Annotated in this window: 103 protein-coding genes and 3 tRNA genes (1 of these 106 running past the window's edge); 58 read left to right on the top strand and 48 right to left on the bottom strand. The window is 63.3% G+C overall.

The annotated features are described in order from the left end of the window. Positions 1-486: the 3' portion of a diacylglycerol/lipid kinase family protein gene (locus tag ACN0X9_RS02855; protein WP_417486123.1), read on the top strand. It extends 387 nt beyond the left edge of the window; the window shows 486 of its 873 coding nt (coding positions 388-873); the start codon falls outside the window, past its left edge; its stop codon occupies positions 484-486. Continuing rightward, positions 483-1268, top strand: coding sequence for a metallophosphoesterase family protein (locus ACN0X9_RS02850; protein WP_417486122.1), 786 nt, complete (start codon positions 483-485; stop codon positions 1266-1268). The genes ACN0X9_RS02855 and ACN0X9_RS02850 overlap by 4 nt, the downstream gene beginning before the upstream one ends. A gap of 179 nt (positions 1269-1447) precedes the next feature. Here the strand turns inward: ACN0X9_RS02850 and ACN0X9_RS02845 are convergent, their stop codons facing one another. Next, a complete protein-coding gene (locus ACN0X9_RS02845) occupies positions 1448-2539 on the bottom strand; it encodes a DUF2336 domain-containing protein (RefSeq protein ID WP_417486121.1) in 1092 nt (363 codons plus the stop codon). Between the two features lie 77 nt (positions 2540-2616). Beyond that, positions 2617-3048, bottom strand: coding sequence for a hypothetical protein (locus ACN0X9_RS02840; protein ID WP_417486120.1), 432 nt, complete (start codon positions 3046-3048; stop codon positions 2617-2619). 177 nt (positions 3049-3225) lie between these two features. Between ACN0X9_RS02840 and ACN0X9_RS02835 the strand changes: the two genes are divergently transcribed. From ACN0X9_RS02835 to ACN0X9_RS02825, 3 genes are all read left to right on the top strand, one after another. Then, a complete protein-coding gene (locus ACN0X9_RS02835) occupies positions 3226-4497 on the top strand; it encodes an MFS transporter (RefSeq protein ID WP_417486119.1) in 1272 nt (423 codons plus the stop codon). 4 nt (positions 4498-4501) lie between these two features. Then, positions 4502-4909 (top strand): peptide-methionine (R)-S-oxide reductase MsrB, encoded by a 408-nt coding sequence (msrB, locus tag ACN0X9_RS02830; protein ID WP_417486118.1) that lies wholly within the window; start codon positions 4502-4504, stop codon positions 4907-4909. 104 nt (positions 4910-5013) lie between these two features. Then, positions 5014-7203 (top strand): S9 family peptidase, encoded by a 2190-nt coding sequence (locus ACN0X9_RS02825; protein WP_417486117.1) that lies wholly within the window; start codon positions 5014-5016, stop codon positions 7201-7203. A 240-nt stretch (positions 7204-7443) separates the two neighbouring features. Here ACN0X9_RS02825 and ACN0X9_RS02820 read toward each other — a convergent pair whose 3' ends face one another. The 10 genes from ACN0X9_RS02820 to ACN0X9_RS02775 all read right to left on the bottom strand — a co-directional run bounded on the left by ACN0X9_RS02820 (position 7444) and on the right by ACN0X9_RS02775 (position 16563). Next, positions 7444-8061, bottom strand: a complete 618-nt coding sequence (locus ACN0X9_RS02820; protein WP_417486116.1) for an energy transducer TonB — start codon at positions 8059-8061, stop codon at positions 7444-7446. 220 nt (positions 8062-8281) lie between these two features. Beyond that, a complete protein-coding gene (locus tag ACN0X9_RS02815; RefSeq protein WP_417486115.1) occupies positions 8282-9766 on the bottom strand; it encodes a tetratricopeptide repeat protein in 1485 nt (494 codons plus the stop codon). 212 nt (positions 9767-9978) lie between these two features. After that, entirely contained in the window at positions 9979-11502 is a 1524-nt protein-coding gene (locus ACN0X9_RS02810) for a tetratricopeptide repeat protein (RefSeq protein WP_417486114.1), read from the bottom strand. Positions 11503-11658: 156 nt separating this feature from the next. Continuing rightward, on the bottom strand, positions 11659-12276 hold the full coding sequence (locus ACN0X9_RS02805; RefSeq protein WP_417486113.1) for an energy transducer TonB: 618 nt from the start codon (positions 12274-12276) through the stop codon (positions 11659-11661). 14 nt (positions 12277-12290) lie between these two features. Further along, entirely contained in the window at positions 12291-12692 is a 402-nt protein-coding gene (locus ACN0X9_RS02800; RefSeq protein WP_417486112.1) for an ExbD/TolR family protein, read from the bottom strand. 11 nt (positions 12693-12703) lie between these two features. Further along, positions 12704-13111, bottom strand: coding sequence for an ExbD/TolR family protein (locus tag ACN0X9_RS02795; RefSeq protein WP_417486111.1), 408 nt, complete (start codon positions 13109-13111; stop codon positions 12704-12706). Continuing rightward, entirely contained in the window at positions 13108-13644 is a 537-nt protein-coding gene (locus ACN0X9_RS02790; protein WP_366511486.1) for a MotA/TolQ/ExbB proton channel family protein, read from the bottom strand. The genes ACN0X9_RS02795 and ACN0X9_RS02790 overlap by 4 nt, the downstream gene beginning before the upstream one ends. Positions 13645-13658: 14 nt before the next feature. Then, the gene (locus ACN0X9_RS02785; protein WP_417486110.1) at positions 13659-15047 is read right to left on the bottom strand and encodes a MotA/TolQ/ExbB proton channel family protein; all 1389 of its coding nucleotides are present in this window, start codon (positions 15045-15047) and stop codon (positions 13659-13661) included. A gap of 22 nt (positions 15048-15069) precedes the next feature. After that, the gene (locus ACN0X9_RS02780; protein WP_323762542.1) at positions 15070-15852 is read right to left on the bottom strand and encodes a DUF3450 domain-containing protein; all 783 of its coding nucleotides are present in this window, start codon (positions 15850-15852) and stop codon (positions 15070-15072) included. Positions 15853-16488: 636 nt separating this feature from the next. Further along, positions 16489-16563 (bottom strand) — tRNA-Gln (locus ACN0X9_RS02775). 237 nt (positions 16564-16800) lie between these two features. Here ACN0X9_RS02775 and ACN0X9_RS02770 point away from each other — a divergent pair. After that, positions 16801-16877, top strand: a tRNA-Pro gene (locus ACN0X9_RS02770). A 185-nt stretch (positions 16878-17062) separates the two neighbouring features. Beyond that, the gene (gene sppA, locus ACN0X9_RS02765) at positions 17063-18850 is read left to right on the top strand and encodes a signal peptide peptidase SppA (protein ID WP_417486109.1); all 1788 of its coding nucleotides are present in this window, start codon (positions 17063-17065) and stop codon (positions 18848-18850) included. 94 nt (positions 18851-18944) lie between these two features. Here sppA and ACN0X9_RS02760 read toward each other — a convergent pair whose 3' ends face one another. Further along, on the bottom strand, positions 18945-20171 hold the full coding sequence (locus tag ACN0X9_RS02760; protein ID WP_417486108.1) for a DUF3667 domain-containing protein: 1227 nt from the start codon (positions 20169-20171) through the stop codon (positions 18945-18947). Between the two features lie 75 nt (positions 20172-20246). Beyond that, positions 20247-21881 (bottom strand): peptide ABC transporter substrate-binding protein, encoded by a 1635-nt coding sequence (locus ACN0X9_RS02755; protein WP_417486107.1) that lies wholly within the window; start codon positions 21879-21881, stop codon positions 20247-20249. 131 nt (positions 21882-22012) lie between these two features. On the opposite strand from ACN0X9_RS02755, the gene ACN0X9_RS02750 reads away from it, so the two are divergent. Together ACN0X9_RS02750 and ACN0X9_RS02745 are read left to right on the top strand one after the other, a co-directional pair. Next, entirely contained in the window at positions 22013-22615 is a 603-nt protein-coding gene (locus ACN0X9_RS02750; protein WP_417486106.1) for a hypothetical protein, read from the top strand. Positions 22616-22630: 15 nt separating this feature from the next. After that, positions 22631-23377 (top strand): hypothetical protein, encoded by a 747-nt coding sequence (locus tag ACN0X9_RS02745; RefSeq protein ID WP_417486105.1) that lies wholly within the window; start codon positions 22631-22633, stop codon positions 23375-23377. Between the two features lie 235 nt (positions 23378-23612). Here ACN0X9_RS02745 and ACN0X9_RS02740 read toward each other — a convergent pair whose 3' ends face one another. Together ACN0X9_RS02740 and ACN0X9_RS02735 are read right to left on the bottom strand one after the other, a co-directional pair. Next, complete coding sequence (locus ACN0X9_RS02740; RefSeq protein WP_417486104.1) at positions 23613-24518, bottom strand: ABC transporter permease subunit; 906 nt, start codon at positions 24516-24518, stop codon at positions 23613-23615. Next, positions 24515-25450 carry an ABC transporter permease gene (locus ACN0X9_RS02735; protein ID WP_417486103.1) on the bottom strand — a complete coding sequence of 312 codons (936 nt, stop codon included), beginning with the start codon at positions 25448-25450 and terminating at the stop codon, positions 24515-24517. The genes ACN0X9_RS02740 and ACN0X9_RS02735 overlap by 4 nt, the downstream gene beginning before the upstream one ends. A 364-nt stretch (positions 25451-25814) precedes the next feature. Here ACN0X9_RS02735 and ACN0X9_RS02730 point away from each other — a divergent pair, with 364 nt between their 5' ends. Both ACN0X9_RS02730 and ACN0X9_RS02725 read left to right on the top strand, forming a co-directional pair. Next, the gene (locus ACN0X9_RS02730; protein WP_417486102.1) at positions 25815-26765 is read left to right on the top strand and encodes a hypothetical protein; all 951 of its coding nucleotides are present in this window, start codon (positions 25815-25817) and stop codon (positions 26763-26765) included. Beyond that, positions 26762-27676, top strand: coding sequence for an MBL fold metallo-hydrolase (locus tag ACN0X9_RS02725; RefSeq protein WP_417486101.1), 915 nt, complete (start codon positions 26762-26764; stop codon positions 27674-27676). Before ACN0X9_RS02730 ends, ACN0X9_RS02725 begins: the two co-directional genes overlap by 4 nt. Positions 27677-27683: 7 nt before the next feature. Here the strand turns inward: ACN0X9_RS02725 and ACN0X9_RS02720 are convergent, their stop codons facing one another. Next, positions 27684-28109, bottom strand: coding sequence for a winged helix-turn-helix transcriptional regulator (locus ACN0X9_RS02720; protein WP_417486100.1), 426 nt, complete (start codon positions 28107-28109; stop codon positions 27684-27686). 89 nt (positions 28110-28198) lie between these two features. On the opposite strand from ACN0X9_RS02720, the gene ACN0X9_RS02715 reads away from it, so the two are divergent. Next, entirely contained in the window at positions 28199-28849 is a 651-nt protein-coding gene (locus ACN0X9_RS02715) for a hypothetical protein (RefSeq protein WP_417486099.1), read from the top strand. 141 nt (positions 28850-28990) lie between these two features. Here the strand turns inward: ACN0X9_RS02715 and ACN0X9_RS02710 are convergent, their stop codons facing one another. From ACN0X9_RS02710 to ACN0X9_RS02685, 6 genes are all read right to left on the bottom strand, one after another. Then, on the bottom strand, positions 28991-29782 hold the full coding sequence (locus ACN0X9_RS02710; RefSeq protein ID WP_417486098.1) for a DUF1499 domain-containing protein: 792 nt from the start codon (positions 29780-29782) through the stop codon (positions 28991-28993). A gap of 26 nt (positions 29783-29808) precedes the next feature. Next, entirely contained in the window at positions 29809-30480 is a 672-nt protein-coding gene (gene pdxH, locus ACN0X9_RS02705; protein WP_417486097.1) for a pyridoxamine 5'-phosphate oxidase, read from the bottom strand. Positions 30481-31086: 606 nt separating this feature from the next. Beyond that, a complete protein-coding gene (locus tag ACN0X9_RS02700) occupies positions 31087-32112 on the bottom strand; it encodes an IS110 family transposase (protein WP_417486096.1) in 1026 nt (341 codons plus the stop codon). A gap of 172 nt (positions 32113-32284) precedes the next feature. Continuing rightward, positions 32285-32375, bottom strand: a tRNA-Ser gene (locus tag ACN0X9_RS02695). Between the two features lie 81 nt (positions 32376-32456). Continuing rightward, positions 32457-33191, bottom strand: a complete 735-nt coding sequence (locus ACN0X9_RS02690) for a tetratricopeptide repeat protein (protein ID WP_417486095.1) — start codon at positions 33189-33191, stop codon at positions 32457-32459. Positions 33192-33288: 97 nt separating this feature from the next. After that, entirely contained in the window at positions 33289-34509 is a 1221-nt protein-coding gene (locus ACN0X9_RS02685) for an acyl-CoA dehydrogenase (protein WP_417486094.1), read from the bottom strand. Between the two features lie 175 nt (positions 34510-34684). Between ACN0X9_RS02685 and ACN0X9_RS02680 the strand changes: the two genes are divergently transcribed. Genes ACN0X9_RS02680 through ccmI form a run of 5 tightly spaced genes read left to right on the top strand, consistent with a single transcriptional unit; the run spans position 34685 to position 40051 of the window. Then, positions 34685-36154 carry a sodium/proline symporter gene (locus tag ACN0X9_RS02680; RefSeq protein WP_417486093.1) on the top strand — a complete coding sequence of 490 codons (1470 nt, stop codon included), beginning with the start codon at positions 34685-34687 and terminating at the stop codon, positions 36152-36154. A 60-nt stretch (positions 36155-36214) separates the two neighbouring features. Continuing rightward, positions 36215-38194: a heme lyase CcmF/NrfE family subunit gene (locus tag ACN0X9_RS02675; protein WP_417486092.1), complete on the top strand. Its 1980-nt coding sequence runs from the start codon at positions 36215-36217 to the stop codon at positions 38192-38194. Continuing rightward, the gene (locus ACN0X9_RS02670) at positions 38191-38724 is read left to right on the top strand and encodes a DsbE family thiol:disulfide interchange protein (RefSeq protein WP_417486091.1); all 534 of its coding nucleotides are present in this window, start codon (positions 38191-38193) and stop codon (positions 38722-38724) included. The genes ACN0X9_RS02675 and ACN0X9_RS02670 overlap by 4 nt, the downstream gene beginning before the upstream one ends. Continuing rightward, positions 38721-39200, top strand: a complete 480-nt coding sequence (locus ACN0X9_RS02665) for a cytochrome c-type biogenesis protein CcmH (protein ID WP_417486090.1) — start codon at positions 38721-38723, stop codon at positions 39198-39200. Before ACN0X9_RS02670 ends, ACN0X9_RS02665 begins: the two co-directional genes overlap by 4 nt. Next, positions 39197-40051 (top strand): c-type cytochrome biogenesis protein CcmI, encoded by an 855-nt coding sequence (gene ccmI / locus ACN0X9_RS02660; protein WP_417486089.1) that lies wholly within the window; start codon positions 39197-39199, stop codon positions 40049-40051. Before ACN0X9_RS02665 ends, ccmI begins: the two co-directional genes overlap by 4 nt. Before the next feature lie 44 nt (positions 40052-40095). Here the strand turns inward: ccmI and ACN0X9_RS02655 are convergent, their stop codons facing one another. Then, a complete protein-coding gene (locus tag ACN0X9_RS02655; protein ID WP_417486088.1) occupies positions 40096-40314 on the bottom strand; it encodes a hypothetical protein in 219 nt (72 codons plus the stop codon). A 224-nt stretch (positions 40315-40538) separates the two neighbouring features. Here ACN0X9_RS02655 and ACN0X9_RS02650 point away from each other — a divergent pair, with 224 nt between their 5' ends. From ACN0X9_RS02650 to ACN0X9_RS02600, 11 genes are all read left to right on the top strand, one after another. Continuing rightward, positions 40539-42581: a PAS domain-containing protein gene (locus ACN0X9_RS02650; protein ID WP_417486087.1), complete on the top strand. Its 2043-nt coding sequence runs from the start codon at positions 40539-40541 to the stop codon at positions 42579-42581. 83 nt (positions 42582-42664) lie between these two features. Next, the gene (locus ACN0X9_RS02645) at positions 42665-43573 is read left to right on the top strand and encodes an acyl-CoA desaturase (RefSeq protein WP_417486086.1); all 909 of its coding nucleotides are present in this window, start codon (positions 42665-42667) and stop codon (positions 43571-43573) included. Positions 43574-43767: 194 nt separating this feature from the next. Then, positions 43768-44934, top strand: coding sequence for an acyl-CoA dehydrogenase family protein (locus tag ACN0X9_RS02640; RefSeq protein ID WP_417486085.1), 1167 nt, complete (start codon positions 43768-43770; stop codon positions 44932-44934). Positions 44935-44958: 24 nt separating this feature from the next. Beyond that, positions 44959-46098 (top strand): acyl-CoA dehydrogenase family protein, encoded by a 1140-nt coding sequence (locus ACN0X9_RS02635; protein WP_417486084.1) that lies wholly within the window; start codon positions 44959-44961, stop codon positions 46096-46098. A 29-nt stretch (positions 46099-46127) separates the two neighbouring features. Continuing rightward, positions 46128-46919, top strand: coding sequence for an SDR family oxidoreductase (locus ACN0X9_RS02630; protein WP_417486083.1), 792 nt, complete (start codon positions 46128-46130; stop codon positions 46917-46919). Between the two features lie 60 nt (positions 46920-46979). Further along, a complete protein-coding gene (locus tag ACN0X9_RS02625; RefSeq protein WP_417486082.1) occupies positions 46980-48209 on the top strand; it encodes an acyl-CoA dehydrogenase family protein in 1230 nt (409 codons plus the stop codon). 2 nt (positions 48210-48211) lie between these two features. Further along, a complete protein-coding gene (locus ACN0X9_RS02620) occupies positions 48212-49924 on the top strand; it encodes a class I adenylate-forming enzyme family protein (protein ID WP_417486081.1) in 1713 nt (570 codons plus the stop codon). After that, positions 49924-50382 (top strand): MaoC family dehydratase, encoded by a 459-nt coding sequence (locus ACN0X9_RS02615; RefSeq protein WP_417486080.1) that lies wholly within the window; start codon positions 49924-49926, stop codon positions 50380-50382. Before ACN0X9_RS02620 ends, ACN0X9_RS02615 begins: the two co-directional genes overlap by 1 nt. A gap of 34 nt (positions 50383-50416) precedes the next feature. Beyond that, positions 50417-51337, top strand: coding sequence for an SDR family NAD(P)-dependent oxidoreductase (locus ACN0X9_RS02610; protein WP_417486079.1), 921 nt, complete (start codon positions 50417-50419; stop codon positions 51335-51337). A gap of 25 nt (positions 51338-51362) precedes the next feature. Continuing rightward, positions 51363-52337 carry an NADPH:quinone oxidoreductase family protein gene (locus ACN0X9_RS02605; RefSeq protein ID WP_417486078.1) on the top strand — a complete coding sequence of 325 codons (975 nt, stop codon included), beginning with the start codon at positions 51363-51365 and terminating at the stop codon, positions 52335-52337. Positions 52338-52489: 152 nt separating this feature from the next. After that, positions 52490-53860 carry a M28 family metallopeptidase gene (locus ACN0X9_RS02600; protein ID WP_417486077.1) on the top strand — a complete coding sequence of 457 codons (1371 nt, stop codon included), beginning with the start codon at positions 52490-52492 and terminating at the stop codon, positions 53858-53860. Positions 53861-53915: 55 nt separating this feature from the next. On the opposite strand, the gene ACN0X9_RS02595 is transcribed toward ACN0X9_RS02600, so the two are convergent. From ACN0X9_RS02595 to ACN0X9_RS02585, 3 genes are all read right to left on the bottom strand, one after another. Further along, entirely contained in the window at positions 53916-54230 is a 315-nt protein-coding gene (locus tag ACN0X9_RS02595) for a hypothetical protein (protein WP_417486076.1), read from the bottom strand. A 159-nt stretch (positions 54231-54389) separates the two neighbouring features. Beyond that, entirely contained in the window at positions 54390-55685 is a 1296-nt protein-coding gene (locus tag ACN0X9_RS02590; RefSeq protein ID WP_417486075.1) for a parallel beta-helix domain-containing protein, read from the bottom strand. A 105-nt stretch (positions 55686-55790) separates the two neighbouring features. Beyond that, on the bottom strand, positions 55791-56234 hold the full coding sequence (locus tag ACN0X9_RS02585) for a winged helix-turn-helix transcriptional regulator (protein ID WP_417486182.1): 444 nt from the start codon (positions 56232-56234) through the stop codon (positions 55791-55793). Positions 56235-56537: 303 nt separating this feature from the next. On the opposite strand from ACN0X9_RS02585, the gene ACN0X9_RS02580 reads away from it, so the two are divergent. Both ACN0X9_RS02580 and ACN0X9_RS02575 read left to right on the top strand, forming a co-directional pair. Further along, positions 56538-57476, top strand: a complete 939-nt coding sequence (locus ACN0X9_RS02580) for a bile acid:sodium symporter family protein (protein WP_417486074.1) — start codon at positions 56538-56540, stop codon at positions 57474-57476. Positions 57477-57488: 12 nt separating this feature from the next. Further along, positions 57489-59261, top strand: coding sequence for an N-acyl-D-amino-acid deacylase family protein (locus tag ACN0X9_RS02575; protein ID WP_417486073.1), 1773 nt, complete (start codon positions 57489-57491; stop codon positions 59259-59261). A 90-nt stretch (positions 59262-59351) separates the two neighbouring features. On the opposite strand, the gene ACN0X9_RS02570 is transcribed toward ACN0X9_RS02575, so the two are convergent. From ACN0X9_RS02570 to ACN0X9_RS02560, 3 genes are all read right to left on the bottom strand, one after another. Next, positions 59352-61475, bottom strand: a complete 2124-nt coding sequence (locus ACN0X9_RS02570; RefSeq protein ID WP_417486072.1) for a beta-propeller domain-containing protein — start codon at positions 61473-61475, stop codon at positions 59352-59354. A gap of 169 nt (positions 61476-61644) precedes the next feature. Further along, positions 61645-61992 (bottom strand): DUF6481 family protein, encoded by a 348-nt coding sequence (locus ACN0X9_RS02565; protein ID WP_323761066.1) that lies wholly within the window; start codon positions 61990-61992, stop codon positions 61645-61647. A 157-nt stretch (positions 61993-62149) separates the two neighbouring features. Beyond that, a complete protein-coding gene (locus ACN0X9_RS02560) occupies positions 62150-62932 on the bottom strand; it encodes an isocitrate lyase/PEP mutase family protein (protein ID WP_417486071.1) in 783 nt (260 codons plus the stop codon). Positions 62933-63251: 319 nt separating this feature from the next. Here ACN0X9_RS02560 and ACN0X9_RS02555 point away from each other — a divergent pair, with 319 nt between their 5' ends. After that, on the top strand, positions 63252-63746 hold the full coding sequence (locus tag ACN0X9_RS02555) for a response regulator (RefSeq protein ID WP_417486070.1): 495 nt from the start codon (positions 63252-63254) through the stop codon (positions 63744-63746). On the opposite strand, the gene ACN0X9_RS02550 is transcribed toward ACN0X9_RS02555, so the two are convergent. The 5 genes from ACN0X9_RS02550 to ACN0X9_RS02530 are packed head-to-tail and all read right to left on the bottom strand — an operon-like array spanning position 63747 to position 69430. After that, on the bottom strand, positions 63747-64361 hold the full coding sequence (locus ACN0X9_RS02550) for a methylated-DNA--[protein]-cysteine S-methyltransferase (RefSeq protein WP_417486069.1): 615 nt from the start codon (positions 64359-64361) through the stop codon (positions 63747-63749). Then, positions 64358-65116, bottom strand: a complete 759-nt coding sequence (locus tag ACN0X9_RS02545) for an SDR family NAD(P)-dependent oxidoreductase (RefSeq protein ID WP_417486068.1) — start codon at positions 65114-65116, stop codon at positions 64358-64360. The genes ACN0X9_RS02550 and ACN0X9_RS02545 overlap by 4 nt, the downstream gene beginning before the upstream one ends. Positions 65117-65123: 7 nt before the next feature. Next, positions 65124-66545 (bottom strand): coniferyl aldehyde dehydrogenase, encoded by a 1422-nt coding sequence (locus ACN0X9_RS02540; protein ID WP_417486067.1) that lies wholly within the window; start codon positions 66543-66545, stop codon positions 65124-65126. Positions 66546-66555: 10 nt separating this feature from the next. After that, positions 66556-68160, bottom strand: coding sequence for a GMC family oxidoreductase (locus ACN0X9_RS02535; protein WP_417486066.1), 1605 nt, complete (start codon positions 68158-68160; stop codon positions 66556-66558). Beyond that, positions 68147-69430 carry a serine hydrolase domain-containing protein gene (locus ACN0X9_RS02530; RefSeq protein WP_417486065.1) on the bottom strand — a complete coding sequence of 428 codons (1284 nt, stop codon included), beginning with the start codon at positions 69428-69430 and terminating at the stop codon, positions 68147-68149. Before ACN0X9_RS02530 ends, ACN0X9_RS02535 begins: the two co-directional genes overlap by 14 nt. Positions 69431-69677: 247 nt before the next feature. Between ACN0X9_RS02530 and ACN0X9_RS02525 the strand changes: the two genes are divergently transcribed. The 4 genes from ACN0X9_RS02525 to ACN0X9_RS02510 all read left to right on the top strand — a co-directional run bounded on the left by ACN0X9_RS02525 (position 69678) and on the right by ACN0X9_RS02510 (position 75697). Further along, on the top strand, positions 69678-72398 hold the full coding sequence (locus ACN0X9_RS02525) for a TonB-dependent receptor (RefSeq protein ID WP_417486064.1): 2721 nt from the start codon (positions 69678-69680) through the stop codon (positions 72396-72398). Between the two features lie 81 nt (positions 72399-72479). Continuing rightward, positions 72480-72908 carry a hypothetical protein gene (locus ACN0X9_RS02520; protein ID WP_417486063.1) on the top strand — a complete coding sequence of 143 codons (429 nt, stop codon included), beginning with the start codon at positions 72480-72482 and terminating at the stop codon, positions 72906-72908. Between the two features lie 2 nt (positions 72909-72910). Beyond that, positions 72911-73849 carry a sterol desaturase family protein gene (locus ACN0X9_RS02515; protein ID WP_417486062.1) on the top strand — a complete coding sequence of 313 codons (939 nt, stop codon included), beginning with the start codon at positions 72911-72913 and terminating at the stop codon, positions 73847-73849. A gap of 756 nt (positions 73850-74605) precedes the next feature. Then, positions 74606-75697 (top strand): ferritin-like domain-containing protein, encoded by a 1092-nt coding sequence (locus ACN0X9_RS02510; RefSeq protein WP_417486061.1) that lies wholly within the window; start codon positions 74606-74608, stop codon positions 75695-75697. A gap of 532 nt (positions 75698-76229) precedes the next feature. Here the strand turns inward: ACN0X9_RS02510 and ACN0X9_RS02505 are convergent. Then, on the bottom strand, positions 76230-77660 hold the full coding sequence (locus ACN0X9_RS02505; protein WP_417486060.1) for a helix-turn-helix domain-containing protein: 1431 nt from the start codon (positions 77658-77660) through the stop codon (positions 76230-76232). 159 nt (positions 77661-77819) lie between these two features. On the opposite strand from ACN0X9_RS02505, the gene aceA reads away from it, so the two are divergent. Together aceA and aceB are read left to right on the top strand one after the other, a co-directional pair. Continuing rightward, positions 77820-79106 (top strand): isocitrate lyase, encoded by a 1287-nt coding sequence (gene aceA, locus ACN0X9_RS02500; protein ID WP_417486059.1) that lies wholly within the window; start codon positions 77820-77822, stop codon positions 79104-79106. A gap of 82 nt (positions 79107-79188) precedes the next feature. Next, entirely contained in the window at positions 79189-80832 is a 1644-nt protein-coding gene (gene aceB / locus ACN0X9_RS02495; protein ID WP_417486058.1) for a malate synthase A, read from the top strand. A 305-nt stretch (positions 80833-81137) separates the two neighbouring features. Here aceB and ACN0X9_RS02490 read toward each other — a convergent pair whose 3' ends face one another. Both ACN0X9_RS02490 and ACN0X9_RS02485 read right to left on the bottom strand, forming a co-directional pair. Then, positions 81138-81797 carry a hypothetical protein gene (locus ACN0X9_RS02490; protein ID WP_417486057.1) on the bottom strand — a complete coding sequence of 220 codons (660 nt, stop codon included), beginning with the start codon at positions 81795-81797 and terminating at the stop codon, positions 81138-81140. A gap of 23 nt (positions 81798-81820) precedes the next feature. Beyond that, a complete protein-coding gene (locus tag ACN0X9_RS02485) occupies positions 81821-82339 on the bottom strand; it encodes a hypothetical protein (protein ID WP_417486056.1) in 519 nt (172 codons plus the stop codon). Positions 82340-82526: 187 nt separating this feature from the next. Here ACN0X9_RS02485 and ACN0X9_RS02480 point away from each other — a divergent pair, with 187 nt between their 5' ends. Beyond that, complete coding sequence (locus tag ACN0X9_RS02480) at positions 82527-84032, top strand: hypothetical protein (RefSeq protein WP_417486055.1); 1506 nt, start codon at positions 82527-82529, stop codon at positions 84030-84032. Between the two features lie 3 nt (positions 84033-84035). On the opposite strand, the gene acs is transcribed toward ACN0X9_RS02480, so the two are convergent. The 3 genes from acs to ACN0X9_RS02465 all read right to left on the bottom strand — a co-directional run bounded on the left by acs (position 84036) and on the right by ACN0X9_RS02465 (position 88710). Then, a complete protein-coding gene (acs, locus tag ACN0X9_RS02475) occupies positions 84036-85991 on the bottom strand; it encodes an acetate--CoA ligase (RefSeq protein WP_417486054.1) in 1956 nt (651 codons plus the stop codon). A gap of 97 nt (positions 85992-86088) precedes the next feature. After that, on the bottom strand, positions 86089-87837 hold the full coding sequence (locus tag ACN0X9_RS02470; RefSeq protein ID WP_417486053.1) for a SulP family inorganic anion transporter: 1749 nt from the start codon (positions 87835-87837) through the stop codon (positions 86089-86091). 3 nt (positions 87838-87840) lie between these two features. Next, the gene (locus ACN0X9_RS02465; protein WP_417486052.1) at positions 87841-88710 is read right to left on the bottom strand and encodes an MBL fold metallo-hydrolase; all 870 of its coding nucleotides are present in this window, start codon (positions 88708-88710) and stop codon (positions 87841-87843) included. A 131-nt stretch (positions 88711-88841) separates the two neighbouring features. On the opposite strand from ACN0X9_RS02465, the gene ACN0X9_RS02460 reads away from it, so the two are divergent. Further along, complete coding sequence (locus ACN0X9_RS02460) at positions 88842-89312, top strand: rhodanese-like domain-containing protein (protein WP_417486051.1); 471 nt, start codon at positions 88842-88844, stop codon at positions 89310-89312. A 53-nt stretch (positions 89313-89365) separates the two neighbouring features. Here the strand turns inward: ACN0X9_RS02460 and ACN0X9_RS02455 are convergent, their stop codons facing one another. Continuing rightward, positions 89366-89680: an ArsR/SmtB family transcription factor gene (locus tag ACN0X9_RS02455; protein ID WP_417486050.1), complete on the bottom strand. Its 315-nt coding sequence runs from the start codon at positions 89678-89680 to the stop codon at positions 89366-89368. Between the two features lie 145 nt (positions 89681-89825). On the opposite strand from ACN0X9_RS02455, the gene ACN0X9_RS02450 reads away from it, so the two are divergent. From ACN0X9_RS02450 to hisIE, 7 genes are read left to right on the top strand one after another with little or no spacing between them, the layout of a single operon-like run. Beyond that, positions 89826-90143 carry a YerC/YecD family TrpR-related protein gene (locus ACN0X9_RS02450; RefSeq protein ID WP_011643555.1) on the top strand — a complete coding sequence of 106 codons (318 nt, stop codon included), beginning with the start codon at positions 89826-89828 and terminating at the stop codon, positions 90141-90143. Then, on the top strand, positions 90140-91024 hold the full coding sequence (gene hisG / locus ACN0X9_RS02445) for an ATP phosphoribosyltransferase (RefSeq protein WP_417486049.1): 885 nt from the start codon (positions 90140-90142) through the stop codon (positions 91022-91024). The genes ACN0X9_RS02450 and hisG overlap by 4 nt, the downstream gene beginning before the upstream one ends. A 10-nt stretch (positions 91025-91034) precedes the next feature. Then, positions 91035-92930, top strand: a complete 1896-nt coding sequence (gene hisD / locus ACN0X9_RS02440) for a histidinol dehydrogenase (RefSeq protein ID WP_417486048.1) — start codon at positions 91035-91037, stop codon at positions 92928-92930. Then, the gene (hisH, locus tag ACN0X9_RS02435) at positions 92930-93526 is read left to right on the top strand and encodes an imidazole glycerol phosphate synthase subunit HisH (RefSeq protein ID WP_417486047.1); all 597 of its coding nucleotides are present in this window, start codon (positions 92930-92932) and stop codon (positions 93524-93526) included. The genes hisD and hisH overlap by 1 nt, the downstream gene beginning before the upstream one ends. Continuing rightward, positions 93523-94257, top strand: coding sequence for a 1-(5-phosphoribosyl)-5-[(5-phosphoribosylamino)methylideneamino]imidazole-4-carboxamide isomerase (hisA, locus tag ACN0X9_RS02430; RefSeq protein ID WP_417486046.1), 735 nt, complete (start codon positions 93523-93525; stop codon positions 94255-94257). Before hisH ends, hisA begins: the two co-directional genes overlap by 4 nt. Further along, positions 94239-95006 (top strand): imidazole glycerol phosphate synthase subunit HisF, encoded by a 768-nt coding sequence (gene hisF, locus ACN0X9_RS02425; RefSeq protein WP_417486045.1) that lies wholly within the window; start codon positions 94239-94241, stop codon positions 95004-95006. The genes hisA and hisF overlap by 19 nt, the downstream gene beginning before the upstream one ends. Next, complete coding sequence (gene hisIE / locus ACN0X9_RS02420; protein ID WP_417486044.1) at positions 95003-95629, top strand: bifunctional phosphoribosyl-AMP cyclohydrolase/phosphoribosyl-ATP diphosphatase HisIE; 627 nt, start codon at positions 95003-95005, stop codon at positions 95627-95629. The genes hisF and hisIE overlap by 4 nt, the downstream gene beginning before the upstream one ends. Positions 95630-95646: 17 nt before the next feature. Here hisIE and ACN0X9_RS02415 read toward each other — a convergent pair whose 3' ends face one another. Beyond that, positions 95647-96336: a LytTR family DNA-binding domain-containing protein gene (locus tag ACN0X9_RS02415; RefSeq protein ID WP_417486043.1), complete on the bottom strand. Its 690-nt coding sequence runs from the start codon at positions 96334-96336 to the stop codon at positions 95647-95649. 198 nt (positions 96337-96534) lie between these two features. Between ACN0X9_RS02415 and ACN0X9_RS02410 the strand changes: the two genes are divergently transcribed. Continuing rightward, entirely contained in the window at positions 96535-97062 is a 528-nt protein-coding gene (locus tag ACN0X9_RS02410; RefSeq protein WP_417486042.1) for a DUF4440 domain-containing protein, read from the top strand. Between the two features lie 116 nt (positions 97063-97178). On the opposite strand, the gene hutC is transcribed toward ACN0X9_RS02410, so the two are convergent. Together hutC and ACN0X9_RS02400 are read right to left on the bottom strand one after the other, a co-directional pair. Next, on the bottom strand, positions 97179-97931 hold the full coding sequence (gene hutC / locus ACN0X9_RS02405; RefSeq protein WP_417486041.1) for a histidine utilization repressor: 753 nt from the start codon (positions 97929-97931) through the stop codon (positions 97179-97181). Beyond that, entirely contained in the window at positions 97928-99301 is a 1374-nt protein-coding gene (locus ACN0X9_RS02400) for a formimidoylglutamate deiminase (RefSeq protein WP_417486040.1), read from the bottom strand. Before ACN0X9_RS02400 ends, hutC begins: the two co-directional genes overlap by 4 nt. An 86-nt stretch (positions 99302-99387) precedes the next feature. On the opposite strand from ACN0X9_RS02400, the gene hutI reads away from it, so the two are divergent. From hutI to hutU, 4 genes are read left to right on the top strand one after another with little or no spacing between them, the layout of a single operon-like run. Next, the gene (gene hutI, locus ACN0X9_RS02395) at positions 99388-100596 is read left to right on the top strand and encodes an imidazolonepropionase (RefSeq protein ID WP_417486181.1); all 1209 of its coding nucleotides are present in this window, start codon (positions 99388-99390) and stop codon (positions 100594-100596) included. Positions 100597-100601: 5 nt separating this feature from the next. Continuing rightward, positions 100602-102125, top strand: a complete 1524-nt coding sequence (gene hutH, locus ACN0X9_RS02390; protein ID WP_417486180.1) for a histidine ammonia-lyase — start codon at positions 100602-100604, stop codon at positions 102123-102125. After that, complete coding sequence (gene hutG / locus ACN0X9_RS02385; RefSeq protein ID WP_417486039.1) at positions 102125-102937, top strand: N-formylglutamate deformylase; 813 nt, start codon at positions 102125-102127, stop codon at positions 102935-102937. Before hutH ends, hutG begins: the two co-directional genes overlap by 1 nt. After that, the gene (hutU, locus tag ACN0X9_RS02380; RefSeq protein WP_417486038.1) at positions 102938-104608 is read left to right on the top strand and encodes a urocanate hydratase; all 1671 of its coding nucleotides are present in this window, start codon (positions 102938-102940) and stop codon (positions 104606-104608) included. Here the strand turns inward: hutU and ACN0X9_RS02375 are convergent. Together ACN0X9_RS02375 and ACN0X9_RS02370 are read right to left on the bottom strand one after the other, a co-directional pair. Continuing rightward, entirely contained in the window at positions 104605-105003 is a 399-nt protein-coding gene (locus tag ACN0X9_RS02375) for a hypothetical protein (RefSeq protein WP_417486037.1), read from the bottom strand. The two genes, hutU and ACN0X9_RS02375, sit on opposite strands and share 4 nt — an antisense overlap. A 337-nt stretch (positions 105004-105340) precedes the next feature. Next, positions 105341-105991 carry a hypothetical protein gene (locus tag ACN0X9_RS02370; protein WP_417486036.1) on the bottom strand — a complete coding sequence of 217 codons (651 nt, stop codon included), beginning with the start codon at positions 105989-105991 and terminating at the stop codon, positions 105341-105343. Between the two features lie 269 nt (positions 105992-106260). Between ACN0X9_RS02370 and ACN0X9_RS02365 the strand changes: the two genes are divergently transcribed. From ACN0X9_RS02365 to ACN0X9_RS02335, 7 genes are all read left to right on the top strand, one after another. Beyond that, a complete protein-coding gene (locus tag ACN0X9_RS02365) occupies positions 106261-107463 on the top strand; it encodes a glycine C-acetyltransferase (RefSeq protein ID WP_417486035.1) in 1203 nt (400 codons plus the stop codon). 88 nt (positions 107464-107551) lie between these two features. Then, positions 107552-108985, top strand: coding sequence for an amidohydrolase family protein (locus tag ACN0X9_RS02360; RefSeq protein WP_417486034.1), 1434 nt, complete (start codon positions 107552-107554; stop codon positions 108983-108985). 145 nt (positions 108986-109130) lie between these two features. Next, positions 109131-110309, top strand: coding sequence for a hypothetical protein (locus tag ACN0X9_RS02355; RefSeq protein WP_417486033.1), 1179 nt, complete (start codon positions 109131-109133; stop codon positions 110307-110309). Between the two features lie 148 nt (positions 110310-110457). After that, positions 110458-111567 carry an NAD(P)/FAD-dependent oxidoreductase gene (locus ACN0X9_RS02350; protein ID WP_417486032.1) on the top strand — a complete coding sequence of 370 codons (1110 nt, stop codon included), beginning with the start codon at positions 110458-110460 and terminating at the stop codon, positions 111565-111567. Positions 111568-111611: 44 nt separating this feature from the next. After that, entirely contained in the window at positions 111612-112451 is an 840-nt protein-coding gene (locus ACN0X9_RS02345; protein WP_417486031.1) for a hypothetical protein, read from the top strand. Continuing rightward, positions 112448-113476, top strand: coding sequence for an L-threonine 3-dehydrogenase (gene tdh, locus ACN0X9_RS02340; protein WP_417486030.1), 1029 nt, complete (start codon positions 112448-112450; stop codon positions 113474-113476). The genes ACN0X9_RS02345 and tdh overlap by 4 nt, the downstream gene beginning before the upstream one ends. Before the next feature lie 40 nt (positions 113477-113516). Next, on the top strand, positions 113517-114185 hold the full coding sequence (locus ACN0X9_RS02335) for a nitroreductase family protein (RefSeq protein ID WP_417486179.1): 669 nt from the start codon (positions 113517-113519) through the stop codon (positions 114183-114185). Positions 114186-114714: 529 nt separating this feature from the next. Here the strand turns inward: ACN0X9_RS02335 and ACN0X9_RS02330 are convergent. After that, the gene (locus ACN0X9_RS02330) at positions 114715-115038 is read right to left on the bottom strand and encodes a hypothetical protein (RefSeq protein WP_417486029.1); all 324 of its coding nucleotides are present in this window, start codon (positions 115036-115038) and stop codon (positions 114715-114717) included. Between the last annotated feature and the right edge of the window lie 305 nt (positions 115039-115343).

Raw genomic sequence — 115343 nt, 5'->3', positions numbered from 1 at the left:
ATCGCCGCCGGCATCGGCTTTCCGACCGCCCTCGCCCGGGCGCGGGAGAGCCTGCGTGATGACAGCCGACGACATCCCCTGTCCGGCGCCTTGCGCGGAACGGCGGCGGCGCTGGGTCAGGCCTTCCGGCCGCGGCTGACCTGCCGCTTTGACGGGCGCAAGGTGTCAGGGCGCGCCTCCGGTCTTTACGTCACCCTGGCCACCGACCCGCTGCACGAGACCCTGACCGACACGCCCGATGCGGGCTTTGCCGCCGTGCTGACCAGCTGGCGCCATATCGGCGACATGGCAGCGGCCCCGGTCGACACGCTCACCCGTACCGACAATCCCGACGCGCGCACCCGTCCGGCCTGTTTCGACACCGCCGAAATTCGCTCGCGCAAACCACTGGCGGCGATGGTGGACGGCGAACCGCTCACCCTGGGCCGCCTCGCCCGCATCACCCGCCTGCCCGACCCCGTCACCGTGTTGAAACCGACCGCATGACCCGCATCATCCACATCGCCGATCTACATTTCGGCGCCGAAGACGCCGAGCTGGTGGCCGGGTTCGAGGCCGCCTGCGCCGAACTCGAACCGGATCTCATTGTCGCGGCGGGAGACTTCACCCAGGCCGCACGCTGGCGCGAACTGGACGCCGCTTCGGCCCTGTTCACCCGGATCGATCGCCCCGTTGTCGGTCGCCCGGGCAATCATGATGTCCCGGTCTATGTGCCCGGCGAACGGGCCTTCCGGCCGTGGCGACGCTTCGAGCGGTCTCTGGGTGACCAGGTCAGGCCAAGCTGGAGTGGTCCGGACGTCCAGGTGGAAACACTGCACACGGCTCGCCGCGCCCAATGGCGGCCGGACTGGTCACTGGGGCGTGCCGCGCCGCGCGATGTCGATGCGGCCCTCGACGCCTTTGCGGCCGCCGGTGCGAAAACCCGCATCCTCGCCTGTCACCACCCGCTGGTCGCGCCCGACCCCGCCGACGCCCGCGCCGCAACCCATGGCGGCGCCGAAGCGGCGCGGCGCCTGTCAGCCGCCTGCGATCTGGTCCTGACCGGTCATCTGCACGAAACCTTCGTCCTGCCCTCACCCGATCCCGACCAGACCTGCTGGTTCATCGGCACCGGCACCACCTTCTCACGCCGGACACGGCTGGAGACAGCCAGCTTCAACCTGATCGAGATCGATCCGGAGGGTATCCGCATGACACGCCAGGAAAGCGATCCGGCGGGCCGGTTTGGCGCCGGACGGGTGTGGGAGCTGGAGCGGCGGGAGCGTTAGGCCGAGGCCTGACACCAGGTCCTCGCCCTTGATGGGCGAGGTGGATCGTCGCGTCAGTGGCGAGACGGAGTGGGTGATTGCCGGCCGGGATTGGAACGCTGACCCGTCTCCCCCCTTCCGACGTGGCGCGATGCGCCGCGCCACCTTCCCCATCAAGGGGAAGGACCCACCGAAGTCCCCTATTTCCCGCCCTTGTCTTCCATCGACAGGTTCCAGTAGCGCAGCACGGTCTGGGCTTTTTCTACCGACAGGCTGTCATAAACCTTGCGCGCCTGGGGGACGGGTTCGCTGGCCAGCGAGCGTCCGAGGCCGCGCCAGAAATTCTCGAAACTGGGCCATTTCAGACCGGTCGCCTTGCACAGGACCGCGATCGGTTCGCCGGCCATGTCATCGACCATTTGCAGGACCAGCCGGCGATCAACATTGGCGAGGGTGGAGATTTCGGTGACGATCTCCGGCAGCGCGCCGTCCATCGCCATCGCTTCCAGCGTGCCTTCCAACGAACCATAGGGGCTCAGCTCGGCGGCTTCGCGATTACGCTGGCGACGGTCGATATAGCGCAGGATGCGCGTGACCATCGGGTCGGACCATTCCTCGGCCGCGGCCATCGGGAAGATGTCCTCGGAGGCATCGATCAGGATGGCCCGATCAACGGCGAAACGCTCCAGGATCTGTGCCCGATCGACATGTTCGCATGTCCAGAACAGGCGGAAGGCCTGGGTCGGACGCAACTCCTCGCGCTTGATCAGGAGGTGGGCGAGCTTGCTCTCCTCTGCGGCCATGCCGACCAGGTGGTCGACTGTGGGCATGGCGAGGATGCAGGTCTTGTTGCGCAGCAGGCGTTCGATCACCGGAATTTCACCGGCCGCCGCCAGCGAGGCCGAAACCGTCGCCGACAGGCTCTCGCGATTGGCCAGCGCCAGACGGTGCTGCAACTTGCCGATCCGGGCGATCTCCATCATGTCGAAATCAGACAGGGCGAGGCAATCGGCAAGGATCGGCTCGGCGACCTCGAATTCATCGCAGGCCAGCGTCCGAAGCAGACGGCTGGGCGCGTCGGTCAGACCCGACAGGCGCTTGGCGCAGCGCTTGCGCAACTCGATATCGCTGGCCCGGATCACATCATAGAGCAGATCGCCGACGATCCAGCGCTCACGCGGGGTGATCCGGCTCGACGGCAGACCGACAATGTCGGCCAGCCTTTTGGCCAGCACCGCGCGGGTGCGCGTGGTGACGGGCTCGCTGAGCTCAAAGGGTTCGGCATTCGCCATGATGGGGCCTGTCAGATCCGGTCTGACGGACAGGATGGGGCCTGCGCGTTAACGAATCGTGGTCGCAAGCCCGCGGGTCAGCCCCTGCCGATGATGGGCAGCCTGTCCCGATCCATCCAGACCAGCACGGCCGAAATCGCACCGAAGACCACCGCCATGCCGAACAGCATGGGCGAGCGCTCATAGCCGCCATCCGCCGTGAAAGCGACCGGGGCATTGATGCCCAGCCAGGGCGTGAGGTGGAAGACGATGGCGCCGGCAATGACGGCCAGCGACAGGGCCGCGCCGAAACCCTCGAAGCGCTTGAGAAAAACCCCGGCCAGCAGCAGCCCGGCAGCGAGGATTTCCAGCACACCGGTCAACAACCGCACCTGGGGTTCAAAGAAAGCCATGCCGGACGCGTTGGCGATATGGTCGAAAACCGCGTTGGCGGCACCGAATTTCTGCAACCCCATGAAGATCAGGAAGGCGGCGAGCAGCAGGCCGAAGCCGGGTTTGATGAATTTCATTATTCGCCTCATTTGACCCTGTCGCGGGTGTGGTTGATTTGCTTAAGGCCAACATGTTGCTAGACAAGGCGCAATACAAATCACGCCGGATCACAGAAACGGCGATCCTCCGTCCGCACGAGACCCGATCACACCTTGCCCGTCTTTCGCCCCCTTGCCGGCAATCGCAAGCTTCGCATGCCGCCTTTCGGTGCCTATCTGGTGCTGGTGGCCGGCTGGTTCTTCGGCTTCGGCCTGCAGACCACCCTGTTTCCCGGCGTCATCACCTTCACCCTGCAGGAAAGCCCGGAGCGGCTCGGACTCGCGCAGGCGGCGCTGACGGCACCGATGATGTTGCTGCTGCCCTTCGCCGGCGTCCTCGCCGAACGCAAGGACCGGCGCGGCATTGTCTTCTACTTCTACATCTTTGCCGGATTGTCGGCGGGGGCGCTCGGCCTGATGCTGCTGACCGGTCACCTGACCTATTGGGTGATGGTCGGCTTTGCCCTGTTGATCGGCGTCGCCGGCGGGTTTGTCATGCCGGCCCGCGACAGCGCCATCAATCCGGTGGTCCGCATCTCGGCCCGGACGCGGCATGGCGGGATCGAGCTGCAGCGCGCTGTGGTGATGGCCTCGGCGGTCCAGTTCGGCGCCCAGATCGCCGGCATGGCGGTCGGCTATTTCGCGGCCTATACCGGCCCCGGCGCGCTGTTCCTGATGCAGGCGGCGGGCCTGTGCATTGGCGGCATCTCTGCCGCCTTCCTGCCGCGCCTGGGCTCCAAGCGCGACACCTCGACCGCCCATCCGATGGCCGACCTCGCCGATGGCGTGAAAGCGGTCTTCACCTCGCCGGTGCTGATGCCGATGACGCTGATCATGATTGCGCTGGGCATTCTGGTCGTCGGCGGCTCCTTCCTGGTGCTGATCCCGCTGATCATCCGCGAGAGCTATGGCGGCGGCTTCCCGGAGATTGCCAGCCTGATGGTCGCCTTCTGGGTCGGTGCCCTGGTCGCCAATGTGGCGCTGGTGAAATTCGGCCAGATAGAGCGTCCCGGACGCGCCTTGATCCTGGCCCAGGCGGTCACGGTGATGGCGACCGGCGCCTTCTTCTTTCACCTGCCCTTCTGGTCGCTCTACCTGCTGGTCTTCGGCTGGGGGCTGGGTGCCGGCGTCGCCATCTCGCTGTCACGCTCGGTCGTGCAGGAACAGGCTCCGCCGGACAAGCTGGCGCGGGTCATGTCGGTCTACCAGCTCGGCCTGTTCGGCGGCATGCCCGCGGGCGCGGTCCTGATGGGCGTGGTCGTCGGTCAGCTCGGCCCCAATGTCTCGGCGCTGATCCCGATGTTCGGACTGGGTGCGGTGCTGTTGGTCATTTGCCTGACCACCCCCATATTGTCTGTGAGGCGCGGCCAGCCCCACGCCCTGCCTGCGCCCGACACCGCCGCCACGCCCCCCGCCACGCCGGAGTAACAACATGCCGCGACTGAGCGCCGCCGAAATCGAGGCCCTCAAGGCCAAGCTCGATCCGCACACCCATGCGATCGCCTTCGAGGAGGGCACCGAGCATGCCTTCAGTCATCCGTTCAACGCTGAAAAGCGCGACGGCCACTATCACTGCAAGGTCTGCGACACGCCGCTTTTCGCCTCGGACCACAAATATGACAGCGGATCCGGCTGGCCCTCTTTCTGGCAGCCGCTGGACAGCGACACGGTCGAGACCAAGACCGATTACAAGCTGCGCCTGCCGCGCACCGAGATCCATTGCGCCAATTGCGGCGCCCATCTGGGCCATGTCTTCGAGGACGGGCCGCAGCCGACCGGTCAGCGCTTTTGCACCAATGGCGGCGTGCTGGACTTCCAGCCCTCAGCCAGCGAAGAATAGACCGGTATCTTGAGAGGAATTTCATGCGTTATTTGCCGCTTGCCGGGCGTCTCGGTGCGGGCCTTCTCGGCCTCGCCCTTGCCGCCTGTAGCCAGGAGACTGCCATGACGACCGACACTTCGGCCGCCAACACCACAGCCGTGACCACGCACGGGGCGCTGATCACCCGCGCCCAGGGCCTCGAAGCGCCTCGCGCCGAGCAGCGCCCGGTGACCATCGAACAGGTCGGCTTCACCCGGGTCGACGAGTATCAGTGGATCAAGGACGAGAACTGGCAGCAGGTGATGCGCGAGCCGGAGGTGCTGGACAGCGATGTCCGCGAGCTTCTGGACGCCGAGAACGCCTATCTCGACAGTGTCATGGCACCGACCGAGGCGCTGCAGGAGCGAATCTTCCAGGAGATCCGCGGCCGCATCAAGGAAGATGACAGCTCGGTACCCGAGCGCGATGGCGATTTCGCCTACTACACCCGCTATCGCGAAGGCGGCCAGTATCCGGTCTTCGCCCGCCGTCCGGTCAATCCGGAAACCGGCGAGCCGATGGGCGATGAGGAAGTCCTGGTCGATGGTGACGCCGAAGCCGCCGATTTCGACTATCTCGACTTTTCCGACATGGAACACTCGCCCGACCACCGCTATGTCGCCTTCGGCGTCGATGTGCGCGGTTCGGAATATTACGAAATCCGGGTCAAGGATGTCGCCACCGGCGCCATCGTCGCGACCCTGACCGATGAAAGCTCGGGCGATTTCACCTGGGCCAATGACAGCGCCACCCTGTACTGGGTCTGGCGCGACGATAACGGCCGCTCCAAGCGCGTCTATCGCCAGCCGGCCAATGGCGGGGCGTCCGAGCTGATCTATGAAGAGCCCGATGACGGCTTTTTCGTGTCGGTCGGCCTCAGTGACAACAACAACCACATCGTCATCAATGCCGGCGGTCACACCTCCAACGAGATGCGCCTGATCGATGCCAATGATCCGGCCGCCGAGCCGGTGCTGATCGCGGCGCGCGAGGATGATGTCGAATACTATCTCACCGAAGCCTCGGACCGCTTCTACTTCCGCACCAATATCGACGGCGCGGTCGACTACAAGATCATGTCGGCCCCGCTCGACAATCCCGGCCGCGAAAATTGGGAAGAGTTTGTCCCGCACCGCCCCGGCACGCTGATCAATGGCGTGATCGGCTTTGCCGACTGGCAGGTCCGCGTCGAGCGTGAGAACGCCCTGCCGCGTATCGTCGTGCACGAATACGCCACCGGTGAGGAATACAATATCGACTTCGACGAGGAAGCCTATTCGCTCGGCGCCTCGGCCGGATACGAGTTCGCCACCGACATTCTGCGTTTTTCCTATGAAAGCCCGTCAACGCCGGAAGAGACCTATGACTTCAACCTGCGCAGCCAGGAGCGCACGCTGCTGAAACGCCAGGAAGTGCCCTCGGGTCACAATCCGGAAGACTATGTCGTCCGTCGCATCATGGCGCCCGGCCATGATGGCGCCCAGATCCCGGTCACCATTCTTTACCACCGCGACACGCCGATCGATGGTAGCGCGCCGCTGATGCTCTATGGCTATGGCTCCTACGGGATTACCATTCCGGCCGCCTTCCGCGTCACCCCGCTATCGCTGGTCGATCGCGGCATGGTCTATGCCACCGCCCATATCCGCGGCGGCATGGCCAATGGCTATCAATGGTATCTGGACGGCAAGCTGGAGCAGAAAATCAACACCTTCCGCGACTTTGTCTCGGCCGGTGAAGCCCTCGCCGAGCTTGGCTATACGTCCCGCGGCCAGATCGTTGCCTATGGCGGCTCGGCCGGTGGCCTCTTGGTCGGTGCCGCGATCAACCTGCAACCCGACCTGTTCGCCGGGGCCATTGCCGCTGTTCCCTTCGTCGACGTGATCAACACCATGTCGGATCCGGAATTGCCGCTGACGCCGCCGGAATGGCCGGAATGGGGCAATCCGATCGAGAGCGCCGACGATTATCAGACAATGATCGAATACTCGCCCTACGACCAGATCCAGGAAATGGCCTATCCCCATGTCCTGGCCACGGGCGGCCTCACCGATCCGCGCGTCACCTATTGGGAGCCGACCAAATTCGTCGCACGCCTGCGCGATCGCCGTACCGATGACGGTCTCACCCTGCTCAAGATGAATATGGGCGCCGGCCATGGCGGCGCCTCAGGCCGCTTCGACAGTCTGCGCGAAACCGCCCTCAACTGGGCGTTTGCGCTGATGGTCGTCGGCCTGGCCGATGATGAAGTGGACGCGATCGCGGCGGAGTAGCGGCGGCACGTGTGATTGAAATGGGAAAAGCCCGGGCCTTGGCCCGGGCTTTTTTTGTGCGTTTCCCCTTGCCGTTGTCATCCCTGATGGACGCCCGGCGAAGGCCGGGCGCAAGTCAGGGACCTATGTGGTTGCGACCTGTTAGGTCCCCGTCCTGCGTCCGGCCTTCGCCGGACATCCGACGGGGATGACAAACGTTGGATGGGTTGCGTGGGGGGTACAGCCCCCCACGCCCCTTACTTACCCATCAAGCCGATAGTCCAGCCTTGTCGTCGCACCGCGGAAATGGATGGGTTGACCATTTTCAATCTGCGGGTTGTAGCGCCAGCGGCTGACGGCGTTCAGTGTCGCCTGTTCGAAGGCGCGGCTGTCGCAGGTCATCGGCCGGATATTTGTGGTCTGACCTTGCGGCGTGATGTCGAAGATCACCGTGCAGCTGCCGGAATTGCCCCGGGAGGCCTCTCGCGCCGGGAAGACCGGCTCGATACGGACGATCGGCACGGGAGATCGATCCGGCGTGACCAGACCACCTGTATGGCTGATCTCCGTCGGCGCCACCGGCGGCAGGGCGTAGGTGACGCCATGGCCCGGATCGGTCGGCACCGCGCGATCCACCGGCAGGCGTTCAATCGGCGGCGGCGGTTCGACCGGCGGGATTTCGGTGATGTCGATGCGGACATCCAGTTCGGTGTCATCCGGAATGTCGTTGATCACGAAACGCGGCGTCTCGCTTTGCTCCACGCGCTCCACTCCGGGAACGGCGATCAGGTCTTTCATCATCAGGAAAAGTCCGATGGTGACCGCGCCGGCTATCGGCAGCACCATCGGTGTACGCAAGTGTTGGATCATGGCTGTCATTGAACAGGCCTCCCCACGGGCGCGTTCTGCATGGCCTCACAGAGGTATGCCCCAAGATCCGGCCAGGGGCCCGGCACCGTCCACCGGCGCCGGGTTGGCCGGTGCGGGTCGGCCTCACAACACGAGGCCTCGCCGCACTGTCAGCCTCACCCCCGGTCGCGGCGGAAGCGGGGCGCAATCGCGGTCAATTGGGGCGATTGCGGGGTCATCGCTTGGCGTCTCAGGTCCGGTCCGCCTCGGGCAAACGATTGCCATGACGGTCGAACCAGGGCTCGCAGCGCGCCGGGATGTTCAGGATGCGGATGCCGTCACCGTCATACTCGTCCGGCGAGACAACAATCTGCCGGCGGGCCCGTTCGACCTCGATTTCGCAGTCCTCGATAGTGATCTGCCGCTCCAGCTCTGCGGCAGCAGCGAGGATGGCGCGCTTGCTGGCGATGAATTCGAGCCAGCCTTGTGCGCCGGCGCGGGAATACTCCCACTCCAGAGCCCGGTGAAAGGCCCGCGAGGCACCACCCAGATCGTCCTGTTCCATGCGCGCATTGCCGATATAGGTCCAGATATCGCCGGGCCGGGACAGGCCGCCGCGATTGAGGGCCTGCACGAAAATGGCTTCCGCCTCGGAAAAGCGACCGGCCTGGTAGAGCGCCTCGCCATAGGCCTCGAAATCGGTCCCGGCGCCGGAGGTGGTGGCGACCCGTTCCAGCACCGGCATCGCCCGCTCCCACTCACGGGCATGACGCCACAGATTGGCCAGCAATTGCATGTTGGCGGTCGAGGCCTCCACCCGGCCGGCATTGAGCTCGCGCTCCAGCATCACCGCGCCGCCATAGGGATAGTCATACCAGGAGTAATACTGGGCCAGACGGACCAGTTCGCCGCTCGAGGTCAGCATGCCGTTCAGATACATGATCCGGTTGACCTCGAAGGCGTCGGCCTCGCGATCGAGCTGCGCCAGCAGGCTGGCATAGCTGGTCCAGTTGGCCTTTTCGGCCGGCCAGCGTGTGACCATCGCTTCCATCAGGGCAAGCTGGTCGGGCATCATCGCGAGTTGCTGGTAATAATAGAGCAAGAGCGAATAGGTCTGGCGGTCGGCCCCGTCGGCCTCCTCCTCCTCGGCCCTTGCAAAGGCGAAGCGGGCATAGGGCAGACCGCCCTCATGGTCCTCAACCCGGGCATGGGCCTGGGCCAGGCGCGCGGCCAGGTCGCGATTGAGCGGGACACCGCGGGCGATCGCAGCCTCGATCAGATTGATGCCACCCCGATAGTCATCAGCGACCATCAAAAGCTGGCCGGTATTGATGCGAAGGGCGTTGGCGTCGTCCTCGGGCAGGATCGCCAGGGCGATAGTCGACCGCCAGTCGCTGATCGCGCCGGCGAGATTGTCGAGCTCGTAGCGGGCCCGGCCACGCTGACGCAGCAGGACGGCGCGCTCATAAGGGCTCAGCGAGCCATTGTCGATCATCTCGCTATAGCCGGCCTCAACCTCGCGCCAGCGTTCCTCGCCCTCCATCTCGATCAGCTCCAGCAACCGATTGCCGACCGAAGGCGACAGCACGCCCGGCGCTTCGTCCAGCGTCGCAGCATGTGCTGGCGTCAGTGTCACGCCGGACAGTATGACTGCCAGCGCCAACACCATTGCAGGTGCAGCCTTGGCCACGCACTGCCAGGCGGCCGCAAGGGCCGTTCTGATTGAAGTCTCCATGTGCCTCTCCCCAATCCATGACGCGAACTCCCCAGCCCGGCATTACCGTCATGTCATGAAAGCTTCGGCGCGGTTCGCGGCGGGAATGGGGCGATTTGGGGTTGTTTTGATGGCCAAGCGATCCGGCGATTGCAGTTCCGCCCTGCCCCAGAACGAAAAACGCCCCGGCTGGGAGGCCGGGGCGTTGATCGTGTCAGACTTGGACGACGGGATCAGCCGGCGTCGGTCTCGTTGGCTTCGGCTTCCGCTTCAGCGACTTCGCTGATCTGCTCGCCGTGGACATTGTAGAGGTCGGAGCAACGCTCCGGCACATCCACCACGATGCGGCCATTCTCATCGACATCACCCAGCAGGGTCGCCGTCTCCATCAGGTCACTGATCGAGAAGCGGCACTCGTCCTGACGGACCTGCTCGCGGATCCGAACACGGTCACGGGCAGCGCGCTGACGGTTGGTGATGAAAGTTGCCCAGCCATTGGCTGTCCGGCGCGAATACGGGTAGCGCGCCCCTTCGCGGAAAGCCGCCAGGGCGGACTCTTCGCGACCCAGCTCGGCCCGCACATTGCCCAGCAGCGTCCACGCATCACCCGGACGGTCAAGACCACCACGGTTCAGAGCTTCGGTGAAGGCATCCTCGGCCTCGTCGAGCTGACGGCGCTGCCACAGGGCTTCGGCCAGCTTGAGGAAGTCGTCGCCATCGCCGGTCAGCTGGGCCAGCTGACGCAGGACCGGGATGGCCCGCTCCCACTCACGCGACTGGCGCCACATATTGGCGAGGAGGTTGAGGTTGTTGCGGGTCCGCTCGACAACACCGGCATTGAGCTCACGCTCGAGAATGACGGCGCCGCGATAGGGGTATTCGTAGAAGGAATAATACTGGGCCAGCGCCACGATCTCACGGCTCTCGGTGAGCATGCCGTTGATATACATGATCTTGTTGGCTTCAAACGCATCCTGCTCGCGACCCGTCTGGGCCAGCAGGGAGGCGTAGGAGCGCCAGTTATTCTTCTCGGTCGGCCAGCGTCCCACCATCTCCTCGATGATGCGGAACTGGTCCGGCACACGCTCGAGCTGCTGGTAGAAGAACAGCATCAGGGAATAGTCACCACGCACCCGGTCAGACCGCGGCTGGGCATTCCAGAAACGTTCGGCCCAGACGACACCGTCACGGAAGCGTTCGGCCTGGGCGTAAGCCTGGGCCAGCATCCGCATGATGCGGGGATTGAGACCGTCATTTCCAAGAACAGCGACCGCGGCTTCAAGCGCCTGGATGCCGCTGGTGTAGTTCTCCTGGGAAATGTAGAGCTGACCGATATTGATACGCAGGTCAGCGATTTCCTGCGGCAGCATGGCGCCGGTGGCGATCGCCGCTTCCCAATCCTGGATCGCGCGCGTTACCTGGTCCATCTCGTAATAGGCACGGCCCCGCATCTGCAGCGAAATCATGCTCTCATACGGGTTGATGCTGGAATTGCCCAAGGCCCGCGTCAGGGCCGTGATCGACTCCTGGAACTGGCCATTGGCCTGGAACTCCTGCGCTTCCAGCACGATCTGACCGATCGCCGCCGAGAACACACGCTCGGCCTGGTTCTGCTCGGAGTCTTCCTCGTTATTGTTGTTCCGCCGGCGCTGGGCATCGGCGTCGGTAATCATCACCCCGGCCATGGTCACGGCGAGGGCGAGTGTCGCGACAGAGCGCAGCAGGCCCGATGTATCGAAACCGTTGAAACGGATCATCGATGGCTCCTTCATACCGGCCCCAACTCCCCGGGGTCGGCTTTCCAAAAACTCACGGGGATGCGGACCGCTTGGGTCCTGGTTCATCCCTGGCGACGGTTCAGCCCAGGCGGCCGGTGGGGCGCGGCAGACCTGCGGTCCGCCGCGCCCGTATCACTATTCGGCCAGTCGGAAGTCGAAGCGGGTTTCCACGCCACGGCGGGCGACAGGAACACCGTTCTCGACTTTCGGGTTGTACCGCCAACGTTCGACAGCCCGGGTCGATGCGCGCTCGAAGAAAGAGCTGTCGCACCGATAGATGTCGATATTGGTCGGCGTACCGTCCGGCGTCACGTCGAAGCGGACATAACAGCTGCCCTCAATCCCACGTTCCGCAGCGCGGAGCGGGTATTGCGGCTCGATCCGGACCAGCGGCTGGGCATCACGGTCAGAGACCGAGAAGCTGACGCTGTCCGAGTTCAGCTGAGGCGCTTCGAAGTCAGGAATGGCACCCATGACGGTGGCCAGACCTTCTGACGGCTGCTCGGCACGCTGCCGCTCGATCTGCGGCGGCGGGGGTGGTGGGTCAACCTGTTGCACATCATCGATCGTGGTGTCGCGGACACGGGCTTCCACCTCGGCCACTTCATCATTGATCGAGAAGGTGACGTCATCGATCTCTTCGGGCTGATCAACCTGATCAACCTTGATGAGATCCTGCATCACATAGAACAGGAACACCGTGACGATGGCCGCAACCGGAACGCCGATAACGAGACGTATGAAACTTCCCATTTTCTTTCCTCCCGCTACTGCAACGTCGAAATCTTCACTTCGACTTCCATCTCCGAAAGGAGCTCCTGGACGTCGAGGATCAGACCGATATTGGCACCTTCATCACCCTGGATCATGGCCTTGCCCAGCGGGTTCTCTTGCAGCAATTGCTCGATAACCCCGCGGAGTTCGTTCATTTCATAGACCCGGCGGTTCACCCAGATCTCGTTGTCCGCGGTCACGGCAACAAGCATGGACGGGTTCTCGTCATCTTCGGTCACGGCGTCGGGGCGGGTGGTATCCACGCCCGGCTCCTTGATGAAGACAGAGGTGACGATAAAGAAAATCAGGAGGATGAAGACGACGTCCAGCATGGGCGTCATGTTCAGCTCGACATCTTCCTCGTCGGTATTCACGCGGCTTGCACGTCTAGCCATGTCTACCTCCCCTATCCGTCGGTCTGACGCTGGATTGAAACCGGCACGCCATTGGCACCCATTTCATCCCAGATCTGAACGATGATGCCGTGATGGGCTTCGTCATAGACCTCGAGGAGGACTGCGGAGTTCGGCTCTTCCGCCCGGAAGCGGTTGACGGCCGAAAGCACGCGGTCGACATCGGTGCGGACCTGGTTGACGAAAATCTCGTTATCCCCGTCCACCTGGATGACGATCGGCGGAGCCGCGTCAGGTGGCGGATCATTCGGATTGTCCTGCGGCGGTCGCATGTCGATGCCTTCTTCCGACAGGAAGGTGGCGGTGACGATGAAGAAGATGAGCAGGATGAACACGATGTCGAGCATCGGCGTCATGTTCACTTCGGCCTGGTCATCCTGGTGTTTTTGGCGACGCCTCATTCCACTGCCCCCTCACCAATCTCGAGCTCATCGGCAAGCTTCGACACGCGACGCTTGGCGAGGATTTCGATCTGGTTGGCGAAGATGAGCCCCGAAAGGGACGCCACCATGCCAGCCATGGTCGGGATCGTGGCCCGGGACACACCGGCCGACATGGCCTGGGCGTCCGAGGAACCCGAAATCGACATGACGTCAAAAACCGAGACCATGCCGGTCACTGTTCCCAACAGTCCGAAGAGCGGCGCGACAGCGACGAGGGTTTTCACCAGCTCGACATTCTGATCGCAACGCGATTTGACCTCCGAGATGAGTTGGTCGCGGATGGCGTGGGCATACCAGCTGTTCCGGTCTGCCCGCGCATTCCACTCCCTCTTCGCCGATTTCGCAAAGCCCTCATGGGCCATGTAGAAATAGGCGAAGCGCTCGAGGATAAAGGCCCACATCACAAATGTTGTTGCCATGATGACAACCAGGACGGGGCCCCCGCGCTCGAGGAACTCCTGAAGGCCGGTTTGTACGGCCTGGAAATCCATAACGCTTCCTCCGATTAGCCTTGTGCGCGTTCTTCAGCGTGGCGGGCAATCATGCCTGCCGCCTGCTCTTCGAGCACCTGCTGAACGCCGCGCGCGAAGCTTTGCGCGAAGCTGTGGATGAACAGAAGCGGGATCGCCGCGATCAGACCCAGAACCGTGGTCATCAGGGCTTCGGAGATACCACCGGCCATGATGCGCGGATCGCCCGTACCGAACAGGGTGATCTGGGTGAAGGTCTTGATCATACCGGTAACGGTACCGAGCAGACCCAGCAGCGGTGCAATACCGGCAGCCAGCTTGAGGAAGTTGAGACCGAATTCGAGCTTCGGCGTCTCCTGCAGGATGGCTTCGTCGAGCTTGAGTTCCATGGTCTCGACGTCTTTGTCCTTGGCGCTTTCATAGGCCAGCATGACGCGGCCCAGCGGGTTGCCCTTGGAACCGGACGACTTGCGCTTCTGACCACCGACGGCAGCCTGGGTCATCAGCAGCGAGATCATGCGGAAGATACCGAACAGGGCGGAGATGATCAGCAGGCCGATGATGACCTTACCGACATTGCCCGACTGCTCGATACGCTCATTGAGGTCCGGAACGTCCTTGTAGATGTTCAGGAGCGCGCCACGCGACGGATCAACAACACCTTCGACGATCTCACCCGGGTTCGCATTGAACAGGGCAGATGCGGCGCCGATGAAGTTGGCCGGCGGCTGGGCCGCCATGTCGGTCAGCGAATAGGCACCGGTGTTCTCGCTCTGGCTCCAGAGCGCGAAACGCTGGTTGTTGTTGTAGTTGGTGAAGGCAACAAACGGACCGACACGGGTGATCGGCACGGCTTCGCCGTCGCCCAGACCGGTGACACGACCATTGAAGGTCACGACCTGCTGCTGCTGGATCATCTCTTCGATGACACGGCGCGGAATGAAGTCGAGTTCCGCACGGGTCGGCAGGGTCCGCGAGTTGGACAGGGTTTCCAGCGCATCGGCCCGGCCCGGGAACTGACCCGAGATCACCGACTGGTCGATGATGGCGGCAAATTCGCCGGCCGCCTGACGGGCGGCACCGAACAGCTCACCGAACGCACCCTGGCGCTGGCGCAGCTCGGCATCAAGTTCGTCAATGCGGATCTGGTTGTTCTCGAAGTCAGCGGACAGCTGGGTCGCCTGACGCTCGAGCGAGGCCAGCGTACCGCGTGCGGTGTTCAGCTGGGCCTGCTGGGTGTTGGTGGAGGACTGGAACTCACGCAGGCGGGCCGCATTGTCGGCGCTCGCTTCACGGGCGTCGGAACGCACGCGGTTGAGGAGTTCGTTGAGGGAACCGGCGGGCTGGGTCTGGGCCACAGCACCGGCGGAAAGAGCCACGCCAAGAGAAACGGCAGCGGCGAGCATCTTCATTGTGGTTTTCATCTTAACTCTCCGTTCCAAGCCGTTACTGGGCGACCTGCGGGCCAGGCAGCGGCACGAGGAAGATCGACGGCGTCGTCACTTCGTCGGCGATGCGGATGGCACGCGTCACATTGGCAAGGTAGCTGTTCGGCAGGGCTTCCCAGTCAGACGAACCGTTGTGCAGGATCGTCATGGAGTTGTCCGGGTAGCGGCGGATCATCGCGACGCGACCGATCTGCAGGACTTTCACCTGAACCGGAATGCCGTCTTCCAGGACTTCCTCGTCATACGCGTTCACACCGCGGCCGTAGGAGGCTTCGATGTCATAGGCGTTGAGGATGACGCGGTAGCGTTCAGCCGGGGAGATGTTCGGATTGTCGATCAGCTCGTAGAGGCGCTCGATGCGGGCCAGACGGCCAGCTTCGCCTTCGAGGCGGAACGGCAGGTCGAGCGTCACGAACTCCTCGAGGAGCACGACCATTTCGCGCATCATCGGCGCGAGATCACGCTCGATATTGTCAACGCGACCGATCTGCTGCTCGAGCGATGCGATCTCGTTTTCCTGCGAGCGGAGGAAAACCTGCTGCTGTTCAACGAACAGGCGCTGCGACTCGATCTGCTCGAGCAGTGCGCGATATTCCAGTTCGATGTCCGTCCGCTGGTCGTCCAGCTGTTCGATGCGCGTCTGGGTCTGAGCCCCGTTCGCCGTATCACCACGCGCGACTTCGAGCGTTTGGTTCAGCTGCGCAACGGCGGCCCCCCCAAAGGCGCCCGCCGCCACAGTCGCCATAAGCGACGCGCGAACCAAATTCTTCAAGTTCACCATTTCTCGCCTCACAATGGTCTATGCGGGTTTGTCCCGTAAGACTCCCCGCCCCAAAAAAACTTCGATGCTGAGCCAGCAAAACCTGCTGACCTGGCCCCCTACTCCTGGTTCAAGCGGCCTAGCCAAGCCACCGATATCAGCGGCTTAACGTCCCAAGTCTGCACGAGTGGTTACCGCAACTGCGGTTCACCCGGTCCGTGACGGTTTCCCCGTCATCTCGTCGGCACAGAAGCGCCGCTTGAAAATCCGTTGAACGCTAACACCAGCGTTACACTACGATCAATACATCTTTGTGGCTGGAATGCGGCCCGAACTGATAACAATAAGGCGAGATTCGCCTCTCACGATCATCCCCTGACCGCAGTTCGCGCAAGGATAGCAATGCCAGCCCCATGAAGTTGCGTTCAAATACCGCCCGTCACGCCAGGTTCACGCCCCGCCGGGCGGCCCTCACAATCAGGTGATCAGCCCATCGGGACACGCGGACATCACCCGCTCGGGCGCCGCAACGGCCAGCTGACCGATTCTCGCCAACGGATTTCGGTCGCATCACGGGATTGAGGGCATCGAGCGGACCGCTACCGGCGCCGCAGAGCACCTGCGATCACCGGGTCAGCCGGGTATTTCTGGAAAAGATGGCTGGGGCGCCAGGATTCGAACCTGGGAATGCCGATACCAAAAACCGGTGCCTTACCACTTGGCGACGCCCCAACCGGAGCCGTCTAAGACGGCGAGCGGCGTAAATACATAACCCCTGAGGGGGATGCAACGGCCCTGTGCGGTTCATCTCAGTTCAACCCGCAGATTTTGCAGTTGCCGGCTCGCGGCCGGGCCCTGCCCGCCTGCCTCCGCGGGGCTGACAGGCGGCCATCCTGCGCCTCACTGCGCACGCCTGCCTTTGCCGCGTTGCACGGCACAGAAGAGTTGGCTATAAGCCGCGCCTCGGTTCGGAGTATAGCTCAGCCTGGTAGAGCACCGTCTTCGGGAGGCGGGGGTCGCAAGTTCGAATCTTGCTACTCCGACCATTCCTTTCCCGCCTCATGATTCCCGTCATTTCGACGTCGGGGCCGCGATCATTCACGGCACCCGGGATCATGCGACTGCACATCCCTCGACCCATTCGCGCCAACGCCCTACATAATGACCCAAACAGGACCGCAACTTGCAGGGCCTGCCACATGTCATGAAAGCGCGGGGCGAAAGGGCTCTTATGAAACAGTTCTGGATTACATTCTTCGGGTCGATTGTCGGCGTGGTCGTCGGATCCATCCTGACCCTGGTACTCGGCCTCTTTCTCGTCTTTGCCACGATCGGTGCGCTGGTCGAGGGCGCCCAGACAGAGACCGCCCTGCCCCAGACCGCCATGGTGCTGGAACTGGACCTGCGCGATGGTCGCCTGGACAGCCCGTCACGCTCGCCCTTCGGTTTTGCCGAACCGCTGTCCACCGTCGAAGTCGTCCGCACGCTCGAGCGTGCCGAAACCGACAACCGGGTTGCCGGCCTGTTCATCCGGGCCAATGAATTCGGCATGTCGCCGGGCGCTGCGGAAGAATTGCGCGGCGCGATCGAGGATTTCCGCGCCGCCGGCAAATTCGTCATCACCCATGCCCAGGGCTTTGAAGGCACCAGCGTGACCGGTTATTTCGCCGTTTCCGGTTCCGACCAGATCTGGCTGCAGGACACGACCAGCTTCACGGCTGCCGGCCTGGCCTCCGAAACCATGTTCCTGGGCGGCCTGTTCGCCCATTTCGACGCGGTCCCGCAATTCGAGCAATTCCACGAATACAAGGGCGCCGCCAACACCTACACCCAAAGCGACTTCACCGAGGCGCACCGCGAAGCGACCGAATCATTCCTGGGTTCGATCTATGACACTGCGGTTCTCCGAATCGCCGAAGACCGCAGCCTCGAAGAATCTGCCCTGCGTGCGATGTTCGAATCAGCCCCGCATACGGCCGAGGAAGCCCAGTCACTGGGTCTGATCGACCAGCTCGGCCAGGTCGTTGAAGCCCGCGAAGCCGTGCGCGGCCGACTGGGTGGCGAGGCCAGCTTTGTCGAGATCGCCCAATACCACGCCCAGTCGGCTCCGGCCTGGAGCAATGGTCCGGTCATCGCCCTGATCGAGGGCCAGGGCGCCATTGTCACCGGCAACCCCACGGGCAGCCCGTTCGGTGGTGAGGAAATGATTGGCGGCGACTTCATGTCGGAAGCCATCCTGGCCGCTGCCGACGATGCCTCGGTCCGTGCCATCGTGATCCGCGTTGATTCGCCGGGCGGATCGGCGATTGCCTCGGACCAGGTCTGGCATGCCATCATCCGGGCCCGCGAAGCCGGCAAGCCGGTCGTCGTGTCGATGGCCTCGATGGCTGCATCGGGCGGCTATTATATCGCGGCGCCGGCCGATTATGTGCTGGCTCACGAGACCACGCTGACCGGTTCGATCGGCGTGCTCGGCGGCAAGATCGTGCTCGATGGCACATTCGACCTGGTGGGCCTGAACGCCGAGACCATCGCGGTCGGCGGCGAATACGCCACCGCCTTCTCGGGTCAGCAGGAATGGACCGACAGCCAGCGCGCGGCCTATCGCTCGCAGATGTCGGATATCTATGACGACTTTACCCAGCGCGTGGCCGATGGTCGTGACCTGCCGCTGGAACGGGTGCTGGAAATCGCCCGCGGCCGCGTCTGGACCGGGGCCCAGGCTCTGGATCTGGGTCTGGTCGACGAGATCGGTGGCCTGCGCGATGCCATTGGCGCCGCCCGCCAGTTCGCCGGCATCGACGCCGACCAACGCATCCGCCTGCGTCGCTTCCCGGCCGAGCGTTCGCCGATGGAGGCCTTCCAGGAACTGTTCGGTGTTTCAGCCGAAACGGCCCAGTCAGCGGCTCGCCTGAATGCACTGATGGACATGCCGGAAGTGCGCGCCGCCCTGCAGGCCCGCCAGGAGATGAACCAGCCCGGCATCCAGATGCGCTCCAGCACCGCCGTGCCGAACTGATACGCGGTCACCGCCGAAACGGAAAAGGGCCCGCACCAGCGGGCCCTTTTTTGTCTCGAAGGGAGGAATCGAACCCCGTCCCGAACCCGCCAACTCAGGTGGTCATGACACTCACGATGAGCAGGCCCAGCAAGGCGAAACTCAACAGGATCAAATAGGCAAAATCGAGCGCGACCAGACGCAGGATCGAACTGAAGCGACCATGCGAGTAGACCGTCCGGTGCAGGCGGTAGAGATACCAGTTCGACCAGACCAGCCCGATCATCACTGCAATCCAGCCCGGGATGATATGCGCCGCCAGTGACAGGCCGGTGATCAGGAAGAACATGAAGGCGTGGAAGTGCAGCGACACCACAAGGTGATCGTAGAAGAAATAGCCCTTCTTGTAGAAGTGCATGGCCGCCAGCATCAGCGCATAGAGCGGCAGCAGGCAGAACATCATGGTCGGCGCCCAGCGCTGCATCTCCGCCGCCAGGGTCGCACCGCCGCTGTCGATGATGCGGTCGGCTCGATCGGCCAGGTCACGACGGACCGGCAGGGGTAGCTCATCAAGCCCGTTGGGATCGACCATCACGCCATCTCCGACAACGACCGGCCCGTCCTCGCCCGCGTCTTCGCCGGCAGTCTCTGCGGGAAAGTCCTCGGGCAGGAGCGCCTGGCGGAAGGAGCGTTTGATCTCGTCGCGATTGACCTGCCCCTGCATCGTCCGGACTTCCGGTGGCAGGTCCGGCGGGGATTGCGCCTGATCGATTCCGGCTTCGGTCATGCGGACAATTTCGGCGCGCTGTTCCGGCGATATTCCGGCTTCGGCCAACTGTGCGTCCAGGTTGGTCAGGTTCGCCTCGACACTGGCGACGTCTTCCGGGTCAATCGTGGCCGGAGTGTCGTCGCCGCCGCCAATACCGTCAAAGGCAAAGACAAGCAGGAAGAAGAGCACGCTGGCCGTCAGATAGAGTCGGAAGGGCATGACATAGCGGGCGCGCACACCGCTGAGATAGTTCTGGGTGATCTTGCCGGGCTTGAACATGAGCGGCGGAAGCGTTCGCCACAAACGACCTTCGAGGCCGAAAAGCCCGTCGAGAATGTCGGTCAGCAAATCCCAGATCGGCCGGTGATAGGTGTCGGCTGTCTGGCCGCAACTGTGACAGACCGGGCCGGACAGCTGGGTCGAGCAATTGGAGCAGGCGCCGGCCGGTGTTGGTGCCTGGAAGACAGAATACCGTTCGCGCTTCTTGCGCCTGGAAGCCTGGATCGCGTCGCCGAGCTCGCCGGCGGCGCTTCCGGCCACCACCGCATCACTGATTGGATCACTACCGGTCATGAAAAAGCCCTGCCCCCTAGCGTTGTGCGAACACAAGCTAGGTCGGCAGGGCCTCTTCTGACAAGCGCTTCAGCCTTATTCGGCTGAGTTGCCACCGTCTTCCAGGTCCGCAAAGCACAGATAGCGCGAGCGGTGGATATTGGTGAGATTGTCTTCCCAGCCGGTGACACGCGGGTTCACCAGGCTCTTGTTGACGTAGAAGACGATCGGGATGATCGGCATGTCGTCGATCAACATCTGCTCGGCATCGGCCATCATCCGACCGCGCAGTTCCTGGTTCAGCTCGCGATTGGCCTCGGTGACCAGGCTGTCGAACTCCGGATTGTTGTAGCGGGCATAATTCATCGGCACCGAGCGGTATTCGCCGAGGAAGAGGAAGTTGTAGGGATCGTTGTAATCGGCGATCCAGCCACCATCGGCGACCTCGAAATCCGAGGCCCGCAAATTGTCGTAGTGGATCTGGGTGTCGTTGACGATCAGTTCCGGCTGGACCCATTCGGCAATCGCCGACCAGTCATTCTGGACCACCGGGGCAATCCGCGGATTATCGCCCGTGGCGCGGTAGGTGTATTCGAACTCGAACGGGTTGTCCGGGCCGTAACCGGCTGCTTCCAGCAAGGCCCGTGCATTTTCACGGCGCTGCTCGACAGGAATGTCGGCCCACTCGGCCTCGACGCCGCCCGGATAGTTGGCCACACCCGGCGGGATCATCGAATACGCGGGGACCTGACCGGCCCGCAGGATCTCGTTGGCGATGAAATTGCGGTCGATGGCCATGCCCAGCGCGTTGCGGACATTGGGATCATCGAACTGTTCAAGCGTCGTGTTCACCGAGAAATAGATCGTGCCCATGAAAGGATGGACGCGAACATAGTCGGGAATCTCGCGGCGCAGGAATTCCATCTGCTGGCCGGGAAATTCCATGTTCAGGTCGAGCTCGCCATTGCGGACCCGGCGACCGGCTGCCGAATTGTCGACGGTCGGATAGAAGAAGACATCGTCGATACAGACATTTTCGTTGTCGTAAAAACTCTCGTTGCGCACGAGATGGACGTAGAAATTGGTCCGCCAGTCTTCCAGCGTATAGGCACCGTTGGACACCATATTGCCCGGGCGCACCCATTCATCGCCATAGACCTCGACCACATGCTGCGGCAGCGGGAAGGTCGTGTAATGGGTCAGCAGACCCGGCAGATAGGGCGCCGGATTGACCAGCTGGACTTCCAGCGTCAGGTCATCAATGGCGCGAACACCGATCGAGGACGGATCGGCAGCACCCGTGGCGGCTTCCTCGACACCGGCAATCGGATACAGCAAGGACACATATTGCGCGCCCGTGGTCGGGGTTGCGATGCGCTGCCAGGCGAAGACGAAATCACTCGCCTTGACCGGCTCGCCATCGGACCAGACCGCCTCGCGCAGGGAGAAGGTCCAGGTCAGGCCATCCTCGGAGACTTCCCAGCTTTCCGCCATGCCCGGGACCGGCGCACCGTCCGGATCATCGGTGAAGAGGCCCAGGAACATGTCGCCAATAATGTTGTTTTCCCAGGTGCCGGACGCCTTGTGCGGGTCCAGCGAGAGCGGTTCCGCATTATTGCCCCGGTTCAGGACAGTCCGGTCGGAATCGGCAGCGTCATTGGCGCCACAACTGACCAGGGCCAGCGCCGAGGCAGACATGAGGACGGTATTGAAAATCTTTGTGCGGATCACGGTTTCGGTCTCCCCTCCGAAGCAGCACGACGAGTCACTGACCGATGTTCTATCTGAACATCATCGGCCGGTCGACAGTGGCCGACCGGTCGCGCATAGTCGATCAAGTTGTCAGATTTACACGAGTGACCATGAACGCGCGATTACTGATTCTTCTCCCCGCCGCCCTGATCTCAGCTCCGGCGTTCGCCCAGGGTGACAGCTCACCGCTGGACCCGCTGTTCACCTGCCGCGACATTGTCGATGACAGCGCCCGCTTGGCCTGTCTGGACGCGGCCGTCGACGCCCTGCGCGGCGAGACCGAACGCGGCGATGTGGTCGCGGTGGACCGAGAGCAGATCGAGGCCGCCGAGGAGGCCACTTACGGGTTGAGCATCCCGCAACTCCGCCTGCCGGGCCTGTCCCTGCCCGGCGGGGGCGAGGATGTCGAGCTGGCGGCCCTGGAAGCCGAATCCGCATCACCGGACCGGACAATTGTCCGTGATGACAGCGGCCAGATCGAACGGATCGAGGGATTGCGGGTGCTCGAGATCTCCGAGAACCGTTCCGGCGACCTGATCGTCCGCTTGGCCAATGGCCAGGTCTGGCGCCAGACCGACAACACCCATGTCCAGCTGTCGCGCCGCCGCGGCGTCACCGAATACACCGCCACCATCTCCAACGGAGCCCTGGGCTCCCATTTCATGCGCCTGGACAATGGCGGCCGCCGTTTCCGGGCCGAACGTGTCGAGTAACCAATCGAGGGTCTCATGACAGTCTCACGTCACGCGGTTATCGCCGCGCTTCTACTCACCACCGCCATGCCCGCCAGCGCCTACGGCCTGCAGGGCGACGATGCGGTGGACGGCATCCTGGCCTGTCGCGGCGTCACCGAGACCGCCGCCCGGCTGGCCTGTTTTGACAGCGCCGCCGAACGCCTCGCCGGCGACCGCGACAGCGGCGAGCTGATAACGGTGACACGCAATGATGTCGCCGCTGTTGAAGGTGACAGTTTCGGCTTTTCCATGCCGTCCCTGCCGCGGCTTCGCCTGCCCCGCCTGACAATGGCGGCGGCCGACCGCCAGCACGATGCCCTCGCCGGTGCCGACATGGTCGACCGGACGGATAGCGCCCCCGCCGCTGTCGCCGATGCCACCCCACCGGCGACCGCCCAGGCACCGACCGCCACGCCGACGCCAGCTCCCGCCGCAACGGCAACAGCCCAGGCACCGGCCGCCGCCGCAGCCACCGAGAGCTCCGTCGCCATTACCGAGCGCACCGATGACGGTGAGGTCTTCCGGGTCGAGATGCAGATCGAACGCACCCGCACCGTCGGCTACAACACCACAGTCTTCTACATGACCAACGGCCAGGTGTGGCGTCAGACCGACACTGACCGGGTCCGCGTCCCGCGTGGCGACAACCTGATCGCCGAGATCCGCCGCGGCGCGATGACCAGCTACCTGCTGCGCATCAACGGCCGTGGCCGGGCCATCCGCGTCGAGCGCGAACGCTAGGGCGAATACACAGGGCAAATTGAAAGGCCGCCGGATCGCTCCGACGGCCTTTCTTTTTTGTGTGCCTACCCAATGATTGTCATCCCTGATGGACGCCCCGCGCAGGCGGGGCGAAAGTCAGGGACCTAGCTGGTGGCGACCACATGGGTCCCCGCCCTGCGTCCGGCCTTCGCCGGACATCCCGCGGGGATGACAAAAGAGCGTAAGGGCCCTTTGATATCGCTGTCCGGCGCGCCTACCGATCCTTCGGATCGATCGCGTCGCGCAGGCCGTCGCCGATGAAGTTGAGGCAGAACAGGGTCACCATCATGGTCACGGCCGGTCCGATCAGCGTCCAGGGGGCCGGCTCCATGTCCTGCGCGCCGGCCGAGATCAGGCGGCCGAGCGAGGTCAGCGGCTCCTGCACACCCAGTCCGAGGAAGCTGAGGAAGCTTTCGGCCAGGATCACGACCGGGATCATCAGCGTGACATAGACCACGACCGGGCCGAGCACGTTGGGGATGATGTGGCGCTGGATGATATTGGGACGCGAGACACCGGCCGCATGGGCCGCCTCGACGAACTCCATGCCCTTCAGGGCAATGGTCTGGCCGCGCACGATCCGCGCCATGGTCAGCCATTCGACGGCGCCGATGGCGACGAAGATCAGCACGATATTGCGCCCGAAGGTGACCATCAGGATGATCACGAAGAAGATGAAGGGCAGCGAGTAGAGGATGTCGACGAAGCGCATCATCAGCTGGTCAACGCGGCCACCGATGAAGCCCGCTGTCGCGCCCCAGGTCACCCCGATCACCAGCGACACAAAGGTCGCCACGATGCCGACCATCAGCGACACGCCCAGCCCGACCAGGATGCGCGCGACCATGTCGCGGCCCTGGGCGTCAGTGCCGAGGATGTGCAGGTTTTCCATGGTCGGCCCGATCCACACGCGGTCACGGTAGATGGTGTCGTAGTCATGCACCCAGAGCAGCTGGCCAACCGTGGCCAGGAAGACCAGGATACCCAGAACAATCATCGACACGACGGCAGCGCGGTTGCGCATCAGGCGCGCGCGCGCATCATCCCACAGCGAACGGCCCTGGACGGCGGCTTTCTCGAGCAGCTCGGCCTTTTCCTTGGGAGTGGTGAGCATGGTCATGACTCGTACTTCACCTTCGGATTGAGCACGCCGTACAGAAGGTCAGCGAGCAGGTTCAAAACGATGATCAGGGTCGCATAGACGATGACCACGCCCATCACGACGGTATAGTCACGCTGCAGGGCGGCATCGACGAAATGCTTGCCGATGCCCGGCAGCTGGAAGACCCGCTCGATCACCAGCGAGCCGGAAATCACTGCTGCCGAAGCCGGTCCGAGATAGGAGACCAGCGGCAGGATGGCCGAGCGCAGGGCGTGGCGGACAATCACCGCCGGCGCCGACAGGCCCTTGGCCCGGGCGGTGCGGATATAGTTGGAGCGCACAACCTCGATCATCGAGGCGCGCATCAGCCGGGCAATGATGGCGATCTGCGGCAGGGCCAGCGTGATCACCGGCAGGATCAGCCGGTCCGGCGTCATGCCATAGCGCGGATCGAGGCCGCCGGTCGGCACCCATCCCATATAGAGACCGAAGACTAGTGCCAGGATGGGACCCATGACAAAGGGCGGGATGGATATCCCGACCATGGCAAAGGTCATGACCGAGAAATCCGTGCCGGAATTCTGTTTCAGCGCGGCAATCGATCCGAGCAGGGTTCCAAGTCCGATCGCCAGCAGCATCGAGAACAGGCCGATTGTGGCAGAGACCGGGAAGCCTTCCGCGATGATCTCGGCGACATTCTTGTCGCGCAGCTTCAACGACGGTCCGAGATCCCCCTGGAAGAGGTTCCCCATATAGTCGAAATACTGAAAAATCAGCGGCTTATCGAGACCATAACGGGCCTCGATAAGCTGGCGCGTCTCTTCCGGCATCGGACGTTCGAGATCGAACGGTCCGCCCGGAGCGACACGCATCATGAAAAAGGCGACCGTGATGATCACCAGAATCGTCGGGATGGCGACGCTGAAGCGTCTGAGTACAAATCCAAGCATAAATTGTTCGGCTCAGTCCAAGGTTCGCGCAGTTTCAATGCGAGGCGCGTGATGTCAATGAAGGGTCTGTTGCTGTAATGCAGCATCATCCGCAGCCAGCGGGGGCAAGGGGGCCGTCCGCGACAGTGTAGGCTCAACTGTCGCCTCACTGATAAAAATCTGGGTCATGATCAGCGCCAGCATGAGCCAGCCCAGCCGCAAGATGCGCTTGCCTAGAAATCGACCGGCGTTCACATTCCCCTCCCGTGACCAAGACGACACACCCCGGTTACGCAAATTCCGCGCCGCCCGTGATATCGAGTGAATTGCATGTGTCCGGCGAATGCCTAGGATGCGGCACGGTTTCGAGCAGAAAGGCCTATCCATGCACAGTGCGCTGTGGTGGCGAGATTTCGAGTTCCAGGACGGTGTCGTCACCGTCAAGAAGACGGGTGCCCGCCTTCCGCTCAAACTGGGACTGATCGGCGAGGTCCTGTCCTGGTTTCCGTTCTACTTCATCGTCGAGGGCTGGCGCATCAAGTCAGCCTTGCGGACCGACGGGCCGAAAATCTGGTTCGCGCCGGACCGGCCGCGCCCCTGGTATCTGATCTGGTCCGTGCTGCACGCCGCCGGCGCGCGCATCGCCCGTCAGCCCAGCGAGGCCGATGCGGTGTTCGTGTTTGACGACTCGACCACCTGCCAGCCCTGCCATGTTCCGCCGGGCGCGCGGGTCATCAATCGCGACTGCCAGAGCATCGAAAAAAGCCATGTGGCGCAGGTGTTCGAGCAGTCCTTCGGCTATTCCCTGTCGGTCGATCCGACAACATGGACCGGCGCCATGGTAGAGAAGTCCGAACTCAACGGCGCCCATGACGGACGCGTGATCCAGGGCCCGATCGAGGCCGCCCGTCCGGGCCGGGTCTACCAGCGAGTGATCGACAACACCGTTCCGGGCGGCATGGTCGAGGACCTGCGCTGCGCCACCATGGACGGTCACATCCCCCTCGTCATCCGCAAGCGCCGCAAGCTCGCGACCCGCTTTTCCAATTCCAATGACGAGATCGAATGCGCCGAGACCAATGACGTCTTCACCGCCCGCGAGCGCGAACAGCTGGCCGCCTTCACCCGCGCCATGGGACTGGACTGGGGTGGACTGGACGTGCTTCGCAATCGCGACGACGGACGGCTCTATGTCGTGGATGTGAACAAAACTGATATGGGTCCGCCGGTCGCGATGCAGTTGGATGACAAGATCAAAGTCACCAGACGGCTGGCCGCGGCATTTCTGGAATTCCTCGGCCATCCCAAACCGGAACCGATCAAGCAAGTCTCATGAGTTCAATTCCATTCGTACGCGATTTCGACTTCGAATACGGGCGTTGTGACACGCTCTCCCCGCTGATCCGGCGCGTTGTGGCGCCCAATCCAGGCCCCTTCACCTATACCGGCACCGGCGTCTACATCATCGGCCATGGCTCGGTCGCCGTGATCGACCCGGGCCCGGTCGACCCGGCCCATATCGAGGCGCTCGACGCGGCACTGGATGGCGAAGCGGTCAGCCATGTCTTCGTCACCCACCATCATCTCGACCATTCCCCCCTCGCCCATCCGCTGGCCGAGCGCCATGGCGCGAAGGTCTATGGCTTCGGACCCCAACAGACGGCGCCGGCCGGCGGCGAGGTCCGTCTCGAGGCCGGCGACGATGTCGGTTTCCAGCCGGACATCCAGATCGTTGACGGGCAGACCTTCAACGGCGACGGCTGGTCGCTGCAGGCCCTGCACACGCCGGGACACACCTCCAACCATGTCTGCTACGCGCTGCTGGAGGAAAACACGCTGTTTTCCGGCGACCATGTGATGGCCTGGTCGACCAGCGTGATCAGCCCGCCGGACGGGCATATGGGCGATTATCTCTACCAGCTGGGCCGCATGCGGGACCGGGACTTCACGCGCATCTGGCCGACCCACGGCCCGGCCATCGAAGCCCCGACCTCGTTCATCCAGGCCTATATCGATCACCGCCTCGCCCGCGAGGACCAGATCCTCGCCTGCCTCGCCGACGGCCATTCGACGATCCGCGAGATGGTCGAGGTGATGTATGCCGATATCGACAAGCGCCTTCACCCCGCCGCCGCCCACTCGGTGCTGGCGCATGTGATCCACCTGGTCGAACTCGGCAAGGTCGCCAGCGACGCGGTCGATCAGATCGACCTGACCGCGACATTCAGACTGGCCGAAGCGGCTTAGGTCCGGCTCAATCCGGATCCGGCCCGGCGCCATCCAGCTGCGCCAGCACCGCGGCCTTCACCCCCTCCGGGTTCGCCTCATAGGCTTGCAAAAACTCGGGCGGTGTATTGGTGGCGGCGTCGTGGCGGGCGCTCCAGGCCGTGATTTCGAGCATGACCGGCAGCAGGTCCCGGCCTTTCGACGTCAGCGCATACACCTGCCGCTGCCCTTTCGGCCCGTGCCGCTCGATGATGCCGTGGGCTTCCAGCCGCTTCAGCCGCTCGGCCAGGATATTGGTCGATATCCGCTCGTCGGACTCCAGAAAGCCGCCATAGGTCTGCTTTTGCTTGAACATCAGGTCGCGCACGATCAACAGCGTCCATCGGTCGCCGAAGGTCTCGAGGACGAAATTGATCGGGCAGTGCGAGCGGCAGGCGTCTGACGTGCGGGACATGCCTCTGCCTATCGTTTCACTTGCTTTTTGCAAGCAAATGATGCCTTGTCCGATTCAACTTGCATTTTGCAAGTGAAATGAGGATCGACGTGCGCAGACCCCCTATCCGAATGATCGCGCTGGCCGCGATGGCCGTGCTGACGCTGGCCGCCTTCTGGAGCTATCAGTGGCAGGCCAACCCGTTGAGCCCGGCAGAAATCGACGCCTATATGGAGCAAATCGAGGCCCAGACCCAACAGCCCGGCGGCCGCCACGAGCTGGCAGCCCTGCGCGGTTTTCTGGAAAGCGATGACGGTCGCCCGGTCTATACGGTGAACCTCTACGAATTCCACGACCAGGCCGACTATCCGCCCGCATCGGGCTTTGGCGGCACCGGGGAAGACGCCTATGCCCGCTTCGCACAGGTGATGGTCCCGCTGATGCTGGAACGCGGCTCCCACCCCATCTTCTCCAGCCAGTGGGCCGACCCGTCCAGCAATGGCTGGGACCGCTTGGTGATCGTTCGCTACCGCAATCGCCGTGCCCTGGTCGACCTGTTCGCGACCGACGCCTTCGCCGAAGGATCCTTGCACAAATGGGCGAGCATCCGCCGGCATGAGCGCCTTCTGGTGCAGGGCATCCACATTCCCGGTGGTGGCTGGATGATCGCCCTGATCAGTCTTCTTCTGACAGGACTGATCGGGTGGAGCCTGGCCTGGTCTTCCGGCAGGACAGCGCGCCCGACTCGCCAACGAGCCTGAAGCATCCCTTGTCATCCCCGCTGGATGTCCGGCGAAGGCCGGACGCAAGGCGGGGACCTAACTGCCCGCAATCACATAGGTCCCTGACTTTTGCCCGGCCTGCGCCGGGCGTTCATCAGGGATGACAAAGAGGTCCGCTAGCTAGCCGGCGTCGGCCTCACCACCCATCACCGCCAGAAAGCGCTCGACCCGACGCGCATTGCGGCCGAGATCGTGGACGGGCTGGCGGGCCAGGGAGCGGATGTCGATCCGGGTGCGGCCATCTTCCAGTTCGCGGACGCGCACCGAGATGTCGTCGCGGAAGCCGTACATCAGGCCTTCGGCACCCGCTTCGAACATGCCGGCTGAATCCGACGCCGTGCCAATGCGCCAGCCATTGTCGCGGGCATAGAGCAGGGCCTCGCGAAAGGCGCTGCTTGCATCCTGTCCGATGATCAGGCTGGTGAGGTGCGGATAATGCTCCGCCTGTGCGGCGGCGAAGGACGGGTCGTAGTCCAACGAGCGTTGGGCATTGCCGCGACGCGACGCATAGGCGGCGGTGAAGTGCGGCGGCTCAGCAGCGTCGGTGGTCACATCCAGCACATAGGGGCGGCTGGCGGTCAGGCCGTCATAGACATAGCGCCCGGCATAGCCGCCACCCGCGATCACCAGGGCCAGGATGGGGAGGCTGACCACACCGAACCAGCGGCGCGCCGAAAAACGATAGGCAATGAGCAGGAGCCCCATCAACACGCCGACGACGGCACAGGCCAGAACCAGTTTCGGCCCGGTCTCCAGCGTCATCCAGTCGAGACCGAACTCATAACCCCAAAAGCCCAGCTTGGTGCCAAGCGCGGCGACCAGGAACCAGAGCGGCGTCGCCAGCACCAGAAGGGCCAGGATCCAGCCAAGCGTCTGGATCACCAGGCGCAGGATATTCGTCAAAGTGTCCACAACTCGGGCCCCCTCAGGCATCCGGTTCAGGGATACAACCGGGTCACCGTCCAAGTCGACCCCAAATCCGGCCTGTCAAAAAACATTCTATCATGGAGGCGGAAGGGGCGGTCGCGCCAGAACTCGAGGCTCAACGGGCGGATTCGAAAGCCCGACCAGTGCGCCGGCCTTGGCACCTCGCCCAGACCGAAGCGCGCCGCCTCTCGGGCGACCGATTTTTCCAGCGCGAAACGGCTTTCCAGCGGGCGCGACTGTTTCGAGGCCCAGGCGCCGATCCGGCTGTCCCGCGCCCGGGAGGCAAAATAGGCATCGGCCTCGGCGTCGCTGACCGGCTCGACCGCCCCCCTCACCCGCACCTGACGACGCAGGGACTTCCAGTGAAAACAAAGCGCTGCCTGCGGATTGTCCACCAACTGCCCGCCCTTGCCGCTTTCCAGATTGGTGTAGAAGACGAAGCCGTCGGCATCGACATCCTTCAAGAGCACCATGCGCACATCCGGCAGGCCGGACGCATCCGCCGTCGCCAGCGCCATCGCGTTGGCATCATTGGGCTCTTTCTTCTTCGCCTCGGTCAGCCAGTCGGCGAACAGGGCAAAAGGGTCCTCGCGGTCAAAAATCTCCGCGGCATTGGCGTCAGCCGTTTTGGCATAGGCGTCGGCATCGGGGCTGGCGGGAATGAGTTTGTCGTCGGACATCAAGGGCGCTCCTGGAACACGTGCGCCTAGGTAAGCCCATGGCACGCCGCGTCAAGCTTTCGCGGTGCGTCGATGAATAAGCCGTCGATCTGAAATCCAGCCCTGGAGCATCAGATTGAGCCGGAGACCGGCGCGGCCCCGGTCGCGCTCGGCTATCCATAGATCGCTTGTCAGCCAGCAGGCCGTATCCGGTTCTTCAGCTCAAGGGTGAAACCGCGAAGCGGCCCGCCGGCGGGCCCTTGACCTGAAGAACCGGATACGGCGAGGTCCGGGCAAGCGGTTTATGGTGGGATGTGCGCCGGGGCGCGAGGAATCAGGGGGATTAATTGTGTCTGTTGTCTAATCGCGGCCCTTTCTGTCAAGCTCCGAGTTGGTCCGGTTGGTCTGTCTCCGCCGGTATCAGGGTTGTCTTCGCGGTCTGGTGAGCCGGGTTTGCGTGGGCTCGCCGCATCATGGCTTGGTCGGGGCGGGCCTCCCAATGTCCCAGAACGCGTTTGATCCCTGCTGGAGGGCGCAACAGACACAGCGGGTTTGGCCCGGCCGCTCGTCCCGGCGGGGACAAGCTCGGCGTTCGGATATTCGTCAGGCTTTCATGGCTTTGTCCTCGGTTCAGGCGGGCTCATTGGCCCAGTTGAAGGTGGTGCCATCGACCCAGATGCGGTGCAGCATGACGGCGAGCTTGCGCGCCAGGGCGACGCGCGCCTTGGCGCCGCCGCGCCGGCCGGCCAGGCGTACCGCCCAGGCTTTCTGGCGCGTCCAGCGCTTGACCCGGGTCATCAGCACATTGGCCGCCTCGTACAGGAGTGAGCGGGCCAGGCTGTCGCCCTGTTTGGAGATGCGCCCGGACCAGTCGACCTGGCCGGACTGATAGCGTCTCGAGGTCAGCCCGAGATAGGCGCCGACATCGGCGGATCGGGCGAAGCGGTGCGGCTGGTCGATGGCGGTGATGAAGCCGAGCGCGGTCATCACGCCGACGCTGGGTACGGTCATCAGGCGGCGGGCCTCATCGCTGGCCCGGGCGATGGCGCCGAGCTGGCGGGTCAGAGCGTCGAGCTGGCGGTCGAGCACCCGGCGCACGGCCAGCAAGGGCTCCAGCGCGGCCAGCAGGGCCGGCTCGGCCTGTGCCAGCTCGCGCACCCGCGCCTCGAAACCGGCATGTCCGATACGCCCGACCGCCAGGCCGAAGCCGCGCAGCAGGCCGCGCACCTGGCTGGACAGGTCGCGGCGCTGACGCACCAGAAGCTCGCGCGCCATCAGCACGGCACGGATGCGCCGCGTCTCCGGGCGCTTGGCCAGCACCTCGCGATACCAGCCGGTGCGCGCCAGCTGGGCCAGACCTTCGGCATCATTGCTATCGGTCTTGTTGAGCCGGCCCGACAGCGCCTTCTTGGCCTGGCGCGCATCGAGGATCACCGCCGGGATGCCGCGCGCTTCAAGCCCTTGCTGCAGCCAGGCGCTCTGGCCGCCGGTCTCCAGCACGACGGTCTTAACCTTGGGCGCCAGATCCCGGATCACCTTCGCCAGATCGTCCGGATCCGTCCGGGCCACAGCCCGCGCGGTCACCGCGCCCAGGCCATCCACCACACACAAATGCGTGTCTTCAAGAGACACATCCAATCCGATATAATCACTCATGGTCACGCTCCTTGTCAGGTCCATTGGGGCTGCTCTACGCAGACCCCGTCTATAGACCCGGAGCGTGACCAGCCGCGATTACGGCCATGTCCAGGTTTCCTCGAAACAGGGATGTGACCGCCCGACACGCTCGGCGTCGCGAAAAGAGCTCGCATTTCAATAGGATGGGGTGTGGCGGAGAGGATGGGATTCGAACCCACGGTACGCTTTTGGCGCACACTCCCTTAGCAGGGGAGCGCCTTCGACCACTCGGCCACCTCTCCACCGACCGGTTTAATGGCACACCAGCAGGGCTTCAAGTGGCAGTTGCCGCGATTGCGGGACGGATTGCAGGCGGTTGCCGCTCAGGCCTTGGCGCGGGCCATGTCGAGCCAGCGGCGATGGGTGCGTCGGACATGTTTCGGAGCGTGCTTGGCGGCGGTGATGATTTCGCGCCAACGTGCGGTCGCCGCGTCGTGTTCGCCCATCCCCTCCAGCATCATGGCCCAGCGCGCCTTGGCTTCGGGACCCGGAAAATAGCCGGACACGCTGTCATAGCTGGCGCGGGCCTCGTCGAAGCGTCCCAGCGCTTCCAGTGTCCGGGCGTGGAGCAGATGGGCTTCGGGATGGCGCAGCGTGGGGTGGGCGGCCTGCATGGCGGCGAGCTGGTCGGCGGCGTCCTCGTAACGCCCGGTCTCGAACAGGGCCAGGGCGAGCGTATGCATCATCGCGGCGTCTTCAGCGAAAGCCCCGGTGGCCGCCTCACGCGCCATGATGACCGCGTCATCGGCCCGGTTGGTGGCCAGAAGGGCCATGGCGGCGCGGCGCAGATTGCCCGGCGTGCGGCTGATCTCGACCTGGACGAGGGCTTCGCGCGCTTCCTTGCCCGGGTCGAGCGCCTTGCGGGCTGCGGCTTGGGCCTTGCGACCGGTCGGCCCGCCGGCCGCCGAGGGCAGGACCTCGGCCAGAAGGTAGACGATCGAGCCCAGCGCCGGAAAGGCGAACAGGATGAAAATCCAGTACATCTGGCGCTGGGTGCGGATCACGTGCACCGCACATCCCAGCGACACCAGAATGTGCAACCCCATCAGAATCGGCATGGTGCTCCCCCGTCCAAGCCGGTCTGTCTTAGGCGAGCCGGTTGTGGCGGGCAAGATGTCGCGCGGGACGTGCCGTGGAAACCCGTTTGTGGTGCGCCTAGAAAAACGCCTGCAGGCCGGTCTGGGCCCGGCCCAGGATCAGGGCGTGCACGTCATGGGCGCCTTCATAGGTGTTGACGGTCTCCAGATTGACCATGTGGCGCATGACCTGGAACTCCTCGGAGATGCCATTGCCGCCGTGCATGTCACGCGCCATGCGGGCGATATCCAGCGCCTTGCCGCAATTATTGCGCTTCATGATCGAGATCATTTCCGGCGCTGCTTGCGCCTCGTCCATCAGGCGACCGATGCGCAGGGAGCCTTGCAGGCCCAGCGTGATTTCGGTCTGCATGTCGGCGAGCTTTTTCTGGAACAGCTGTGTCTGGGCCAGCGGCTTGTCGAACTGGATCCGGTCGAGGCCATATTGGCGCGCCGCATGCCAGCAGAACTCGGCGGCGCCCATCGCGCCCCAGGAAATGCCGTAACGGGCCCGGTTGAGACAACCGAACGGGCCTTTCAGGCCGGACACATGCGGCAGCAGGGCGTCTTCGCCGACTTCCACATTGTCCATCACGATTTCGCCGGTGATCGAGGCGCGCAGAGACAGCTTGCCGCCGATCTTGGGGGCCGACAGGCCCTTCATGCCCTTGTCGAGCACGAAGCCGCGAATCTTGCCGTCATGCGCTTCGGACTTGGCCCAGACCACGAAAACGTCGGCGATCGGCGAGTTGGAGATCCACATTTTCGCGCCGTTGAGCGTGTAGCCGGTCGCGGTCTTGGTGGCGCGGGTCTTCATGCCGGCCGGGTCGGAGCCGGCATCCGGTTCGGTCAGGCCGAAACAGCCGATCCATTCGCCGGATGCCAGCTTGGGCAGATATTTTTGCCGCTGTTCTTCCGAGCCGTATGCGTAGATCGGGTACATCACCAGCGAGGACTGGACCGACATCATCGAGCGATAGCCGCTATCGACGCGCTCGACCTCGCGGGCTACCAGCCCGTAGGCGACATAGCCCAGACCGGCGCCGCCATATTCTTCCGGCAGGGTGCAGCCCAGCAGGCCCTGATCACCCATTTCGCGGAAAATGGCCGGATCGGTGTGCTCGTCACGATAGGCATCGATCACGCGCGGCTGCAGCTTGTCCTGCGCATAGCTGCGCGCGGTGTCGCGCACCATGCGTTCTTCTTCGGTCAGCTGGTCGTCGAGGCGGAACGGGTCCTGCCAGTCAAAACGGCCCAGATCCGGGGCATCCTTGGCTTTCAGCGTCGGCTTGTCGGTCATGATGATTTGGCTCCCCGGGGCGGTTTCGAGTTTGGCTTTGATGCCGGATTAGCCGGGGCTGGCATCGGGGGCAAGCTGCCGGAGCGGTTCGGCTTGGCGTGATATCGAAAACACGCGTAGAGGTGGGGCTGAGCGTGGCCGCAAGGTCGCGGGGACGTCATTCGGGGAGGGATGGATGTCGCAGGAAAGCCTGATCGTGCTGGCAACACTGATTGCCTACAAGCTTCTGCTTGTCGGCGTGGGCGTGTGGGCCTCGAAACGCAATCAGACCGAGAGCGATTTCTTCATTGCCGGGCAGGGGCTGGGGCCCTGGGTGGCGGGGCTGTCCTACGCCGCCTCGACCTCCTCGGCCTGGGTGCTGCTGGGCTTTTCGGGATTTGTCTATCTCAACGGGTTTTCGGCGCTGTGGATGGTGCCGGGGATCTGGGCCGGCTATGTGGCAATCTGGCTGTGGTTCGGGCGGCGCCTGCGCAGCGAGACTGCCGAACAGGGGCATGTCACGACGGGCGACTTTCTCGCCGGAGGACAGTCGGCGGGCGGCAAGAGACTGATCGGCGCGGTCGCCGCGGCGATGATCCTGTTCTGCTTCATCTTCTATATCGCCGCCCAGTTTGGCGCCGCGGCCCAGGCTTTCGAGACCCAGTTCGCGCTGCCACGGGTCGAATCGGTGCTGGTGGGCGCTGGCGTGGTCCTGGTCTATTCCCTGCTCGGCGGCTTCTGGGCGGTCAGCGTCACCGATATGCTGCAGGGCGCGCTGATGCTGCTGGTCGCCTGTCTGTTGCCGATCGCCGCCCTGATCGCCGCCGGCGGACCGTCCGGCGTTATGGCGACCCTGCAAGCCAATGAAAGCGCCGCCTGGCTGAGCCTGACCGGTGACATGCCGGCAATGGTGTTGATCGGTTTCATCGTGGGGGTCTGGGGTGTCGGACTGGGCGCGCTGGGACAGCCGCAACTCATCACCCGCCTGATGGCCGTCAAGGACGAGGCTGCCCGCAAGCGCGGCTTCCAGATCGCCATCATCTGGGCCATCGCCGTCTTTGCCGGGATGACGGTGTTGGGCCTGTCGGGCCGGGCGCTGGTCGGAGCCGGCTCGAACGGTGAGGCCGTCTTCTATCAGGTCGCCCGGGACTATCTGCCACCGATCGTCGGCGGTCTGGTGATTGCCGCCGTCCTCTCCGCCGTGATGTCGACCGTCGACTCGATCCTGCTGGTCGCGGCCTCGGCGGTCAGCCGGGATCTGGGCGTGGCGCGCCGCTTCAGGGGGCAGGAAGTTACCGTCTCGCGGATCGTCATGGTCGCCATCGCCCTGATCGCCGTGTGGATGACGCTGGCCCTGCCATCAACCATTTTCGCCCGCGTCCTGTTCGCCTGGGCCGCGCTGGGCGCCGCATTCGGCCCGGTCATCGTGATGCGGGTGGTGGGCGTCCAGTCCGGACACTTGGCCGTGCTCGCCGCGATGATCATCGGTTTCGGGCTGACGGTATTCTTCAACGCCATGGGTGCCCTGGACGCCTCAACGCTGAGCGGCCCCGGCGCTGTCGCGGCCCAGTGGGCGCAATTGCCTGGCGATCCGTTCGAGCGGGTGTTTCCGTGGGTTCCGGCGCTGTTGATCCTGTGGTTCGGGCGGGTGAGGGCGGCTGCGTGACCCCCTCCCTGCGACACCTCGCGCCTTGACCTTCGGCGCATCCCGTAACAAGTCGGCGGCATGATTGCTGAACTCGGGCAGTTTGCCCTCATCCTTGCCTTTGTGGTGGCGCTGTTCCAGTCGCTGGCCCTGTTTGCGGGACTGCGCACACGGGACGCGGTGGTGCACGGGTTTGCGCGTGCCGGGGCGATCGCCCAATTCGTGCTGGTTCTGGCTGCCTTTGCCTGTCTGACGGTGCTGTTCGCGACGTCAGACTTCACCGCGCTGGTCGTCGCCGAGAACTCGCATACCGACAAGCCGATGCTGTACAAAATCACCGGCGTGTGGGGCAATCATGAAGGCTCGATGCTTCTGTGGGGGCTGATCCTTACGGGCTATACGGCAGCGCTGGCCTGGTCGGCCAAGCCGGTCGAGGCGCGGCTGATCTCGCTGACCTTTGCCGTGCAATCACTGATCACGGCGGCCTTTACGGCCTTCCTCTTGTTCACCTCCAACCCGTTTGCCCGCCTGTGGCCGGGGCCGGAGAACGGCCAGGATCTCAATCCGCTGTTGCAGGACCCCGGTCTCGCCTCGCACCCGCCCATGCTCTATGCCGGCTATGTCGGCTTCTCGATCACCTTCTCCTTTGCCGTTGCGGCGCTGATTGATGGCCGGGTCGATGCCCGCTGGGCGCGGATCGTGCGGCCCTGGGCGCTGACCGCGTGGACCTTCCTCACCATCGGTATCGCGCTGGGCGCCAGCTGGGCCTATTACGAGCTGGGCTGGGGTGGCTGGTGGGCCTGGGACCCGGTCGAGAACGCCTCCCTGATGCCGTGGCTGGCGGGGACCGCTTTCATCCACTCACTGCGGGTGATGGAAAAGCGCGACACGCTGAAGGCTTGGACCATCCTGTTGGCCCTGATGACCTTCGCCCTGTCGATGGCCGGGACCTTCCTGGTGCGCTCCGGTATCATCACCTCGGTGCATGCCTTTGCCGTCGATCCTGAACGCGGTGTTTTCATCCTCGCCATTCTGGTCGCGCTGATCGGCGGCTCCTTGCTGATCTACGGTCTGCGAGCGGGGCTTCTCAAACCGACCGGCGTATTCTCGGCGATCAGCCGGGAGAGCCTTTTGCTGATCAACAACCTGGTCCTGGCAGCGGCCTGTGCCCTGGTGTTTTTCGGCACATTCTATCCGCTCTTCATCAGCACGGTCAGCAATGAGACGGTGACGGTCGGGGCACCCTTCTACAACAATACCTTCAATCCGATGCTGGGCGCGCTTCTGGTGCTGGTACCGATCTCCGGCCTGCTGGCCTGGAAGCGCGGCAAGCTGATGCCGGTCCTGCGCGATCTTGCACCCGCCGCCATCGCCGCCATTGCCGGCGGCGTGGTCGCGCTGTGGATTGCGGATCGCGGCCTGATCGCCGGCGCGCTGGGTACCGCTCTGGCTGTCTGGATCGCGGTCGGCGTGATGATTGACCTCGCCAAGCGTTTCAAGCTGGGCGAGATCGCATTGCAGGCCTCGTTGGCGCGCATGGCGCGCCTGCCCCTGGGCATATGGGGCATGGCTGTGGCCCATTTCGGCCTGGCCGTTGTGGTCTTTGCCATTACCGGTGTGAGTGCGTGGAAGCAGGAGACCAGCGCTTTCCTGATGCCGGGCCAGCATCTCGATATCCGCCAGCTCACGATCACGCTGGACAGTGTCGAGCAGGTCGAGGGGCGCAATTATGTTGCCGAACGGGGCCATCTGACCGCGCGCCGCGATCAACAGGTGGTCAGCAATCTGACGGCTGAACGTCGCCTCTATCCGGTGCGTGGCATGTCGACGACCGAGTCCGCCATTCATGCCCGAGTGACCGGCGACCTCTATGTGACGATTGGTCAGCCAAGTCCGGAACGGGGCTGGCCGGTGCATGTCTACCTCTATCCCTTTGCCATGTGGCTGTGGATCGGTTCGGCGATCCTGGGGCTGGGCGGTATCCTGTCGATCGCTGACCGGGGGCGTCGGTCGCTGGTTGCCAAGGCTGCGCCCTTTCAAGCGAAGGAGCCTGGCCGATGAACCGGATCCTGCTGTTCGTGCCACTGGCGATCTTTGCCGTCACGCTTGTCTATTTCGGGTTGGGACTGCGGCAGGACCCGTCCGCCATACCCAGTCAGATGATCGACCGGCCACTGCCGGCATTTGATCTTGCCGGACTTGAGGCGGGCGATCCGGGTCTGTCCAACACCGACCTTCTCGGCCAGGTGTCCCTGCTCAATGTATTTGGCTCCTGGTGCCCGCCCTGCGCGATCGAGCATCCGATGCTGATGCAGATCAGCCGCTCGGGACGGGTACCGATCTATGGCGTGGACTGGCGCGACGAGCCGGGCGCCGGAGCGGCCTGGCTGGCCCGTCATGGTAATCCCTACAGCCGTGTCGGTGATGATGCGCAGGGACGCCTTGCGATCGATCTGGGCATCACCGGCGCGCCGGAAACCTTCCTCGTCGATGCCGAGGGCCGCGTCCGCCATCACCATGTCGGGATCATCACCGAAGATGTCTGGCGCAATACCCTTCTGCCGATGATCGAGGAGCTGGAGCGGTCATGATGCGCCTAGCCCCTTTCATTGTTTTCGCCCTTTCCCTCCTTGTGGTCGCTCCCGGACACGCTGTCGCGGCGCCCCAACCGGACGAGCAGATGGAGGATGCCGCCCTGGAAGAGCGCGCCCGCGGTCTTTATCGTGACCTGCGCTGCGTGGTCTGTCAGAGTCAGAGCATCGACGAAAGCAATGCACCGCTCGCGGCCGACATGCGGGCCATAGTCCGCGAGCGCTTGCTGGCCGGCGACAGTGACTCCGAGGTCCGGGGCTGGTTGCAGGCCCGCTATGGGGATTATGTCCTGATGTCGCCGCCGGTTCAGGGCAATACGATCCTGCTCTGGCTGTTCCCGCTGCTGGCCCTCGGCGGTGGCGGTGTGGCGATCGTCATTTTCTTTCGTGGCCAATCGGCCCGGGCCGACGCGCCGCTCGATGCCGATGAGGCGGCGGAGCTGGCCCGGCTGCGCGATGAGGAGGGGCAGGCATGATCTGGATCCTGATCGCCCTGATGGCATGTGTCGTGGCGCTGGCCCTGATCCTGCCGGTCGTGCGGGGTGTCACGGGACCGGTCTCGGACGGTCGCGGCGCGTTCGCCGGCCAGCTGGCCGAGCTGAAGCGCGACCGTGAGCTGGGCTTCATTGATGAGGACGCGGCCCGGCAGGCCGAGCTCGATATCCGTCGCCGGATCAACCAGGCAGGAACAGGTAATGACGACCCGGCCATGATTGGTGGGTCGAGTGCTGCGTCGAGGCCGCTCCGGCATGGCCTGGTCGCCGGGGCCGGGGCCTGTGCGGTTTTGGCGGTGGCTCTCTACATGACGTTGGGCAGCCCCCATCTGGTCGGAATGACGCCGGCGCGCATGCCGGAAGTCCCTGAAGAGTTGCGCGAAATTCTCGCCGAGCTGGACAATCTTCGGGCTGATCTGGCGGTTCGGCCGGACAATCCGCAGGGTTGGGCCGTGTTGGGGCAGGCCAATGTCCGGCTCGGGCGTTATGGCGAGGCTGCGGTCGCGTTTGAAAACGCGATCAACTGGGAGCCGGAATCGGCGTTTCTCTTTGCATCGCTGGGACAGGCTCGTTTGTTCGAGGCGGGCGGCATCGTGACGCCTGCCGCAAGGGAGGCCTTCGCCAGGGCCCTCGACATCGATCCCGGAGATGTGCGGGCGCGCTTCTTCATGGCGGAGGCGCAGTTTCAGGGCGGTGAACGGGCGCAGGCCATCGACGCCTGGCGCTCGATCCTGGCTGGTGCCGACGCGGATGCGGCCTATCGCGGCATGGTGGAGGACCGGCTCGCGGCAGCTGAAGCCGAGACCGGTGAGTCAGACACGCCGGAGCAGTAAGGCCCGGTGGTCAGTGCGACAGATGTGTCGGGACGACGGGTTGATCAGGAGATCGCGTCGGTCGTTTCAGCTTCGATCTGCGGCACAGACGCGTCATTGCGCGCCCAGGCGACAAAGACGTCGAGCTGGCGTTCGGCTTCGACATAGACATGTTCCGGGATGCTGGTCCGCTCGACGACAGCGGTCCGGACGGAGGGTGGGCAGCCAACGGCCAGTGCAGCCACGCCAATGGCACTTCCCAGGAAAATCGCAATCGCTCTCATCAACAGCTCCCCAGCGGTGAATCGAATAGCCAGTATCCTTACCAAACCGTAAGAATGATCGCGGGTCCATCCCGAGAAACGATAAGAATCAATATATTTTGGGGTATATAGCCGAGGGGTACCCGGTCGGGTTGCTTGTCGCTTTCGAGTGTCGGGGCTAATCTGGAAAGACTGGCGAGGTAAGCCAATCGACCTGTTTGGGGCGTCGGTTGGCGTGGTTTTTGATGAAAACAACAACCGAGGACGGATGTGTTGGGCCGGACGCCCGGGCGCAGGAAACCCTGCTTGAACTGGTGAAAATCAGTACGGAGGGTGTCGGCGGACATGATGCTTGTATCCGGGCCCTGCTGCGTGAGGTCACGGGATATTTCAAGCTGCCCCTGTCCATCATTTCACGCATTGATGGTCCGCGCTACGAGGTCGAATTCGTTCTCGACGCAAACCGACAGATCGAGGTCGGGCAGGGTTTTGACTTGGCGGCGACCTATTGTGAACGTGTCCTGACGCTGGAAAAACCGCTCTATGTCCATCACGCCGCTGACAGCCAACTCGTTGATCACCCCTGTTATCGCGAGATGGCGCTGGAGACCTATCTCGGGATCAGGCTGTTCAGGAACGGGGAGGTTTACGGGACGTTGAGCCTGACGGCGCCGGAGCCGCGCGAGCATCCGTTCACCCCCGCCGATATCAGCGTACTGGAGACGGCCGGGGCGCTGGTCAGTCATCATCTGGCGCTGCGACAGGCAGAGCGCCGTTTCTCGCTGGCCCTGAAAGGGGCGGCGGTTGGATTTTGGGAATGGGATGTCCGTACGGACAGTGTTTTCTGGTCCCCGCAATATCGGGAAGTGCTGGGCTTCACCGACCCGGATTTCGAGCCTGTTTTTGACGATTTTTCGAGCCGGGTCCATCCCGACGACCTCGAGCGGGTCATGCTGTCCATCAATGATCACCTGGCGCTTCGCAAACCTTTCGATATCGAGTTCCAGATATGCCATGAGGCGGGGTGGTATCTGTGGGTGCGCGCGCGCGGGCAGGCGCAATGGGATGCCGGTGGCCAGGCCATGAGGATGGCGGGGTCGATCGATGACATCACCGCGCGGAAGACCGCCGAGAACCGCGCCCAGGACCGTTTGCGGATGCTGGAGCTGGCGGGGCAAGCGGCCTCGATCGGCTATGTCGAGATTGATCTGTCATCCGGGACCGGGATGGCCAGCGACGAGGTCTACGAGATACTCGGGCTGGAGCGGAATACGTTCGACCTGTCCCTCGACCATCTGCTTGCCCTGACCCACCCGGACGATACCCGGCTGGCGCGCGAATTCGTGGAAGCCTCGCTGGAAAGCGGGGAATTGGGTGCAGAGACAATCCGTTTCCGGCGCGGACATGACGGGTTGGAGCGCTTTGTTCACGTCTGGATCCAGGCGCTCGACGGGCCCGGGCGCCCGGCGCCGCGGATTTTTTCGGTGATCCAGGATGTGACCGACCAGAGAGCCGATGAGCAGAGGCTGCGCCAGCAGACGCAGGAACTGCGCCGCACAAATGTCGAGCTGGAGCGTTTCGCGACCGTCGCATCGCACGATCTGCAGGAACCGCTGCGCAAGGTCACCACATTTGGCGACCTGATGGTCCGCGACTATGGCGACAAGCTCGATGACCGGGGCGTCAGGATGCTCGAGACGATGGCTGGTGCGGCGCACCGGATGCGCCAGCTGATCCGTGACCTGCTGCAATACTCACGATCCTCACACGTGGCGCTGGACGTTCAGCCGGTGTCACTGGACGATCTGATGGACGGTGTCATGTCTGACCTCGACATGTCGATTCGTGATTGCGATGCCAAGGTCGACTATCCGCGTGGACTGGCGTTGGCCGGTGATCCTGTTCTGTTGAGGCAATTGTTCCAGAACCTGATCGGCAATGCCGTGAAATACCGTGACCCGGAGCGCCCGCCGCGGATCGGGGTGACGGTTCAGGACGATGAGGAAACCTGCCAGATCACGGTGACCGATAATGGCATCGGTTTCGACGCCGATCATGCCGAACGGATTTTCGAGGTCTTCCGCCGTTTGCACGCCCGCGATTCCTATCCCGGCACAGGGGTGGGGCTCGCCTTGTGCCAGCGCATTGTCGAGCGCCATGGCGGTATGATTCGGGCCGAGGGCCGGCCTGGCAAAGGGGCAAGCTTTACCGTGACATTACCGAAAGCGCCCATAGACCGTTATTCGCTTATGACTGGCATGGCCGAGGCGACACAGCCCATACATTGAGAGTTTGACGCAGGGTGCGCGACAGCTGAAACTCCCGATCAGCTCCGTACCGGTTCTTTTGTTTCTTGCAGAGAGTACCCTTCATGACCCTTGAATCCCGCATTCTGGCGCGCTCCGAAGCGATCCTGAGATCCTGGCGCACGCTCAACTGGGCGAGTGCGTTTTCGGCAATCATCTACCCGGCCCTGGGTGTGGCCTTGCTGACGACCATGATCATCCTCGGCCTTGCCCTTGGCGGCCTGACCCTGCGCTGGTGGTATGCGCCGCTGTGTTTCGGCGTCACCGCGCTGACGATTTTCCTGTGCAATATGGGGATCGGCCCGCTGCACCGGATCTGGCAGCACCGCGCCGGCGAGATCAAATGGCCCGGCCAGGTCATCATCATGATCAATTGCATCCTCGCCATGCAGGGCACGCTGAAAGATTGGGTGAACTACCACTCCCAGCATCACCGCTTTGCCGACAAGCCCGGTGATCCGCACAATCCGTTCGAATCGAAAGTCTGGGCCTGGGTCGGCTGGATCCTGTGGCGCGACGAGAAAGACCTCGCCCGCCCGATGCCGATGTGGCTGAAGGAAAACCCGGTGGTCCATTTCGCTGACCGCTTCCACATCACGCTGTCGCTGGTCATGCATTTTGCCATTCCGGCCGTGATCTATCTGATCGTGGCGCTGAGCGGTGGTTCGCTGATCCTGACCGCCCTGATCCACGCCAGTGTGATCATCGGTCGCGGCCTGCAATTCCACGCCACCACGCTGGGTGTGAACGTCTTCGGTCACATGAAAACGCCGAAATGGTTCGACTATCTCCTGGCCCTTCTGACCGGTGGTGAAGCCCTGCACGACCATCACCATGATTTCCCGCGCTCGGCCCTCCATCTGCCCAAGAAGGGCTTCTGGAACCGGGTCGTGGATTACAACGGCACTGCGCTTCTGGTGATGCGCCGCCTGGGTCTCGCCAAGAACCTCGAGATCGCGCCGCAATTTGCGTGATCCGACCGGTAGCACCGCGACTGCAGCCTGACAGAAAGCCCCGGTCCCAAGGCCGGGGCTTTTTCATGCGTTTGCGCATGCGGAACTTTCACTGAAATCGCCGCTACTTCCCCTCGACCTGACATGCGTTCGGCGTTAGCGTCCTCGCAAGTGCATCATACCGAATGCTCGATAATGTCGATAAAGGGGAGATCATGTCCGATCTGGAAAGCTTCCGGGAAGAGACCCGCGTCTGGCTTGAGGCCAATTGTCCCGAAGAAATGCGCCAGCCCATGGGCGGCGAGCAGGATATTGTCTGGGGTGGCCGCAACTGCCAGCTGAGCGAACCGCAAAAACTGTGGCTCGACCGGATGGCGGCCAAGGGCTGGACGGTTCCGGAATGGCCTGTCGAGTACGGAGGTGGCGGTCTGGACAAGGCTCATGCCAAGGTGCTGCGCGAGGAAATGAAGCGCATCAAGGCGCGCCCACCGTTGCAGTCCTTCGGTATCTGGATGCTGGGGCCGGCGCTTCTGAAATACGGCACGCACGAGCAGAAACTGGAACATTTGCCACCGATCACGCGCGGTGAAATCCGCTGGGCCCAGGGGTATTCCGAGCCCAATGCCGGATCCGACCTCGCGGCCGTGATGACCAAGTGCGAGGACAAGGGCGATCATTATCTGATCAACGGCCAGAAGATCTGGACCTCCTACGCCGATCAGGCCGACTGGATTTTTGCGCTCGTCCGCACCGACTTTGCGGCCAAGAAGCATGAAGGTATTTCATTCATCCTGGTCGACATGGGTCAGCCGGGTGTTACCACCAAACCGATCAAGCTGATTTCGGGCAAGTCGCCCTTCTGCGAGACCTTCTTCGATGACGCCAGGGCGGAAAAGCACAATGTCGTCGGCGATCTCAACAAGGGCTGGACGGTCGCCAAATACCTCCTGACCCATGAGCGCGAGATGATCGGCGGTATGGGTTCCGGCGCCATGCGTCCGGCTGGCGATGTGGCTGTGCAGATGATCGGCAAGGATGAGCATGGGCGCCTGGCCGATCCGATGTTGCGGACCGACATCACGCGGCTCGAGATTGATGGCCTGGCTTTCATGGCGACGATGGAACGCGTGGCCGACGAGGCCAAGGCGGGGCAGGGCGTCGGGGCCAATTCCTCGGTCCTGAAATATTTCGGTACCGAGCTGAACAAGCGCCGTCTCGAGTTGATGATGGACAGCGTCGGTCAGGACGGGCTGGAATGGGGTGCCGACAATGATGCCGCTGCGCACTGGTTGCGCACCAAGGGCAACTCGATCGAGGGCGGCACGTCCGAGGTTCAGCTCAACATCATTTCCAAACGCATTCTCGAATTGCCGACGTCCTAGGGCGTACCAGAGGGAGTAATCACCATGGCCATGGTGCTGAATGAAGAAGCCGGCATGCTCAAGGATGCCGCCCGCGGATTTCTCGCGAACAGCGCGCCGATCGCGCAATTGCGCAAGCTGCGCGACACCGACAATGCTGACGGTTTCGACCGCAAGACCTGGGCCGCGATGGCCGAGATGGGCTGGACCAGCGTGCTGGTCCCCGAAGCCCATGGCGGTGTTGAGATGGGCCATGTCGCGGCGGGTGTGATTGCCGAGGAAATGGGCCGCACACTCACCGCCTCGCCCTTCCTGTCGACCGCGATCATGGGGGCGACGGCCCTGTCGCGTTTCGGGTCGGACGGCCAGAAGGGTGAGTGGCTGCCCCGTATCGCGGCCGGCGAAGCCATCACCGCGATTGCCGTCGATGAAGGCCGCAAGCACAACCCGTCAAAGGTCGCGACCAAGGCGGAGCGCTCGGGCAATGGCTTCAAGCTGAGCGGTCGCAAGAGTTTCGTGGCCGAAGGCCATGTCGCCGACATGATGATTGTCTCGGCCCGCACGGCCGGTGGCGAGGCCGAGGCCGAGGGCGTCTCGCTCTTCCTGGTTCCAATCGATGCCGCCGGCGTTTCGGTCGAACGCATCAAGACCGTCGACAGCCGCAATTTCGCGACCGTGACCCTGGACGGGGTCGAGGTCACGGCGGATGCGGCGCTCGGCGAGGTCGATGGCGGTCTGGCCGCCCTCGAAGCCGTGCTTGACGCCGGTCGTGCCGGCCTGTCGGCCGAGATGTCCGGATCGGCCCAGGAGTGTCTCGCCAGCACGGTGGCCTATCTCAAGGAACGCAAGCAGTTCGGCCAGATCATCGGCACTTTCCAGGCCCTCCAGCACCGGGCCGCACACCTCTACTCGGAAGTGGAACTGGGCAAGTCGATCGTCCTCAAGGCGCTGCAGACCCTCGACGCGGCACCGGAGCACGCTGCGATGATGGTCTCTGCCGCCAAGGCCAAGCTGGGTCAGGTCGCCCAGCTGGCCGCCCAGGAAGGCGTGCAGATGCATGGCGGGATGGGCATGACGGATGAGTTCGACATCGGCTTCTTCATGAAGCGGATCCGGGTCACCGAAGCGCTCTATGGTGATGCCAATTACCATGCCGAAAAATTCGCCCGGATGCGTCAGTACTGAGCCGCGATACGGTCGCGGGAGGAGATTTCATGGATTATCAGGGCAAGGTGGTCGCGATCACCGGTGGCGCACGTGGTATCGGCCTGGCCATGGCACAGGCCTTTCACGCCACGGGCGCCAGGATCGCGCTGGCGGATCTTGATGGCGCCGAGGAGGCGGCCAAGGCTTTTGATGGCATCGGCATGAAAGTCGATGTGACCAAGGAGGCCGAGATCGGCGCCTTCCTCGACAAGGTGGAAGCCGAATTGGGTCCGGTCACGGTCTATGTCTCCAATGCCGGTATCCTGCGCTCGGACGAGCCGAGCTGGGATGCGGCAGGCGCCGACGACAAGGCCTGGCACGACAGTTTCGAGGTCAATGTGATGGGCGCCGTGCGCGGCGCCCGGCAGGTCTGGCCGCGCATGAAAGCGCAGGGCGGAGGCATCTTCGTCCTGGTGGCTTCGGCGGCCGGGTTGCTGGCCCAGATCGGGGCCTCATCCTACACCGCGTCAAAACACGCGGCCGTGTCCTTTGCCGAGAGCCTGGCGATCGGGCATGGTGATGAGGGCCTGCAGGTTGTGTGCGTGTGTCCGCAGGCGGTGCGTACCGCGATGCTGGGTGACAGCGAAGACGGCGGGATTGCTGGCGCCGACGGAATCGTCGAGCCGTCGGATGTCGCAGCCGAGACGCTCTCGGCCATCGCCGAGAAGCGTTTCCTGGCTTTGCCGCACGCCTCGGTCGTCGCCTATGAAAAGGCCCGCGCCAATGAGCGCGACCGCTGGATCGGCGGGATGCGCAAATTTCGCCGCATGCTGATGGGCGCTCGCGGGCGTCCGGTCTAGCTGATCGCATAAAAGAATAATCAGAACAGACACTACGGAAGAAAGATAAAGGGGAGAGACATGGATCTGGGAATGTCGGAGCGCGTCAAGCCGCTCATCGAACAGGTTCGCGCCATGGTGCGTGATGTCGTCATGCCGGTCGAAGAAGAATACCATGCGGAGATCGGCAAGGCCGGAGACCGCTTTGCCTTCACCGACCGACAGACCGAAATCCTGGAAAGCCTCAAGGCCGAGGCCCGCAAGCGCGGCCTGTGGAATTTCTGGCTCACCGGCTCCGATCGCGGCTATGGCCTTTCGACGGTCGAATACGCCTATCTGGCCGAAGAAATGGGCTGGTCACAGCTGGCAGCGGAGACGTTCAACTGTTCGGCGCCGGATACCGGCAACATGGAAGTCATCGAGCGCTACGGCAACGCTGCCCAGAAGAAGAAGTATCTCGAGCCGCTGCTCGAAGGAAAAATGCGGTCGGCCTATCTGATGACCGAGCCGGATGTGGCCTCCTCCGACGCTACCAATATCGCCTTTTCCGCTGTCGAGGATGGTGATGAGTGGGTCCTCAATGGCGAGAAATACTGGGCCTCTGGCGCCGGAGATCCGCGCTGCGCCGTTTATGTCCTGATGACAAAGACCGAGAGCGATGACGCCCCGCGTCATGGACGCCACTCGCAATTCCTGATCGACAGCGACCTGCCGGGAATCGAGATCCTGCGCCCGATGACGGTGTTCGGTCATGACGATGCCCCGCACGGCCACATGCATATCCGTTTCACCGATGTGCGCGTGCCCAAGGATTGCCTCATCCTGGGCCGCGGTCGCGGCTTCGAGATTTCGCAGGGCCGGCTTGGACCGGGACGTATCCACCACTGCATGCGTGCCATCGGCCAGGCCGAGCGGGCGCTCGAGCTGATGTGCCGTCGTTCGGTGACGCGGACCGCTTTCGGCAAACCGCTGGCCAAGCTGGGCGCCAATTACGATATCATCGCGGAACGCCGCATGGCGATCGAACAGGCGCGCCTGCTCTGCCTCAAGGCCGCCTGGATGATGGACCAGGGTGACCCGCGCGCCGCCGCGCCGTGGATCTCGCAGATCAAGGTTGTTGCCCCGCGTGTGGCGCTGGAGACGGTCGACGAGGCGATGCAGATGCATGGCGGTACCGGCGTGTCACAGGACACCCCGCTGGCCGCCATGTGGACCGGGCTTCGCACACTGCGCTTCGCCGATGGGCCCGATGCCGTGCACCGCATGGTCATCGGTCGCAAGGAACTCAAGCCCTACGCCAATGAGGTCTGATCATGGCGCAGCGTAAACCCGCCCCACCGCGGGCCGTACTCGAACAAATCGCCCGCCAGGTTGCCGCCGCCGAACCGGTGCTCAACATCGCCGAGACCGAAGTGCTCGGCGTGAAGCAACAGGCCTATGTCAACGCACCGGCTGATCTGCGCTTTCTCCTGCTCAAGGCGATGGAACATGGTGATGCGCCGGCGGTGGTCTTTGAAGACCAGCGCTGGTCGTTCGCCGACCTGGCTGCCCGCTCGGTCGCCGTCGCCAACACCTTGATCAGCCGGCATGGCGTCAAGCCGGGGACGCGCGTGGCCCTGGCCCTGCGCAATTGTCCGGAATGGATGGCCTGTTTCCTCGGTGTTATCGCTGCCGGCGGTGTCATCGTGCCGATCAATGGCTGGTGGACCAGCGAAGAGATGGCCTTCGGTCTGGAAGACAGCGGCGCGAAGATCGTCATCGCCGGCGCCCGCCAGATCGAGCGAATCCGGCCGCATGCCGGCCGGCTCGGTCTGACGCTGATCGCCGGTCGCGGCGAGATTGATGGTGTGGCGGATTCCTTCGACCATATGGTCGCCGAAGGTGCCGGCAAGGCGCCGCCGGAACTGGTGATCGATACCGATAGTGATTTCGCCATCTTCTACACATCCGGCTCCACCGGATCGCCGAAGGGGGCCGTCCTGACCCATCGGGGTGCCGTCACCACTATCCTGTCATTCGCGCTGCTCGGAGCCGCCCTGAAGCTGGCCAATGGCGATGAGGACTTTGTCGACGGTGATCCGGGCGTTCTGGTCTGCCTGCCGCTCTTCCACTGCACCGGTTCGCATGCGGTCTTCATGCTGTCGCTGTTTTCCGGGCGGAAAATGGCGCTGATGCGCAAATGGGATGCCGGCGACGCGGTCGACCTGATCCAGTCGGAAAAACTGACCGACATGGTCGGCGTTCCGACCATGTCGCACGAGCTGACCCTGGAGGCGGAGCGTCGCGGCGTGGTGCTCGAGACGCTTCAGTCGATGGGCACGGGTGGCGCCAAGCGCCCCGAGGCCCATGTCGAGAAGATCAACGAGGTCTTCCCGCAAGCCTGGTCGTCGTCGGGTTACGGCCTGACCGAAACCAATGCGCTGGGCACGTTCAACGGGCTGGGCGAGTACCAGGCCAAGCCGGGCTCGTGCGGCGCGCCGCTGCCGGCTGTCACCTTCATCAAGACGGTTGACGAAAACGGCAATGAGACCCCGACCGGTGAGCCGGGCGAGGTCTGGATCCAGTCTCCGGCGGTGTTCCGCGGTTATCTCAACCAACCCGAGGCCACGTCGGATGTGCTGACCAAGGACCGCTGGTTCAAGACCGGCGATGTCGGGATCATCGACGAGGACGGATTCCTGTTCATCGTTGACCGCATCAAGGACATGGTCCTGCGTGGCGGCGAGAATGTCAGCTGCCTCGAAGTCGAGGGGGCCTTGGCTCACCATCCGGACATCCTGGAAGCCGCCGTCATCGGCATCCCGGATGAGCGTCTGGGCGAACGGGTCGGAGCGGCAATTCTGGCGCGCGAGGGCGTGAGCCTGTCGGACGAGGATATCAAGGCCTTCCTCAAACCCCACCTCGCGCCGTTCAAGATTCCCGATCGGATCTGGCTGATGGATGCCCCCCTGCCGCGCGGCGGGACTAGTAAGATCGACAAGCCAGGCTTGCGCAAAATGCTTTTGACTGAAGGGGAGGCAGGCTGATGACTGCGACCAAACCCGGTGACCTGGCCGCCTTGGTCGGCACCGAGATCGGCGTGTCCGACTGGACCGAGATCACCCAAGACCAGATCAATACATTCGCCGATGTCACCGATGATCACCAGTTCATCCATATCGACCCTGAAAAGGCCGCCAAGACGCCTTTCGGCGGCACCATCGCGCACGGGTTTTTGACCCTGTCGATGCTGTCCTCGCTGGCTGGCGGTACGGCCCTGGTCCTCGACGGGATCGTGATGGGGATCAATTACGGCTTCGAGAAAGTCCGCTTTCTGACCCCGGTCCGCGCCGGCCGCAAAATCCGGGGGCGGTTCACCCTGTCCGAAGCGGTAGAACGCAATCCGGGCCAGTGGATGCTCAAATATGATGTGATCGTGGAGATCGAGGGCGAGGACAAGCCGGCGCTGATGGCGCAATGGCTGACCCTGCAGGTCGTCGGCTGAGCGGTACACAAAACAATCAAGGAATGACAACGAGATGAGTGAAATTCGTTTTGACGGCCGTGTGGCCATTGTCACCGGTTCCGGTCAGGGGCTTGGCCGTACCCACGCTCTGGCCCTGGCCGCACGCGGCGCCAAGCTGGTCATCAATGATCTGGGCGGGTCGCTGGACGGGACGGGCACCGGGTCGGCCGCCGAGGATGTCGCTGCAGAAATCCGCGAGGCTGGCGGCGAGGCGATCTCGCACCGCGCCAATGTGACCAAGGCCGACGAGGTGGCTGACATGGTCGCCCAGGCGATGGACAAGTGGGGCCGGGTCGACATCCTGGTCAACAATGCCGGAATCCTGCGCGACAAGTCCTTTGCCAAGATGGAGCTGGATGATTTCCGGGCCGTGGTCGACGTCCATCTCAATGGTTCGGCTGTCTGCACCAAAGCCGTCTGGGACATCATGCGCGAGCAGGAATATGGCCGTATCGCCATGACCACCTCCTCGTCGGGCATGTATGGCAATTTCGGTCAGTCCAATTACGGCGCCGCCAAGTTCGGCCTCGTCGGCCTGATGAATACGCTCCATCTGGAAGGCGCGAAGTACAATATCCGCGTCAATGCGCTGTCGCCGACGGCGGCGACGCGGATGACCGAAAACCTCCTGCCGCCGGCCGCGCTGGAGTTGATGACGCCGGAATCGGTGTCGACCGGTCTGGTCTTCCTGGTCAGCGATGAATGCCCCAGCCGCACCATCCTGTGTGCCGGTGCCGGTGGCTATGCCGTCACCAAGGTCCATGAGACCGACGGCATCTTCCTGCCGCCCGAGCAGCAGACACCGGAGAACGTCGCCGCGCGCTTCGCCGACATTTGCGACGAGGCCGGCCAAAAAGAGCTGGGCGCTGGCGGCGAGCAGACCATCAAGTTTCTCACCAAGGCGGCGGCGAGTGCCGGCGTCAAGCTGGGCTGACCCCAAAACAGGAGAGGCCAAGGCCATGAAAGCACTTGTCTGCAAGGAATTCGGTCCCGAGGACCAGCTCGTCGTCGAGGATGTCGACGCGCCGGCCATCCAGCCGGGCCATGTCCGCATCGACGTGAAGGCCGGGGGGCTGAATTTCCCCGACCTGCTGTGCGTGCGCGGGCAGTACCAGTTCAAACCGCCGCTTCCCTTCGTGCCGGGCACGGAAGGCGCGGGTGTGATTTCGGAGCTGGGTGAGGGCGTCGAGGGCCTCAATGTCGGAGACAAGGTGTTGTTCAACACGCCGGTCGGTGCCTTTGCCGAACAGGCGGTTGTGCCGGCGCCTGCGGTCACGCCGATCCCGGATTCGATGCCGTTTGATGCGGCGGCCGGCCTGACCATCGTTTATGGCACCTCCTATCACGCGCTCAAGCAGCGCGCCGAGATCAAGCCCGGCGAGACCCTGCTGGTTCTGGGTGCGGCTGGCGGCGTTGGCCTGGCAACGGTCGAGCTTGGCAAGGCGATGGGCGCCAAGGTGATCGCGGCGGCTTCCAGCGACGAGAAGCTGGCGGTGTGCAAGACGCACGGTGCCGACGAGCTGATCAATTACTCGACTGAAGACCTGAAGGCCCGGATCAAGGAGCTGACCGGCGGCAAGGGTGTCGACGTGATCTATGATCCGGTCGGTGGCGACTACGCCGAGACCGCCTTCCGCGGTATCGCGCCAGGTGGACGCCATCTCGTCATCGGCTTTGCCGCTGGCGAGATTCCCAAACTCCCGCTCAACCTGCCGCTCCTCAAAATGGCCAGCGTGGTCGGTGTGTTCTGGGGGGCCTGGGCCGGGTCCGTACCCGGTGGCCACAAGCAGAACATGGACGAGCTGTTCGAGATGTTCGAAGCCGGCAAGATCAAGCCGCACGTGGCCGGGACCTACAAGCTTGAGAACTTTATTGAAGGCTTCAACGCCCTGTCCGGCCGCAAGGCGATTGGCAAGGTGATCCTGACGCCATAGCGGGGTTTCAGGGCAGATTGTTGCATGACGGCGCGCCCTGACGGGTGCGCCGTTCTGCTGTCTGGTCGGACAAAACAGGGGCAGTGCTTGACCCACAGTCCGTCTGGCCCATCATCCTGTCAGAGATTTTACGCATTTCCGGGGAGGGAAGCATGAAGTTCGTGACCGCCGCATCGATGGCCATTCTCTTGGCCACACCGGCACTGGCCCAGCAACACGCGCCGCCGTCTGAAGTGCTTGCTGTGCATGATCATGTCGCTGCCGTATCGGCAGACCGGATCGAGGCTGACATCCGTACCCTGGCCGGGTTCGGGACCCGCCACACCCTGTCGGAGACCGAGAGAGACAGTCGCGGTATCGGCGCCGCCCGGCGCTGGATATTTGAGGAATTCGAACGAATCTCCGCCGAGTGCGGCGGCTGTCTGGAGGTCATGTATGTTTCCGACACGATCTCCGGCACGGCGCGAATACCTGATCCGGTCGAGGTTGTCTCGGTCGTGGCTATCCAGCGCGGCCGGATTGATCCGGACCGGTATGTTGTGATGTCAGGCGATATCGACAGCCGCGTGACCGACCCGCTGGACGGCACCTCCGACAGCCCAGGTGCCAATGACAATGCGTCCGGCATGGCCGGCGTGATCGAAGCGGCCCGCGTACTCAGCCAGCATGAGTTTGACGGGTCCATCATGTATGCTGGCCTGTCGGGCGAAGAGCAGGGCCTGTTTGGTGGCCAGATCGTGGCCGCCCATGCCATCGAGAATGGCTGGCGGATCAAGGGCGTGCTCAACAACGACATGATCGGCAATATCGCCGGTATCAATGGCGTCATCAACAATACCACCGCCCGCGTCTTCTCCGAGGGCACACGCGCGGTCGAGACGCCTGAGGAAGCGCGCAGCCGACGCTTCACCGGTGGTGAGGTCGACAGCCCGTCGCGCAATCTGGCCCGTTTCGTCGACCGGACGGCGGACCAGTACATTCCCAATCTCGATGTGATGATGGTCTACCGGCTCGATCGTTTCGGGCGCGGCGGCCACCACCGCCCGTTCAATGCGGTCGGCTATCCCGGTGTCCGCATCATGGAGACCAACGAGCATTATGACCGCCAGCATCAGGATTTGCGGGTTGAGGATGGCCGTCCCTATGGAGACACCATTGACGGAGTGGACTTTGACCACGCTGCACGTCTGACCGCGCTCAATGTCGCTGTGATGGCGCAGATGGCGGGAGCTCCGCCATTCCCCGCCAATGTCACGATTGAAGGCGCTGTGCGTCCCTCAACGACGTTGAGCTGGAATGCGGCTGAAGGTGACGCAGCCAGCAATCTGGCCGGCTATCGGGTGTATTGGCGCCTGACTGACCAGCCGCAATGGCAGTGGAGCCGCTTTGTTGGCATCACCGACAGCTACACGCTCGAGAATGTGGTGATCGACAACTATTATTTCGGTGTTTCAGCGGTCGCGCTGGACGGTTCGGAAACACCGGTTGTCTTCCCCGGCGCGGCCGGTTCATTCGGCAATTGATGCCGCCAACCAGGCGCCGTGACGGGCAGGCGATTGGCCTGCCCGTCGGTCCCGACTATCCGCGCGGGATGATCGTATAGGTTACGGTCTCGCCGGTGGCGGCGTTCTGGCCGGTCCATGACGTCCCGACTTCCTGGCTGTCGCCGAGCGGCGCGCAGCCGCTTTCGCCGGTGCTGCGCTGGACGCAGAGTTCGGCGCCATCCACCCACCAGGTGCCGGAGATCCCGACATTGGTGGTGTAGGTCCCGTCGGCGTCGAAATAGGTGATATAGCTGCCCGACGGCGAGCTCACTTCAAGCGCGTTGGCGACAAGCGTGTCGACCGGCGAGGCCTGGAGCGCGGCGGCGAGCAGAATGGAACTGATCAGCATATTGGTTTCCCCTGATTGGTGCCTGATGTTGGTTGGGTAGTAGCGGCGGCAAAAGCGCCAATTCGTGCACCGGGTATGACGATAAGGGCGGACTTCCCGTCTCTCAACACATCTCTTCGCGAAACTCGCCTTACAGGTGAATTTTCTGATCGACCGATCTCAGTCGGTCCCGGTGCCGGCCGGGTCGACAAGGTCCAGCTGGGTGGCGGGCAGCGGCGGCAGGTGGCAGCGGTGCTCGCTTGTGGCAATTCTCGGACGGACGCCGCCGGACTCGAGGTCGGCGTTGACGATGTCGGTGACATTGTCGCCAATGCAGATTCGCAGGTCTTCCGGCATTGCGCCATCGACCATCTTGGCGGGGTCGATATAGCCATCCCAGAGGATGTCAGGCATCCTGCCAAGCGGTCCGGCGATGACCACGCGCAGGGCCTGCAACTCCAGCCCGTCCGGATTGCCACCACCGCCACTGAAATTATTGTCGTGAATGTGGATGGTCTCGGGGAAGGGGTCGAACCTGTCCGGACCGACCGCTGCGTCGGGCGTGCTCGGCGCTGCCGTCTGCGCGGTTCCGGTCAACGCCGAGATGACGATGTTGGCCGACCGGTTGTCAGCGATCGCATTGTTGAAAACCTCAATCTGGTCGCTGCCGTGGACCGCGATCCCTGACCCTGCCGGCAGAGCAGCGGCCGCCGTGTCGGGGCGACTGAAGTTTTCGCCATTGTTGGCAAAAACGTAATTGTCAAAGATGCGCGTCCGGCTGCCGGCATGGACCCGGGCCGGTGTGTCATTGACCAGGATGCCGCCGGAATTCCCGGTTGTGACATTGTCATAGAGGTCTGTGCCGACGGCATTTTCGACCTGGATCCCGACAAGGTTTCGCTCGGCCCGGTTCCGACGGATCACGACATTGCGTGACTGTCCGACATGGATCCCGGCGCCGGCCGCACCGATGGCGATCGACTCCTCGACCAGCACATTTGCTGAGCGAACGGGTGCGATACCGTAAGCGCCATTGCCGGCGTCCGGACCATCCGTCCACTCGACCCGAAGGCCTCTGACGATCACGTCCTCGGCTTCGCTGATCCGAACCCCGTCGCCTATCGGATCTTCGATCGCGAGGTTTTCCAGAGTGACGCCACTGGCGGTTACCAGCAGGCCTTCCCGGCCCATCACCTGGTCCTGAAAGGACAGGATGGTGCGTTCGGCACCCTGGCCACGCAGGGTGACGCCATCGACGGCCATGACCAGCGAGCGGTCGAGTGCGAACACGCCCTCCGGTATGTCGATGATGTCTCCGGTGCGTGCGTTGGCCAGACGTTCAGCCAGCCGGGCCGGGTAGCTGCGGTCTGCGTCTGAAAGGTCACGCGCCCGTGGCTCGCCACAGGCGCCCAGGAACAGCGAACAGGCCAAGCCTGCGAGCAGGCCGACCTGTTTCGGACCAAAGCTGAAAACCATTCATCACTCCCCAAGCGTGCGCCCCGTCTGGCCGCAGGCTTTGGAAGTGGACAATGTCCGGCCCGATTCGCCAATCGGGATCGAAGCCGGACGACTGTCAGACGGTCAGCCCGCCTCGCGGATGCCGCGGCCGGCGGGGTCGCGCCCGGCGATATCGCGATGGGTCACTTCCTCGCCGCTCTGATTGGCAACGCTCATGGGCGCCAATTCTTCTCCGGTGCGAACATCAAAGACTTCAAGCGGGCGTTCATCCTCGCCATAGATCCACTTGTCGCCCCATTGCTGCATGGCCATGAGGATGGGGAAAAGCGCCTCGCCACTTTCGGTCAGGACATATTCCTGCCGTTGGCCACGCACCCCGACTTCCTCACGCATCATGATGCCATTCTCGACCAGCTTGTTGAGGCGGTCTGTAAGAATGTTTTTGGCAATTCCGGTGCTCTCGTGGAAGTCGCTGAAGCGACGGGCGCCTTTCATGGCATCCCGAACGATCAATAGCGTCCACCAGTCACCCACCTGATTTAAGGTCTGCGCGATTGCGCAGGACATTTCATCAAAACGTTTTCGACCCATTCTCGGTCCCCCAAACACCTGGTCGCTGCCCGTGCGACCTGCTCAAACAATACCTGTATTACCACAGCACCCCGCCCCCAAGGCGGGATGTTGTCCCTGTGGTTGCCACGCACTCGCAATCTAAAAGTCCAGACGCGGGTCTGCAAAACATGTTGGGCACGATACAGGCTGGCGTGATTTTGGCGACCCTTATGTTGACATGACAACTGGTTAGCGGCTGTCTGGGCCCTCGAATTCACTTGTAGTTAATGTGACAAGTTATTGACGGGACATGCATTTATGAACGCCGACTCGATCGACCAGCTGCAGGTAATAGTTGATGATCAATCACGGTTGGGGATCGCGCTGATCCTGTTCGTGATGATGTTTTCGGTGGCGCTGACACTGAAACTCGAGGACTTCGGCCTGGTACGGCGTGAACCCGGGCGGGTGCTCGGCGGGGTCGCCGTGCAATTGCTGGGGCTTCCTCTGCTGACACTGGGCCTGATCCTGATCCTGTCGCCCCCGGCCAGTATTGCGCTTGGCATGTTGATTGTGGCTAGCTGTCCGGGCGGAAATGTCTCCAACCTCCTGACCCGCGCGGCGAACGGCAATACCGCCTACTCGGTCACCCTGACAGCGATCTCCAGCGTGTCTGCGGCTGTTGTGACGCCTTTGTCGATTCTGTTCTGGGCCGGAATGTACGGGCCGGCGGGCGCCCTTGTGCGGTCGCTTGATGTCGATCCCTGGCCTTTTTTCACGCAGACTGCGGCGTTGCTGGCCGTGCCATTAATGCTGGGCATGGCGCTCAACCACTGGAAACCGGACCTGGCCGGGCGTATCGCGCGCATACTCGGGCCGTTGGCGCTGGGCTGCATCGCGTTGCTGGTGGCTGTAGGCATCGTCCAGAACTGGCCGCTGATCCTCGCCACCGGCGCTGTCATCATTCCCATTGTCGTGCTGCACAACGGATCCGCCTTCGCGCTGGGCTGGCTGAGCGGCCGGGCATTGGGCATGGAGACGGCCCGTCGTCGTGCCCTGACTTTCGAGGTCGGCATCCAGAATTCGGGCCTTGGTCTGGTGATTTTGCTGAGCCAGTTCAGTGGCGTCGGCGGGGCCGCGGCCATTATCGGCACCTGGAGCATCTGGCACCTGGTTGGCGGCTCGCTGCTAGCGGGCTTGTTCCGACTGGTCGATTCGCGGACACTCGCCGCAAACGCCACAGAGCGTGACACATGACGGGAGGCAGACATGTTTGATCTCAAGATTACGGGCGGTCAGGTCCATGACGGCAGCGGCGCGACGCCGGTAACCGCGGATATCGCCATCAAGAACGGGCGCATTGCCGCTATCGGCCAGGATCTGGGCGAGGCGGCCCGCACGATCGATGCGACCGGCAAGCTGGTCACGCCGGGCTTTGTCGATATCCATACCCATTATGACGGCCAGGCGAGTTGGGACGGCATGCTGCGGCCCTCCATCGATCACGGCGTCACCACGGCGGTGATGGGCAATTGCGGTGTCGGCTTTGCACCTGTGCGCGAGGCCGATCACGAGAAGCTGATCAAGCTGATGGAAGGCGTCGAGGATATTCCCGGCACTGCCCTTCATGAAGGCCTGACCTGGGACTGGGAGAGCTTCCCGGACTATCTCGACGCCCTGTCGAAAATTCCGCGCACCATCGACATCGCCGCCATGGTCCCGCACGACCCGCTGCGCGTCTATGTGATGGGTGACCGGGCGGTGCATTCAGAGCCGGCCAATGACGCCGACATCGCCGAGATGCGCCGTTTGACCCGCGAGGCGCTGGAAGCCGGCGCGGTCGGTTTCGCGACCGGGCGTTCGGATGTCCACAAGACCGCCGACGGCGAATGGACACCGTCCTCGGAATCCACGCGTGAGGAATTGACCGGCATCGCGAAGGCTTTCAACGGCCTCGATTTCGGCGTGGTGCAAGCCGTCTCCGACTTCAATCTGGAGCGCGGCGAGCAGGACTTCGACGATGAGTGGAGCATTATTGCCGACTACGCCAAGGCGTCCGGCCGGCCCTTCTCCTTCTCCCTCATGCAGCGCGATTTCGCGCCGGATCAGTGGCTCAAACTGATCGAGCGGACGGAAAAACTGAAAGACGAGGGCGTCGATGCCCGCATGCAGGTCGCCCCGCGCGCCATCGGCGTCTTCCTGGGCTTCAACTGCACCTTCCACCCCTTCATGGGCTATCCCAGCTACAAGACCATCGCCGACCTGCCGCTCGTCCAGCGCGTCGCGCGGATGAAGGACCCGGCCTTCAAGGCGCAGATCCTGTCGGAGACGACCGACAAGCTTTCGGGGCCGGGCTCGTCGGTGCCGCCGCTGGCCGACATGCTGATGGAGCATATCGAGTTCGTGGCCGAGAAATTCTTCCAGCTCGGCAATCCGCCCGACTATGAGCAGTCCGGCGAGAATTCGCTGGCGGCGCGGGCGCGGTCCAAGGGCGTTTCCCTGATGGAGATGGTCTATGACACGCTGCTGGAGCGCGATGGTCACGAGCTGATCTATCTGCCGCTCTATAACTATACAGAGCTCAATTACGACAATGTGCTCAAGATGATGGAGCATCCGCAGGCGCTCTATGGCCTGTCTGATGGTGGCGCCCATGTCGGCACGGTCTGCGATGCCTCCATGCCGACCTACATGCTGACCCACTGGACCCGCGACCGCAAACGTGGCCGTAAGCTCGACCTGCCGCGCGTGGTGCGCATGCTGACCGGCGCCCAGGCTGACTATATGGGCATGACAGATCGCGGCTATCTGCGCGAGGGCCTGAAGGCCGATATCAACATCATCGACCTCGACCGCCTGCAGATGGAGCCACCCCACATGGAACGCGATCTGCCCGCCGGCGGACAGCGCCTGCTGCAGGGCGCCACCGGCTATGTCGCAACCATCGTCGCCGGCGAAGTGGTGATGGAAGAGGGCAAGCTCACCGGCGCCATGCCGGGCACGGTCTATCGGGCCGGGCAACAGGCTGTCGCGGCGGAGTAGGGAGCGCTGCTCCGCTTCGCGTGGAGGGGTTCACTTTTGCTAGTGCCATTATCAAGGGGTAGGCCGCACTTCGGTTCATGCCCTGAGAAATCAATGCGCGCCGGAACCTTCCATGGCGAGCGCGCGCGCAGTTTGGGAGTTTTGTTCGACCGGAAGCGGTGCGGTGAGGTCCACGCGACGGATCGGTTTGATCCTGTCACCGGATATCCCACCCTCGACGATCTCGGTGCTCAAAAGCGCGAACACGCGTCCCTGGGTGAAGATGGGCCTCGAATTGCCATACCAGTCGACACAGGACACCTCGCACTCATAGTCGGGATGTTCCGCCGCGTCGCTGTCGACCGGCTCAAGTGTGCCGAGCGCGGTAAAGCCCGCTTCTTCATCGAGGCTCAGAAAGCTTAGTTCCGAGGCGGTGCTGCGCCACCAGCGGCGAAAAGCCGGCCCGGGTACGCGCTCGGTCGGGAGCCCGAGAATGGCGGTGCCATCAGCGCGCCGAGTGAAGTTGAAGGCGTGCGACCGGCCTTCGGTCTCCAACCGGTCGGGCAACAGGGCGGTGGCCGCCAGCTGAAAGTCGCCTTCCGTGGTCAAATGCGAGACGCTCAGGCCCTCGCGGTGGACATAACCGGTTGCGATCAGACCCGTGTCGATCGTTTCAAGTCGAAGCAGGGAATGCGGGAGCGCCAGGTTTGACGTGTTGGACGGGTCCTCGAGTGGGACCATCACCATTTGAGCCGGCTTTCGGGCTGTTTCGTCCCACCAGGGGGCGTTGCCAGGCTCAAGGACAGACCAGCCGTAAACGAGGTGGGTGTCTGTAAAGCGGTTTTCCAGGCCGACGCCGAACTCCGCTCCCGGGAGCGCTGTGTAGCGATCGGCGGACACTTCGCGGAACCGCGTCGAGAAAGCCCGATCCGGGATGGAGATCAACGACGCCTGAAGGATGGCGTGATCGAATACCCGGTCGTCCAGATCGTCATAGGCACAATGAGGATCTTCCAGAGTCACGAAACTGCGGAGAAGCCGAGCGGACTCGGCGAAACTGAATTGATCAGCCGGAGTGCCACGCGTGCCGACAACGGCCAGCTCTCCTGTTTCGAGTGACATGCGATAAATGCCGGCCGGCGGCGTCATTTCGGGCGACAGCACCTCTCGCATCGTGCAGTGGCGCCCCTGAACCGGCAGGTCATCGGCGTTTTGGCTCTCCCAGCTTCCCCCTGTCCAGAGATAGGCGTGTTCGCCGCTCACATAGAGTTCTGTTGAGGGGCCGGCGATGAAGGCCTGGGTGTGGCAATCAAGATCGGCGCGGTCCCCGCGACCAAGGTCGCAGACCGATATCGTGTGTATGGTTGGCTCAATAATCGGCAGAACGGGGCGGTAAATTTCCCGCGCATCAAACAGCGGCCGGCGATTGTCCGGTTGCGAGTCTTCGGATGTCCAGCGACGCAGGGTCGGCCAACTGTCCGAGTCGAGACTGTCCATATCGCTGACCAGGTAAGGCATGTGCACAACCAGCTGCCCGTCCACGATGCGGGTCGCGTAATTGTCGACGTCGTAATAGTCGCTGGACGAAATCAGGAAGCTGCCAAGGCGGACGAATTGTCCGGTCTCGTCCATTTCCAGCACGGTCAGCTCGCTCGCGTCATCGTCGTAGGAGTAGCCGGTGACGATGATGCGGTTGCCGGTGACCAGCATTTCGTCGATCCAGACTCTTCGGTCGGGGTCGAGATAGACGTCGAGGCGGTCAGCATATTCGAGGCCCGGCGCGCCATCCGGCTGCAGGTTGACCGAGAACAGGCGTCCGTCCTGCAGGACGACAAGGAAATCGCCAATCTGCTTGACGATATCGCCCTCATCGACGCCGGTCGTTTGATTGTTGGTAATGGTTGGATTGGGCGCCGAAATTCTCGACCCGGTAACAACGATCGTATCGCACTCGTCTTCGGCACCCTGGCAGGACCAGGAGAGCGCACTCGGCTTCGACTTCGACAATAGATCGTCAGCCCAGTACAGGTCCCACTCATCGGCGAGTTCGCCGACCCGGTGCAGATAGCGGCGCAAATCATGCTCACCGGCAAACTGTGTCAGCTCGACCGTCGCCAGTGATTGCAGGCGTGGATCCTCATAGGGCAGGGTCTCGCCGCCGGGTTGCGCCAAGGCTTGCCCTGCGAGGCTCACCAAACAAGCCGCGGCCGCCGTATAATTCATGCTGAGTGGCATGTCCTGTCCCCTGCACCCCGGTCAATTGAGGCTCGATCAGCGAGCGTCAATGCACAGGATGGGAGACCGGATACAGACAGACAAGGCAGATTCGAAACAGTTGCCGAAATCGTGAGGACCGCAGGCGAATGGCCCATGTCCCCTCCGATTCCAGCGAACAGTCAGTTGGTTAGCGCTTGCGGGCCTTGCGCGCCGCGTAGCGTTCGTCGCGGGCGGCTTTCTTGGCGGCTTCTTCGGCCACTAGGGCATCGGCGGCGGCTTTTTCGGCGGCGAGGGCGGCGGCGGCCTTTTCGGCGAGTTCAGCTTCCTTGCGGGCCTTTTCCTCGGCCTTCACGCGTTCGCGCTCAATGCGACGCGCTTCGCGGGCCTTGTCGGCGGCTTCGCGTTCGGCGCGACGGGCAGCCAGCTGGGCCTCGTCGGGTTTCGGCGCATTCTTGAATTTTTCCAGAAGCTTCTTCTTGGCCTCTGCGGCGCTTTTATTGCGATCGGCGAAGCTCGGATTTGCGTAGTTTTTCAAACTGGACGGGTCCCTGGTGAGGTTGAAAGCCGGATTGGCACGCCGCAAGTCGCGGCAATTGGCTCCTATCTGCCCGCGCAGAGCGAAGAGCACAACCCCAAGCGAGGTCATGATGGATGATCGCGGGCGAGGGAGGCCGCCGGGATGCTGGCGTCCGCTAGCCCATGGCATCGGCAGCCCAGCGTCCCAATCGGGCCATGGTGCGAATGAAAGGGTAGGGGCCATGGCTGATACGGGCGACGCCCAGTGCAGCAAGACCTGCCCTGTCAGGCATGCCGGGGCTGGCCATGACGTTGACAGGAAGGCCGGTCGCGCCGACGAGCTGTTCGATCAGTCCGGGCGTGACGAGGCCCGGAACGAACAGGCCCGAAGCCCCGGCCTCGGCGTAGGCTGCTGCGCGCTCGATCGCCTGCGGCACAAGTTCCGTGTGCTTGGTGATGTCGGCCTGGCGCAGGAAGAGGTCAGTCCGGGCATTGATGAAAAGAGGCAATCCGGCCGCGTTGGCGGCCGCGCGCACGGCCCGCAGGCGCGTCACCTGTTCGTCAATCGGGTAGACCGGGTAGAGCCCGCCCTCGGGCGCTCCACCGATGACCTGGTCCTCGAAATTGACACCTACGGCACCGGTGGAAGCGAGGCGGGTGATATTCTCGGCGACCCGCTCGGGTTCGCGGGCGAAACCGCTCTCGAAATCCACGCTGAGCGGCAATTTTGTAGTGGCTGTGATGCGGGTGACGACGTCCAGCAGGGCGTCGAGCGGCAGGCCTTCGCCGTCGGGCCAGCCCTGCGCTGCGGCGACAGAATGGCTGCCCGTCGCGAGGGCGTTCGCACCTGCCGAGACGACAGCTGCTGCGCTCCCCGCATCCCAGATATTGAAGAGGACAAGCGGGTTGCCGGCGACGTGAAGGGCGGCAAACGCGGCGGCTTTTTCGGACGGCGTCATGATTTTGTTCTTTCAGCGGGATCAGCCAAATGGCTCAGCGGGAAGGATGCCGGACCGATCGCCCGGACTGCCACCCGATTCTTGTTGGCAGGCGCGGCGCGACACCTGCTCTGTAGGCCAAGTACAGCTGCTGAATATTAAATGAGTGCCTGATTTCGCGGAGGCCCTGACTGTAACTTATTGAAACCATGTAACTTCCCTATTTGTACTCCTTGAGGGGATTTCAATGGGACGGGCTGTTAACCATAGTTTCAATCCGGGCCCGGACATTGTTCCAAAGCGCACGTCAGCAGTGATGCGCGGTGTTAAGGTGTTTGGTATGGGCAAGACATTGCAGCGGGTTTTATTGCTCGAAGACATCGAAGCGAATGCGAATCTCATCCGGTTTTCGCTTGAATCGGTGTCGGGATTCGAAGTCTCTCACGCTGCCGACGCCCGCGCGGCGATCGAGTCATTCAAGATCGGTTCCTATGATATCTGCCTGTTTGATCACTTGATGCCGGGGATGACCGGGCTCGACGCGATGCGTGCGATCCGGGCACTGCCGAATGGTGATGCCGTGCCCTTCGTCTTCCTGACCGCGCGGTCGGATGTCGCCAACTGGAAACAGCTGAAGGAAAACGGCGCCCAGGCGGTGATCGCCAAACCGTTCGATATCATGCTGCTCGGCGCACAATTGCTGGATGTTTTTCACGCTTACCAAGCCCCCTGCGCCATCAGTGGCGAGGAGCAGGGCGCCGAGCCGGGTTGGGCCGCGACGCCGTCCCGGTCGAACCTGGCCCAGCGCGGTGCCGCGGCGTATCAGCGCTTCTGATCAGATCAGGACCTGGCCAAAGGCCCGCCGCTCGTGATCGAGCAGCCAGCGCTTGCGCCACAGACCTCCACCATAACCGGTCAATGACCCGTCCGCGCCGATAATCCGGTGGCAGGGGATGACCAGGGCGATCGGGTTGGCGCCGTTGGCTCGGGCAACGGCACGGGTCGCGGTCGGCTGGTCCAGGGCACGGGCCTGTTCGCCATAACTGCGGGTCTCGCCGGCCGGGACGTCCAGAAGGGCCTTCCAGGCACGTTGCTCGAACAGGGTGCCGACCGGAGCGAGTGGGGTTGTGAATGACGCGGAGCGGCCCAGGAAATAGGCGTGCAATTCCGTCGACAGCAGGTCTGTCGGCGGTGGCGAACCGAGCGAGATCGCGGAGCCGGTCTTGGTTCGCAGCTTAATCAGTTCGGCGGGCAGGATGCCGCGGTCGAAAAATTCCAGCAGACGCAGACGGGTCGCATCGGCAATGGCCAGCAACGGGCCGACCGGTGTGGCGATCCAGTGTGCCTGCAACTCGGCTTCAGCGGCCGGCTCTCCACCGAGCAGGCAGGTGAGGGCCTGTCGAAAGCCGGCATCGTCATCGAACAGGGGGGCAGGGATGTCATCCGTCACCGGACGTAGCTGGCGCCATTGATGTCGATACAGCTGCCCGTCGCACTGCGGCAGGCACCGGAGGCGAGGAAGGCGCACATGGCGGCGATCTCGTCGGGGTGGGCCAGCTCGCCGATCGGGATTTCAGCCTTGGCGCGGGCCCGGTCTTCCTCGTGCTGAGGACCCATGCGGGTGTCGATCCAGCCCGGCGCCAATGCATAGGCATAGACACTGTCGCCGCCCCATTGCCGGGCGATGGTCTTGGTTAGCGAGAGCAGCGCGCCCTTGGAGGCGCCATAGGCCATATGGTTGCGGTCTTCGCCGCGATAGCCGGCCCGGCTGGCGATATTGATGATCGAGCCACCGCCCGAGGCGACCATTTCCGGGATCGCGGCGCGGCAGATATCGGCAACGGCCATCAGATTGACCTGCAGCGTGGTCGCCCAGCTGGTCTCCCAGTCACTGTCGGAACTGTCGAGCGGGCTGGCCCAGTGGATGCCGGCATTGTTGACGATGATATCGAGGCGGCCGGAGGCCAGGTGCAGGGCCGCGTCATAGAGATCGCGCCCGGCGCCCGGCAGGGACAGATCGGCCTGCACCGCGCCCAGTGCCGCCGGGCCGATGGCCTGCACGGCCTGGTCGGCATCCGCCATGTTCTGGTTGCCGTGCAGGACGACTTGTGCGCCCTGGGCGGCGAACATGTGGGCTGCCGCCAGGCCGACGCCGTGGCTGGAGCCGGTGATCAGGGCGCGCTTGCCCGCCAGTTGTCCCGTCATTTGTCGCCTATTTCATCTGCTTCTTTGCGACGGTTTCGTACATCTTGCCATAGGGCGGAGCAAGCAGGCGGGACGGGTGCCATTTGCCGGTCCGGAAGACCGAGCGCTCATGGGTGAAGGTCAGGAATCCATGCTCGCCATGATAGCTGCCCTGGCCGGAGGCGCCGACACCGCCGAAGGGCAGGTCGGGCACGGACAGGTGCAGCAGATTGATATTGACGCCGGCTCCACCCGACATCGTGCTGTCGAGCACGCGTTCGGCTTCGGTCTTGTCGGTCGAGTAGACATAGAGCGCCAGCGGATGGTCGCGATCGGCGACATGATCGGTGGCGGCGTCGAGCTCGGAATAGCCGATGATGGGCAGCACCGGCCCGAAGATTTCCTCGGTCATCAAACGGCTGTCGGCGGGTGGGTTGATGACGACGGTCGGCGGGATCTTGCGACCGGCCCTGGCGGCCTCGACGTCGTGCTTGGGCTGCAGGATTTCCGCACCACCGGCCCGGGCTTCCTCGATCATGCCCATCAGGCGATCATAGTGACGATCCGAAACGATGGCTGTGTAGGCGTCGTCGGTGGCGGCATCGGAAAACTGGTGCGCAGCAACCTTGATGATGGCTTCGCCGAGGGACTTTTCCTTGCCATTGGGCGCCAGCACATAGTCCGGTGCCACACAGGTCTGGCCGGCATTGAAGAATTTCCCCCAGCCGATCGATTTGGCGGCGGCATCCTGCGGGTAGGTCGGGGTGACGATGGCCGGCGACTTGCCGCCCAGCTCCAGTGTGACCGGAACCAGATTGTCGGCAGCGGCCATGGCCACCAGACGGCCGACCTGGGTCGAGCCTGTATAGAAAAGGTGATCGAATTTCAGCTTGGTGAAAGCCTCGCCGACGGCCGGACCGCCGGTGATCACGGTGACATGGTCATCCTCGAAAGCCTCGGCCAGCAGGGATTTTATGATCTCGCCGGTGGCCGGGGTGTATTCGGACGGCTTGATCATCGCCCGGCAACCCGCCGCCAGCGCGGCGACCAGCGGCGCCATGGCCAGCTGGAACGGGTAATTCCACGGCGAGACGATGCCGACAACGCCCTTGGGTTCGCGGCGTATGGTGGCCGAACCCGGCGCCAGGGTCAGGGGCACGCCGACCTTGCGCGCCTTCATCCATTTGCCGAGATGCTTCTTGGCATGGCCGGAATCCTGGATGACGAAGGCAATCTCCGCGATGACGCTTTCCTGTTTGGCCCGGTTTCCGAAATCCCGGCTTATCGCCTCGGCGATGGCGTCGGCGTGTCTGCGGCACAGATCGGCAAGCCGGTCGAGGTCGGCCTTGCGCTTGTCGATCGGGCGATGCCGCTCGGCCCGGAAGGCCGATTTCTGACCCGCCAGGAGGGATTTCATGCGTTCGATCTGTTTGGCTTCGGCTTCACTCATGGTGGGCTCCTCAGGCGTTGTCTTCGGCGATCATCGCGGCAGCTCGGGTCGCGATCATGATCGTGGGTGCGTTGGTATTGCCACCGACAAGTCGGGGCATGACGGAGGCGTCAATGACGCGCAGCCCGTCGACGCCGCGGACCCGGCAGCGACTGTCGGTAACGGCCAGCTCACCCGATCCCATCGCGCAGGTCGAAGTCGGATGGTAGAGCGTTTCGGAGCGCGCTTTCACATCCTCTCGCAGCCCGTCCATGGTGGTGATGTCGGCACCGGGATAGCGCTCCGCCTTGCGGTCATGGTCAAAGGCCGGCGCATTGAGAATGTCGCGTACCTTGGCCAGCCCGTCGGTCATCACATCGAGATCGAAGTCCTCGGCGAGATAATTGGGCTGGATCGCCGGATGGTCGGTGGGATCGGTACTTTTCAGCCGGATATCGCCGCGGCTCTTGGGATAGAGCTGGCAGACATGCAGGGTGATGCCGTGACCGCTTGTTTTTTCAACACCGTGCGGATTGGAGATCGCCGGGATGAAGACCAGTTGCAGGTCGGGCAGGTCTTCGGCATAGGCCGATTTGATGAAGGCACCGCCCTGGACGGGATTGACCGTGAAGGGGCCATCGCCGCGCAGCGCCCAGCGCGCCACCATGTACATGTGGGTGGGCAGGGAGCGAAGGGAATTCCCGATCGATGTCGATGATTTGGTCCAGACCTGGGCCGTGACATCGAGATGGTCCTGCAGGTTCTTGCCGACGCCGGGCAGGTCGTGGACGACGCTGACCCCGGCCTCGCGCAATTCGTCCGCCGGGCCGATACCTGACAGGAGCAAGGTCTGCGGCGAGTTGATCGCCCCGCCGGACAGGACGACTTCCTTGCGCGCATTGATGACGCGGACCTCGCCCTCGATTTCAACCTCGACGCCGGAGGCGCGGCCATCCTCGATAACGACGCGATGGACCAGGGCGCCGGTCTGGACGCTGCAATTGTCGCGTTCCAGGGCCGGTCTCAGGAAGGCGTCGGCGGCTGAGCAGCGCTTATTGCCTTTCTGGGTCACCTGGTAGGGGCCAAAACCTTCCTGTTGCGGACCGTTGAAGTCGTCATTGCGCTTGTATTGCAGCTGGTCCGCAGCCTTGAGGAAATCCTCTGTCAGCGGGTTGAGCGGCTTGATATCCTGGACCCAGAGCGGGCCGTCCGTGCCATGCAGATCACTGGCGCCGCGGGTCTGGTTCTGGACTTCCTTGAAGGCGGGCAGGGCATTCTCCCAGCCCCAGCCCTCGGCGCCATAGGCGCTCTCCCACTCGTCGTAATTCTCTTTCGCGCCGCGCATGTAGTGCATGGCGTTGATCGAGGACGAACCACCGAGCGTCTTGCCGCGAGGCCAGAGAAGCTTGCGGTCGTTGAGGTGTTTTTGCGGCTCGGTCCAATAGCCCCAGTTGAACTGTTCACCCGTGACTGCGTATTGCAGCAACATCGGCGTGCGGATGATCGGGCTGTCATCAGAACCGCCGGCCTCGAGCACCAGGACCGATACGGACGGGTCGCGAGACAGGCGTTCGGCGACCGTGCAGCCGGCCGAACCGGCGCCGCAGATGATATAGTCGTAATCAGTGCTGCTCATCGCCGCCTCCTGTCTCAACGTCCTGCTGTTCCGGGGCGACCGGGGTCGGCTCTGCCGTCACGGCGTCTCCGTAGTGGGCGGCGAGGGCGCGCATGGCGATGATCGATTCCTCGGTCCGGCCACCCCATTCGGTGTCGGCCGCGGTGCGGGCGATGACTATATTGCGGCGCTCATCCACCCACACATACTGACCGTAGACACCGGCCATGAAGTATTCCCCGTCATGGTTTTCCGGCACCCAGAAGTGCAGGCCATAACCGCGATGGGCATAGACCGAATCCGGTCCGGCTTCCTGAAACGGGGCGTTCGGGCGTGTGGCCTGGGTAACCCAGCCTTCGGGCAGCAAGCGCTCGCCATCCCAGATGCCGTCCTGCAGGTAGAATTGCCCGAAGCGGGCATAGTCTTCCAGCGTCGCATTGAGGCAGCAATAGCCGATCGCCATCCCGTTCTCGCCCGGAATGTTCTGGTTCCAGTAGGCCTCGCCGGTCATGCCGAGGGGCTGCCAGATGCGGTCCTGGACGATATTGGCCAGATTGTCGTTATAGACACCGCGAACCACCGCCGAGAGCACCTGGGTGTTGGCACTGACATAGTGCAGGTCCTCGCCGGGTGCGCGGTTGCGTTCAATCTCGGCGACCAGACGGTCGATGTTCTGGCCATAGATGTTGGCGCCCAGGAAGAGGCGGCGGATGTCCGAATTCGGGGCGTTGTAATCTTCCTCGAAGTCCATGCCGGCCGACATCATGAGAAGATGGCGCAGCGTCGTGTCACCAAAGTCGGAACCGCCATATTGCGGGGCGAACATCTCGGCGCTCTGGTCGAGATTGGCGATGCGGCCGTCCTGCATGGCCATGGCGATGAGGGTGGCGACGAAGCTCTTGCCGACCGACCAGGAGGTGTGGCGGGTGTCGGCATCGGCGCCCAGCCGGTATGTCTCGTGCACGATCTCGCCATTGTGGATCACCATCAGGCCGGTCGTGTCGCTGTCTTCCATCCAGTCTTCGACTGTCCGGTCCATGTCCTGCAGGCGGTACCCAACACTCGCCATTTGAAGGTTTCGCGGTAATTCACGCGCCGATTCGGATGGGTTTATCGCGCGATAGGGGAAAACATCCCCCATATTCGAAAATGTTTCCACGAGGCGGTCGGGCTGGGTGGCAGCCTGTATTTCGGCCGGCGAGTAATCCGACCAGGGCCGATAGAACCAACCGGCGCCCGCGATGGCAATGGTGCCGACAATGACAGCTAACCCAATGATAAATTTCTTCATTTGTCTCCCCAAGACAGCGATATGAACGCTGTTCACTTGCTAACGTATCAGAGTTGTCACCGGAGAAAAGGGGCAGGACGAACCCGAAAATCGAATTTCGTGGGTGAGGTATCCGTGCATCAGGCCGGGCATGTTTTTTGCGGGACTGGGATAAACCGGCTGACAGAGGTGTCGAGCGGTGTTCATATATTGGACAGATGCGCGGAATGGTTGGCTTATAAAACCGCGCCACAGGGGAGAAATTCCAATGAAACTGTTTTCCAAAGCCGTCGCGATGGGCACGACGGCAATTCTGAGTGGGCTTTTTGCGGGTAGCGCAATGGCCCAGGTCGACGTGATCACCGTGACATCCCAAAAGCGCGAACAGACGCTTCAGGATACGCCGGTCTCCGTCGCCGTTGTAACCGGCGAGCAGCTCGAGCAGTCGCAAATCCGCGATGCCGCTGACCTGCAGACGCTCGTTCCGGCGCTTCGCGTCTCCGAGTTCGCCACCTCGACCAATACCGAGTTCAATCTGCGCGGTATCGGTACGTCCAGCTTCAACCCCGGCCTCGAGCCGTCCGTCGGTGTCTTCATCGACGGTGTCTACCGCCCGCGTTCGGGCTCTGCGATCAACGACCTGATGTCGGTTGAGCGCATCGAGGTCATTCGTGGCCCGCAGTCCACCATCTTCGGCCGCAACACCCCGGCCGGCGTTGTCAGCGTCATTACGATGGAGCCGGACTTTGATTCCAACTATGCCGGCGAAGTGACGGTCGGCAATTACGGCATGCGCCAGGCGCGCGGCACCGTGACCGGTCCGCTGTCTGACAACATGGCCTTCCGCCTCGACGGCAATATCCACCAGAATGACGGCTATATCGACGTCGTCGATGGCCGTGAGGCCAACAACCGCGATCGCATGAGCTTCCGCGGTCAGCTGCTGTTCAATCCGAGCGACAATACCGAAGTCCGCATCACCGCCGACTGGGGCAATCTCGACGAGAATTGCTGTGCCGCTCCGTTCGCCTTTTACGATCCGATCGACCTGGCCGCTTTGGTTGGTCTCGGCGGTACGGCTGTTCCGGCCGATGTCAATGGCGGCGACACGATTGCCATCGATGGTGACCTCAACACCCAGCTGACGACACAAGGCATCTCGGCCCAGATCGAGCATGACTTTGACGGGTTCATCTTCACCTCGATCACTGCCTTTCGCCAGTACGACGAAGACCAGACATTTGACGCCGACTTCTCGGATCTAGACCTGATCAGCCTGCGGCACATCCAGAACCAGTATGACAGCTTCACCCAGGAGTTCCGCGTGACCTCCACGGGCAATAATGATGTCGACTGGATGTTCGGCGGTTTCTACTACAATAACGAGCTGAACTACGACAATTCGACGCCTTATGGTGCCGACGCGCGGACCTTCTTCGATGCGGCTTCGGCCCCGAGTGTCGCAGCTCTGGTCTCGTCCTTCGGCCTGCCGGCCGGCACGGGTGGCGTGTCGCTGCTCGAAATCTTCCTGGACATGAACCAGGCTGCCGGCGTTGGTGGCGTTGTTCCGCTGGCCTCGGGCAATGGTGCCCTGCCGACAACACCCGCCGAGGGTTTCATCTCGACCCAGCACGGCCTGATCTCGGAAAGCTATCAGTACAACACGACGGCCTGGTCGGCCTTCGGTACGGTTGACTGGCACCTGACTGACCAGTTCACGGTCACCTTTGGCGGTCGTTATTCCGACGAAGACAAGGAAATGACGACGGCAATCAACCAGCCTGATCCAATGTCGGCCTTCTCCTTTGTCGACCTGGCGCGCGATCTGCGCCTGGTGACACCGGGAACCTGTGATCCGGGCCTGTTCGGTGTCATCGGTGGTGATGCCTGCGCCTATCTGGTCCCGTCCATCCTGTTCGGTCAGGCCCAGGCAGAAGCCCTGGGTGGCGATCCGACCCTGCTGAACACGCTTCTGGCACTTGGCATCTCGCCGACCACGGCGCTGACCGAAGCACAGGCCTCCAATCCGGCCCTGAACCCGCTGTTGGGCTTCACGGCCTTCCAGAACTGGCCGCCGGTCAATGCGGGTAACTTCCCGACCTCGCGCAATGACACGAACTTCTCGGGCAACATCATCCTGTCCTATGATGTCTCCGACACGTTCAACGTCTATGCGTCCTACGCGACGGGCTACAAGCCGGGTGGCTTCAACGTCTCGACCAATGCCGCCTTCACCGGTGTGTTCGAGTTCGAGGAAGAAACTGCCGAGAACTTCGAAATCGGTGCCAAGGGCTCGCTGGATGGCGGTCGCTTCGTTTATGCGATGGCCTACTTCAACCAGGAAGTGACCGATTTCCAGACCAACAATTTCGTCGGCAACGGCTTCGCGCTGGAAAATGCCGGTTCGATCGAGGTCTCGGGTATCGAGTTTGAAGGCCAGTGGGCACCGACCGACAACCTGCTGATCACCGGTGGTTTCACCTATCTGTTCGAAAGCAAGTACGGTGAATATCTCTACGCGCCTTGCCCGGACAGCTTCGACTCGACCGATCCGGACTTCGCGCTCTGCGTACCGGGTGCCGAGCGCACCAACGGCGCTGGCGTGACAGCCCTGTTCAACGACCTGTCGGGTCGTGATCGCGGCAATTCCGAGTTCCTCGGTGCGCTGACGGCGACCTACACGCACCAGCTCGGCGAGGGCATGGAAATGTCCTGGCGTGGCGAGATGAACCACGTGTCGGAATTCTCGCACACGACCAGCCAGGACCCGCGTCCCTTCGCCAACCAGGATGCCTTCCAGCTCTACAATGCGTCTGTGACGCTGGGCTCGGATGATGGTGCCTGGGCGGTACAGCTGTGGGGCCGGAACATCTTTGACGAGAACTACACCAAGGGCGGTTTCCCGTCGGTCGGTTATCTCGGCACCAGCTACAACGCCTATCCGGGTGATCCGCAGACCTATGGCATCACCCTGCGTGTTCGCGGCTAGTGAACAACGTTCAAATAAGCGTATGATTGCGGGCGGGGGCCATTGGCTCCCGCCCGTTTTCGTTTGTCGCGGAGCTTTGTGATGGGACTGATACTCCTGATCGTCGGGTCGATACTCGGCGTCAGCGCCATGGTATTCGTCAACGCCCGCCTCGGTATCAGCCAGACGGCGAAACTGTCCGGGCTCGACGAGGCGATCGAGCGCCTGGACGCAGACCGGGTTGGCTTCGAAGCCGGTGAGGGCGTGCTGGCGCTGGACGGTGAGGGGGCTCTGGTGGCGGAACGGTCAGGCCTGTGTCTTGGTTTGCTGGTTGCCCGGGGCAGTGATTTCGTCATTCGCTATCTGGCGCCGGGCAGTGTCCGCGATGCGGTTGTCGAGGCTGAAACCACGCTTCGCCTGCGTTTGCATGATTTCGTCTTTGCGCCGGCCCGCCTGCGCTTTGACAGTGCCGAGACCGCCGCGACATGGGCCGACCGGCTCAATGCCCTCCAGCCCGTCGCCAGGAGTTGACCATGGACGTCCCCGCCTTTGTCCAGAACTGGAACCCGATTACCCTCGCGATTCCGTTCTTCACCCTGTCCGTCTTCGCCGAGATGCTGCATGCGCGCCTGACCGGCAAGACCCGGTTTGAGACGCGGGACAGCGCCGCCAGCCTGGTGATGGGACTGGGCAATAATGTCTCCAGCATCATCTTCGGCCTTCTGCTGGGTGGCTGGTCGGTCTTTGTCTACGACAACCGCCTGCTGGACATTTCCTTCGCCTGGTGGGTCTGGGTGATCGCCTTTTTCCTCGACGATTTCCTGTATTACTGGTCGCACCGTTTCGCCCATACCGTGCGCTGGTTCTGGGCCGATCATGTCGTCCATCACTCGTCCCAGCACTACAATCTGACCACCGCTCTGCGTCAGCCCTGGATCAGCCCCTTTACGTTGAAATTCCTGTGGCTCGGCTCGGCCATGGTCTTCCTCGGCTTCCATCCGGCGATGGTCGCCTTTGTCGGGGCGCTAAACCTGATCTACCAGTTCTGGATCCATACCGAGGCCATCAAACGGTGTCCGGCCTGGTTCGAAGCGGTTTTCAACACGCCCTCGCACCACCGCGTCCACCACGCCACCAATCCGATCTATCTTGACCGGAACTATGCCGGCATCTTCATCATCTGGGACAAGATGTTCGGCACCTTCCAGGAAGAGCGTGACGACGAACCCTGCCGTTACGGCATCGTCAAGAATCTCGGCACCTTCAACCCGGTCAAGATTTGCCTGCATGAGTGGATGGGTATCGTGAAGGACATGGCCGGCGCGAAATCGCTCAAGGACGCGGCACTCTATCTGCTCGCCCCGCCTGGCTGGTCGCCGGATGGATCGCGGGAGACCTCCAAAACCATCAAGGCCAAATGGCAGGCCCGGAAGGACAAGGCGGCAGAGGCTGAGGCCGAGGCGGCGGAGTAGGGGCATGGGCCGCGCCTCGCCCCCTGCTTGATCCGCGCCACTTATCCCCGCCCTGCATCACTTGCCATCTCCCCTGGGAGCAGGTGGCCAGTGGCCGGATGAGGGGGGAAACTCTTGCGGTCACCGGGATTTACCCCTCACCCTGGCCCTCTCCCAAGGGAGAGAGAAAACGTGCTCTGCCAGAAAAATCCCGAAAACTTATCCTCCCCCCTAGACCGCCAGCACATAATGCCCACGGTTTTCGGGACGGGAGGCACGAGCTCAGTCACTTGTGCCCGGGAACTTGCGGAGCCTGTCCGCGCTTTGGATGTGACATCCCGAAGCTCCGGCAGGGCGTGCGACCAGGTCGCGGGGCACTAAACGACCGACCCCATCTACCTGACGCATTGGAATCGGGGGCGAGAGCGTCCGGGAAATCTCCGAGAACGGGATGTCGAGGACATCACGGACACCGCAGACCACCCACAGGACACCCCGGTGTCCGCCGACATCCCGTTCCCTCCCACCCTTCGGCGCAATCGCGGCCGAAGACGAAGGCGCATGCCCGCATCCCGGCGGACGCCCGGCGCCACGCGGCCCATCGCGCCAAGGGCTACGGACTCTCGATAAAATATCCCGGTCACGTTTCGTCTCAGGGCTTGCCAAACGGCTCGTTTTGACAGACGTTCGGGTTGTGAACATTGTTCACCAATCCGCATTGTACAAAATATTGGCAATGCAAGACATGTTTGGTCGCTCCTGGGGAGGTAACGCGCCATGGCATCGCTTCGCGATCTATATCCGATGCAGGACATCGACAAGAATTGGTCGATCCCGGAACAGTTCAACGCCACGTTCGACTTCGAGTATGACGAAGGTCGCTCAACCCTCATGCACTTGTACCAGAAGGGCAAGGACATGCAGTGGGATGCGGTCAATCGCATTGACTGGACGCTGGAGCTGGACCCGGAAAACCCGATGCAGCTGCCCGATGAAGGTATCGCGCTGCACGGTTCGCCGATGTGGGAGAAGATGACGAAGAAGGAACGTATCGAGTTCCGCCGTCATGCCCAGGCGTGGAATATCTCGCAATTCATGCAGGGCGAGCAGGCGGCCCTGATCTGTGCCGCCAAGATCGTTGAATCGGTGCCCGATCTCGACGCCAAATTCTACGCCGCGACCCAGGTCATGGACGAGGCCCGCCATGTCGAGGCCTACAAGAATCTGATGACCAAGTTCGGCGTCGCCTATCCGATGACCGAGCCGCTGCGCCAGCTGGTCGACCAGGCGCTGCGCGACAGCCGCTGGGACTTCACCTATCTGGCCATGCAGGTCGTCATTGAAGGCCTGGCGCTGGCCGCTTTCGGCACGATCCGCGACCTGGCCCAGAACCCGCTGGCCAAGATGGTCAATGCCTATGTGATGGAAGACGAGGCGCGCCATGTTGCCTTCGGTCGCCTGTCGCTGCGCGATTACTATCCGCATCTGACCCAGGCCGAGCGCGACGAGCGCGAGGAATTCCTGGTCGAGGCCTGCTATCACATGCGCGACCGTTTCCAGGCGCGGGAAGTCTATGAAGTCATGGGGCTGCCGGTCGAGGAATGTGTCGCCTGGGCCGAGCAGTCGGAAATGAACCAGCTGTTCAAGACCCTGCTCTTCCAGCGCATCGTGCCGGTGGTCAAGGATATCGGCCTTTGGGGTCCGAAGATCCAGAAGGCCTATGCCGATATGGGCGTGCTGCACTATGCCGACCAGGACCTCGACGCCCTCGCCAAACAGGACGAGGAAATCGCCCGCGAGCTCGACACCGTCAAGCACCAGGACGTCCGCACGGCCTATGTGCATGCGGTCGGTGGCATGGCCGAATAGGCGAGCGACCAGCACAACCTGTCCAGGATTGGGGCTCCGCATCGCGCGGGGCCCTTATTCTTTTGGGGGTGGAAAGCCCAGATGCCGCCATTCTTGTCATCCCTGCCGGATGTCCGGCGCAGGCCGGACGCAGGGCAGGGACCTATGTGCCTGCATTCAGTTAGGTCCCTGACTTTCGCCCCGCCTGTGCGGGGCGTCCATCAGGGATGACAACCGGTTTGATGTGCCGCTCTGCCGATTGCTTTGACCGCGCGTCACTTGGTTCCGGATAAAGGGCTGACGACGGGCTCGGCGGCAGCGCCATGACCAGACGACCAGTGAAAACCGGGCGCGCTTGCGCGCGTTGGGCCATAGACCGCTTGTTAGCCAGCGGGGCCGATCCGTGTCTTCAGGTCAAGGGCGCCGCAGGCGCGGCTTCGCGGATAAGTCCCTTGAGCTGAAGACACGGATGCGGCTTTCTCTCGGCAAGCGAATTATGGATGGCCTCGCGCGGCGCGCCCTTAGTTGAGTTGTGGCGCCAGCCTCCGCCCCCTTAACTCTCCCCAAACGCATAGGGCGAGGCCCGCAGCTGGTGCGGGTCCATCGTCAGCTTGCGGTTGAGGGGCGGGAAGGCGCGCTGGGCGCAGTCTTCGCGGTCACACAGGCGGCAGGCGAGGCCGATCGCGGCGGGGATGGTGTCGCTCATACCGTCGGCGTGGGCGATCTTGCCGGCATTGTCCCAGTCACAACCCAGCGCGATGGCATGCAGGGTCGGTGGTTGGCCGGTCGGGCCTTGCGTTGACTGGCCACGGGCGAGCGACAGCATGCGGGTGCCGTCGGGCAGCTCGAAGGACTGGGTCAGGATGCGCTCGGGCATGCGCAGGGCGTCGTAGAGATTCCACTTCGGGCAACCGCCGCCGGCACGGGCAAAGGGCATGATGCCGCCGCCAAAACGCTTGGAGACATTGCCCGCCGCATCGACCCGGATCATGAAGAAGGGCAGGCCGCGCGCGCCCGGTCGCTGCAGCGTGGTCAGGCGATGGCAGACCTGTTCATAGCTGGCCTCGAAACGGCGTTGCAGCACGCCGAGATGATAGCGATTGTCTTCGGCGGCCTTGTGGAACGCGGCATAGGGCATCTGCACGGCGCCGGCGAAGTAATTGGCCAAACCGATGCGCAGGAGACGCCGCCCTTCAGCTGAGGGCAGGGCGATCTGGTCACACAGGCGATCCAGAAGCTCGGCCTGCTCCAGCGAGGCCAGCACCACCGCCATGTGAAAGCCGCGCGATGCCGGGGGCAGGGTCTCTGACAGCAGCAGGCGGCGACCGTGGAAATCCAGCCGGCGGCGGGCACCGGCCATCACGTCCTCGTCCAGCACGCGGACGGTAAAACCATGTTGCTCTTGCAGATAGGTCGCCAGCGCCTGGTCGCGATTGCGGCTGCGCAGGCCAGCCCGGTCGCTCAGGGCTTCGGCGGCTTCCTCGAGGTCGGGAAAATGGTTGTGGTGGGCGTCGATGGCATTGCGTACGGATTCGAGCACAGCACCGGGACCGCCGGTCGTCGCACCGGGGCCAGACATTCGGGTCGCCATGTCAGCGGTAGCGGTGGCCATTTCCCGATAGGACTGGAACAGGCGGGTCAGGGCCTCGGCGGCGCGCGGCTGGCTGTCGGCGAGCTCGTTGAGTTCCACGCGGTCGAGCTCGAGGCCGGCCAGGACCGGGTCGGCAGCCGCCTCGGTGAGATCGGCGATCAATTGCCGGTCGCTCTCATTGGCAAAGCTGCGGACATCCACGTCGAAGGCTTCCGCCAGGGCCAGCAGCACCCGCGCCGTGACCGGTCGCTGATTGCGTTCCAGGAGGTTGAGATAGCTCGCCGACAGGCCCAGCGCCTCGGCCGCCTCGGCCTGGGTCATGCCGCGTTCGCGCCGCAAACGGCGCAGGCGGGCGCCGGCAAAGATCTTCTCGAAAGCCTGGTTGTCGCTCATGTTTTGTACCAAAATTTACAAACTGACATCAACACAATGTAATGATCATACACGAAAACCTCTTTATAGGAAAAGCCATATCGACAGGTCCCGTTCCGTTTGACAGCTTGAGGTCAACATCAAGCCAGCCAAACCGGCCAAGCCGGAACGGAGACAAAAATGACAACTTTCGCGGAACTGGTCCCCAATACGGCCGATGATCGTTTCAACGGTATCGAGCGTCCCTACTCCCCCGAGGATGTGCAAAAGCTGCGCGGCTCCGTCACCATCAGCCAGACCCTGGCCGAGCGCGGTGCCAACAAGCTGTGGGAGCTGCTGAAGTCCGAGCCTTACATCAATGCGCTGGGCGCGCTGTCCGGCAATCAGGCCATGCAAATGGTTCGCGCCGGTCTGAAAGCCATCTACCTGTCCGGTTGGCAGGTCGCGGCTGACGCCAACACCGCCGGCACCATGTATCCGGACCAGTCGCTCTACCCCGCCAATTCGGCGCCGGAGCTGGCCAAGAAGATCAACCGCGCCCTGCAGCGCGCCGACCAGATCGAAGTGTCCGAGACCGGCGAAGCCAGCCGTGACTGGTTTGCTCCTATCGTGGCCGATGCCGAAGCCGGTTTTGGCGGCACGCTGAACTGCTTCGAGATCATGAAGGCCTTCATCGAGGCCGGCGCTGCCGGTGTCCATTTCGAGGACCAGGTTGCGGCCGAGAAGAAGTGTGGCCATCTGGGCGGCAAGGTGTTGATCCCGACCAGCCAGCATGAGCGCAATCTCGCTGCGGCCCGTCTCGCCGCCGACGTGATGGGTGTTTCCACCATCACCGTGGCCCGGACCGACGCTGAATCCGCCAACCTGATCAATTCCGACATCGACGAGCGCGACCATGAATTCATCGATTTCGATGCCGGCCGCACACCGGAAGGCTTCTTCCGCCTGAAAGAGGGCGTCGGTGTCGATCACTGCATCAAGCGCGGCCTGGCCTATGCCAAGATCGCCGACCTGTTGTGGTGGGAAACCTCCAAGCCGAATCTCGACGAGGCCCGCCGCTTCGCCGAGGCGATCCAGAAGGAATTCCCGGGCAAGATGATGGCCTATAACTGCTCGCCCTCCTTCAACTGGGAAGCCAATCTCGACAAGGCCACGATCGAAACCTACCAGCAGGAACTCGGCGCCATGGGCTACAAGTTCCAGTTCGTGACCTTGGCCGGCTTCCACCAGCTCAATCACGGCATGTTCGAACTGGCCCGCGGCTACAGGTCGCGCGGCATGGGCGCCTATTCCGAGCTGCAGCAGGCCGAGTTCGCCTCCGAGACCGACGGCTACACCGCGACGCGCCACCAGCGCGAGGTTGGCACCGGCTATTTCGACAAGGTCTCGCTGGCCATTTCCGGCGGCACGGCCTCGACCACGGCCATGGGCGAATCCACTGAGTCAGCCCAGTTCGCAGCCGAGTAACGCCTCACTCACTGCTCCTTGCCGGGGTGCGATCCCTCCGAGCGCACCCCGGTTTTCTCTCCGCTCTATCCAGGAGACTGACATGACCCTCATTGCCCCCTCCGGCGTCGAAATCCTCGGCCATCTCGAGCCCGGCTATCGCGACATTCTCAGCCATGAAGCGCTTGGCTTCCTGGCCGGCTTGCATCGCCGTTTCGAAAAGCGCCGCCAGTCGCTGTTGCGCTACCGCAAGGAGCGTCAGGCCGAGCTCGACCAGGGCGCGTTGTTGATGTTCCCGCACGAGACCGTCGATATCCGCTCAGGCGAATGGAAAGTCCGTCCGGCTCCGGCCGACCTGCAGGACCGCCGTGTCGAGATCACCGGTCCGGTCGACCGCAAGATGGTCGTCAATGCGCTCAATTCCGGCGCCAAATGCTTCATGGCCGATTTCGAGGATGCGACATCGCCGCTGTGGTCGAACCTGATCGAGGGTCAGATCAATCTGCGCGATGCCAATATCCGCGAGATCGATTTCACCGACCCCAAGAATAACAAGCGCTATCAGGTCAAGGATGACGCGGCAGTCCTGATTGTCCGCCCGCGCGGCCTGCATCTCGACGAGCGCCATGTCCATGTCAACGGGCAGGCGATCTCCGGCTCTCTGTTCGATTTCGGCCTCTATGTCTTCCACAATCACGCGGCCCTGAAGGAACGCGGCACGGCGCCGTATTTCTACCTGCCCAAGCTGGAAAGCCGGCTGGAAGCGCGCCTGTGGAGCCTGGTCTTCCAGCATGCCGAGGACGAGCTCGGCCTGGAGCGCGGCACGCTGCGCGCCACGGTGCTGATCGAGACCCTGCCGGCAGCCTTCGAGCTGGACGAGATCCTGTACGAGCTGAAAGACCATATTGTCGGCCTCAATTGCGGCCGCTGGGATTATATCTTCAGCTATATCAAGCGCCTCAAGTCGCGCCCGGAACATGTCCTTCCGGATCGTTCGGCCGTGACCATGAGTTCACCCTTCATGGCCGCCTATTCGCGCCGTGTGGTGGCTGTTTGTCACCGCCGCGGTGCCCACGCCATGGGCGGCATGTCGGCCTTCATCCCGGTCAAGAATGACCCGGCTGCCAATGCTGCAGCGACCGAGAAAGTGCGCGAGGACAAGTTGCGCGAAGTGAAGAATGGCCATGACGGCACCTGGGTCGCCCACCCCGATCTGGTCCCGGTCGCGATGGAAGTCTTTAACCAGCGCATGAAGGGTCCCAACCAGCTCGATCGTCCGGCCGATCCGCATGAGCGTCCGGTCACCACGCAGCAATTGCTCGAGGCTCCGGCCGGTGAGATCACCGATGCCGGCGTCAACGACAATATCGACGTGGCCATCCGCTATATCGCCGCCTGGCTGGGTGGACGCGGCGCGGTGCCGATCCGCAATCTGATGGAAGACGCCGCCACGGCCGAGATCGCCCGCGCCCAGCTGTGGCAGTGGCGCACTTTCGGCCAGTCGACGGTCGAGGGCACCGCGCTCACCGGCCCGATGCTGGAAAACAAGATCGAGGACATCTGCTCGACCATCCAGGATGAAGTGCCGGATCAGACCGAGCTGTGCGATCGCATTCGCGCCGCTGCTGATATCCTGACCGGGCTGGTCCTGTCCGAGGACTTCGCCGAATTCCTGACCTTGCCGGCCTATGACCGCCTCACGGCCGAACTCAAGGCGCCGATGAAGCTGATGGAATTCGAGGACTGAGCACAAACAGGCTGATGACGGTTGGTCGTCTCAGGCGCGGGGTCCGGGTGAGGTCGAATGACCGACCCGGGCCCCGTATTTGTTCGGGGGGAGCGGGGTAGGAGGGCGTGCGTTAGCACACGCCTGCTCATTGATCGCTTGCCGAGAGTGCGCCGGATCCTGTTTTCCAGGTCAAGGGCGCGGAGCGCCGCTGCGCGGTTTCACCCTTGAGCTGGAAAACAGGATCCGGCTTGGTGGCTGACAAGCAAACTATGGTGGGTTCTGCCCTCCGACGTGGTGCGGGCTTGATCGCGAGCCGACAGCTGTCAATTCGGGTCGAACGCGCTCGATGGCTCAACGAGAGGGCCGGGGAGTAGTGGTCGATCGAGTGATGTCCCACTATCCAAGACAAACGCGCGAGTTGTCGGCGCGACTTGGTCGCAATCTAGATCGTCAGCAGAGCGTTGTTCATTTGCCCAGTACACCTGCCTGAGGATTCCGTCAGGATCATAGCTGAACTGGGTCTGCAAGGTCCCGCTCGTACACAAAGAGAGCACCGATCCGTCTGGACCGTCCGTAAGGTGTGCGTCGCCCTGGCGCTCCTCAGGCACACCACATGTGAGTAGATTGCGGCGAGGCATCGTCAGGCAGTGGCCAATATCCAGAAAGAGGCGAGCCTCTTCCCCGCGCTCGAGCGTTGTTGCTTCACGCCAAGCCCCTTGTGCGTCCGACAGACGGTGGAACACCCGTATTGTGTCGGGGGCGCGCTGATCCGTACCGCGATAGTGCAGCTCGGCGAGCTCGCCGTTCTCCTGTTCGACGAAGACGGAAAAGGTGCATTCACTGGACTCGTCGCAAAGGCGATAAACGTCGTGCCGAGCGGTGAAGCTCGGTAACGGGAAAACGGGAAGATCAACCGCGTCTTGAGCCACGGCTCCGCCATCCAAGCCGAGAGCGAGGAGGATCGTCAGCGCGAAACTCGCCATGGGCGCTCCAGTCTTGTGTCCGCCTACCCCGTCACACCCGTGCCGGGCATCCGGTACCCGCACAGATCCGCCAACTTCCAACCGCTGGCCGTCTGTTCGAAGCGGCAGGTCATGTAATCGCCGCGATAGGTGCCCCAGGGCAGGGGCGCGTCGGCCAGCGGGGTTTCCACAGGCGGGGCGACCCGGTCATGGGCGCGCTGCGGATAGACCAGGATCTGGCGCGAGGCTTCCGTCGCCACAAAGCCCGGATCGTCGAAAATGCACAGCGGTGGTTGGCTCAACACGCCGGTCACCGTGCCGCGCGTATTGCCCTCACTGCCCCAGACATGGCTTCTCACCATCGGGTCGCGCGAGATGAAGGCGTTTTGCAGCCGGCCCGGCGCCATCGCGTCGGCGACCGCCGTCTCGTTATGACTGATGATGGCCGAGAAGGCCGCCAATTCATGCGCCTGCGGGGCCCGGCACATGGGCACGGTTTCGGTGGCACAGGCAGACAGCGCGCCAATGGAGGTCAGGGCAAGTAAGGCAAATCGGATACGCACGATAAACTCCGCTCGGCGGGTAGGGACTGCCTTGGCTATAGCGGCTTTTGTGCGGGGCGGCGAGGGGCTGGTCCGCCAGAGCGCACGAAAACCGGTGTGGACCGGCTTGTGCCCGGCAAACCGAAGCGATTCGCGCTCAGGTCGGTTCCTGGTATAGTGTGCGCTCGGGTTGAATGGAGGGCGTGACATGTCGGAGCGCGACGAGGACCAGGCTGCTGCAGCGGAGGCGTCCGAAGGCGCACCGGAGGAAGGGTCGGGGCCGGCACCGCAAACCGGAAAGGGTGGTCTGATCCGCTGGCGTTTCTGGGAAAGTCCCGACTGGCACAGCCTGCTGGAACGACTGGCTATGCGCAGCTTCTGGGTCAGTTTCGCCGTCATTGTCGTGTTCGCTCTTGTCTATGCGCTCAACGCCTTTCCCTTCAATCGGGTGTTCGAAGCCGTCATCGCACTCGCCGGCGCCGCGCTCATCTTTGCCTTTGCCCTGAAGTCCAATGACGGGGTGATGCGATTCCTGGGCATGATGCTGATCGCCGCCTTGATCATTTCGCCTGACGATATCCTGCGGCTCGCCCGCTCCATACAGAATCAGGAAGAAGCCGAGTCGGTGTCTGCGCTCGAGGCCGACGTCCATCGCTTCAGTGTCTTTGATACGCGGACGGTGGCGCTTGACCTGCACGCCATGCTGGAAGGCTTTGACGACGAGCTGCTTGGGCTGGGTGCGGCGGCCGACGGGTCGCAGCCCGTCGGGAAATTCGGCAATATCGCTACCATTGATGACGATGCCCTGCGCGACTTCATTGGTTGTGTGCTCGACGATGCCGTCGCTCGCAGTGTCGCCTCCTCAATGCGCTCGTCCGAACTTTACCAGACCTATCGAACCATCCTGCTGGGCCGCTTTCACGAGATCGATTTCAGACCGCCGGATCGTGACGAGATCGATGCCAATCTGGATGTGCTCAAAGCCTTGGGCGTTCTCGACTACCCGGAAGGCCAGCGGGACGACATGGTTGTGACCCGGCTCGGCTGTCAGGCGATGTGGGAGTATAACTCCCTGCGGCTTGAATACAGGCGGGCGGCCCGCACCGGAGCTTCCCTGCCGTGCCAGAGCGAACTCAATTTCAATCACGTCGCGACCGGCCCCTATCCCGGTTTCGAGTTGCCGGTCGAGGAGACCGACCGGCTGGCACTGGAAGACCGGCGGCAGCTTTGCATTGAACGTGGACTGGAGGCGGTTTCGGGCTCAGCTACCCTGGTCAGTGCATCGCTCCGGCCCGGTAATGGCACGACGCAATCCTACAGTAGCCAGGATTTTTATCCGGCAGTCGGCGATTTCACGGACGAGGCCGCCCGTCTGGCTTGGCCGGATGATGGGCAAGTCGGTGAGCGCCTCGAGGTGCCGGCCAATGAATGGGTGCTGGTCGGACTCAGTGGCGGGGAGAGCGGTGATGAGCTGACAGTCATGGGACTGGACGGCATGGACCCGTTCATACGGCTCTATGACGCCGACCGAACTCTGATCGCGACTGTGGATGACAGTCCGGGGCCGGATGGCGCCTATTCCCTCGATCCACGATTCGTGGTCGGCGAGCTCAGCGCCATCCCTGCCTTTGTCGCCATACGCGGATACGCGTTCGCCGGCGGACGGGTTGAAGTCAGGCTCAGCCAAGCCACGCCCGCGACCGAGCCCCGGTGACCCCTAGCGGTTCTTCCGGTTTTCGATCAGATCATCCACCACTCCGGGATCGGCGAGCGTTGACGTGTCGCCCAGATTGCCAAACTCGTTCTCGGCGATCTTGCGCAGGATGCGGCGCATGATCTTGCCCGAGCGGGTCTTGGGCAGGGCCGGGGCGAACTGGATCAGGTCCGGTGTCGCCACCGGTCCGATCTCCTGGCGTACCCATTTCTTGAGCTGGTCGACATCTTCATCCGCGGCGACGCGCCCGCCCATCAGGGTCACATAGCAATAAATGCCCTGACCCTTGAGGTCGTGCGGATAACCGACCACGGCAGCTTCGGCGACATCCTTGTGCGCGACCAGTGCGCTCTCGATTTCTGCCGTGCCCAGTCGGTGTCCGGAAACATTGAGTACATCATCGACGCGACCGGTTATCCACCAGTATCCGTCATTGTCGCGCCGGGCCCCGTCGCCGGTGAAATAATGGCCGGGATAGGTCGTGAAATAGGTTTCGATGAAGCGGTCGTGGTCGCCGTAGATGGTGCGCATCTGACCGGGCCAGGAACGGCAGATGACAAGATTGCCCTCGGCCGCACCGTCGTCGCTCATGCGCTGGCCTTCGGCATCCATCAGCGCAGGCTCGACGCCGAATATCGGTGTCGTTGCCGAACCCGGTTTCAGCGCCGTCGCACCGGGCAGGGGGGTGATCAGCGCACCGCCTGTCTCGGTCTGCCACCAGGTATCGACGATCGGGCAGCGCCCGTCACCGACCACATTGTAGTACCAGTTCCAGGCTTCCGGATTGATCGGCTCGCCAACCGTGCCCAGCAGGCGCAAGGAGGCACGCGAGTGCTTCTTCACCGGCGCATCTCCCTCGCGCATCAGGGCGCGGATCGCGGTCGGAGCAGTGTAGAGTGTGTTGACCTGGTGCTTGTCGACCACCTGCCACAGACGGTCCGGTCCGGGCCAGGTCGGCACGCCCTCGAACATCAGCGTCGTGGCACCATTGGCGAGCGGTCCGTAGACGATATAGGTGTGCCCGGTGACCCAGCCGACATCGGCCGTGCACCAGTAGATCTCGCCCGGCTTGTAGTCGAACACATATTCATGCGTCATCGACGCCCAGACCATGTAGCCGCCGGTGGTGTGCAGCACGCCCTTGGGCTTTCCGGTCGAACCCGAGGTGTAGAGGATGAAGAGCGGGTCCTCGGCGTTCATCGGCTCGGGCGGGCAGTCGGGGCTGGCCGCTTGGACCAAAGCTTCGTAGGCGACATCGCGGCTGTCGTCCCAGTCAACCGCGCCGCCTGTGCGTTTCACCATGATCACCTTGTCGACAATCCCGGCCGTCGCGACAGCCTTGTCGACATTGGCCTTCAACGGGATCGGCCTGGAGCCGCGCAGACCTTCATCGGCGGTGATCACAAACCGGCTCTCGCAATCGGTGATGCGGCCGGCCAGCGCATCCGGCGAGAAGCCGCCAAAGACCACCGAGTGAACGGCGCCGATGCGGGCGCAGGCGAGCATGGCGTAGGCGGCTTCCGGGATCATCGGCATGTAGATCGTGACCCGGTCGCCCTTCTTCACACCGACGGATTTGAGCCCGTTGGCGAGGCGACAGACCTGCTCGTGCAGCTGGGCGTAGGTGATCGTCGCATCGACGTTCGGATCATCGCCTTCCCAGATGATGGCGGTGTCGTCGGCCCGCTCGGGCAGGTGGCGATCAATACAGTTTGCGCTGGCGTTGAGGGTGCCGTCGGCGAACCAGCGGATGTGCAGGTCATTCCTGTCCCAGCTGACATCCGAGATCTCGGTGAAGGGCGTGATCCAGTCGATCCGTTGCGCTTCCTCGGCCCAGAAGGCGTCGGGCGTGTCCATCGATCGACGATACATGTCGGCATAGCGACCGGCATCGATGCCGGCAGTGGCTGCGCGGTCCGCCGCTACCGGATAGACGGTATTCAGATCGGTGTGGGACATGTCGGAATCGCCTCGCGTGTTCGGTTTCGCGCAGAACGATAGCGATTCAGTGCGGACAGGCAAACAGGCTGTCCGCCTCAGGGCAGGTTGAGGCCTGTCAGCCGGGCGACACGCCCTCCGCCGTCAATGTCGTTTGAGGGTCAAGCGTGCGCATTGCGGCGTAGTGGGACAGGAAAACCTCGCCGGATAATTCTTCGTAGAAACCGGCTTCCAGCAACTTGTCCGCGACCGGGCCCTTGACCTCGGACAGGTGGAGTTTGACCCCGGCGTCCCCGAGACGGGCATTGATCACCCGCAGGCTGCCAAGTGCGCTCGCATCAACGAAGTTGACGGCGGGGAAGAGCAGTACAAGGTCGGTCGGGCGACTTTCGCGGGCGATGATCTCGCCCGCCAGGTCTTCGAGGAATCGGGCATTGGCGAAATAGAGCGCTTCATCGATCCGCAGTGACACCACATGCGGCGAACAGATCACTTCGTGGCGATTGATGTTTCGAAAATGATGGGTGCGCGGAACCTGACCGACCTCGGCCCAGTGGGGGCGCATGGAGCGTTGCAGGACAAGCCCGACTGACAGGGCGACACCCAGGGTCAGGCCGATTTCGACGCCGAGAAAGAGCACGCCGACAAGCGTCAGAAAAGCTGCGGCGCCATCGGCGTGGGAGTATTTCCAGGCCAGCCAGGCGTCATGGAAATTCGCCATCCGCCAGATCGCCGCCAGAATGGTCGCGGCCAGCGCGGCTTTGGGCAGGTGATAGAAGAGCGGGGTCAAAAAGGCGGCGACCAGCAGAATGAGGACCGCGGTGAAGACGCCGGCGAGCGGAGTCTCCGCGCCGGCCGATTCATTCACGACTGACCGGGCAAACCCGCCTGTGACCGGATACCCCCCCGAAAAGGCAGCAGCCGCATTGGCAGCGCCCAGGCCCAGCAATTCCCGGTTCGGATTGATCGTTTCGCGGCGCCGCGCGGCAAGGGATTGTCCGACCGATACGCTCTCGACAAAGCCGACCAGAGAGATCAATGCTGCCGGTCCGATCAGCGCGCGCCAGGTCTCAAGCGGTACGATCGGGAAGGCGAACGGGGGCAGTCCGGACGGCAACTCACCGACGATCGACAGGCCGGTCCGGTCCTGCAGCCCGAAGGTCCAGGCGGTGAGGGCGGTCAGGGCCACCAGCGCTGCCGGCGCGATCCGGGTCAGGATGCTGATCAAGCCGGCCGTCAGTCCGATGCGTTTCAAAATGTCCGGCAAGAGCGAGCGCGAGGCCAACAGGAATGCCAGGCTGATCACGCCCATGATCAGCGCTGTGGTGTTGATCCCGTCATAGTGACGGGCAAACGAGACCGCCAGTTCCGGGATTGTCGCGCCGTCCATCTCGACACCAAGAAAATGCCGAAGCTGGCTGGCGATGATGAGGACGGTCGATGCCGTGATGAAGGCCTCGACCACCGGCCGGGACAGGAAATTGGCGACGCTGCCGAGCCGGAATACGCCGAACAATAACAGGAAGACGCTGGACAGCAGGGCGAGGGCGCCGGCGGCGGCCATCAGGTCGGCCGGGTCTGTCAGGCCGAGCGAACCAATAGCGGCTGCGGTCATCAATGAGATCACCGCTACAGGCCCAACCGCCAGCACACGGCTGGAACCGAAAAGCGCATAGGCAAGCAGGGGGGCGATCGAGGCGTAGAGCCCTGCCTGCGGGGGCAGTCCGGCGAGCAGGGCGTAAGCGAGGCTCTGCGGGATCAGCAGGATGGCTGTGACCAGGCTGGCCAGCCCGTCCTGGGTCAACCGTTTGCCGTCATAGCCATCGAGCCATTCAAGCCCGGGCAGGAGGCGCCGCAGCCAGTTCATGGCTCAGACCGAATCCAGCGGAATTTTCAGATAGCGGCGGCCATTGTCCTCCGGTTCCGGCAGATTGCCGGCGCGCATGTTGACCTGCACCGAAGGCAGGATCAGGCGCGGCATGGCGAGTTCGGCGTCGCGGGCGGTGCGCATGGCGACGAATTCGTCCTCGCTGATACCGGTATGGACATGGATATTGCGGGCCTTCTGCTCGCCGACGGTCGTTTTCCAGGCGAAATGATCGCGCCCGGGTGCCTTGTAGTCGTGGCACATGTAGAGGGTTGTGGCGTCAGGCAGGGCGAAGATTTTCTGGATGGATTGGTAGAGGGCACGGGCATCTCCGCCGGGGAAGTCACACCGGGCGGTGCCGAAGTCGGGCATGAAAAGCGTGTCGCCGACAAAGGCCACGTCGCCAATATGATAGACCATGCAGGCTGGCGTATGGCCCGGTGTGTAGATGGTTTCGGATTCGATCGAGCCGATCGAGAAACGCTCACCATCCTCGAACAAATGCCCGAACTGCGAGCCGTCCCGTGCGAAATCCGAGTCAGCGTGAAACAGGTCTCCGAACACGGACTGGACATGGGTCACATGGGAGCCGATGCCAATCCGGCCGCCCGTCTCGCGCGCCAGATAGGGCGCAGCGGAGAGGTGGTCGGCATGGACATGTGTTTCCAGGATCCAGTCGACCGTCAGGCCTTCGCGGCGGACATGGTCGAGCAGGGCGTCGGCGGAGCGTGTCGCCGTGCGCCCCGAGGCCGGATCGAAATCGAGTACCGAGTCGATGATCGCAGCTCTACGGGTTTCCGGATCGGACACGACATAGCTGACGGTGAAGGTGTCTTCATCGAAGAAGGCTTTGACGGTGGGTGTCTGGGTCATGGGCCCGGCCTTTCGGTCTGTCTGTTGAACCGTTGTCTATCCTGCATATAGGTTATTTGCGTAACTATGCAACTACGATAATGCAAGAGGTGGCGGCCCGCTTCGGACGAATGGATGAATGGAGGAGCATTATGACAGACCATAAGGAATTTGAACCGGCGGAGATACAGGCTGGTCTGAAGGCCGGACACTTCCGGCTGATCGACGTGCGAGAGCCGGGCGAGCATGCGTCGGAGCGCATCCCCGAGGCCTTGCTGGTTCCATTGTCCCGTTTTCGGCCGGGTGAGCTTCCTGAAAGCGAGGGCCGAGCGGTGGTGCTTCACTGCCGCTCCGGTGTGCGCTCGGCGCGGGCGCTGGAGATGTGCCGGTCACAAGGGGTCGAGCTTGCCGGCCATATGAGGGGCGGCATCCTCAAATGGAAGGCGGCGGGCCTTCCGACGGAACGGGACGACCGGGGCGCATCAGGGTGGACGGTCCCGCGGGCTGTCGCCGCAAGCGCGACCGTGCTGGTTGTGATTTCGATCGGCCTGGCAGTGTCGGTCTCGCCCTGGTGGCTGATCCTTGCGGCGGGTGTGGCTGTCCTGCTGTCCCGGGCGCGGTAGACTGGCTTTTGCCTGTTCGGCCGGTTCCTCGCCAGGCTGGGTTCGCGGTCGCGTTAGGGCTTTGCTGCCGTCTCCGGGGCGCAATAGGTCGTGTAGAGCGCCGCCATCACTGTTTCGATCCGGGCGTCGGCGAGGCCATAATAGATGGTCTGGCCGTCACGCCGTGTGGCGACCAACCCCTTGTTGCGCAGGATGGCCAATTGCTGGGACATTGCCTGGTCGCGCATGCCAAGCGCCGTCGCAAGCTCGCCGACCGAGCGTTCCTTCTCCATCATCGCACACAGCGCCAGCAGCCGGCTGGGATGGGCGAGCGTCTTCATCAGGTCCGCAATCGTTTCTGCCATCGGCTTCATTTCATCATACTGCATGGCGCGTTCCGTTAATTGCGTAGCTCTGCACATATAAGATCAGCCTGCCTTGATCGGCAATGCCGTTGCGGCGCTGCATCCTTGTGAAATTTGTTATTGTGTTAGCGCGCTAACACGCTATACCCGCCATCAAGGAGCCAGACCCATGACCGATCCCGCAGCGGGCCGCAGTGACGGACCCACCGACCTCAGCGCCCTGAGCGCCGCCATACTCGCCCTGAAAGACGCCGGGGAGGCCGAGCGCTTCCTGCGTGATCTCCTGACCCCCGGCGAGATGAAGACGCTGACCGAGCGCTGGCGGGTGGCAGGCCTGTTGGCCGAGGGCGGGCATTCCTATCGTGAAATCTCCGAAATGACCGGCGCCAGCACCACTACTGTGACGCGTGTCGCCCGTTTTCTCAGCCAGGAACCCTGGCAGGGTTACCGAACCATTCTCAACCGTCTCAAGGAGACCGGATCGTGACTTCCCGTTTGCGCATTGCCGTTCAGAGCAAGGGCCGTCTGGCCGAAGGGGGGATGGACCTCCTCAAACGTTGCGGACTCCGCTTCGCCTATGGTCGCGACAAGCTGCACCAGCGGGCCGAGAACATGCCGGTCGACCTGATGCTGGTCCGCGATGACGACATCCCGAACTTCGTCGGCAGTGGCGCCTGTGACTACGGGATTGTCGGCGAGAATGTGCTCGCCGAGGAACAAGCGGCCGGTGGGCGCTCGCGAGAACTCGAAGTCGCGCTGCGTCTCGGTTTTGCCGGCTGCACGCTGAAGCTCGCCGCGCCTGATGACGGTGCGATCCGTACGGTTGAGGACCTTGATGGCAAGGCCGTCGCGACGTCCTATCCGGCCCTGACCGCGCAATATCTTGCCGACCGCGGCATCAAGGCTGAGATCGTCGAGATGCGGGGATCGGTTGAGGTGGCGCCGCGCCTGCGGATTGCCGACGCAATCTGTGACCTGGTGTCCTCCGGGGCGACCTTGCAGGCCAATGGCTTGAAGCCCTTTGAAACGGTGTTGCGCAGTGAAGCGGTACTGATCCGCCGCAAATCCGGTCGCGCGGCGGACACCGACGCCATTGCCAATATCCTGATGCGTCGGTCCGAGGGCGTGATCGCTTCGTCGCAGACCAAGTACATCATGCTCAACGCGCCGACCGACCGGCTCGACGCCATCCGCGCGCTCTTGCCGGGTGCCGATGCCCCGACCATCGCCAAGGTCGCCGGGCGCGAGGATGTCGTCGCCGTCCACGCCGTGTGTCGGGAGCGGGTCTTCTGGGAGACACTGGAGGCCCTGGAAAAAGAGGGCGCGCGCGCCATCCTTGTCCTGCCGATTGAAAAAATGCTCGCCTGAGGCAACGACCATGCTCGACATTCTCAACTGGACCGACGCGTCTCCCGAAGCGCGGACGCGAGCGCTGACCCGTCCGGCCAGCAATTCCTCAGCCGGCCCGGCGGCGCGCGATATCGTCAATGCCATTCGTGATCAGGGCGAGGCGGCCGTGAGGGCCTATGCCAAGCGCCTCGACGGGTACGCCCCGGATGATTTTCGCGTGTCGGCGGCTGAGCTCAAAGCCGCCCGGGCGGCGCTCGATCCGCTCGATGCTGAAGCCATCAAGGCCGCCGCCGATGCCGTTCGGCGGTTTCACGTCCAGCAGGGCTATCGGGGATACAGTGTCGAGACGTGGCCCGGCGTAACGGCCTCGCGTCGGGCGACACCGGTCGACACGGCGGCGCTCTATGTGCCGGCCGGCTCCGCGCCGCTGGTTTCCTCGCTGATCATGCTGGCGGTTCCCGCCCAGCTGGCCGGGGTTCCGCGGATTGTAGTAGTTGCGCCGCCGGCCGGAGATGGCGGCGTCAATCCGGCGCTGCTGGCCGCTGCGGACCTGTTGGGGCTGGACGAAGTTTATGCCATCGGCGGTGCGCAAGCGATTGCGGCGCTCTCTTTCGGTGCTGCCGGACTGCCGCGAGCCGACAAGATTTTCGGGCCGGGCAATGCCTATGTCGCTGCGGCGAAAGCCTATGTCAGCAGCCTGCCGGGCGGCCCGGCCGTCGATCTTCCGGCGGGGCCGAGTGAGGTCATGGTGATCGCCGATGAGACGGCAGACCCGGATCTCGTCGCCAGTGACCTCTTGAGCCAGGCCGAGCATGATCCCTCCGCCCAGGTGATGCTGGTCTGTTTTGACGCCGCAACGGCGGATCGGGTGACCGCATCCGTCGCCAAGCTGCTCGAAGACCTGCCCCGCGCGGCGATCGCCCGCGAGGCCCTCGCCGCGTCTGCCATCCTGGTTTGCGACAGCGTTGATGATGCCATTGACATCGCCAACAGCTACGCCCCGGAACACCTGATCCTGCAGGCCGAGTCGGCCGAGCGCCTGCTCGTCGGTGTGCGTCACGCCGGTTCGATCTTCGTTGGTGCCTGGACGCCTGAAGCGGCCGGCGATTATGCCGCCGGGCCCAACCACACCCTGCCCACAGCCGGTGCGGCCCGGGCCCATGGCGGCGTGTCGGTGGAAAGCTTCCAGAAGACCACCACCATCCTGCGTGCCAGCGAGGCCGGCGCCGTCGCCATGGCACCGACGGTCGAACGCCTGGCGGCGCTCGAACAACTCGACGCACACGGCCTCGCCATGCGACTGCGGCGCGAGCGTGCCAGTGCGGGCGATTCCGCGCCGCTTGCCGGTCCGCGTGCCGGCACCAAACGACGCAAGACCAAGGAGACCGATGTCACGGTCACCGTCAATCTGGACCGCGACGGACCGATCCGCATTGCCACAGGCATCGGCTATTTCGACCACATGCTGGACCAGGTCGCCCGTCATGGCGGTTTTGCCCTGGATGTCGTGGTCGAGGGTGATCTGGAGATCGACGGGCACCACACCATTGAAGATGTCTGCCTGACCTTCGGTGAGGCCCTGCGCGCTTCTCTGGGCGACAAGCGCGGACTGGGCCGGTTCGGCTTCGAACTGCCAATGGATGAAAGCCGTGCGGCGGCCTGGATCGACCTGTCCGGTCGTCCTTTCGCGAAGTTCGAGGGTGAGATTCCCGGTGAGTCCGTCGGTGAATTCCCGGTCGAGATGACGGCCCACGCCTTCCGCTCGATCGCGGAAAGTCTCGGCGCGGCGATCCACGTCAAGGTCGAAGGCGAGAACGCTCACCACATGGTCGAGGGCTGTTTCAAGGCCTTCGGGCGCGCTCTGCGACAGGCCTTGCGCGTCGAGGGCAACGCCCTGCCGTCAACCAAGGGCATGTTGGCGTGATGATTGGCTTGATCGATACCGGCTGCGCCAACCTGGCCTCGGTGCGCTTTGCCCTGGAACGGGCCGGGCTGGCCTATCAGGTGGCGAAAGGCCCGGACGGGCTTGCCGATTGTGACCGCCTGATCCTGCCCGGCGTCGGAGCGGCCGGACCGGCCATGGCGCAATTGCGGGCGCGAGGATGGGATACTGCTTTGAAAGCCGAAGCGCGCCCGGTCCTGGGCATTTGCCTGGGCATGCAGCTTCTGTTCGATCGTTCGAGCGAGGGTGATGTGGAGGGTCTGGGCCTGATCCCGGGACGGATTGAAAAACTGCCGCCGCCGGATGATGGGGTTTGGCCCCACATGGGCTGGAACACGCTGGATTTTACGCCGGGCGAAGAACCGCTTCTGGCCGGTGTCGAGGCGGGTGCCCATGTCTATTTCGTGCACGGGTACTTCTCGCCGGTGGGGTCCTTTACGCGGGCGAGCTCCCGGTATGGCGGTGAAATTTCCGCGGTTGTTCGCAAGGGCAATGTCGCGGGCTGCCAGTTCCATCCAGAGCGTTCCGGCGTTGTCGGTGCGAGAATTCTTACAAACTTTGCAACGGGTTCGACATGATTCTTTATCCAGCAATTGACCTGTTGGACGGCCGTGTCGTGCGCCTGCACAAGGGCGCCTTCAATGCCGTGACCGACTATGGCGATGACCCCATGCGCGTTGCTGAACAGTTCGGCGAGGCGGGAGCGGTCTGGGTCCATATCGTCGATCTCAGCGGTGCCCGTGACGGAGCCCGCCGCCAGGGCGCGCTGATCCGCTCGCTGTGCGAGACCGGTCTGCGTGTCCAGACCGGCGGCGGCGTACGCTCGGCCGAGGATATCGAGGACTTGCTGGCGGCCGGTGTCGAGCGGGTGATCATCGGCTCACTGGCGGTCACGGATCCCGATCGGGTCGCCGGCTGGTTGCAGAACTATGGTGGTGACCGGATCACGCTGGCGCTTGATGTGCGCCAGATCGGAGGCCAATACCGTCCGGCCCTGAAAGGCTGGACCGACATGGCTGATACCACGCTGGACGATGTGATCACCGCCTATGAGGGCAGCGGTCTTGGCCATGCGCTGGTTACCGATATCGGCCGTGATGGCGATCTGTCGGGCCCCAATATCGCTCTCTACAAGCGACTGGTGACGGACTATCCGGCGATCGACTGGCAGGCCTCCGGTGGCGTGTCCTCACTCGATGACCTTCTCGCGGCGCAGGCGGCCGGTGCAGCGGGCGCCATCACCGGCAAGGCCTTGTATGAAGGCCATTTTACCGTCGGGGAGGCGATCGCATGCTTGCGCGACGCATAATTCCCTGTCTCGACGTGCGCGACGGTCGCGTGGTCAAGGGCGTACGTTTCCGCGACCATGAGGATGTCGGTGACATTGTCGATCTGGCCCGGCGCTATGCCGGCGAGGGGGCGGATGAGCTGGTCTTCTACGACATCGCTGCCAGCGCCCGGGGGCGGACGGTGGAGCCGGAATGGGTCAGCGCCGTCGCCCGCGAGCTCGATATTCCCTTCTGTGTCGCGGGCGGGATCCGTTCGGTCGACGATGCCCGGGCTCGTCTGTTTGCCGGCGCCGACAAAATTTCGGTCAATACGCCGGCGCTCGAGGACCCGGCGATCATTGACCGGCTCGCCGCCGAGTTTGGCAGCCAGTGTGTGGTACTGGGCGTCGACAGCCGCATCATCGAGGGTGCCTGGCGGGTCCACCAATATACCGGCGATCCGGACAAGAGTTTTGCCGGTCACCGCCGCACGCTCGACTGGATTGGCGAGGGCGTCGACCGCGGCGCCGGCGAGGTCGTGCTCAATTGCATGGACCAGGATGGCGTGCGCGACGGCTATGACATCGAGCAATTGGAGGCGGCACGCGCCGTGTGTTCCACACCTTTGATCGCTTCAGGCGGCGCCGGACGGAAAGAGCACTTCAAATCCGTGTTCGAACTTGCCAAGGTCGATGGTGCGCTGGCCGCCAGCGTGTTTCACAAGGGGGTCATCGAGATCGGGCAGTTGAAGTCCTGGCTTGATGGTGAAGGAATCAGGGTCAGACCATGATTGATGAAAAGACGCTCGACTGGAAAAAGGGCGATGGCCTGATCCCGGCGATCATCCAGGACGCGGCCACCCGGCAGGTATTGATGCTGGGCTATATGAATGCCGAGGCCTTGGCCAAGACGATCAAGAGCGGCAAGGTCCACTTCTTCTCGCGCTCCAAGCAGCGCCTGTGGAAGAAGGGTGAGACCTCCGGCAACACGTTCAAACTGGTCGACCTTGCTGCCGATTGCGACAGCGACGCGCTGCTCGTCGAGGTCAAGCCGAAGGGCGCTGCCTGCCACACGGGTACGGTGAGTTGCTTCGGTGATGACCCGGGGCCGGGCCTTGGCTTTCTCGCTCATTTGCGCGCCATCATCCGCAAGCGCAAGAAGGACAAGACCAAGGGCTCTTATGTCGGCAGCCTGATGGCAAAGGCGCCCAAGCGCCCGGCCCAGAAAGTCGGCGAAGAGGGCGTCGAGGTGGCCATGGCCGCGGTGTCCGAGAGCAAGGAAGCTTTGGCCGGTGAAGCCGCCGATCTGCTTTTCCACCTGATGGTGCTGCTGGAATCGCGCGAGCTGGGGCTGGAAGATGTCGTCGAGGTGCTACGCAACCGCCACGCTGTGCGGGCGTCAAAACCGGCCTGAGGCGGCAGCGCTTCTGCTCAGATCAGGCCTCGCGCTCGCACCAACGTCCTGCATGACCGGCTGACAGGCACCTGCGTGCCATCGCTCAAAACCAGTCGCAGATCACGACCGTCCCGCTTGCAGGTTTCGATCGCCCGGTCTGCGACCCACCAAGATCGGTGGGGAGCAAAGCCAAGCAGATCATTGCCCGACTTCAAATCCGCCAGACGGCCCCGGATGAAACGACGTCCGCCCTCGGTGGTGATCTCGAGATAGTGGTCCTGTGACCGGACATAGAGTGTTTCCGGCCCGATGGCGCCGCGGGCCTGTGTGGCGTCGTCGGCACTCGGGGCGGGGCGTGCCCCGGTGTCCAGGTGCCGCCGCTCCCAGGCGAAGCGCAGAAACAGGACGAACCCCGCGACAACCATCACAGGGGCGCCCACAAAGGGGATGAATTCGATCCAGGGGTCGGCGGCCCGCGGCAAAAGGGGTGTCGACTTCAAGAGATGAAGTTCGACCGCGATGACGGGAATCGCGACCAGGACTGCGCCGAGGGTCGACAGCCAGGCGCCGGCCGGGCTGGCCGGTGTGACGCGGGCAAGTCCGCGCTCCAGTATGGCGGGCTGGAAGACAACCAAGGCGGTCGCAAACATCCAGAACACGACGCGATGAAGCAGGCCGAATTCATCCGTGTCATAGGCGCCGCTCACGACGAAGGTTGATGTCATGAACAGCCAGACTCCGCAGAGCAGTCCGACATCCCGGTGCCAGAGGGAGGGTGTTTTCGCGGCCGACCCGGGACCATTCGCGTTAAAAAGCGACATTTCGCGACGTCAACCTCGCTTCGGGACGGGGGGACAGGCATGCGGACCGAAGACCGCCGTGATGGCTGTCAACGTAACCGATACCCTGAAAGGACGACAAACATGTTCAACAGATTTGCCTTGATACCCCTGGCCATCGCCGTGCTCGCACTCCCCATGGAAGCGCAGGCCCAGGAGCGACGCGATATCCCGGTCTACCGGGAAATCGGATTTGAATCCGGGTCTGTGCAGCGAGAGGAACTGCTCAGCTTCCTGAGTGCGTATCGCCAGGCCTGGAGTGAAGAGGACACCGATGCCTTCATCGCGTTGCATGCTGACGATACCGAGTGGATCAATGCTTATGCCCGCATGTTCATCGACGCCCCCTCTCTCGCCGAGTTTCTCGAGCACCGGCTGTTTCCTGCCTTCGGCCCCGGTGTTTCACGGACTGAAGCCGAGAATATGGAACTGATCTCGATGCGAGTGCTCGGCGACGAGGCCGCTGTCCTGCATCTCTACACGGACGGCAATCGCGGTCCCTCGGCGATTGTGGGCCGTTTACTGCGTCGCACCCATTTCCACCTGGTGTTGGCTCGTGACGTAGACGGCTGGAAAGTGGCTCATACAGCCATCATGGACGCTCGGGACTGATCGCCCGGGCAGGGCCTCACTCGGCCCTGCATTGACCCACGCCCGGCGTCATGGCGGCGGGCCTGTCGAGACAGGTCATGGCTTGGGGGCGATGCGGGGCCGATACCGATCCGGACTCAAGGCGTCGGGCTGTGCTGGGGCGCAAAGCGTTCGCTCATTACATGCCGGTCGCCCGGGTGGGTGAGGCGGGCGAGGGTGACGACGTCGTCGCCCTGGAAGGTACGACGTTCAAGGACCAGGCAGGCGGCACCCGGCTCGATGCCGAGATTGGCGGCGAGCGTGGGGTCGGCATTGATGGCGGAGACCGTGTGTTCGGCTTCGGTCCATGGAGTCTGCCTCAGCAGCCAGCCGCCAGGGCCTTCGGCGGAAAAGTCGGTCTGGGCGACATCCGGCAACAAGGCGAGATTGATCCAGCGTTCCTCCAGTTCGACCGGTTGGCCGTCAGCCGTATGCAGACAGCGCACATGTTGCACGCGTGCACCGGACAGGAGGCGCATCTGGCGGGCAATATCGTCGCTTGCCGGAACGGTTTGATTGTCCAGGCACTGATAGCCATAACGCTGACCGCGCGCGGGAATGGCGCTGGCCATGTCGATGATTTTCAGGAGCGCTGCCGGAGCGTCCGGTTGGGCCACGAAACTTCCGGCGCGGCGCTTTCGGATCACCAGCCCGTCCTCGGTGAGTGCGCGCAAAGCCCGGCTGACCGTCATCCGCGCGGTCCCGAAATGAGCGCAGAGATCGGCTTCCGACGGCAGGCGATCGCCAGGCGCCCAGCTGCCGCTACGGATGCGGGACAGGATGGCCTGGCGGATCTGGTCATAGACCGGACCTTCGCCATCCAGTTTCAGCTGGTCGCGCCAGTCGGTCATGCCGTCCAGTCCGCCATGATGGTTTTCAGGGTCGTTTCATAGCGTCTGGCAACTGTCTCACGGCAGGTGGAGCGACCATCCTGAACGCGCGCGATGCCACCGACATGGACGCTGCGCACCTGCCGCGCATCGCCGGCGAACAGCCAGCTGTCGATCAGCTTATCGCCGGAACGTCCGGCGAGGACCGGGTGCCGGTCGTCCAACTCGACAAGGTCGGCGCGCTGCCCGACGGCGATGCGACCAGTGGCCTGCCCGATCGCCTGCGCGCCGCCCTGGCAGGCTGCATCGAACAGGTGTCGACCTGTGCTGGCACCGGGGGCGGAGAGGACATTGCGTTCGCGCCGCGTCAGACGCTGGCCGTATTCCAGCAGGCGCAGCTCTTCGGCCAGGTCGATGCGGATATGGCTGTCCGAGCCGATGCCGATGCGGCCGCCGGCGGCGAGATAGTCCACCGCCGGAAACAGCCCGTCTCCCAGGCTGGCTTCGGTCATCGGACACAGGCCCGCGACTGCGCCGCTGGCGGCCAGATCACGGGTCTCACCAGCGTCCATGTGAGTGGCATGGACCAGGCACCAGCTGTCATTGACCGGTTGCCGGTCCAGGAGATGGCGAACAGGGCGGGCGCCGGTGGCGTCGATGCAGGCGTCGACCTCGCCAGTCTGCTCGGCAATGTGGATATGGACCGGGCCGCCCTCGGCGAGCGGCAGGATCGCGTGGATATCGTCCATGGAAGCGGCGCGCAGCGAGTGGGGCGCGATGCCGACGGTGGCGTGTGGCAGCTGGTCGGCATGGTGGCGCGCCCGCTCGACGAGCGTCGCGTAGAGATCGGGACCGGAGATGAAACGGCGCTGGCCCGGCGTCGCCGCAGCCTGATTGAAGCCCGACCAGCGATAGAAGACCGGCAACAGGGTCAGCGCGATGCCGGTCGTGTCGGCGGCGGCGCAGATCCGGGCAGCCATCTCGCCGGGATCGTCATGAGGTGTGCCGTCGGGCGTGTGGTGCAGATAGTGGAACTCGCCGACCGCGGTGAATCCTGCCTCCAGCATTTCCACCTGTACCATGGCCGCGATCGCCTCCACGGCGTCGGGGTCGAGTCGGTCGAGGAAGCGGTACATGACCTCGCGCCAGGACCAGAAACTGTCCGTGCCCGGGCCGCGCCGTTCCGACAGTCCGGCCATGGCGCGCTGGAAAGCGTGCGAATGCAGGTTGGCCATGCCCGGCAGGACCGTGCCCAGGCGTGTATCGCCTTGCTGTGCTGGCTCGCCAACGATCAGGTTTGTGATTGTACCGTCGGGACCGACGCCCAGTCGGACATCCCTGGTCCAGCCATCGGGCAGAAGCGCGCAAGCGAGATGAAAATCAGCGGACACGGTGTCTCCCGGCTGGACAGACTCGAAAAGCGGGATTTATTGTATAGACAATTAGCCGCTTGCAAAGTCCCCGGGAGCCCATGCCGATGCAATTCGACCGCCTGCTGACCGAAGCCCGACTGGCGACGATGGTCGCTGGAGATGGCGGCTATGGCGTCATCGAAAAGGCGGCACTGGGCATCAAGGACGGGCGAATCGCCTGGATCGGTCCGATGTCCGAGATCCCGGGCGAGGCTCGGGAAACCGAACGCCTGGCCAGCCGTTGGGTGACACCGGCGCTGATCGATTGTCACACCCACCTGGTCTTCGCCGGTGATCGCTCTGACGAGTTCGAGCGTCGTCTGGGCGGGGAGAGTTATGAGAGCATTTCGCGGTCGGGTGGCGGCATTGCGCGCTCTGTCGAGGCAACCCGCGCGGCGGGCGCGGCCGAGCTGGCGGCGGGGGCGCTGACGCGGATCGATGCCTTGGCACAGGAAGGTGTCGGCACAGTCGAGATCAAGTCCGGCTACGGGCTGACACGGGAGAGCGAGCGCACCATGTTGCGCGCCGCGCGTGGCGTTGAACGGGCCTCGGGCATGCGAGTCTCGGCGACCTTGCTTGCCGCCCACGCCGTGCCGCCGGAATTCAAGGGTGAGAGCGGCCGCTATATCGACGAGGTCTGCATCCCGTTGATCCGCGAAGCGGCCCGCGACGGTCTCGCGGACGCGGTCGACGCCTATTGCGAGGGGATCGCTTTCTCGCCGGAAGAAACGCGTCGTCTCTTCATTGCCGCCAAGGCCGCAGGCCTGCCAGTCAAGCTTCATGCCGACCAATTGTCCGATACCGGCGGTGCCAAGCTGGTCGCCGAGTTCGGCGGCCTGTCGGCCGACCATATCGAATACACCAATGCTGAAGGTATCGCCGCGATGGCCAAGGCCGGCACGGTTGGTGTGTTGCTGCCGGGCGCCTTCTACGCCTTGAGCGAGACGAAGAAACCGCCCGTCGAGGCAATGCGGGCCGCGGGCGTCGACATGGCGGTGGCCACGGACGCCAATCCCGGCACCTCGCCGCTGGTATCCTTGCTGACTGCCGCCAACATGGCTTGCATCCTGTTTAGTCTGACCTTGCCGGAAGCCTTTGCCGGAATGACCCGAAATGCCGCGCGGGCGCTCGGCCTGCAGGACGAGATCGGTACGCTGGAGGTTGGCAAGGCCGCTGACCTCGCCATCTGGGACGTCGAACGGCCCGCAGAAATCATCCAATGGATCGGACGCCGGCCACTGCATGGCCGCATCCTCGCAGGAGAATGGCAGTGACAGTTGTGACCACTGTGACCATCAAACCCGGCGCCATGGCGCTGGCCGACTGGGCGAAGATCTGGCGCGGTGCGGGTATCCGGATCGATGCCGCTGCCAAGGCCGATGTTGACGCGGCGGCAGCCCCGGTTGATCGTCTGATCGCTTCGGGCAAGGCGGTCTATGGCCTCAATACCGGCTTCGGCAAGCTGGCCCAGACCCGTATCGCCGATGACGAGCTGGCGACCTTGCAGGAACGCCTGGTCCTGTCCCATGCAGCGGGGATCGGAGACGCACTGGACAGCCGCATCGTACGCCTGGTCATGGCGCTCAAACTGGCGAGCCTGGGGCGTGGGGCCTCCGGTATCCGCTGGACCACGATCGAGGCCATGCAGGCCATGCTGGATGCGGACGTGCTGCCGGTCATCCCGTCGCAAGGCTCGGTCGGCGCATCCGGCGATCTGGCACCGCTGGCGCATATGTCGGCCGCCCTGATCGGGGCCGGGGATGTCACGGTGAATGGCGAGCGCATGCCGGCCCGCGAGGGTCTGGCCACGGCAGGACTGAAACCGGTCGAGCTCGGCCCCAAGGAAGGCCTCGCCCTCCTGAACGGAACCCAGACCTCAACCGCGCTGGCGCTGGCAGGCCTGTTCGAGGTCGACGCGGGCTTTCAGGCGGCGCTGGTTTCCGGCGCGCTCAGTGTCGATGCCGCCAAGGGGTCGGTCGCGCCATTTGACCCACGCATCCACGCCCTGCGCGGTCATCCCGGCCAGATCGATGTCGCGGCGGCACTGCGGGGATTGCTCGACGGCTCGGGCGTTTTGGAAAGCCATGTCAGCTGCGAGAAAATCCAGGATCCATACTGCCTGCGCTGCCAGCCGCAGGTCATGGGTGCGGTGCTCGACCTGCTGCGCCAGGCCGGGGCGGTATTGGAGCGCGAAGCCAATGCGGTGACCGACAATCCGCTGATTTTCACCGACACCGACGAAGCCATTTCCGGCGGCAATTTCCACGCCGAGCCCGTCGCCTTCGCCGCTGATCAGATCGCCATGGCGGCCTGCGAAATCGGCTCGATCTGCGAGCGCCGCATCGCGCTTTTGACCGACCCGGCGGTATCAGGTCTGCCGGCCTTCCTGACGCCCAATCCGGGCATCAATTCCGGCTTCATGATCGCCCACGTGACGGCGGCGGCGCTGGTCTCGGAGAACAAGCAGAAAGCCTATCCGGCCTCGGTCGACAGCATTCCCACCAGCGCCAACCAGGAAGACCATGTTTCCATGGCGACCCATGGCGCTTTGCGCATGCTGAAGATGGCCGAGAACCTCCATGCGGTGGTCGGGATCGAACTTTTGTGCGGAGCCCAAGGGACGGATTTCCATGCCGGGCTGACATCCTCGCCGGTGCTGGAAACGGCCAAGGCGAGATTGCGCCAGACGGTTCCCGCCTATGGCGATGACCGCTATTTTGCCACCGATATCGCCAATGCGCGCGATCTGGTGGCGGGCAGGGGGCTTGTCGCGGATGCGGGCACGCTTCCCGGGATTGCCTGATGGACGTTTTCACGCTCAAACGCGGCGAGTCGCCGCTCGTTGTTTCCATGCCGCATTCCGGCACGGCCCTGGCGCCGGGACTGGCAGAGCGCTTGAGCGAGCCGGCGGGCGGCCTGCCGGATACGGACTGGCACATTCCGGAACTCTACGACTTCCTTGACGGCATGGGCGCGACGATCATCCGCGCCAACTACTCGCGCTACGTCATCGATCTCAATCGCGACCCGACGGGCTCCTCGCTCTATCCCGGCCAGGCGACGACGGATCTGGTGCCGACGACGCTGTTTGACGGCACGCCGATCTACAAGGATGGCGATGCGCCGGATGATGACGAGATCGAGCAGCGGCGGACCGATTATTACGACCCCTACCACCGTGCCCTGACCGAGACGCTGATGGCGACCCGGATGGAGCATGGCTATGCCCTGCTCTGGGATGCCCATTCCATCGCGTCCGAAGTCCCGCGCCTTTTCGAGGGTGTGCTGCCGGATCTCAATCTGGGCACCAATGGCGGCGAGAGTTGCGACCGGATGATCGAGCGTTGGGCGGTCAAGGCGATGATGGATCACGAGGAATACGCCTCCATCGTCAACGGCCGCTTCAAGGGCGGTTTTATCACCCGCGCCTTCGGCCGTCCGAGCCAGAATATCCACGCCCTGCAAATGGAACTCGCCCAATCCGCCTATATGAGCGAGGCGCCGCCCTGGACGCTGGACACGGCCAAGGCTGACCAGCTGCGCGCGGCCCTCAAGGACGTCATGAAAGCCGCGCTCGACGCGGCGAAAAGTCTCTATTCCGGAGAGGTGAAGTAAATGACCCAGACCCGCCGCGACAATTCCCGCATCATCCGCGCCAAGCATGGCTCCAAGCTCGACGCCACCCATTGGGCTGCCGAGGCGCCCTTGCGCATGTTGATGAACAATCTCGACCCCGACGTGGCCGAGAAGCCGGAAGAGCTGGTCGTCTATGGCGGGATCGGTCGGGCGGCGCGCGACTGGGAAAGCTATGACCGCATCGTCGCGACGCTGAAACGCCTGAAGGAAGACGAGACCCTGCTGGTCCAGTCCGGCAAGCCGGTTGGGGTCTTCCGCACCCACAAGGATGCCCCGCGGGTTTTGATCGCCAATTCCAATCTCGTGCCCAACTGGGCCAATTGGGATCATTTCCGCGAGCTCGATAAGAAGGGCCTGATGATGTACGGCCAGATGACGGCCGGCTCGTGGATCTATATCGGCTCGCAAGGCATCGTTCAGGGCACCTATGAGACTTTCGTCGAGGCCGGTCGCCAGCATTATGGCGGAGACCTGACCGGCAAGTGGATCCTGACCGGCGGGCTTGGCGGCATGGGCGGCGCCCAGCCGCTCGCTGCGACCATGGCGGGTGCCTCCATGCTGGCGGTGGAATGCCAGCCGAGCCGGATCGAAATGCGGCTGAAGACCGGCTATCTCGACAAGAGCGCTACCACGCTGGATGAGGCGCTGGAGATCATCAATGCGGCCTGTGCCAGGGGCGAGGCGGTCTCGGTCGGCCTGCTCGGCAATGCGGCCGAGGTCTTCCCGGAACTGGTGAAACGCGGCGTGAAGCCGGACATGGTCACTGACCAGACCTCGGCCCACGACCCGGCCAATGGCTATCTGCCCGCTGGGTGGAGCCTCGCCGAATGGGACGAAAAACGCGAGAGCGATCCCGCCGCTGTCGAAGCCGCCGCGAAAGCCTCCATGGCCGAGCAGGTCAAGGCGATGCTGGCCTTTTGGGAGCAGGGCATCCCGACGCTCGACTACGGCAATAATATCCGCCAGATGGCCTTTGATGAGGGCGTTACCAATGCCTTCGATTTCCCCGGTTTCGTGCCGGCCTATATCCGCCCGCTCTTCTGCCGCGGCATTGGCCCTTTCCGCTGGGCGGCGCTGTCCGGCGATCCGGAAGACATCTACAAGACCGACGCCAAGGTCAAAGAACTGATCCCGGACAATCCGCATCTTCACCGCTGGCTCGACATGGCGCGTGAGCGCATCCACTTCCAGGGCCTGCCGGCGCGCATCTGCTGGGTCGGCCTAGGCGAGCGCCACAAGCTGGGCCTGGCGTTCAACGAGATGGTGAAGAATGGCGAACTCTCCGCCCCCGTCGTGATCGGCCGCGACCATCTCGACTCAGGCTCGGTCGCCAGCCCCAATCGCGAAACCGAAGCCATGATGGACGGTTCCGACGCCGTCGCCGACTGGCCCCTCCTCAACGCGCTATTGAACACCGCCTCCGGCGCCACCTGGGTGTCCTTGCACCATGGCGGCGGGGTCGGCATGGGCTACTCAATGCACTCCGGCCAGGTCGTCCTCGCCGACGGCACCGAAGACGCTGCCGCCCGCGTTGGCCGCGTGCTGTGGAATGACCCGGCGACCGGTGTGATGCGTCATGCCGATGCGGGCTATGAGATCGCCAAGGATTGCGCGCGGGAGCAGGGGCTGGATCTGCCGAGCGTGGATTAGGTGGATTGAAGCAAAGCCCGGCCCGGCGAACCGAGATAACGGTCTCGGGACGTCTTCCCTGAAGAGCTGGTCACGGCGACTGTGAAATGCCTGCCCTGCACTGGGTCGGTGCCGAACCGAACCGTCAGTTCCTTGAACTCATCAACCGAGCACCCGTGTTTGTCGCACAGCCGCTTCAATCCTTGCGGTCCGCGCGCGATTATACGGGCGAGCCCTGCGCTTACTGGTGATCCTGTCGACGTCCCCGCGAGAAAGTCCACGGTTATTTGCCCTTCGGGAGCGCTAGCAGCCTCGTCGAAGAGATAGATTTCGTACTCGCCGAGCAACAAGCTGATTCCGGAGGCGTAGGAGTCCGCAAGATTGTGGGCAATGGATTTCAAAGTGCGGAACTTCATTTTCGGGACCTTCATCAATCCGTTCTGCTGTCAGTGGGCCGTACGGGCTTATCCGGGTCAAGGGCTTAGGACTTGGAGGTTTGGCGTCGATTGGTATCGCGAAGGACAGCGCGCGCGAGCAGGGGCTGGATTTGCCGTCGATCTAGCGGCTTTCCTCCCCATTCCATGGGGAAGTGGGCCGACCCATTTTTCCCGGAAGCGCGTCAGCGCTATCCGGGACCAACGGGATGCTCATCGCTTGTGAAGACGTGCGGTCGGTCCCGGCTCTCCAACCGGCTTTCGCCGGTTTGCGGCCGGGAAAAATGGGTTTCGCGGGTCCATTTTCACCCGCAATTTGTCATCCCGGCGGCGGTGCCGTCGCCAGCGCGAGGCCGACGATGTAGAGCACATTGATCCCGATCCCGATCAGGCTGGCGGCTGTGACCTTGCGCTGGCGGATCAGGTCGTAAACCGGTACGGCCAGCAGGAAGGCCAACCACATCGGCAGGACCAGAAAGACGTCCAGCTGGAGAATAAAGGTTATCCGCGTGAAGGCAGGGAACATCAGGGCGAGGCCGGCGAACAGCATGAAGCGCTTGTGCAGGGCGGCCTTGGCCCGGTTGAGCAGGGCCGCGCCATAAAAGACCAGGAAGACAGCGGCATTGGCGCTGTTGGCGATCAGGATGGTGTTGTCGCCGGTGCGAACCAGATTCTCCCAGGAGATATAAAGGCCCGTCCCCAGCATGATCGGCACCAGCGCCAGGCTGCTGACCCCCAGTGTCTTGTGCAAACCGTAATTGCGGCGCGCGATCAGCGTGGTCTGTAGCACCATCAAAGCGAACCAGAGCCCCATCGAGACCGCATGCACATGCATGTGCGGGAGCAGGGGTGGCAGCTCATCGCCATTGATCAGCGCGTGCAGTGGAAAGGCCGTCACGACAATCGCGAACAGCGCCAGTGCATAGAAAAAGAAAAACCGCTCCCCGCGCGCTTTCCCGGTCGTGCTCATGATGTCGCCCTCCCCAGCGCCGGGCAAAGGTGCGAGGCGGGGCGGGTGGTGTCAATCCAATGTCCAGCTTTACGTGGAAAAGGCGGGATGTGCGGGAGGGAAAAATGGGTTTCGTGTGTCCATATTCACCCGCCATTTGTCATCCCGGCTCTGCGCCCTGCTTTTGCGGGGCAGGAGCCTGCGCCCGCGAAAGCGGGTGGCCGGGATGACAAGTTTGAGGCAGGGCAATAGAAGGTGGGCCAACACAGACTCACCCTTGGGAGCCCTCCATGTCTGACGCCTTCTACGCCCACCTGTCCGACGAGTTGAAGCAGATCGACGCGGACGGGCTGTACAAGCGCGAACGCATCATCACCTCGCAGCAATTCTCCGAGATTGATGTGACGGCGGACGGGGCGTCCAGCCATGTGATCAATTTCTGCGCCAACAACTATCTCGGCCTGGCCAATCGTCCCGAATTGATCGAGGCCGCCAAATCGACGCTCGACAGTCATGGTTTTGGTGTCGCTTCGGTGCGCTTCATTTGCGGCACGCAGGACCTGCACAAGCAGCTGGAAGCCAAGGTCGCGGCCTTTGCCGGCTGCGAGGATGCGATCCTTTATGCGGCCGCCTTTGACGCCAATGGAGGCGTGTTCGAGCCGCTTCTGGGGCCGGAGGATGCGATCATCTCGGACGCGCTCAACCATGCCTCGATCATTGATGGCGTGCGCCTGTGCAAGGCCAAGCGCTATCGCTATGCCAATTCCGACATGAGTGATCTCGAGACCCAGCTGAAACAGGCCCGGGCCGATGGCGCGCGGCATATCCTGATTGTCACCGATGGCGTGTTCTCGATGGATGGCTATATCGCCGACCTCAAATCCATCGTCCGGCTGGCCAAGCAGTATGACGCGCTGACCATGGTCGATGATTGCCATGCGCATGGCTTCATGGGTGTGAAGGGACGCGGCACGCCGGAGCATTGCGGGGTTCTCGGCGAGATCGACATCATTACCGGCACGTTCGGCAAGGCGCTGGGCGGGGCGATGGGCGGTTTCACCGCGGCGCGCAAGGAAATCATCGACATGCTGCGCCAGCGCTCGCGGCCCTATCTGTTCTCCAATTCACTGGCGCCCGCCATCGCCGGCGCGTCCCTGAAGGCGCTCGACATGGTCGCCGAGGGCGATGCCTTGCGCGCCCGCCTGTTCGACAATGCCAAACGCTTCCGCACCGGCATGAGCGAGGCCGGGTTCGACCTTTTGCCGGGCGAGCATCCGATCATTCCCGTCATGCTCGGCGATGCCAAGCTGGCCCAGGAGATGGCGTCGAGACTGATGGGTGAAGGCGTCTATGTGATCGGCTTCTTCTTCCCCGTCGTGCCCAAGGGCAAGGCCCGGATCCGTACCCAGATGAGCGCGGCGCATACGCCAGAGCAGATAGATCGCGCTGTGGCAGCCTTCACCAAGGTGGGCAAGGAGCTGGGGGTTATCTAGGCGCGACGCGACCGCTCCGGTGGACAAAAAATGCCTCTGGCCTGGCTCATCGGATTTGCAGGCGACAAAAGGCAGAGAAAAGGAAAGTGTGGCTGTGAAGGGTTTGCTGTTTGCGACAATTCTTGTGGGCTTCGGACTGGCCGGGTGCACGTCGGAGCGCGACGAACTCCTGATCGAAAATGTCGTGATCGTCTCCGCCGAGCGCGAGACGGCGTCGGACGCCATGAATGTCTTGATCCGTGACGGTGTCATTGCGGAGATTTCCGCCGAGCCGATTGCGGCCGACCGGTCGGTCATGCGCATTGAGGGCCATGGCCGCTTTTTGACGCCGGGCCTGATGGACAGTCACCACCATGTGGCTTTCGTGCCGGGCATGGGCGCGATCGGGGTTGCTCCGGCGCGTGATCATGAGGCGCTGGTCGACGCCTATATGGCGCAACAGCCGCGCAGCCTGCTCTATTACGGCGTGACGCAGATCCTCGATCCGGCGCCGCTTCTGGCCTGGCGCGATTTTGCCGCGATCAGCCAGAGGCCGGACCTGTTCCGATGCGGTGAAATCCCCAATGAGGAGACGGGCTATCCGATCAATCAGCGCGATGATGCGGATATGGTTTCGCTCTACCCGTATCGCATTACGGCGACCCAGACGCCGGAAATGGTGGTCGAGCGGATCGCGGCGGATGGTGCGATTTGCGTGAAAGTCTATCTGGAAGACGGTTTCGGCGCGGAGTCGGAATGGCCCCTCTATGACGCCGAAATCCTGGGCCGTATCCGCGATGCGGCGCACGCGCACGAGCTTCCCCTGCTCGCCCATGCCAATGCGATCGACATGTATCAGATCGCGCTTGATGCTGATGTTGATGTGCTGGCGCACGGCCTGTGGAATTGGCAATGGCCAGAGGGTGACCCGCCCGTCGCGGAAGTCCTGCAGCGCGTGCACGAGCAGGGTGTCGGCTATATGCCGACCCACCGCGTCATGGCGGGCCTGGGCGAACACTTGCTGCCGGCCCGGATGGATGCGCCTGAATACGCGGACATCGTCCCATCCGACCTGCTCGACTGGTATCGCGCAGGCGGTGCGGACTGGTTTGCTGATGAGCTGGCCGCCGATTTCCCGCCGGACATACCGCGAGACGAGATGGCGGCGATTTTCGGCTATGGCGTCGGGCGCGTTCAGCGCGCGACGGCCTTCCTCGAGCAGGCCGGGCATCCGCTGCTTCTGGCCAGCGATTGTCCCGGCAGCCCGACAAGCGCTAATCAACCCGGGCTGTGCACGCGGCTCGAGATCGAGAGCCTGGCGCAATCCGGCGTGTCGCCCGAGTCCGTGTTCCGGGCAGGGACCATCAATCCGGCGCGGCAATTCGGGCTTGAGGCGCGCTATGGCACGGTCGAAGTGGGCAAGGTCGCCAATCTGCTCTTGCTGGAAGCCAATCCCCGCCTTGATGTTGCCGCCTGGGACACCATCCAGACCATCATCCTGCATGGCGAGCCGCTTTCGCGCGATGATTTGAAAGCGCGATAGGGCCGGGACGCCACCCCATACAGTCCCCCTGACCTTTTCCCCAAACGCGCGTAGTGTCTCCCGGTCAGACTCGCTTTTTTGGCGAATTCTGCATCCGAATGATCGCTTGGGGGCATCACACGGGTAACGTGAACAGGGGACTGCCATGACGGATACCAGCGAACTGAAAGCCAGCAGCGCGCGTCCATCGGACGAGATGCTGCCTTTCCTGAACAATTTCCACGACATATTCACCACGATCGGGGTCTTGATCCTGCTCGGTGGTCTCGCTGTCGGTGCCGGCCAGGTGATGGCCGGGCTCGGCCTGGACGAGGGCGAGCAAGCCTTCCAGAACGCGCTGATGGCGCTGATCGGCGGCATCGCCGTCTTCATCTGGTTCCTGTCGGCCCTGCTGGTGGGCAAGCAGAGACGCATCCTGCCGGGCATCGTCCTGTCGAGTGTATTCGGTGTGGCGACGATGATCGTCCTGGTCTGGGGCTATGCGCAGTTTCTGATCCATGGCGCCGGTATCAGCGAACAGTCGTTCGAAGTAGCGGGTGACAGTGTCGACAACATGGAGTTCGGCCGCGAGGCGGTGATGATGGTGCTGGCGGAATTGCCGGTCTCGATCCGCTTCATGCCGGTCGTGTTCGGCCTCGCCTTCCTGTTGCCGGTGGCGGCCTATTATTTCAGCTATCGCCTGCCCTATGCGGGCGGGTTGATGGGGGTCGGCGTGGTGCTGACCGCTGTCATGACGCTGCTGGCCTTCGACCCCTACACGGTGATTGTCTGGGCGCCGACGATCAATGTCGCGGCCGGGGCATCGCTGCTGCTGGCCGGGATACTGTTCGACGCCCGGGATCCGGGCCGCGAGACGCGGTTGGCCGGTACCGCTTTCTGGCTGCATTTCTTCGCCGCGCCGGTCCTGCTGGGCGCCGTCCTCAACGTCACCCAGACCGGCTGGACCTTTCAGGAAAGTGACTTTGCCAATCCTGAAAACCTCAACCTGTTTGCCGCCATGGCGTCGAACAGTGCCGAAGCGACCCGCCTGGCCATCACGGCCCTGACCGTGATCGGGATTTTCGCCCTGGTCTCGCTGCTCATCAATCGTCGGGCGCTGATCGTGTCCGGCCTGGTGACGGCCGGTGTCTCCATCGGCATCATCGTCAATTCGGCCGGTCTCGGTGCCGGCGCGGTTGTCGCCGTCACCCTGCTAGTGCTGGGCGGTGTGGTCGTGGTGCTGGGCGCGGCGTGGAATCCGGTCCGCCGCATCCTGCTGCTGCCAATCCCGCAGGTCGGGCCGCTGGGCCGTATCTTCCCGCCGGTGAGTGCTGCTGAGGGCTGATCCTGCCAAAACGCTGAATTGAGAGCCGCCCGGTGCCCTGCGCCGGGCGGTTTTTCTTTTTGTGGCCTGGCTCGGCGGCCAGCCTCTTCCCGTGAGCCGGACTCATGCCAGTCTTGCGCTTTCGGCGTGCCGGGCTGGGAGAATGCGCATGGCCTTCGAGACAGATGCGATCATTGTCGGCGGCGGAGCGGTCGGCCTCGCGACGGCGCGGGCCTTTGCCCGAAGGGGCCATGAAACCGTTGTGCTGGAAGCGCAAAAGGCGATCGGCCAGGGCATTTCCTCGCGCAATTCCGAAGTCATCCATGGCGGGCTCTATTACCCGACCGGCTCTCTGAAAGCCCGCCTGTGCGTGGCCGGGCGATTGATGCTCTACGCCTTCCTCGAACATCACCATCTGCCGCACGAGAAATGCGGCAAGCTGGTTGTCGCCACCCAGCCACACGAAATCGAGCGGCTGGATGCCATTCTCGACCAGGCCAACACCAACCAGGTCGGTGGCATGCGACGCCTCAGTGGCGCCGAAGCACGGGCGCTCGAGCCGGAATTGCATGCTGAAGCAGCCTTGCTGTCGGAAGAAAGCGGCGTCATGGATGCGCACGCCTATATGGACGCGCTGGCCGGCGAGATTGCCGGCCATGGCGGCGCGATTGCCCTCAACACGCCCTTTGCCAGCGCCGAGGCGCTGCCCGGTGGCGGCTTTGTGGTCCGCACGGGCGGTGAACACGCGACCGAGGTCACGACCCGCTATCTGGTGATCGCGGCGGGACTGGGCGCCCAGGCGGCGGCGTCTGGCGTAGTTGGCTATCCGGCCGACCAGATCCCGGCGCTGCACTATGGCAAGGGCGTCTATTTCACCCTGTCCGGCAAGGCGCCGTTTTCCCGGCTCGTTTATCCGCTGCCGATACCGGGGGCCCTTGGCACACATTACCGACGTGATCTGGGCGGGCAGGCGCGGTTCGGACCCGATCTCAGCTTTGTCGATGGCGAAGACTACACGGTGGATCCGTCGCGGGCGGCCGCGTTCGAGGCGACTGCCCGGGGATTCTGGCCCGGCCTGCCGGATGGCGCCCTGATGCCGGACTATGCCGGTATCCGCCCGAAGCTGCATGGGCCGGGGCAGCCGCAACCGGATTTTCGGATGGACGGGCCGGATGTCCATGGACAGGCCGGTCTGATGACCCTGTTTGGCATTGAGAGTCCGGGCCTCACCGCGTCGCTGGCGATCGGGGAGACGGTGGCCGAGCGATTGACCGCTTGATCACGCCGAGCCGGGGTCCATTATGGCGGCAATCGGGGGATGTCATGACACTTTCACGCTGGGCCTTTGTGGCCACTCTTGTGCTGACGCTGGCCACGCTGGCCTTTCCTCTGGCGCTGTTCGGCAGCCCGCCGAACCTGGGCAGTGCGCCAATGGCGCCCGGTTTCCAGACACCCATACTGGCGCTGGAATTTGCCGAGGATATCGATGACATCGCTTTCCTGCGCGGAGACGACGCGGCCGCCTTGCGGGCCTGGCTGGTCAATGTCCAGTTCAAGGACTGGTTCTTCCCGGTTGCCTATGCCGGCATGGCGGCGGTGTTCTTTCTTGGCATGGCCTTGCGCGGACGCTTTCTGGCGGTGATCGGGATCGGCCTGGCGCTGGCGACCATTCCGGCCGACTGGCAGGAAAACGCCACCATCAACGGCATTCTCGCCGAGATCGAAAACCCGCTTTGCAGCGAGGACATCGAACCGGCGGATGGTCGCGATGATGTGGTCCTGCGCGATTGTCTTCCACGCGGCTATTTCGACGAGGCCAGTGCCGAGGCGGAACTGGTCTCCTATGCCTTTGACAGCTTCCTGCCGGTGCGGATCGAGATGCTGCGCATCGATACCTGGATCAAGTGGGGGCTGATCGCCGCCTATGCCGCCTGGCTGGCGGCGATGTTGTGGATGGACCGGCGCCGTATCCTGGCCATTCCGGCGGCCATTGGCGCGCTCGCCATCGCCGCAACCTGGATCAGCGGATCAAACGGGCATGTCGCTGAACTGATGGGCATACTGCTGATACCGATGATGCTGACTTTCCCCGTCGCCGCTGTGATGTATCTTCGCGACAAACCCGCCCAGACGGGAACGCCACAAGGTGAGGACGCTGCATGAAAGCCCTGGTCAAAGCCAAGCCGGAAGAAGGCATCTGGATGGAGGACGTGCCGGAGCCGCAAATCGGTCCGGATGATGTCCTGATCAAGATCAAACGCACCGCCATCTGCGGCACGGACATCCATATCTACAACTGGGATGACTGGGCGGCCAAGAATGTGCCGACGCCCATGGTGGTCGGCCATGAATATGCCGGCGAGATCGTCGATACGGGTTCGAACGTGACCCGGGTCAAGGTCGGCCAGCGTGTCTCCGGCGAAGGTCATGTGGTTGGCGTCACAAGCCGGGCTGCCCGCGCCGGACGTTTCCATCTCGACCCGGAAACCCGCGGCGTCGGCGTCAACATTCCCGGCGCCTTTGCTGAATACATGAAACTGCCGGCCTTCAATGTCGTGCCGCTGCCCGAGGATGTGCCCGACGAGATCGGCTCCATCCTCGATCCGCTCGGCAATGCGGTACACACAGCGCTGCAATTCGACATGATCGGCGAGGATGTGCTGATCACCGGCGCCGGCCCGATCGGCATCATGGCCGCCGCCATTGCACGCCATATCGGCGCCCGTCATGTCGTGCTGACCGATATCAACACCCACCGCCTGCACCTGGCCAGCCAGGTCGCGCCGAAGATCCGCACGGTCGATGTCTCGAAAGAGAAGATCGAGGATGTGGCCAAAGAGCTGGGCATGACCGAGGGCTTTGATGTCGGCCTGGAAATGTCCGGCGCGCCGCAGGCTTTCGGCTCGATGCTCAACAATATGGTGATGGGCGGCAAGGTCGCCATGCTCGGCCTGCCGTCCAAGCCGATCGAGGTCGATTTCGGCCAGCTCGTGCTCAAGGCGATCACGCTGAAGGGCATTTACGGCCGCGAAATGTTCGAGACCTGGTACAAGATGATCGCCATGCTTGAGAGCGGTCTCGACGTTTCGCGCATCATCACCCACCGCTACAAGGCCGATGAGTTCCAGAAGGGTTTCGACGCCATGCGGGCCGGCAAGTCCGGCAAGGTGGTTCTGGACTGGGATTGAGTGTGTCACCTCGCTTGGGCCGGGGAGGGTCCTGATGGGTATGGAAAAACGCGTACCGCTTGAAAATTATATTGAGTACCCGCAAGCCGAGATGCGCGATCGGGTCAGTCGTTTCACGCAGAATCTGCTGCGCCGCCGTACAGTTCGGGACTATTCCGACAAGCCGGTCGAGCGGGCGGTGATCGAACAGGCGATCATCGCCGCCGGTTCGGCCCCGTCAGGTGCCAATCACCAGCCCTGGCATTTCGTGGTCCTCACCGATGCCGACAAGCGTCGGGCGTTGCGCGAGGCGGCCGAGGCCGAGGAAGCGGCCTTCTACAATGGCAAGGCGCCGCAGGAATGGCTCGACGCGCTGGCGCCGCTGGGAACCGATGCCAGCAAGCCCTTCCTCGAGCATGCGCCGGTCCTGATCGCCGTCTTCGCCCAGAAGCGCGGCGGCGAGGAGATCGGCCAGGACAAGAAGAATTACTACATCCATGAAAGCGTCGGCATTGCCTGCGGTTTCCTGCTGGCAGCCCTGCACGAGGCCGGCCTGGTCACGCTGACCCACACGCCCAATCCGATGCGCTTCCTCAACGAGGTCTGCGAACGCCCGGCCGGCGAAAAACCCTACATGCTGATCGTCGGCGGCTATCCCGCCGAGGATGCGACCGTGCCGGAGCACGCCCTGGTCAAGAAGTCGCTGGACGAGATCTCGACCTGGCTTTGAGGCTGGAGACGAGCGGGGACAGGCATGACTAACGCGGCGCCGCGTTGATCGTACCGGCCCCCATTGGGGCTCCGTTGCTGACGCGTGCTGTGATCCAGTCGGTGATCAGGTCCAGCGCTGAAAGAAACAGGGATAGGCAACAATTTCAGTTAGTATAGAAGCGTCAAACCTGCCCAAAAATGGTGCCTGCCTCAATTTTTCCACATGGAGGCGAAATCGGCGCGCAGACTGAGGCCGTGCCCGAAGGGGAGCCCACGCGCGGCGACGGATCAAATGGTTTGTGCCCCAGTTTTTTTAGCGCCTTACACCAACCAGCGCCAAACCATCCATAGGGTGGCTATCACCACACCTATCAATCCACCGTCTACCGCTACCGCACTCGCTGCAGTCAATGCGGCCATTGGTGCGGTCACTTTGGGTTGAGCACCCCGTTCTTCCCTAACAATTATTACACGCAGCATGGCACGAATGCCGATAGACCCTAGCAACCACGCACTGCCGGAAGCGATCAGTATGATCAGGGGAAAGTTCATCCCTTAGCGATGTTCCACACCAGATTCGCAAGCCCCAGCACAAGGGCACCATACGCGGCCAATCGGGTATGTTTGTCGCGGTCGGTTTCATAGTTGCGTTGTTCGGCTTTGTGATCCGCCGCTTCGGCTTTGTCGTATTCGTCGATATAGGCCGCAATCTCGATAGCCGGGTATGAGCTTACGCTGTGTTTCAGGTCGAGCCGCACCTGCTCTTGTGTCGCGGCCTCCATCGCGTGTTTCAGCGCGCCTATTCCGTGTTGCTTGACGTATTCGTCGTAAGCCAGCCGCCGACTAGCTTTCTTCTCTTCCGCCGTCGCCATGCATACCCCTGTAATTGCTCACACGCACGCTACTACCCCCGGCCCGGCAATCGCAACGGCTGACACAACAAGCCCCACTCCACCACGAACGAAAAAATAGGGCCACACACCATTTATCTCGCCGCCAATAGGCGGGGACACGTACCGTTTACACGCGCGCCCTGCGTGGACCCATCCATAAATCCCATGTCAGCCAGCGGGCCGTATCGGGGTGTTGAGGTCAAGGGCGGCGCAGCCGGCGCTTCGCGGTTTCACCCTTGGGCTCAAGAACCGGATACGGCCTTCTCTCGGCAAGGGATTTATGG

Source organism: Maricaulis sp., from assembly GCF_048268525.1.
In the GTDB taxonomy this organism is placed as follows: domain Bacteria; phylum Pseudomonadota; class Alphaproteobacteria; order Caulobacterales; family Maricaulaceae; genus Maricaulis.
The sequence above is the reverse complement of the archived record's forward strand: the minus strand, read 5'-3'. Positions and strand labels throughout refer to the sequence as shown.

Coding starts and splice junctions, on each gene's coding strand:
- ACN0X9_RS02345 (WP_417486031.1), top strand. CDS start 111,612: ATGACACTTTCACGCTGGGCCTTTGTGGCCACTCTTGTGCTGACGCTG.
- ACN0X9_RS02650 (WP_417486087.1), top strand. CDS start 40,539: ATGAAAACAACAACCGAGGACGGATGTGTTGGGCCGGACGCCCGGGCG.
- ACN0X9_RS02700 (WP_417486096.1), bottom strand. CDS start 32,112: ATGAGTGATTATATCGGATTGGATGTGTCTCTTGAAGACACGCATTTG.
- ACN0X9_RS02665 (WP_417486090.1), top strand. CDS start 38,721: ATGATGCGCCTAGCCCCTTTCATTGTTTTCGCCCTTTCCCTCCTTGTG.
- ACN0X9_RS02800 (WP_417486112.1), bottom strand. CDS start 12,692: ATGGCTAGACGTGCAAGCCGCGTGAATACCGACGAGGAAGATGTCGAG.
- ACN0X9_RS02845 (WP_417486121.1), bottom strand. CDS start 2,539: ATGGCGAATGCCGAACCCTTTGAGCTCAGCGAGCCCGTCACCACGCGC.
- ACN0X9_RS02640 (WP_417486085.1), top strand. CDS start 43,768: ATGTCCGATCTGGAAAGCTTCCGGGAAGAGACCCGCGTCTGGCTTGAG.
- ACN0X9_RS02615 (WP_417486080.1), top strand. CDS start 49,924: ATGACTGCGACCAAACCCGGTGACCTGGCCGCCTTGGTCGGCACCGAG.
- ACN0X9_RS02780 (WP_323762542.1), bottom strand. CDS start 15,852: ATGGTGAACTTGAAGAATTTGGTTCGCGCGTCGCTTATGGCGACTGTG.
- ACN0X9_RS02730 (WP_417486102.1), top strand. CDS start 25,815: ATGCACAGTGCGCTGTGGTGGCGAGATTTCGAGTTCCAGGACGGTGTC.
- ACN0X9_RS02670 (WP_417486091.1), top strand. CDS start 38,191: ATGAACCGGATCCTGCTGTTCGTGCCACTGGCGATCTTTGCCGTCACG.
- ACN0X9_RS02415 (WP_417486043.1), bottom strand. CDS start 96,336: ATGACATCAACCTTCGTCGTGAGCGGCGCCTATGACACGGATGAATTC.
- ACN0X9_RS02785 (WP_417486110.1), bottom strand. CDS start 15,047: ATGAAAACCACAATGAAGATGCTCGCCGCTGCCGTTTCTCTTGGCGTG.
- ACN0X9_RS02460 (WP_417486051.1), top strand. CDS start 88,842: ATGACAGACCATAAGGAATTTGAACCGGCGGAGATACAGGCTGGTCTG.
- hisF (WP_417486045.1), top strand. CDS start 94,239: ATGCTTGCGCGACGCATAATTCCCTGTCTCGACGTGCGCGACGGTCGC.
- hutI (WP_417486181.1), top strand. CDS start 99,388: ATGCAATTCGACCGCCTGCTGACCGAAGCCCGACTGGCGACGATGGTC.
- ACN0X9_RS02370 (WP_417486036.1), bottom strand. CDS start 105,991: ATGAGCACGACCGGGAAAGCGCGCGGGGAGCGGTTTTTCTTTTTCTAT.
- ACN0X9_RS02825 (WP_417486117.1), top strand. CDS start 5,014: ATGACGACCGACACTTCGGCCGCCAACACCACAGCCGTGACCACGCAC.
- ACN0X9_RS02790 (WP_366511486.1), bottom strand. CDS start 13,644: ATGGATTTCCAGGCCGTACAAACCGGCCTTCAGGAGTTCCTCGAGCGC.
- ACN0X9_RS02455 (WP_417486050.1), bottom strand. CDS start 89,680: ATGCAGTATGATGAAATGAAGCCGATGGCAGAAACGATTGCGGACCTG.
- ACN0X9_RS02610 (WP_417486079.1), top strand. CDS start 50,417: ATGAGTGAAATTCGTTTTGACGGCCGTGTGGCCATTGTCACCGGTTCC.
- ACN0X9_RS02540 (WP_417486067.1), bottom strand. CDS start 66,545: ATGAGTGAAGCCGAAGCCAAACAGATCGAACGCATGAAATCCCTCCTG.
- ACN0X9_RS02465 (WP_417486052.1), bottom strand. CDS start 88,710: ATGACCCAGACACCCACCGTCAAAGCCTTCTTCGATGAAGACACCTTC.
- ACN0X9_RS02690 (WP_417486095.1), bottom strand. CDS start 33,191: ATGCCGATTCTGATGGGGTTGCACATTCTGGTGTCGCTGGGATGTGCG.
- ACN0X9_RS02350 (WP_417486032.1), top strand. CDS start 110,458: ATGGCCTTCGAGACAGATGCGATCATTGTCGGCGGCGGAGCGGTCGGC.
- ACN0X9_RS02735 (WP_417486103.1), bottom strand. CDS start 25,450: ATGCTTGGATTTGTACTCAGACGCTTCAGCGTCGCCATCCCGACGATT.
- ACN0X9_RS02545 (WP_417486068.1), bottom strand. CDS start 65,116: ATGACGGGACAACTGGCGGGCAAGCGCGCCCTGATCACCGGCTCCAGC.
- ACN0X9_RS02600 (WP_417486077.1), top strand. CDS start 52,490: ATGAAGTTCGTGACCGCCGCATCGATGGCCATTCTCTTGGCCACACCG.
- ACN0X9_RS02515 (WP_417486062.1), top strand. CDS start 72,911: ATGGACGTCCCCGCCTTTGTCCAGAACTGGAACCCGATTACCCTCGCG.
- ACN0X9_RS02740 (WP_417486104.1), bottom strand. CDS start 24,518: ATGACCATGCTCACCACTCCCAAGGAAAAGGCCGAGCTGCTCGAGAAA.
- ACN0X9_RS02560 (WP_417486071.1), bottom strand. CDS start 62,932: ATGACGCCGTCCGAAAAAGCCGCCGCGTTTGCCGCCCTTCACGTCGCC.
- ACN0X9_RS02580 (WP_417486074.1), top strand. CDS start 56,538: ATGAACGCCGACTCGATCGACCAGCTGCAGGTAATAGTTGATGATCAA.
- ACN0X9_RS02480 (WP_417486055.1), top strand. CDS start 82,527: ATGTCGGAGCGCGACGAGGACCAGGCTGCTGCAGCGGAGGCGTCCGAA.
- ACN0X9_RS02570 (WP_417486072.1), bottom strand. CDS start 61,475: ATGCCACTCAGCATGAATTATACGGCGGCCGCGGCTTGTTTGGTGAGC.
- hutU (WP_417486038.1), top strand. CDS start 102,938: ATGACCCAGACCCGCCGCGACAATTCCCGCATCATCCGCGCCAAGCAT.
- ACN0X9_RS02490 (WP_417486057.1), bottom strand. CDS start 81,797: ATGGCGAGTTTCGCGCTGACGATCCTCCTCGCTCTCGGCTTGGATGGC.
- ACN0X9_RS02725 (WP_417486101.1), top strand. CDS start 26,762: ATGAGTTCAATTCCATTCGTACGCGATTTCGACTTCGAATACGGGCGT.
- ACN0X9_RS02820 (WP_417486116.1), bottom strand. CDS start 8,061: ATGACAGCCATGATCCAACACTTGCGTACACCGATGGTGCTGCCGATA.
- ACN0X9_RS02635 (WP_417486084.1), top strand. CDS start 44,959: ATGGCCATGGTGCTGAATGAAGAAGCCGGCATGCTCAAGGATGCCGCC.
- ACN0X9_RS02750 (WP_417486106.1), top strand. CDS start 22,013: ATGAACGCGCGATTACTGATTCTTCTCCCCGCCGCCCTGATCTCAGCT.
- hisH (WP_417486047.1), top strand. CDS start 92,930: ATGATTGGCTTGATCGATACCGGCTGCGCCAACCTGGCCTCGGTGCGC.
- ACN0X9_RS02525 (WP_417486064.1), top strand. CDS start 69,678: ATGAAACTGTTTTCCAAAGCCGTCGCGATGGGCACGACGGCAATTCTG.
- ACN0X9_RS02535 (WP_417486066.1), bottom strand. CDS start 68,160: ATGAGCAGCACTGATTACGACTATATCATCTGCGGCGCCGGTTCGGCC.
- ACN0X9_RS02595 (WP_417486076.1), bottom strand. CDS start 54,230: ATGCTGATCAGTTCCATTCTGCTCGCCGCCGCGCTCCAGGCCTCGCCG.
- ccmI (WP_417486089.1), top strand. CDS start 39,197: ATGATCTGGATCCTGATCGCCCTGATGGCATGTGTCGTGGCGCTGGCC.
- sppA (WP_417486109.1), top strand. CDS start 17,063: ATGAAACAGTTCTGGATTACATTCTTCGGGTCGATTGTCGGCGTGGTC.
- tdh (WP_417486030.1), top strand. CDS start 112,448: ATGAAAGCCCTGGTCAAAGCCAAGCCGGAAGAAGGCATCTGGATGGAG.
- ACN0X9_RS02680 (WP_417486093.1), top strand. CDS start 34,685: ATGTCGCAGGAAAGCCTGATCGTGCTGGCAACACTGATTGCCTACAAG.
- ACN0X9_RS02630 (WP_417486083.1), top strand. CDS start 46,128: ATGGATTATCAGGGCAAGGTGGTCGCGATCACCGGTGGCGCACGTGGT.
- ACN0X9_RS02850 (WP_417486122.1), top strand. CDS start 483: ATGACCCGCATCATCCACATCGCCGATCTACATTTCGGCGCCGAAGAC.
- acs (WP_417486054.1), bottom strand. CDS start 85,991: ATGTCCCACACCGATCTGAATACCGTCTATCCGGTAGCGGCGGACCGC.
- ACN0X9_RS02510 (WP_417486061.1), top strand. CDS start 74,606: ATGGCATCGCTTCGCGATCTATATCCGATGCAGGACATCGACAAGAAT.
- ACN0X9_RS02520 (WP_417486063.1), top strand. CDS start 72,480: ATGGGACTGATACTCCTGATCGTCGGGTCGATACTCGGCGTCAGCGCC.
- ACN0X9_RS02335 (WP_417486179.1), top strand. CDS start 113,517: ATGGAAAAACGCGTACCGCTTGAAAATTATATTGAGTACCCGCAAGCC.
- aceA (WP_417486059.1), top strand. CDS start 77,820: ATGACAACTTTCGCGGAACTGGTCCCCAATACGGCCGATGATCGTTTC.
- hutG (WP_417486039.1), top strand. CDS start 102,125: ATGGACGTTTTCACGCTCAAACGCGGCGAGTCGCCGCTCGTTGTTTCC.
- ACN0X9_RS02655 (WP_417486088.1), bottom strand. CDS start 40,314: ATGAGAGCGATTGCGATTTTCCTGGGAAGTGCCATTGGCGTGGCTGCA.
- ACN0X9_RS02590 (WP_417486075.1), bottom strand. CDS start 55,685: ATGGTTTTCAGCTTTGGTCCGAAACAGGTCGGCCTGCTCGCAGGCTTG.
- ACN0X9_RS02355 (WP_417486033.1), top strand. CDS start 109,131: ATGACGGATACCAGCGAACTGAAAGCCAGCAGCGCGCGTCCATCGGAC.
- ACN0X9_RS02840 (WP_417486120.1), bottom strand. CDS start 3,048: ATGAAATTCATCAAACCCGGCTTCGGCCTGCTGCTCGCCGCCTTCCTG.
- ACN0X9_RS02760 (WP_417486108.1), bottom strand. CDS start 20,171: ATGACCGGTAGTGATCCAATCAGTGATGCGGTGGTGGCCGGAAGCGCC.
- ACN0X9_RS02450 (WP_011643555.1), top strand. CDS start 89,826: ATGACCGATCCCGCAGCGGGCCGCAGTGACGGACCCACCGACCTCAGC.
- ACN0X9_RS02620 (WP_417486081.1), top strand. CDS start 48,212: ATGGCGCAGCGTAAACCCGCCCCACCGCGGGCCGTACTCGAACAAATC.
- hisIE (WP_417486044.1), top strand. CDS start 95,003: ATGATTGATGAAAAGACGCTCGACTGGAAAAAGGGCGATGGCCTGATC.
- ACN0X9_RS02470 (WP_417486053.1), bottom strand. CDS start 87,837: ATGAACTGGCTGCGGCGCCTCCTGCCCGGGCTTGAATGGCTCGATGGC.
- ACN0X9_RS02555 (WP_417486070.1), top strand. CDS start 63,252: ATGGGCAAGACATTGCAGCGGGTTTTATTGCTCGAAGACATCGAAGCG.
- ACN0X9_RS02365 (WP_417486035.1), top strand. CDS start 106,261: ATGTCTGACGCCTTCTACGCCCACCTGTCCGACGAGTTGAAGCAGATC.
- hutC (WP_417486041.1), bottom strand. CDS start 97,931: ATGACCGACTGGCGCGACCAGCTGAAACTGGATGGCGAAGGTCCGGTC.
- hisD (WP_417486048.1), top strand. CDS start 91,035: ATGCTCGACATTCTCAACTGGACCGACGCGTCTCCCGAAGCGCGGACG.
- ACN0X9_RS02795 (WP_417486111.1), bottom strand. CDS start 13,111: ATGAGGCGTCGCCAAAAACACCAGGATGACCAGGCCGAAGTGAACATG.
- ACN0X9_RS02505 (WP_417486060.1), bottom strand. CDS start 77,660: ATGAGCGACAACCAGGCTTTCGAGAAGATCTTTGCCGGCGCCCGCCTG.
- ACN0X9_RS02720 (WP_417486100.1), bottom strand. CDS start 28,109: ATGTCCCGCACGTCAGACGCCTGCCGCTCGCACTGCCCGATCAATTTC.
- ACN0X9_RS02625 (WP_417486082.1), top strand. CDS start 46,980: ATGGATCTGGGAATGTCGGAGCGCGTCAAGCCGCTCATCGAACAGGTT.
- aceB (WP_417486058.1), top strand. CDS start 79,189: ATGACCCTCATTGCCCCCTCCGGCGTCGAAATCCTCGGCCATCTCGAG.
- ACN0X9_RS02835 (WP_417486119.1), top strand. CDS start 3,226: ATGCCGCCTTTCGGTGCCTATCTGGTGCTGGTGGCCGGCTGGTTCTTC.
- hisA (WP_417486046.1), top strand. CDS start 93,523: ATGATTCTTTATCCAGCAATTGACCTGTTGGACGGCCGTGTCGTGCGC.
- ACN0X9_RS02375 (WP_417486037.1), bottom strand. CDS start 105,003: ATGAAGTTCCGCACTTTGAAATCCATTGCCCACAATCTTGCGGACTCC.
- ACN0X9_RS02605 (WP_417486078.1), top strand. CDS start 51,363: ATGAAAGCACTTGTCTGCAAGGAATTCGGTCCCGAGGACCAGCTCGTC.
- ACN0X9_RS02685 (WP_417486094.1), bottom strand. CDS start 34,509: ATGACCGACAAGCCGACGCTGAAAGCCAAGGATGCCCCGGATCTGGGC.
- ACN0X9_RS02810 (WP_417486114.1), bottom strand. CDS start 11,502: ATGATCCGTTTCAACGGTTTCGATACATCGGGCCTGCTGCGCTCTGTC.
- ACN0X9_RS02645 (WP_417486086.1), top strand. CDS start 42,665: ATGACCCTTGAATCCCGCATTCTGGCGCGCTCCGAAGCGATCCTGAGA.
- ACN0X9_RS02410 (WP_417486042.1), top strand. CDS start 96,535: ATGTTCAACAGATTTGCCTTGATACCCCTGGCCATCGCCGTGCTCGCA.
- msrB (WP_417486118.1), top strand. CDS start 4,502: ATGCCGCGACTGAGCGCCGCCGAAATCGAGGCCCTCAAGGCCAAGCTC.
- ACN0X9_RS02330 (WP_417486029.1), bottom strand. CDS start 115,038: ATGGCGACGGCGGAAGAGAAGAAAGCTAGTCGGCGGCTGGCTTACGAC.
- ACN0X9_RS02805 (WP_417486113.1), bottom strand. CDS start 12,276: ATGGGAAGTTTCATACGTCTCGTTATCGGCGTTCCGGTTGCGGCCATC.
- ACN0X9_RS02575 (WP_417486073.1), top strand. CDS start 57,489: ATGTTTGATCTCAAGATTACGGGCGGTCAGGTCCATGACGGCAGCGGC.
- ACN0X9_RS02530 (WP_417486065.1), bottom strand. CDS start 69,430: ATGAAGAAATTTATCATTGGGTTAGCTGTCATTGTCGGCACCATTGCC.
- ACN0X9_RS02585 (WP_417486182.1), bottom strand. CDS start 56,234: ATGTCCTGCGCAATCGCGCAGACCTTAAATCAGGTGGGTGACTGGTGG.
- ACN0X9_RS02675 (WP_417486092.1), top strand. CDS start 36,215: ATGATTGCTGAACTCGGGCAGTTTGCCCTCATCCTTGCCTTTGTGGTG.
- ACN0X9_RS02745 (WP_417486105.1), top strand. CDS start 22,631: ATGACAGTCTCACGTCACGCGGTTATCGCCGCGCTTCTACTCACCACC.
- ACN0X9_RS02815 (WP_417486115.1), bottom strand. CDS start 9,766: ATGGAGACTTCAATCAGAACGGCCCTTGCGGCCGCCTGGCAGTGCGTG.